Raw genomic sequence first — 115,343 nt, forward strand, 5'->3', positions numbered from 1 at the left:
ATCCACAGTGGAGCCTGATCATCGCTTAGGTTGTGCAGTGGGTACCACTCGTTGTCGTTTTCGCGGTCGTGGAAGACCGAGTGACGCTGAACGAAGGTACCACGGCGTGAGTCCTGGCCGGCCAGACGTACTGGTACGCCTTCCATGGACAGCGAGCCCAGGGCAGCGATTTCGGCGAAGCCCCAGTCGATGCCGCCTTCACGGGACATCTTCTCACGACGCTCGAGCAACGACTTGAGCTTGGTGTGCATGGTGAAGCCTTCAGGGAACTGAAGGTGAGCTGCACCGATGTGGGCCAAGGTCTGAGCGGAGATGGCCGATGCGCGTGCGCCGTCGACGGTGTTCTCGTCGGCAGCCTGAGCGAATGGCTTCTCTAGGTCGTTGATGGTCGAGCCCGGGGTGATGATTGGGATCGGGGAAGTCTGGGCGGCATGCGTCTCAGCGAAGATGCGCTCCAGGTTTTCCTTGTACTCGGCCAAAACGTGCTCGGCTTCTTCCTGCGTGATGTCGCCGCGACCAACCAGGGCCTCGGTGTACAGCTTGCGGGTAGAGCGCTTAGCTTCGATCAGGTTGTACATGATCGGCTGGGTCATCGAAGGATCGTCGCCTTCGTTGTGACCGCGGCGGCGGTAGCACACGAGGTCGATGACAACGTCCTTGCCGAACTTCTGGCGGTACTCGAAAGCCAACTGACCTACGTGAACCACTGCCTCTGGGTCATCCCCATTGACGTGGAAGATCGGAGCCTGAACGGTACGAGCAACGTCCGAAGCGTAAACCGAGGAGCGCGAAGAGCTAGGTGCGGTGGTGAAACCAATCTGGTTGTTCACAATCACGTGCACGGTACCGCCGGTCTTGTAACCAGGCAGCTGGCTCATGGCCAGAACCTCGGAGACGACACCCTGGCCGGCGAATGCAGCATCGCCGTGAACCAACAGTGGCAGTACTTCATTCTTCGAACCCAAGCGGTCAAGCTTGGCGCGGGTGATGCCTTCGAGTACCGGATCAACTGCTTCCAGGTGTGAAGGGTTAGCAGCCAAGTAAACCTTGGTCTGGTTGCCAGCGTCCGAGGTGTAAGAACCTTCGGTGCCCAGGTGGTACTTCACGTCGCCCGAGCCCTGAACCGAGCCTGGGGTAGCGGTGCCTTCAAATTCGCGGAAGACCTGTGCGTAGGTCTTGCCTGCGATATTGGTCAGTACGTTCAGGCGTCCGCGGTGGGCCATACCAATGGCTACCTCGTCCAGCTGAGCGTCCGCAGCATCAGAGATGATGGCGTCCAACAGTGGAATCAGCGATTCGCCACCTTCGAGGCTGAAGCGCTTCTGTCCAACAAACTTGGTCTGCAAGAAGGTTTCGAAAGCCTCAGCGGAGTTCAGCTTCGAAAGAATGCGCAGCTGCTCTTCGCGGGTTGGCTTTGCGTAACGGGATTCAAGCTTGGCCTGGAACCACTCACGCTCTTCTGGGTTCTGCAGGTGCATGTACTCGGTGCCGATGGTGCGGCAGTAAGCATCACGCAGGGTGCCGAGGATCTCTCGCAGCAGAGCGCGGTCGGTGCCGCCCAGTCCGCCGGTGATCCACTCGCGGTCCAGATCCCACAGGGTCAGACCGTAGTTGTTGATGTCCAGATCTGGGTGTTTGCGCTGAACGTATTCCAATGGGTTGATGTCGGCCATCAGGTGGCCGCGCTCCCGGTAGGAGTTGATCAGGTGCTGGATGCGTGCAACCTTGTTGACCTGCAGGTCGATATCAACCTGGTTGTCAACGGCCCAGCGAACTGGCTCGTAAGGAATACGAAGCTGTTCGAAGATTTCGTCGTAGAAGCCCTGCTCGCCGAGCAAGAGGGATTCAACTAGCTTCAGGAATTCGCCCGAACCGGCACCCTGGATGACGCGGTGGTCATAGGTGGAGGTCAGGGTGATGTGCTTGCCGATGCCAAGGCCGGAAACGGTCTTCTCTGAAGAGCCGCGGAACTCAGCTGGGTATTCCAGTGCGCCCACACCAATGATGGCTGCCTGGCCCTTGGACAGACGTGGGACCGAGTGAACGGTACCGATGCCACCTGGGTTGGTCAGCGACACGGTGGTGCCTGCGTAGTCATCAGCGGTCAGCTTGTTGGCACGAGCGCGCTTGATCAAGTCTTCGTAGGTGGCCCAGAACTCGTTGAAGCTCAGGGTCTCCGCGGCCTTGACGTTTGGTACAGCCAACATGCGGGTGCCATCTGGCTTTGGCATGTCGATGGCGATACCGAAGTTCACGTGTGCTGGCTGGATGGCGGTTGGCTTCTTATCGATGACGTCGTAGGTGACGTTCATCGAAGGGATCTGCTTCAATGCACGAATCACGGCGAAGCCGATCAGGTGGGTGAAGGAGATCTTGCCACCGCGCGAGCGCTTGAGGTGGTTGTTGATGACGATACGGTTATCGATCATCACCTTGGCTGGAACCGCACGAACGGTGGTTGCAGTCGGCACGGTGAGGCTGGCATCCATGTTGGTTGCGATGGCCTTCATTGGCCCACGCAGTGGGGTGCGCTTTTCCTCACCGAAAAGTTCGGTGGAAGGGGTAGCCTTCGGAGCCTGCGCCGGAATTGGCGTGGTCTTCGGTGCTGGCTCAGCCTTCTTTTCTTCAGCAGCTGGTGCTGGAGCGGCGGCTGGCTTTGAAGCTGGTGCTGGTGCTGGCTCAGAAGTGCGAGCCTGGGCTGCAGCGCGTGGTGCGCCCTGCCCATTGGTAGCCGGAGCCGCAGCAGGAGCTGCTGGCGCCGCAGGCGTCGGCTGCGCTGCCGGTGCCTTTTTGTCGGCGGCGAGAGATTCGAAAATATCCCACCATTTCTTATCTACCGAGTTCTTGTCGACGAGATACTGTTCGAACAGCTCGTCTACTAGCCACTCGTTTCCACCAAACTCTTCAGTAAGTCGGTGGTGTGCTTGCTCTGGCACGTGCAACGCCTCTTCCCTGATTTCTACGTTGTTCTAGCTTGAGCCGGTGGTCTTCCGAGGACGTGAATCGACCACTTCGGCTCACAAGATTTCTAGACCTGCGCACCAGTCTAGTTACTTTTACGGCCGCTTGGCCACGGCACGTATGTAATCTCACGAAAGTGTCGTGTATAACAGTCCGTTTAGCGTCATTGCGCTACCGTTGAACGTCACAAAATCGATGTGGTGCACAAAAGGTCATCGTTCGATAGACTAAAAAGCACTATGGAATCACACTCTCCAAGCCGGCGTGCCGCCCACGGGCGCAGTGCCGGCCAACACAGTTCATGTTCAGCAGGTTCTGGCTCGCGATTGGAGCCTTCTAGTTGCCGCCTGATCGGCACCGAACCTCTTACTTTGATGTCAACGAACAGGTGGCGGTAACCACCCATGGATTGGCTCTACATTCTTTTTGGCCTGCTACTTATTCTTGGCACAGGCTTTTTCGTGGCGGTGGAATTCTCACTTGTCGCGCTCGATAAAAGTACGGTGCAAAATGCCGTTGATCGAGGGGAAGCTGGCGCAAAGCCGCTCCTACAATGCTTAACTTCACTGTCCACCCAGCTCTCTAGCTGCCAGTTGGGCATTACCCTGACCACTTTGCTCACCGGTTATGTTCTTGAACCGGCCATCAGCGCCCTGCTGGAGCCACTGTTGGAAAACTTGGGTGTCCCGGAGGCCAGCTCGGTAGCAGTTACCGTCATCGTGGCCCTCGTTCTGGCAACCTTGCTCTCAATGCTGATTGGTGAATTAGTTCCAAAGAACATGGCTATCGCTCAGGCAATGCGGGTCGGAAAGTTGCTGGCTCGCCCGCAGCTAGTTTTTACCGCGATCTTCAAGCCCGCCATCATGGTGCTTAACGGTTTTTCCAACGCAATCCTGCATCGCTTCTTCGGACTAGAGGCCAAGGAAGAAATTTCCGCAGCCCGTTCGTCGCAAGAATTGGCTTCGCTGGTGAGACGTTCAGCTCAGTTGGGAACCTTGGACGTGCAGACCGCGCGTTTTGTGGAATCCACTATTGAGTTCTCAGAGCGCACCGCAGCTGATGTGATGACTCCACGTACTTCGATGTCCACCATAGATTCGCAGGCCCCACTTTCGGAACTGATCGAAGTCAGCGCCGATACCGGTTTCTCACGATTCCCGGTCATTGAGGGATCCAGTGACGAGATCCAGGGCATCTGCCACGTGAAGGCTGTTGTCTCGGTGCCTCGCGAACGCCGGGCAGCATTGCAGGTGGGTGAATTCGCCCGCGATGCACTCTACGTTCCTGAGACCATCCACCTTGACGTGCTTCTTGAACAACTGCGTGCAGCTGAATTCCAGATCGCCATCGTTATGGATGAATACGGTGGAACCGCCGGTCTGGTCACCCTTGAGGACTTGGTCGAAGAAATCGTCGGTGAAGTATCTGACGAACACGATGAGGACGAAGAGGAAGCAATCACGCAGCCCAACGGCAGCTGGTTGTTCCCCGGAATGTTCCGCCCCGATCAGGTTAATGAAAACTTTGACCACGAGGTAATCCCCGAAGAGTCTTCCTACGAAACCATTGGTGGATTCATGCTCGCTGAGTTGGGCCGCCTGGCAGAACTCGACGATCAGGCGGTGACCGAGCACGGTACGTTTACTGTCACCGAATTGGAAGGTCGTCGTATCGCCCAGGTGAAGTTCGAACCATCGGCACCGGAATCGGAGGCCGACGATGCATGATTTTATGGGTCTAATCTGGCTCGTTGTCTTGTTGCTGGGTAACGCTTTTTTTGTTGCCGGCGAATTCGCGGTAATGAGCGCGCGTCGTTCGCAGATCGAGCCGTTGGCGGACGAAGGCAACAAGCGCGCCAAGCTCGCGTTGTACGCCATGGAGCACGTTTCGGTGATGCTCGCGGTCTGCCAGTTGGGCATTACCGTGTGCTCGCTGCTGATCTTGAACATCTCTGAGCCAGCTATTCACCACCTGCTTGCTGAACCGATGGTCCATTTGGGTATGTCTGAGTCGGCAGCGGATACCGTGGCGTTCCTTGTTGCTCTGGTCTTGGTGACCTTCTTGCACGTGACTTTTGGTGAGATGGTGCCAAAGAACATTTCGGTGTCTGTGGCAGATAAGGCAGTGATGCTGCTGGCCATGCCATTGGTGGGACTTTCAAAGGTACTCAAGCCAATCACTTCGATGCTCAACGGCATGGCAAATATTGTCCTGCACGTCTTTGGTATTGAGCCGAAGGATGAAGTGACCAGCTCATACACCGCTGATGAAGTGCGTTCGATCATCGACACCTCTTCAGAAGAGGGCACGCTGGACGAAGACAATGCCATGCGTCTGACCAAGGCCTTGGAATTTTCCTCGGTCACCGCACGTAGTTGCATGGTTCCCATCGATGATTTGTTCACCCTTGAATGGGGACAGACCACCGCACGTGAATTTGAGAAGAAGGTTGGTAAGACCGGCTTCTCGCGCATGCTGATCACGAAGAACGAGATCCCGGTGGGTTACTGGCACGTCAAGGATGTCATGCTCATTGACGACGCTCACTCAACTCAGCCATTGATTGATTTGCCACTGCACCCCTTGGGTCAGCTGAGTCAGGACACTGAGATTGAAGCGGCCCTGGAAGAGATGCGTCAAGAAGGCAACCATCTGTCGGTGGTTGTTGATGCTTCGGGGTCGGTCATTGGCGTGGTGTTCTTGGAGGACGTGATCGAGGTGCTGGTCGGCGAAATTACCGACACCACCCGAAAGCGTGCCTCGCTACCTCGTGGTGAGCGCCAAGGAAACTAGGCGAAGCTCACTTGGTGAGTGCGTATTGCGAATGAATCGCAACTGGTAGGATTAACTGCGGTGCCCATCATGGGTGCCGCAGTTTTTCGTCGCGGCTGTTCCGCAAACCGTGCAGTTTAGAAAGTATTCCATGTCATCTAGCCCGATCGTCCGTTTTCAAGACGCACGCTTGGCCTACGGGTCCCGAGTGCTTTGGGATGAACTTAATCTTTCCATCGATAAAGGTGAGTTCCTTGCAGTCTTGGGGCCTAACGGCTCAGGCAAGACCAGCTTCATCAACACCATGCTCGGAACAACCTCGCTGAATCGTGGCTCGGTATCGATCGCGGGAGAAGCCGTGCGTCGAGGATCAGCAACTGTCGGATTGATTCCACAGCAGCGGCCCTTTGGCGATAACGTTCCATTGCGTGCCAGGGATCTTGTGGCCCTTGGACTAGATGGTTCTAAGCTAGGCATCCGAATTGGCCGCAACTCGGTGCGCAAACAGGTCGATCAACTGTTGGACATGGTCGGAGCCAGCGGATACGCCAATCGTGCGGTGTCAGATCTTTCTGGCGGCGAACAGCAGCGGCTTCGTGCAGCCCAGGCCTTGGCTGGTAACCCGGCAGTGCTGCTGTGCGATGAACCGTTGCTGTCCCTGGACTTACACCATCAGCAGGCCATCAGTGAAGTCATTCACCGCCAGGCCGTTGAACGCAATAGTGCGGTAATTTTTGTCACTCACGAGATCAACCCGATCCTGCCGTACGTTGACCGAGTTCTGTACTTGGCACAGGGCAAGTTCCACTTGGGGACCGTAGATGAGGTCATGCAGACTTCGGTGCTCACCGAGCTCTATGGTGCACCGGTTGAAGTGCTGCGAGTGAATGGACGCATTGTGGTGGTTGCCGGTGACGGCGCTGGACCGCTACCTGCCGATGGGCATGATCACGCACATGATATTGAACTTGAGACCGGGAAGTAGGGCTAACTGTGAACTTTTCCGATTTCATCGACAAGGCATTTAACTTTGACGACTACGCCCTACTCTTGCCCCTAGTGTCCAACTCACTGATCGCCGGAGCGGTTCTGGGCGTTGTGGGCGGACTGATTGGCATCTTCATCATGATGCGCGATATGGCCTTCGCTGTGCACGGCATTGCTGAACTGTCCTTTGCTGGCGCGGCCTTTGCGCTGCTCATTGGCGCCGATGTGGTCACTGGCTCGGTACTCGGCTCACTCATTGCCGCGTTGATCCTTGGATTCCTAGGCACCAGAGCACGAGACAGAAATTCAATTACCGGTGTCCTGATGCCATTTGGTTTGGGACTGGGCATCTTGTTCCTGTCCCTCTATGAGGGCAGAAGCGCAAATAAATTCGGCCTGCTGACCGGTCAGATTGTTGCCGTGGACGATGTCCAGCTCAACGGCATGCTGCTACTTTCTCTGGTCGTAGTGCTTGCGCTGATTCTGATCTGGCGCCCACTGACTTTCGCTTCCGTGGACCCAGTCGTGGCTAATGCCCGTGGCGTACGCACCTCCGGGCTGTCGATTATCTTCATGGTGATTTTGGCACTTGCCGTTGCGGTGACTATTCAGGTTGTCGGCGCACTGCTGGTCCTAGCCTTGCTGATTACACCGGCCGCTGCCGCGATGAGGGTGACATCCAATCCGGTACTGACCGTAGTGCTCTCGATTGCGTTTGCAGAACTTGCCGTTGTTGGTGGCATCTTGCTGGCCCTAGCCGGTTCGCTACCAATCAGCCCTTACGTCACCACGATTTCATTCTTGATTTACGTGATCTGCCGAAGCATTGAATACGTTCGTTCACCGCGCAGACGTCACCAGGTATAGAACTTCAGACATGACAATCGCCCCAGATCATTGATCTGGGGCGATTGTCATGTTCACAGAGATTTTGAATTCCAACTTCGGTGATTAGCTACTGGCTTTAGCGCGACATTCGGCGCACACACCATAGATTTCAACGGTGTGTTCAGGCTCAGAAAAGTCATGCTCGGCTGCGACTCGTGCGGCCCAGCGTTCTACGGACGGGGCCTGTACTTCTACGGTCTTAGAGCAAGAGCGGCAGACCAAGTGATGGTGGTGGGTGTCGGTGATGCACTGACGGAAACGTGCTTCGCCGTCACCGCTACGCAGGACGTCAACCAAGCCGTCATCTGCCATGGATTGCAACAGGCGGTAGACGGTGGCCAGCGAAACCTTCTTTTCGGAATCCTGCAACCAACGGTGCAGCTGCTGTGCGGTGGCGAAATCATTGATCTCGCCCAGTGCCTGCGCTACAGCCAGTCGCTGCTTGGTAATCCGGGTTTCTGGCTGGGACATCTACGTGCACCATTCCTTGACTTCGTTGCGGACAGGCAACCGCTCATGTAACTGCGCAGTTCACCTGTACTGTCACTCAATTTTAGCCAACTTTTCTGGATGATGCGTGTCAGGCGCTGGCACGGGCGGGGCGTGGAGCCTACGCTAAAGACATGCGCATCAAAACCAGAGGCCATTCCTGTATTGAACTGAGCACCGTAGACGGTTCGCTGCTGCTTGATCCTGGAAGTTTTTCTGAACTGACTGGGGCTTTCGAAGACAAGCACGCAGTGCTGATCACCCACGAGCATGCGGACCATGCGGATCTCGAAGCTATCGTCCAAGCACTGAGTTCTAATCCGGTGTTGGAGGTCTACTCGCCAGCGGCGTTGGCTAAGAGCCTGAAGGAAAAACTACCGGCCGCCACCATTGCCCAGGTGCACCCCGTGTGCGCTGGAGCCGACTTCATTGTCGGCGGGATTCGTGTGCGCGCAGTAGGCGGCACCCACGCGACGATCCACCAATCCATCGACTTGGTTGCCAACGTCGGATACGTGCTGGGGGATAAGGCAGTTGGTCAACCGATAGTTTTCCACCCCGGAGACAGCTACCAAGTTCCCGTGGGCGTGCCAGTAGATTTACTGCTACTGCCGGTGATGGCACCGTGGGGCAAGATGTCTGAAGCTGCTGACTTTGCTACGGCAACCAAGGCAAAAACGTGGGCGCCAATCCACGACGGGTTGCTCAACGAGATCGGCGTGGGCTTGTTCGACCGCCAGTTGGGCACCATTGCTGAGCGTTCCGGCAGCACCTATCAGCGACTAGAGCAGGGCACCGAATATAAGGTCGAGGAACTGTTAGCAAGGTAGTGCATATGAATCCTTTGATTTCCGCCAATGAACTCACAGCCTTGCTTCAGGGCGAGGCCTCTCCCGTGCTCTTAGACGTGCGCTGGGTGCTTGGAAAGAACGACGGCGCACAGCAGTACGCTGCCGGTCATATTCCGGGTGCCATCTTTGTGGATTTGGAAACGCAATTATCGGGCACCGTCGGTGAACATACCGGACGTCACCCATTACCACTGCCTGCAGATTTTGAAGCTGCCGCGCGCAGTTGGGGCATCAACCCAGACAGTCGCGTCGTGGCCTACGACGATTCTGGTGCCCTCGCCGCAGCCCGCGCTTGGTGGTTGTTACGCCATGCAGGATTTGAAAACGTTCAGGTACTTGATGGCGGACTGGAAGCTTGGAAGCAAGCCGATGGTCCGATCTCGGATGGCATCGAAGAAGCAGCACCCGGGACGGTGATGCTCTCCTGGGGCAGAATGCCGGTAGTCGAGTTCGGCGAATTGGAATCCCTAACTGGAGTGCTAATCGATTCGCGCGCTACCGCCCGCTATCTGGGGATCGAAGAGCCGATTGACCCGGTGGCCGGACACATTCCCGGCGCCTTGAACCGGCCGACCACCGACAACTTGGACGCCCAGGCGCGCTTCCACACACCCGAACATCTGCAAGCAAGCTTTACCAAGCTCGGAGCGCAGCGGCCCGGTTCTGCAGCCTACTGTGGCTCCGGCATCACCGCCGCGCATCAGGTGCTCGCTGCAGCCAGCGCAGGCATTGAACTGGGCTTATACCCGGGTAGCTGGTCCGAATATTGCTCATACCCGCAAGCACCAGTGGCCACGAGCGACGAAAAGCATCGCAACTAAAAATACTGCAGCTAGAGAAAGGCAGCAATGAGTACGCTGTTCAGCAAGATTATTGAAGGTCAGATCCCAGGCCGTTTCGTCTGGAAAGACGAAAAATGCGTTGCCTTCTTATCTATCGGCCCACTGACCGACGGACACGCACTGGTAGTGCCACGTGAGGAAGTCGATGAATTCACGGATGCTTCTGAAGAATTAGTAACCCATCTGACCCTGGTGGCGAGAAAAATCGGACAGACCCAGAAGCGCGTATTTGGTGCGCAGCGTGCCGGACTGATGATTGCAGGCTTTGAAGTTCCTCATCTACATGTGCATGTCTGGCCAACCAATTCGCTGGCTGATTTTGATCTGTCTAATGCGACGGAGAACCCAGACCCAGTGGCCTTGGATAAAAACGCTCAGCTCTTGCGCGATGGCTTGGTTCAGGACGGCCACAGCGAATTTGTCCCAGAGGCCTAAAACCTTGCTGTACCTGCGCTACCAGTCTGTGTCGCCTAACCATCGCGGCGTAAATCTAGGAATTTTTGCCCTCGTCAATTCGCTCGGCCGTGGCGGTGAGCTCAGCGAAGAAGAGCACGTCATTTGGCGTGCGGGCAATGATTGGTATGACGCAGCCTATCCAAACCCAAGCAGCACTGACCCCGAAATTTATGATCATGAGCTCAATCCCGGGGCAGTGGCTTGGTTTAAGGACAGTGCACACCACCTGCTGGAGCGCGTCGAGCCGTATCTCAAGTTGCTCGACGCGCACCAGATCGGTTGGGAGAAACTACAGTCAAAGTCTCCTGGCACGGTCATCTACGAGGACGACGTGCAAATCATCGTCGTTCCACCAGCCAGATAGTTAGCCTTGGACCTGCGTGGTTGGGCGTTCAGAACCGATATGGCGCGCCAACATGATGTCCAGTACCCCGCGGCATCTGACTCGGGATTCGTCCCGCTTCAAACTTTGTAACGAGTATGGCTAAAGCTCAGCGAGCCCATCCTTCATTGCTTTACGGATGCGCTTTTCACTGACCGAATACGCAGTGCCCAGTTCTTGGGCAAAGAGCGAAATGCGCATTTCTTCCAGCATCCATTTCACCTGGCCCAAAGTCGCAGGAACACGTGCGCCCTGTGGAACCTTACCCAGAGCAGTATCGTACTCATCTTCCAGTTTTTGGATGGTCACCAATGCCTGTGAATCACGGGTGACCGCTCCACCGCGCAACTTCTCCAAACGCACTTCAATGCCTTGTACATAACGCGGTAGGCGCATGAGGTTCGCGGCACCGGTGGCAGCAATGAATCCCGGATAAATCAACTGCTCAAGCTGCGAACGGATATCGGTGACTGCAGCAAACATCGCCAATGACTTTGTGCTCTTTAGATCCTTGTTGATCCGGGTCGAAGATCCAAAGACCTTAGCCACCACTGCGGTGATGGTGAAGACGGTGTCAATCTGCTCGGCACGCACAGATTCGAAGAGTGCTTCAAAACTAGCTCGGTTCATCGGAAGCGTGGCCGGAACCAACTGATCCACGGCGGCCATGGTGCAATCAGCAATTAACTTGTCGATGGATCCGTGCGGATTCTGCGTAAACACCAGCTTTTCCGCATTTTTCAGGTGCGAGACGACAAACTTTGCCGCCGACGGCAAACGCAACATCAGCAGTCGAATGACACCACTACGATGCGCAGCATCGCGTTCGGTCTCGCTACGGAAGACGGTAAGATCTACGGCCGACCCGGTGTCGTTCAGTCCGGGGAAGGCAGTGATCTCTTGGCCCATAACCGTGGTGGTGACCTTAGCAGGCAGAGTGTCGCCTAGGGTATCGCCAGCGGCCTCTAGCTCAGGCCAGTGATCAAGACCTTGCTGGTCCCAAGCGCCCTGAGTTGGTGCGGCCGAGGCCTTGGCACCCTTCTTGTTCGACTTGTTCGACTTGTTCGAAGGTGATGCCACCGATGCGCCAGGTTTGCCCGGCTTATTGACTCCACTAGCCAGCGCTGCGCGGTTGGCAGCCGCAAACTTGTATTGCAGGGCGGCCAGATCATCACCCTGACCCAATACCTTGCCGGAGGCATCCGTGACAGTGAAACCGAAGCGCAAGTGCGCTGGCAATGCAGCAAAATCAAAGACCGAAGGTTCAACCACCATGCCGCGCAATCGACGCAAGACCAGCGCCAGTGATTCCGCCAGATCATCAGTAGCTGGATCAAAGTCTTGATCCAGCATGTTTAGAGCTTTACCTGCAACATCCGGGGCCGGAACGAAGTTTTTACGTATGGCCTTCGGCATGGAACGGATCAGCGCAGTAATCAGCTCGTGACGCAGGCCTGGAATGAGCCAAGCGAAGCGAGCAGGGTCCAGCTGATTCAAGAACACCACAGGAACGGTAAGCGAAACGCCGTCGCCTTCACCCGCACTGGCGGCCGGATTGTATTCGTAGCTCAGGGGCAGGTGAATATTGCCCAGTTGCCACGTGGTGGGGAAGTTACTTTCATCGAGTTCTTCACCGTCGGCCAACAAAGCTTCGGGGTCAAAGTCCAAAAGCGTTGGGTCAGTTGCCCGTGCATTTTTCCACCAACGGTCAAAATGACGCTCAGAATAAACTTCGGAGCCCACCCGCGCATCATAGAAAGTGAATAGATCTTCATCAGAGATGCGCAGATCATGACGGCGCATACGTGTCTCAAGCTCTTCAACTTCTTCAAGCAGAGCCCGGTTCTTGGCAAAGAACTTATGGTGGGTACGCCAATCTCCCTCAACCAGCGCGTGACGAATAAATAGTTCGCGCGCCAGAATCGGGTCAACCCGCCAGTAGTGGAACTGACGGCGGGGGATGATTGGCAGGCCAAAGAGCGTGACCTTTTCATATCCCATGACAGAGCCGGTGCGCTTAGACCAATGCGGTTCCGAGTGCGTTCGCTTAAGCAGATGCGGCGCGAGTTCTTCCACCCATTCGGAGGAGATGGCTGCGTTCATTCGCGCCCATAGGCGTGAGGTCTCCACGAGCTCGGCGGACATGACCCAGGTTGGCGACTTCTTAAAAAGTCCGGAGCCAGGGAAGATGGCAAAGCGAGTGCCACGCGCACCGAGATAATCTCGTTTGCGCTCATCGTACATACCGATATGTCCAAGCAAACCAGCCAGTAGTGACTTGTGAACTTGGTCTTCGTTGGCAGCCGGGTCAATCGGGGCAGCCGCTACGGTGATGCCCAACGGCTTAGCAAGCTGACGCAACTGTGTGAACAAGTCTTGCCATTCACGCACGCGCAGGTAGTTGATGTGCTCTGTCTTGCACATGCGGCGGAAGGCCGAGGAAGAGAGTTCCTTCTGCTGTTCTTGCAGGTATGCCCAGAGATTAAGCAAGGCAATGAAGTCAGACTTCTCATCGGTGAATCGTTTGTGTAGCTCGGCAGCTCTTTCGCGCATGCCGGTATCTTCACTTGGACGCTCTCGTGGGTCCTGGATGCTCAGACCTGCGGCGAGCACCATGACTTCCTTAGCCACTGCGCGGTCCGCAGACTCGACGATCATTCGTCCCAGACGTACGTCTAGTGGCAGCTGGGACAGCTTGCGACCAATCGGGGTGAGCTTGGCGGACTTGTTGGATTCCAACGCACCAAGTTCGCGCAGCAGGTTCACACCATCGGTGATGGCCTTTGCTTCGGGAGGCTGAACGAAGGGGAACTTTCCCACCTCGGTGGCTGACGCAACTACGCCCATGGAAATCATCTGCAAAATGACGCTAGCTAGGTTGGTACGCAGGATTTCTGGGTCAGTGAACTCGGGGCGAGCCTCGAAGTCTGATTCCGCGTACAGGCGGATGGCGATGCCCTCGGAGACACGACCACAACGGCCCGAACGCTGATTGGCGCTGGCCTGTGAAACGCGTTCGATAGGTAGACGTTGCACCTTGGTGCGATGAGAGTATCGCGAGATGCGGGCGGTGCCAGTATCGATCACGTACTTGATGCCTGGCACGGTGAGTGAAGTTTCAGCCACGTTGGTAGCCAAGATCAGGCGTGGTGCACTGCCCGGGTGGAAGACTCGGTGCTGCTCAGCAAGTGAGAGGCGAGCAAAAAGCGGCAATACTTCATAACGAGGCAGGCGCTTATTGGCGGTGACCATTGCTCGCAACGCCTCAGCCGCATCGCGAATTTCTCGTTCACCGGAGAAGAAGATCAGGATGTCGCCTGGTGCTTCTCGGCTTAGTTCCTTAACCGCATCGGTGACTGCATCGAGGGGATCGCGTTCTTCCTCTAATGAATTTTCATCATCTGACTCATCGTCAAGGGCTGCTTCAGCCTGCAATGGGCGGTAGCGCAGTTCAACGGGGAAGGTACGTCCGGAGACTTCCAGAATCGGTGCTGGTTCAATCTCGCCCGAGGGTAACGTCTTACCAAAGTGCTCGGCAAAACGTTGAGGGTCGATCGTAGCCGAGGTGATGATGATCTTCAGATCAGGGCGCTTTGGCATGATCTGCTTGAGGTAACCAAGCAGGAAGTCAATATTCAGGCTGCGCTCGTGAGCCTCATCGATGATGATCGCAGAGTATTTTTTCAGCAAACGGTCGCGCTGAATTTCGGCAAGCAGAATACCATCGGTCATGACTTTTAGCTTGGTATTGCGCGAGACCTCACCGGTGAAGCGCACATGGAAACCGACCTCGTCACCAATTTCGGTTCCCATTTCCTCGGCAATTCGTTCAGCCACGGTGCGCGCGGCAAGACGACGAGGCTGGGTGTGCCCAATCATGCCCTTTTCGGCCAGGCCGAGTTCAATGAGCATCTTGGGTAGCTGGGTGGTTTTTCCTGAACCGGTTTCACCGGCTATCACTACCACCTGATTTTCGCGCACTGCTTTGAGGATGTCTGCGCGACGGGCTGAGACCGGGAGGGCTTCTGGATACGTAATGCTAAGCGCCATGATGTTTCTATTCTATTCGCGTAGCGCCCAATCCACTTGCCGCCGAGCCGAGGGCGAAATTTGTGGCCTAATCCGGTCCAAGGATGTGTGAAAGAGGTTAGTCAAATTTTCTGTCCGTCTAGGCAAACGTCGACATCTTGTGGAGACAAAATACAAAACGTACCAATTTCGTCTCACTACTCGGAAATTGTGCCCATAAAGTTCAATATCAAGATTAAAACGTCTCTCGATGGCCCTATCCGGTGACTAAAGTGAGGTCGTTCACATGTAAGATCTAGGGTAATCATCGACGTGGTGTTGGGACGGTTCCCGGATGCATTTCACAAGTGGTCTTGCAGCCCAACTACCAACTGCATTGATGACATCACTCGCACTATGGGGACTTTGAAGGGGATTTCAATGAAGAGCTTCACAGCTATGAAATTTGCAGCAGTAGCTGCAGCTAGCGCACTCGCGTTGACCGCTTGCGGCGGTAGCAATGGATCGAGCGACAAGGCTGCAAGTGACGAGCCAGTAAAGATCGGCATCGCACAGTACGTTACGCACCCATCCTTGGATGCTGTCGTCACCGGATTCAAAAAGGGCATGGAGAGCGCCGGGTACACCGGTGACAAGATCTCCTACGACGAGAACAACGCGGAAGCTGATCAGGCTACCAATACCTCGATTGCTGGCAAGCTTGCTGCGGACTCGGATATTGACTTGGTGTTGGCAGTTGCCACCCCGTCAGCCCAGGCAGTAGCCCAGACCATCACCAAGGTTCCAGTTCTGTTCTCAGCTGTCACTGACCCTGTGAGCGCGAAGCTCGTCGGATCCAATGAAGCACCAGGTGCCAATGTCACCGGCACCTCGGACTTGAACCCGGTTGATGAGCAGCTTGCTTTGCTCAAGGAACTGAAACCAGATGCTAAGAAGGTCGGCATCGTTTACTCCTCGGGCGAAGTGAACTCGGAAGTTCAGGTCAAGCTGGCTGAAGAAGCTGCTAAAGATTTGGGCCTGACCATCGAAAAGTCTGCGATTTCAACTTCCAGTGAAGTACAGCAGGCAGCAGGATCGTTGGACGTAGACGCTTACTACGTTCCGACCGACAACGCTGTGGTTTCTGCACTTGAAGGTCTGATCCAGACCGCTGACAAGAAGAAGATTCCAGTTATTGCCGCTGACGGCGACTCGGTTAAGCGTGGTGCTACCGCAACCTACGGCATTAACTACGAGAAGCTCGGCGAGCAGACCGCTGCCATGGCGGTCAAAGTACTCAAGGGCGAAGCCGAACCAGCAAGCCTGCCGGTAGAGACCATCTCAAAGGTTGACCTGTACCTCAATGAGAAAGCCGCAAAGAACTCCGGCATCGAATTCTCCGAGGACATGAAGTCAAAGGCCGTCGAAGTCTACTAAACCCTGCATCACAAGCGACGTAAGGCGAGGCGCATGATCTGATGCCTCGCCTTTCGTCGTGACAATACAACTCAAGGATCCCCACATGATCACAGCGGTTGAACTCGGCCTGATTTACGCCATCATGGCGCTCGGCGTGTATCTGACCTTCCGTATCCTAGATTTTCCAGACCTGACAGTCGACGGTAGCTTCACCACCGGAGCCTCTGTCGCCTCGGTGAGCATTGTCAGCGGCGTGAACCCGTGGCTCGCTACGGCACTGGCCTTTATCGCTGGCCTAGTTGCCGGCACCATCACAGGTCTACTGCATACCAAGGGAAAAATTGACGGCTTGTTGGCCGGTATTTTGACCATGATTGCTTTGTATTCCATCAACTTACGCATCATGGGTAAAGCAAATACACCGTTGCTTGGTGAAGAAACTCTGTTTAGCCCCCTGCGCAAAGCGGGATTATTGGGTACTGGGACATCGATTGCGATTCTCTTCGTTCTCTGTCTTGTATTTGTTGCTGCCATTGTGTGGTTCCTGCACACCGAAGTGGGAATGGCCATGCGTGCCACCGGCGATAATCAGGAAATGATTCGTTCCTTCGGTGTCAGTACCGATAATCAGAAGATTCTGGGCCTTGCCCTTTCCAACGGCCTTGTGGCGCTTTCCGGTGCGGTGATTGCTCAGTACCAGGGCTTCGCTGACGTAGGCATGGGTATCGGTTTGATTCTGATTGGCTTGGCTTCGGTCATCGTTGGCCAAGCGATTTTCACCCAGCGTTACATCTGGCTGGCTGCATTGGCAGTCGTATTCGGCGCAGTGATTTACCGTCTGGTGATTCAGCTGGCTTTGTCTGCGGGCCTGGAAGTCAACGACATGAAGCTGATTTCAGCAGTGCTCGTTGTCGTGGCGTTGTTGCTGCCTAAATGGAAGGGGTTCCAGAAAATAGTGAAGACCTTCAAGCGCTCGCCGGCTACCGTGACTGGCAAGGAAGAGGTTCGCACCAATGCTTAATATCCAGAACCTATCGCGTACGTTCTTCCCCGGAACCGTCAATGAACGTAAAGCTCTGCGCAACATCAATCTGGAACTGACCGACGGCGAATTTGTCACCGTCATTGGTTCCAACGGCGCAGGCAAATCTACAGTGCTCAATATGGTGGCCGGCAAACTTCAGCCGGACGCAGGCTCGGTGAGCATCGCCGGAAAGAACGTCACCAAGCTAGCGGACTACAGTCGAGCAAAGTACATCGGCCGCGTATTCCAAGATCCAATGGCTGGCACTGCTCCAGCCATGACCATTGAAGAGAATATGGCCTTGGCCTACGCCCGTGGCCGTTTCCGCGGATTGGGTTTGGGCGTTGGAGCCAAGCGACGTGAGCTATTTGTCGAGGAACTCAAGAGCCTGGAACTAGGCCTCGAGAATCGCCTGAAGACCAAGGTTGGATTGCTCTCGGGAGGTCAGCGTCAGGCATTGAGCCTGTTGATGGCTACGTTCTCAAAGCCAAAGATCCTGTTGCTGGATGAGCACACCGCAGCGCTTGACCCGCAGCGTGCAGCTCTTGTATCTCGCTTGACCAAGGAAATCGTTGAACGGCATCAGCTGACGACGCTGATGGTCACACACAACATGGAACAAGCACTGCAATTGGGAACACGACTGATCATGATGCATGACGGGCAGATCATCTTGGACTTGAATCAAGAAGAAAAGTCGCAAATGACTGTTAAGGGATTGCTCGGTGAATTTGAAAAGATCAAGGGCGCTCAGCTCGATGATCGCACCATGCTGCAATAAAAACTGAGAACAACAGTTCAGGCTCCGCATATCCTAATGGTTGGCGGAGCCTGAACTGGTTTAAGTCGAAGTTTTCTCCAATAGGCACTCGACGCGTCCCGAACTCTGATCAACGAGTTCTTGGCCTGTCTGCTGGTAGCCGCAAGACAGATAAACCTGCATGGCGCGGGAATTCTCGGCTATGACCCATAAACGGATGTGGTGGAAGCCTGCGCTCAGCGCGTAGCGGTCTACTTCATCCAACATCTGACGTGCAACGCCACGGCCCCAGAATTCTGGCGAGACTGCGACATAGTAAATTTCCAGATAGTCATCGTGCGGAGCGCAGAGGGTAAAACCTGCAGGCTCATCAGCGAGCGTAGCCAAGACGAGCCGGGAGCTAGGAAGGGCTAAACGACGTTGGACGCCAGCGAGAGCTTGCGCGCCATCTTTGGGCAGTGGCTGGTGATCGCGCTGGGCGGCAGCGCGAGCCCAGATGATTGCAGCCTGGGCAACAGACTTTTGATCTTCAGGCTTCACTACTGCGAAAGTTATTGACGGACTTTTGGCATCCATAGTCTTAGCTTACTGAGGTACGTGTTCCATCTTTGTCAGTGCAAGCAGAGCGCAGATTAGGCAAGTGGCTATCTAGGACAATGCACTAAAAGATTCCGCTGGATCCAAGCAGGGTGCCGATGAAGAACGTCGCCGCCAAAGCGAGCGCACCACCAATCACCAAGCGAAGCGCCGCGACACGTTTGGAACTTCCACCGATGTAGGCGCCGAGTGTCCCGGTCAGCGCAAGAGAAATGAGCACCGCGGCGAAGGTTATCGGAATGCGCACCGAATCCGGCGGCAGCATGATGGCCAGCATGGGTAGGATCGCGCCGATAACAAAGGCAGCGGCAGAGGCATAAGCAGCATGCCAAGGATTGACGACTTCTTCTTCATCGATATTCAGCTCTGCCGACAAGTGTGCTGCTAACGCATCGTGTTCAGTGAGTTCATTGGCCACCTGCAGTGCAGTCTCTTGGCTCAGCCCTTTCGACTGGTAAATCCCAGCAAGCTCAATAAGCTCTGCTTGCGGATCATCGGCAAGTTCTTGGCGTTCTTTTTCAATGAGTGCGTGCTGTGAGTCGCGCTGACTACTGACCGATACGTATTCACCTAGCGCCATGGATATCGCGCCACCAATGACGGCAGCCATGCCGGCAGTAAAAATGGGTGCCGATTGGTTGGTGACACCCGCGACGCCTACTACCGTGGCCGCTACTGAAACAATGCCATCATTGGCGCCAAGCACGCCGGCGCGCAACCAGTTGAGACGTTCAGCAAAGTTTTTCTGATGCGGTTCGTTAGGGTGAGCACTCGTGGATTCGGTCATGAGCCAAGATAATCACTAAGCAAGACATAGACGCCAGTGACAAGTAAATCTTCGCCATAGTTATCGGCAACATTTAAACAAAAAAATTGCAGGTCTGGAATTCCAGATCCTGCAATTTGCTGGTGCCCCTGAAAGGAATCGAACCTTCGACCTTCTGCTCCGGAGGCAGACGCTCTATCCACTGAGCTACAGAGGCGGGTTGCTGAGCAACAGAAAAAATACTATCAGGTGGTGCGCTGATCTGCGCAATTGGAGAAAGCACTCAAGAATGTGGTGCAAAAGTCACCGGGACTGCTCAGTCTCACAGTCCGGGGGAGTCATGAATGATCATTATTTAGGGCAATTACCGGTATTCTTGAACGGTGACTCCTGAAGAACTCTCCGCAGCAATATCCGCATGCCTCACCGAAGCCGTAGCCGCTGGTGATATCTCCGTTGAGGTGCCAGAGACCGTACGTGTTGACCGTCCAAAGAGCCGTGAGCACGGTGACTGGGCAACCAACATCGCGCTGCAGCTGGGCAAAAAAGCCGGAATGGCACCCCGCGACTTCGCGCAGCTCCTTGCCCGACGACTCGCAGAGGTTCCAGGAGTCGACGCAGTCGACATCGCTGGTCCAGGCTTCCTCAACATCACCCTAGAAGCCGGCGCAGCCGGTGAGCTAGCCCGCAGCATCGTTGATGCCGGCGCTGCCTACGGTCACAACCAAGCCCTGGCCGGCCACGTGGTCAACATGGAGTTCGTTTCCGCGAACCCAACCGGACCCCTACACATTGGCCACACCCGTTGGGCCGCACTGGGCGATGCCATCTCGCGCGTCCTGCGTGCCTCTGGCGCAACGGTCACCACCGAGTACTACATCAACGACGCCGGCAACCAGATGAACGTCTTTGCCCGCTCCGTATACAACCGCATCCACGGCCTGCCCGTACCTGAGGGCGGTTACCCAGGTGAATACATCAAGGAACTCGGCGACGTAGTACTCGCTGAGAACCCTGAGCTTGGCAAGCTGGAAGAAGCAGAAGCCATTCCTGCCCTGCGCGAAGCTTCGTACAAAGCACAGTTGGTTGATATCAAGGCGACCCTTGCTGACTTCGGTGTCACCTTCGACGTGTTCTTCTCAGAGACCGCTTTGCATGAGGGCGGTGCTGTGGCTGACGCCGTGGCTCGCCTACGCGAACAGGGTCATATCTTTGATCAGGAAGGCGCAGTCTGGCTACGCACCACCGATTTTGGTGACGACAAGGATCGTGTGCTGATCCGTGCCAACGGCGAACCAACCTACTTTGCTGCCGACGCCGCGTACTACCTGTCCAAGAAGGACCGCGGCTTCGAAGAAAAGATCTACCTGCTCGGTGCCGACCACCACGGTTACGTTAATCGACTGAAGGCCATCGCTGCCTGCGCAGGAGATGACAAGGAAAAGAATATCGAGGTGTTGATCGGTCAGCTGATCAGCGTCAACGGTGCCAAGCTGTCCAAGCGTGCTGGCAACATCATTGAGCTGCGCGATCTGATCAACTGGATCGGTGCTGACGCACTGCGTTACTCGCTGGCTCGTTTCCCAGCCGATTCTCCAATTGCCTTGGATCCAGAGCAGCTGCGAAAGAACACCAACGACAACCCGGTCTTCTACGTTCAGTATGCTCACGCACGTTCGGCTGCCGCAGCCCGTAACGCTGTAGCCAAGGGCATTACCCGTGATGACTTTGAAGCAACCCTGCTGACCGATCCGACCGAAAACGAACTGCTGGCCGTACTCGGACAGTTCCCATCGGTCGTGGCTGGTGCTGCAGAATTCCGCGAACCACACCGCATTGCCCGTTACCTGGAGCAGGTAGCCGGTGCATACCACTCGTGGTACGCCGCAACCCGTATCACCCCGGTTGGTGAAGACGAAACGATCTCAGCAGTGCACAGCACCCGCCTGTGGCTGAACGACGCTGCCACCACCGTCTTGGCAAATGGATTGGAACTGCTGGGCGTTTCTGCCCCAGAGAGGATGTAACTGGTATGGCTGTATCGCCGCTAGCCCCGCAATGGCTGCAATTCCCCGAAAACGTTAACGCACTACGCGAGATCGAATGGGCTTCGGGGGTTTCCCGCGAGGCTGACGGCGAACTGTCCGTCCAGGGCCTTCGGGTCAGTGCTCTCGCCGAAGAATTTGGCACGCCACTGTTTGTGCTTGACGAGAATGACTTCCGCGCCCGAGCCCGCGGGTTCAAGACCGCTTTTGATGAAGCGTTTAAGGACTTGTGCGGGGGAGTAGATGTTTACTACGCCGGCAAAGCTTTTGTCTGCACCGAGGTAGCCCGCTGGGTTACCGACGAGGGTCTGCGCCTAGATACCTGCTCCGGCGGAGAGCTGGCAGTAGCTAAGGCAGCTAACGTTCCGGCAGAGAATCTCTCGCTGCACGGAAACAACAAGTCCAAGGCCGAGATCATCCGCGGCCTTGAAATGGGTGTTGGCCGCATTGTTATCGACTCACTTGATGAGCTGGAACGTGTGATCTCCTTGGCTGATTCTTTAAGCCTGACCGCAGAAGTGATGCTGCGTATTACCCCTGGTGTTCACGCATCAACTCATGAAGCCATTGCCACCGCGCACGAGGACCAGAAGTTTGGCTTGTCCATTCTTCCCGATGCCACTGGCACCTCACCGGCTTTGCGTGCGGTAGCCCGCGCTATTGAAGCGAAGAATGTGAACCTCTTGGGCTTGCACGCTCACATTGGTTCACAAATCTTTGAAGCCGACGGTTTTGCCATGGTGGCTCGCACCATGCTGGGTCTGCTTGCAAAGGTTCGTGAACTTCACGGCGTTGAGCTGCCTGAACTGGACTTGGGTGGTGGCTACGGCATTGCCTACACCTCCGAGGATCACCCCTCCACCCCGGCGAAGCTTGCCGGCCAGATGGCCGAAGTTGTTTCGGCTACCTGCGCGCAATTGGATATGGCTTGCCCTCGCATCTCCATTGAGCCAGGCCGCGCCATTGTCGGTCCGACCACTTTCACCCTGTACGAGACCGGTGTGCTCAAAGATGTTCAGGTTGAAGACGAAGCCGGCACCCTGCACCCGCGCCGTTACATTGCCGTTGATGGTGGGATGAGCGATAACCCTCGTCCGGTGCTCTACGACGCGCAATACACCGCCGTTCTGGCCAGTCGTATGACGCAAAGCGACGCAATTATTTCTCGTGTAGTTGGGAAACATTGCGAGTCAGGTGACATAGTCGTGAAGGACGTTTACCTGCCCGACGACGTGGCGGCTGGCGACTTGCTCGCGATTCCGGCCACCGGCGCATACTGCTGGGCCCTGTCGAGCAACTACAACTACCTCACCCGCCCAGCGGTGGTAGCTGTACGCGATGGCCAAGCCCGTTTGATCGTACGCAGGGAAACCGAAGACGACTTGCTAGCCCGCGACATGGGAGTTTAATTGAGCGGCGAAAAGAACCTGAAGGTAGCCCTGCTGGGTTGCGGTACGGTCGGAGCCCAAGTGGCCCGAATCCTGCTGGAAGACGCGAATGAATTGGCATCCCGTTCGGGTGCTGGTCTGCAGCTGATCGGCATTGCCGTGCGGAACCTTGATACCAAGCGCGACGTGGACTTGCCCAAGGAGCTTTTCACCACGGATGCACTCGCGTTGATCGAAAAGGCCGATGTGGTCATCGAACTACTCGGTGGCTTGGACCCAGCCGGCCAGTACATCGCTGCCGCCCTGTCCAAGGGTGCCAGCGTAATCACCGGCAACAAGGCACTGATTGCGCTTAAGGGTGCAGATCTTAATGAAGTTGCTGCACAGTCCGGAGCGCAGTTGCGCTACGAGGCGGCAGTGGCCGGTGCCATCCCGATCCTTCGCCCGATCGCTGATTCGCTGGCTGGAGATCACATCACCAAGGTGATGGGTATCGTCAACGGCACCACCAACTTCATCTTGGACGCCATGGATACCACCGGTGCGGCTTTTGACGACGTATTGAAGCAGGCCCAAGATTTGGGTTACGCCGAAGCCGATCCAACTGCCGACGTCGGCGGACACGACGCTGCCGCGAAGGCTGCGATCTTGGCTTCATTGGCTTTCCACACCACTGTCTCTTCGGAACAGGTTTCTACCGAAGGTATCACCGAGGTCAGCGCAGAAGATGTAGCAGCCGCCGCCGAGGCCGGCTACGTCATCAAGCTTCTGGCTATCGCTGAGCAGAGTGAAGCGGGCATCTCGGTGCGCGTATACCCAGCATTGATTCGTCGTTCGCACCCACTGGCAACAGTGCACGGTGCCTTCAACGCCGTTTTTGTTGAAGCAGAAAACGCTGGCGACCTCATGTTCTACGGCGCCGGTGCCGGTGGCAACGCCACCGCCAGCGCCGTGATGGGCGACGTGGTCGCTGTGGCTCGACAGATCGCCGCCGGTGCACCACTGCCCAATGGTTCGATCCAGCGCAGCCCACGGATGCTCGACTTTGATGCGATCACCACCCGCTACTGGATTGGCCTGTCGGTTAAGGACCAGTCCGGTGTGCTCGCTTCCATTGCCACCGTTTTTGGTGAGCATGGGGTCTCGATTGAATCGATGAGCCAACAAGGTGACGCAGATTCTGGTGCGCAGTTGCGTATCCTCACCCACCAGGGCACCGAATCGGCCCTGTCCAGCACCGTTGAGGCCCTCGAAGCCTTGGACGCTGTGCATTCAGTTCTATCCGTTATGCGAGTTGAAGGAAACTAACGTGGCTCACCAGTGGCGCGGAGTAATCCGCGAATATGCCGACCGTTTACCAGTAGACGAAAACACCAAGGTCATCACCTTGGGCGAGGGTGGAACCCCGTTGGTTTACGCCCCGGCCCTTTCGGCACACACCGGCAACGATGTGTACCTCAAGGTTGAAGGCATGAACCCAACCGGCTCCTTCAAGGACCGCGGCATGACCATGGCAATGACCGCCGCGGTAGCCGCCGGTGCCAAGGCTGTGGTTTGCGCTTCGACCGGTAACACCTCGGCTTCAGCTGCCGCCTACGCAACTCAGGCTGGCCTGAAGTGTGCGGTGCTTGTTCCGGACGGCAAGATCTCCATGGGCAAGATGTCCCAGGCTATCGCTCACGGTGCTGACATCATTCAGATTGATGGCAACTTTGATAACTGCCTTGAGGTTGCTCGCAAACTGAGCGAAAACTACCCAGTCTTCTTGGTGAACTCCGTGAACCCTGCCCGTATTCAGGGTCAGAAGACCGGCGCCTTTGAAGTGGTTGACTTCTTGGGTGACGCACCGGATTACCACATGCTGCCAGTTGGCAACGCCGGTAACATCACCGCGTACTGGAAGGGCTACAAGGAGTACTCCTCCGAGTGGACCAATGAAGCCGGCAAGGTTTTGGAACCAGTGTCCACCAAAACTCCAATCATGTGGGGCTTCCAGGCTGAAGGCGCGGCGCCAATCGTTGCAGGTCACCCAATCACCGAACCAGACACCATCGCTACCGCTATCCGCATTGGTAACCCAGCATCATGGGAACAGGCTGAAGCAGCGCGGGACGAGTCCGGCGGACAGATCGATTCGGTCTCTGACGAGCAGATCCTAGAAGCGCACCGTTGGCTTTCGAGCCGTGAAGGCGTTTTTGTGGAGCCTGCTTCGGCTGCCGGTGTTGCCGGTCTGCTGAAGCACCACGCTGCTGGCAATGTGCCAACCGGCAAGAAGATTGTCATCACCGTCACCGGACACGGACTCAAGGACCCAGACTGGGCCTTGAAGCAGGCCGATGGTTCAGCAGTCACCCCAAAGAAGGTCGGCTTCGACGTTGTCGAGGTAGCCGGCGCACTGGGCCTGGCCTAGAACCTCTGCCGGATTTCGCCGGCTGAATATGGCCCGTCGCGCCTTGGCAAGTTCCCGTAGGGGAGTTAGGTCAACCGTGACGGGCCATTGTCCATTTTTCACATTTCCTGTTCTGAAACTGAAGGAACTATGACGCAGCAGATCGCCTTGGGCCAGCACGTAATTGTTTGCCCACCAGCCACTTCCGCCAACCTTGGCCCAGGCTTCGATTCCCTCGGCTTGGCTTTGGAATACCGGGACCGGCTTGTGGTGCGCACTGCGTCGACGAGCTGCGTTGAGATCACCGGGGAAGGTGCCGAGGATCTTCCCAAAGATGAATCACATCTGATCATCAAGGAGATGCACCGCTACTGGAGCCGTGCCGGTTTTGAACCGGTTGGTGTTCACCTCGAGGCAGAGAACAATATTCCTCACGCACGCGGTATGGGTTCCTCCGCGGCAGCCATTGTTGCCGCGTACGCAGCAGCCGATGCGTTGCTGCCTGAAGAATCACGCGGTGGCACCGAAGCAATTTTCCAAGCCGCGGCAGCCTGGGAGGGGCATCCAGACAACGTAGCGCCGGCGGTCTACGGTGGCCTGAGCATTTCATCAACGCAACCAGACGGTAGCTTTGCTTCGGTTCAGGTGCCGTTGCAATCACAGCTGCGTGCTGTACTGGCCATTCCTTCCAACGGGCTATCAACCGAGGTAGCGCGTGGAGCACTACCAGCGCAGGTTGATCACAGTATTGCGGCCGCCAATAGCGCCAGTGCAGCCCTACTTATTCATGCTCTCAGCAACGATCCATCGGTCTTGCTGGCAGGCACCAAGGACTATCTGCACCAGGATTACCGTGCTGTAGCTATGCCCGAAAGTGCGTCCTTGATCGCTTCATTGCGTGAGGCAGGACTGGCCGCTGTGGTTTCCGGGGCAGGCCCAACGGTTTTGACCTTGGTCGCGGGCGAAGAGCAGGTGGCCCAAGTCTTGGCCAAGATTGAAGAGTTTTCTGCGGAATCTACAGTGTCGTGGCGTGCTGAAGTTCCTGCGCTGGCTAACAACGGTGTTACAGTAGAAGTGCTGTAACACTATGGCAGGCCGGATTGTTGGGTAGTTACCCGGTTCAAATCCCATTGGCCAGTGTTGATACGGAATGGTTCGGTTCTTGAACCCTACTTTCTCCGTCCAGTCGTTCCGGTTCTTCCTGCCGTCGCAGCAACTTTGATATCCCACATTCATGCACAGCCTCGTGCCGTCGAGATATCAGTCTCCTTATATATTCCACCGCAGTTTAGTGACCTGCTTTTTGGGCTCGCTCGGTGGAATGCGCACTAGCCATGAAATCTTCGGCTAAGGCAAAACATTAACGGCATAGTGGGCCTGCCTTGAAGCGGCCCATCCTACGAGTCAGAAGGAACTTTCGTGACCGAAACCACGAGCCTCAACGAAGGCGTGGACACCAAGACTTCCGAAAACAAGAGTGCCGGTCTGGCCTCTTTGAAGATGACCCAGCTTCAGCAGCTGGCTTCGCAGCTGGGAATTACCGGCGGATCGCGAATGCGCAAAGCTGACCTGGTAAAGGCTATCGGCGAGCATCAGCGTGGCGGATCTGTCGCCGCGAAGGAAGCAAAGGCAGCTAAGAGCGAAGCAGCACCAGCTGCCGAACAGCAGCCAACCGAAACCAAGGCGCGCTCGCGCCGTGCACCAAAAAACGCACCGGCAGCAGAAGCTGAAGTTGCACCACAGGCGCAGCCAGCTACCGAAGCAGCGAACGACTCGACCGCAGGACAGAAGCCTGCACGCACCCGTCGCCCATCGCGTCGAGTGACCGACTCGGGCAAGGCTCCAGTTGCGCAGGAGCAGACTGAAGCACCTGCACCTGCAGCAACAGTTGAAACTGAAGCCGCACCAGTTGAGCAGAAGGCACCACGCCAGCGCCGCAACTCGAGGGCCAAGGCTGAAGTCAACGCTGAACAGCCTGCAGCTCAGAACGCTGAGCCACAGACCGAAGCTACTGATAACAACGCTGAGCCACGCGAAGAGCGTCGCGAACGCAATAACAACCGTCGTGACCGCAACAACCGTCGTGAGCGTAACAACGACCGTGGCGAGCGCACTGAGCGTGGCGAGGCCAACGAGGCTGAGGCCAACGGCGAAGCACGCGAAGAGCGTCGTGAACGTGGCAACCGCCGCGAGCGCAACAACGATCGCAACAATGATCGTAACGAGCGCAACGAAGTCAGCGAGTCTGAGTCCAACGGCGAAGCACGCGAAGAGCGTCGTGAACGTGGCAATCGCCGCGAGCGCAACAATGACCGCAACGAGCGCAATAACGATCGTGGCGAGCGCAATGAGCGCAACAACGACCGTAACGATCGTAACGAGCGCAACGAAGCGTCAGAGAACGAATCCGATGAACGCAGCAACGATCGTAATGATCGCAGCAACCGTCGTGAGCGCAACAACGATCGTAATGATCGCAGCAACCGTCGCGAGCGCAACAATGACCGCAACGAGCGCAACAACGATCGCAACAACCGCAACCGTCGCAACCGTCGTGATGAAGACGAGCCACAGCTGAGCGAAGACGATGTTGTGTTGCCAATCGCCGGTATCTTGGACGTGCTGGAGAACTACGCATTTGTTCGCACCTCCGGCTACCTGCCAGGTCCAAACGACGTGTACGTCACCTTGGGCCAGGTCAAGAAGTACAACCTGCGCAAGGGTGACGCCATTGTTGGTGCGATCCGCCAGCCACGCGAGGGCGAGACCCCTAACCCACGCCAAAAGTTCAACGCACTGGTGCAGCTGACCAGCGTCAACGGCAAGAAGCCAGAAGATAACCGCGAACGTGTTGAGTTCAACAAGCTCGTTCCGCTGTACCCAACCGAGCGCCTGCGCCTGGAAACCGATCCAAAGCTGGTCGGCCCACGTGTTATCGATCTGGTTGCCCCGATCGGTAAGGGCCAGCGTGGCCTGATCGTATCGCCTCCAAAGGCCGGTAAGACCCTGATCCTTCAGGCGATCGCCAACGCGATCACCATCAACAACCCAGAAGTACACCTGATGATGGTGCTGGTTGATGAACGTCCCGAAGAAGTCACCGACATGCAGCGCACCGTCAAGGGCGAAGTTATTGCTTCGACCTTCGACCGCCCAGCTGATGACCACACCACCGTGGCTGAACTAGCCATCGAGCGCGCTAAGCGCCTGGTGGAAATGGGCATGGATGTTGTGGTTCTGCTTGACTCGATGACCCGTCTGGGCCGTGCTTACAACCTGGCTGCTCCAGCCTCGGGCCGTATCCTCTCCGGTGGTGTCGACTCGGCTGCACTGTACCCACCAAAGCGTTTCTTCGGTGCTGCTCGCAACATCGAAAACGGTGGCTCGCTGACCATCCTTGCCACCGCACTGGTGGAGACCGGGTCCAAGATGGACGAGGTCATCTTCGAGGAATTCAAGGGCACCGGCAACATGGAGCTTCGCCTCTCACGCCAGCTGGCCGAGAAGCGCATCTTCCCAGCGGTGGACGTCAATGCATCCTCCACCCGCCGTGAAGAGCAGCTGATGAGTGCCGAAGAGGTACGCATCATGTGGCGTCTGCGTCGTATGCTTTCGGGCATCGATCCACAGCAGGCTCTGGAAGTGCTGACCGGAAAGATTCGCGAAACCGAATCCAACGCTGAATTCTTGATGCTGGTCAACAAGACCACCCCAAACAAGGATTAGTTGCCCTACTCGCCATGGCGTCCAGCCAGTTTGCCCCACCCGGGCAGCTGGCTGGACGCCATCGGCGCGTAGTGACCGTTTAACCCACTAGAATTTTAATCTCAGCAGCCCGCAGGCCCGAAAAGAGCCTGATTGTGCGGGCACCGCCGACAAGGAAAGCACATCACCATGTTCGAATCCGTCAAGACGCTACTAGAAGAGCATGCCCAGATTCAGGCGCAGCTCTCGGATCCGGCGGTGTACGCCGACCAGTCGCTGGCCCGCAAGCTCGGACGCCGCTCTGCCCAGCTCAACGGCATCGTTGAAGCCTACAACCGCTGGCACACCGCTACCGATGATTTGGAAGCTGCGCAGGAAATGGCGGATGAAGATCCAGAGTTCGCCGAGGAAGTCGAAACCATCAAGGCAGCTCTTCCGGAGCTGGAAGAAAAGCTTCGTCGCCTGCTGATCCCACGTGACCCTAACGATGCACGTGACGTGATCCTTGAAGTTAAGGGTGGTGAAGGTGGTGATGAGGCAGCACTGTTCGCAGCTGACCTCTTGCGCATGTACACCCGCTTTGCTGAGAACAAGGGCTGGAAGGTGGAGATGATCTCCTTCAACGAGTCTGACCTTGGCGGTTACAAAGATGCTCAGGTTGCGATCAAGGGCAAGTCCAATGACCCAGCTGAGGGTGTTTACGCACAGCTGAAGTTTGAAGGCGGTGTGCACCGTGTGCAGCGTGTTCCAGTGACCGAATCTCAGGGACGTATCCACACGTCGGCTGCCGGCGTGCTGATCCTGCCCGAGGTTGACGAGCCCGAAGAAGTCGACATTCACCCGAACGACCTGAAGGTGGACGTATACCGTTCCTCAGGTCCTGGTGGCCAGTCGGTGAATACCACCGACTCCGCGGTTCGCCTGACCCACATCCCGACCGGCATTGTGGTCGCCATGCAGAACGAAAAGTCGCAGATCCAGAACCGTGAAGCGGCCATGCGTGTGCTTCGTTCACGCTTGCTGGCTCACCAGCAGGAAATCATCGACGCCGAAAACTCGGCAGTTCGTGCAAGCCAGATCCGTACCATGGATCGTTCCGAGCGTATCCGTACCTACAACTACCCAGAAAACCGCATTGCTGATCACCGCACCGGTTACAAGGCGTACAACTTGGATGCCGTCATGAGTGGCGAACTGCAGCCAGTGATCGAATCATGCATCCAGATGGACGAAGAAGAGCGCTTGGCAGCGCTGGGCGAGTAAGCATCGTCTTGGAAGAACTGTCTGCCGTCCGCCACAAGGCGATCGCGGCATTGGCCGACGCCGGGGTGCCAAGCCCCGGCGTCGACGTCGACCTACTGCTTTGCCATGTCCTGGGCATTAGTCGTTCCGAACTCAAGCTTCGCGAGCTACGCGGGGATAGCTTTGAAGCTAGCCACCGCGAAGAGTTCACACAGCTAGTGGCTGCCCGGCGCACTCGCATCCCATTGCAACACCTCACCGGGGTGGCACATTTCCGCTACCTGGAGCTCAAAGTTGGCCCTGGTGTATTTACGCCGCGTCCAGAGACTGAAACGGTCGTGCAGTTGGGGCTGGATTTTGTGGTCCAACAGGCACTAGAAGCACCAAATTGCATTGATCTGTGCTCCGGCTCAGGAGCGATTGCTGCTGCATTGGCCAGTGAACTGCCCGGCTCCAAGGTCTGGGCGGTGGAGCTTTCCGATGATGCTATCCAGTACACCAAAGCTAATTGCCTGCCACATCAGGTTACCGTCCTGCATCAAGATGCCACCACGCTTCCTGAGGACTTGGAAGGCATCATGGATTTGGTAGTTTCAAATCCGCCGTATATTCCGCCTAACGCTATCCCGCGCGAGGCCGAAGTTCGAGACCATGATCCGGCCATGGCACTCTACGGTCTAGGCGATGATGGTCTGCAGATTCCGCGTGCCGTGGCAGGGCAGGCCATGAAGCTATTGCGTCCCGGTGGATATTTTGTGATGGAGCACGCTGAAGTGCAGCAAGACTCGGCGGCGACGATGCTCAGAGAAGCAGGGTTCACCCAAGTTTCCGGTCACGAAGACCTCACTGGACGAGCCCGCGCCACCTGTGGGTACGCACCACACCGCTAACCAGTACCACCTACTACGCACAGTGCATGAAAGAATGATCCCGTGAGCACAAGATTTTTGGTAAGCAACGAGCAAGAACACGCTGACGGCATCGCAGCAGCTAAAGCTGCCCTGGCCGATAAACGATGCATCGTTTTGCCTACGGACACCGTTTACGGGATTGGCGCTGACGCCTTCAGCGCTCAGGGAGTAGCCATGTTGTTGGCGGCCAAGGGCCGGAACCGCACCATGCCACCTCCAGTACTGATCGCGCAAAGCGCCACCATGGATGGGCTGGCTCGCGATATCCCAGATGCTGCCCGCAAACTTGCTGAGGCTTTTTGGCCTGGCGGACTGACCCTGATCCTCCAAGCGCAGCCCTCGCTGACCTGGGATCTGGGGGAGACCCGCGGAACTGTTGGATTGCGTGTTCCCAACGATGACACCGCCCTAGAACTTTTGCGCGAAACCGGACCATTGGCCGTATCTTCGGCTAACCGCACCGGCAAACCAGCAGCCTTGGATATTGAGTCCGCGATGGATCAGCTTGGTGAATCGGTAGACGTCTACCTCGATGGTGGTCCGCGCGGCGAAACCGGCGAAGACGTAGCAGCGTCAACAATTATCGATTGCACCGGTGAACAGCTCAAGGTTGTCCGTGCTGGAACGATTTCCATCGAGGAGTTGCGCGTTGTAGTTCCTGAAGTGCTCGACTTGGGACAGGATGCCCCGGGCCAGGACGCATGAGAATATACCTACTGCTTATCGCCTTTAGCTTCACCGCTTCCTACCTGCTGACTCCGATTGTTCGGTCAGTGGGACACAGGTTTACGAACAACCAGATGTTGCGTGACCGCGATCAGCATCAGGTACCCATCGTGAAGTTTGGCGGCGTGGCAATTATTGCCGCTTTTGCCATGGGGTTATGGCTGGCCAGTAATTTCCACTTCTTCAGGGGAGTCTTCAGCGGCTACGTACCTCAAGGTCTGAGTTACGCCTTAATTGTCATCCTGATTCTTGGACTGGCAGATGACATGTTTGATCTGCGCTGGTGGATCAAACTCTTAGGCCAGATCTTCGTCGGATTCATCATGGCCACTCACGGTGTGCTGATTCAGTCTCTGCCTGTGGGGTCGTGGCATATCAACGCACAATGGCTACAGATTGTACTGACAGTATTTTTGATTGTACTGACCATGAATGCCATCAACTTCTCCGATGGGCTTGACGGTCTAGCTGCCGGCCTCGCAGCCATTGGCGCTGCCACCTTCTTCGTCTATTCCTATGTACTGGCCACACATGTCAGCGCGGATGATTACGCGAACGTTGGCGCCTTGTTGTGTGCACTGCTCCTGGGTGCTTGCCTCGGATTCTTGCCACATAATTTCAACCCCGCGAATATCTTCATGGGGGAGAGTGGCGTACTAGCCATCGGGTTGATCCTCTCGGTATCAGCAATTGCGGTCACCGGTGACGTGCGTGGGCTGGAAGCTCAACGGTTCAGAAACATCCCGGCGTACATGCCAGTGGTCTTGCCCATGGTTATTGTGTTCCTACCAGTACTAGACCTTGTACTCTCAGTACTGCGCCGGTTGGCTAACAAACGCTCACCCTTTTCTCCGGACTCCAAACACATCCATCACCGCATGTTGGCTCAGGGGCACTCAGTGCGCAGGGCAGTGATCTTGCTCTATATTTGGGCCGCCGTGATTGCTGTGTCCGTGGTCGCAATTGCCTTCATCCCAGTGGCCCTGGTGGTCCCTGTGGCCTTGGTACTCTTCCTTGCTGCGGCTATTGGTACATGGTGGCCATTGGTGTTGCGCAGAATCAATGCATTACTCAAACGATTGCGCAAGGCCTAACCCGGCCAATTGGCCAAGCAATTCGCGAGCAATGTCTTTCTATCTCGTGTAGAATTCAGTATGGATCTTCTTCCGGACGCTCTTTTGGGTGAGCGGAAGTTTCAAGTTTCATCAGCATCGTGGGTGCTTGATGGTTCCTCGGATTTGACGAAGAAAGGTTGCGGTCGTGGCTTCTAGTTCTGCCCGCATCAGTACTTCGTCAGCTCCGAAATCCATCTGGTTGCCGATTCTGGCTTTGTCACTGATGTATTCGTTGATCGCAACAGCCGCATTTTTCCTGATTTCGTGGTTGGCCGCCGATCTTCGTTACGCACAGTCGGGCGCATTGGCGGCAGTGATTGTCATTAGCTTTTTTGCTATTGGCATCCTGATCGCCGAAGTAGCGGGACGAATTCGCCGCACGTGGGCTATGCCCGCGTTTTTGGGCGCATATGTCATCAAGGTTTTTGGTATCGCCTTCGTGTTGTTGAACCTGGGTTTGCCCGAGTGGGTAAACCGACAGGGATTCGTTCTTGCAGCAGCAATCTCACTCGTTGCCTGGCAGATTGGTGAAGTGCGAGCCTTCATGAAGGCTCGGCTAGCTATCTACAACGAGGACTAGAGAGTTCCCGAAGGCGATATGTCTCAGGGGATGCTGTGAGTTTGATAAGCTTACTACGGGTCATTTTTAGCTAAGCGCCCAAAAGCGTGAGGCTGAATAGTTAATGCTGTCGCAGGGAAACTTGCTGATGGCTCCTCATCAAGGTTGATGCCTCCGGCAACAGCTGCGATGAGATCCCGTTTGATCTTTTCTTCACACGGTGAGAGGCAGTTTCCGCCAGTCACCGCCTTTTGCCCGTGACCGTTACTGCAGAGAGGACAGCGCGTTGTTCGCGTTTGCGCTCCCAATGGCCTCCGAAGAAGGCGGCTTCATTCCGCCAACCGTGCACGATACCCACCTCCCGGAAATTTTCCCATGGGCGGCTGAGTACGGCACTGGTTTCGGCAAGCAGATGCTCATGATCGCTTTGTCGGTTGTGCTTATCTCTTGGTTCTTCACCATGGCCATCAAGAACCCGAAATTGGTTCCAGGCAAGATGCAGTACCTCGCTGAATCCGGCTACGCCTTTGTGCGTAACGGTATCGGCCGCGACATCATTGGCGAGAAAAACTTCCGCCCATGGATTCCGCTGCTGTTCGCGACTTTCTTCTTCGTACTGCTCAACAACCTCTTCGGTGCGATTCCGTTCCTGCAGCTTCCATCGTTCTCACACGCTGGTTCTGCATACGCAATGGCCATCATTATCTACGGCACCTGGATTGCTGTAGGTCTGAAGAACCACGGTATCCGTTACTTCAAGTTGGCAGTCACCCCACCAGGTGTCAGCCCAGTGATGCTGATCCTGCTGGTGCCTTTGGAAATCATTTCTAACTTCATTGTTCGCCCACTGACGCACTCGTTGCGTTTGATGGCGACGATGCTGGCAGGCCATATCATTGTGATGCTGGCAGCCTCAGGTGCTCGTTACTTGATTGTCGTCCAGGATCAGCTGGCACTGAATGGTGTTGGTGTTCTGGTAATCGTCGGTTACGTAGCAATGTACTTCCTTGAATTGTTGATCATGGTTCTGCAGGCGTTCGTCTTTACGCTGCTGACCGCGATCTACATCCAGGGTGCAATTGAAGCTGACGCCCACTAGGCCATTTCTTATTTACTAAATCCCAAAAGTTCTTCCTTGGATCCTTCAAGGAAAACCTCACAACCTACCGGCTAAGAAGCACGGTATCTTGAAAGGAAAAATCGCATGAGCGGCTCCCTGAACATGATCGGTTACGGTCTGGCAGCAATTGGTTCGGCTATCGGCGTGGGCTTGATCTTCGCTGCTTACATCAACGGCGTTGCACGTCAGCCTGAAGCACAGCGTATCCTGCAGCCAATCGCAATGCTTGGCTTCGCACTTGCCGAAGCACTGGCCATCCTTGGCCTGGTTTTCGCCTTCGTTATCAAGTAAGTCCTTCCCGGCTGTAGTGGCCTCGCCACTATCGCGAGGCATACACACAAGTGGAAACTATTAGATAAGGAATGGTGAGAATGAATAGCACTGACTTCATCCTCGCTGCGGAAGAATCGGTCAATCCGCTGCTGCCTAACCCGTGGGAAATTCTCGCCACAGGCGTTGGCTTCGCGGTGCTCCTGTTCATCGTCATCAAGGTGATTGCTCCGAAGTTCGAGCAGGCCTATGAAGATCGCGTTACCGCGATCGAAGGTGGTCTGGAGAAGGCCGAAGCAGCGCAGAAGGAAGCAGAGGAGACCTTGGCACAGTACAAGGCTCAGCTTCTGGAAGCACGCACTGAAGCGAACCGCATCCGCGAGGAAGCTCGCAGCGAAGGCGCTCAGATCCTTGAAGATCTGAAGACCAAAGCAACCGACGAGGCTACTCGCATCAGCGAGCAGGCTCAGCGTCAGATCCAGGCTGAGCGCGTTGCTGCTCAGTCGTCGCTTCGCAACGACGTGGGCACTTTGGCCACCGAGCTTGCAAGCAAGATTGTTGACGAAGCTCTGAAGGACGATGCCCGTGCACAGCACGTGGTTGATCAGTTCCTGAATGATCTGGAGACTCAGCAGAGCGCAGGTGCATCGAACTAATGGCAACTGTATCGAGCGAGTCATTGGCAAAGGCCTTGGAGTTCTTAGAACCCAAGTTGGCACTGGCATCTATTGAGCTGCCAAAGGAACTGTTCGCGGTCCTGGAAGTACTGGATGCAAATGCCGGTCTTCGCCGAGCATTGACTGATCCAGCCCGTGAAGATGCCGAAAAGGCAGGCCTTTTGGCTCAGCTGTTGCGTGGAAAGGTCTCGGCTACTGCTGAGGAAACCCTCGCTCAGTTGGCTTCAACCCGCTGGAGCTCGGAACGCGGCATTAGCGATGCGCTTGAAACGCTGGCAGTTACCGCGGTTACCGCAGTAGCTGAACAGCAGAACGGCGCTTCAGGACTGAACAAGCTGGAGCAGGATCTGTTCTCCTTCATCGAGGTAGTGCGTGGCAATCACGAACTACAGCGTGCGTTGGATGATGCACAGGCCCCAGTTGAAGCTAAGCGCGCTCTTGCGCTGAAGCTTGTGCCTACCGCGTCGCAGACCTCGCAGGTTTTGATCGCTCAGGCTGTTTCAAACCCACGTGGTTTGAAGCCTGCAACGTTGGCAGAACGTTTTGTTGAGCTTGTGGCCAAGCGCCAGCAGCGTTGGATCGCTTCGGTGACCAGCTCTGTAGAGCTTTCGGAACTTCAGCGTTCACGTCTGCAGACCAGCCTGAACAAGCTATATGGTCGTCAGCTAAAGCTCAACTCCACTATTGATCCATCGTTGATCGGTGGAGTAGTAGTAAAGGTTGGCGACGAAGTAGTCGACGCTTCCGTGGCATCACGTGTGGCCCATTTGCGCCGCACACTGGTTGGCTAGAACTTTTGCCAGGTGGCTTACTCCTGGCAGAGGTTCCGGCTTTCCGGGACCAACACAGACTTCATTCACATCGATCCACCGCTTTTGAGGGTGGATCACAATTTAGGAGAGCAGGGACTGCAGATGGCCGATTTGACCATCAATGCCAACGACGTCCGCAATGCCCTAAACGAGTTCGCATCTTCCTACGAACCGGGTAAGGCAGAGCGCACCGAGGTGGGACGCGTCGTCGCCGCGAGCGACGGCATCGCCAAGGTGGAAGGTCTTCCTTCCGTCATGGCCAACGAGTTGCTGAAGTTCGAAGATGGCACCCTGGGCCTGGCCCAGAACCTCGATACCCGTGAAATCGGTGTCGTTGTGCTTGGTGACTTCACCGGCATCGAAGACGGCCAGAAGGTCGAGCGCACCGGCGAGATCCTTTCGGTTCCAGTCGGCGACGGTTTCCTGGGTCGCGTTGTTGACCCACTGGGCGAGCCAATGGATAACCTTGGCCCAATCGAGGCTGAAAGCCGCCGTGCACTGGAACTCCAGGCACCTGGCGTAACTCAGCGCAAGAGCGTTCACGAACCAATGCAGACCGGTCTGAAGGCTATCGACGCCATGATCCCGATCGGCCGTGGCCAGCGTCAGCTGATCATTGGTGACCGCCAGACCGGTAAGACCGCCATTGCGGTTGACACCATCTTGAACCAGCGTGATAACTGGGCAACCGGTGACGAGACCAAGCAGGTTCGTTGCATCTACGTGGCAATCGGCCAGAAGGCATCGACCATCGCTGCCGTACGCCAGACCCTCGAAGAGCAGGGTGCACTGGAATACACCACCATCGTGGCTTCCCCAGCATCTGACCCAGCAGGCTTCAAGTACCTCGCACCATACGCAGGCTCGGCCATTGGCCAGCACTGGATGTACGGTGGCAAGCACGTACTGATCGTCTTTGATGATCTGTCCAAGCAGGCTGAAGCTTACCGCGCCGTGTCGCTGTTGCTACGCCGTCCACCAGGACGCGAAGCATACCCAGGCGACGTCTTCTACCTACACTCCCGTCTGCTTGAGCGTTGTGCCAAGCTTTCTGACGAGCTCGGTGCAGGTTCGATGACTGGTCTTCCAATCATCGAAACCAAGGCAAACGACGTGGGCGCGTTCATCCCGACCAACGTTATCTCGATCACCGACGGTCAGATCTTCTTGCAGTCGGACCTGTTCAACGCCAACCAGCGTCCAGCTGTCGACGTGGGTATCTCGGTATCCCGCGTTGGTGGTTCGGCACAGGTCAAGGCCATGAAGAAGGTCTCCGGTACTTTGAAGCTTGAATTGGCTCAGTACCGCGACATGCAGGCATTCGCTATGTTCGCTTCGGATCTGGATGCCGCTTCCAAGCAGCAGCTGACCCGTGGTGCACGTCTGATGGAACTGCTCAAGCAGGGTCAGTACACCCCTTACGCTGTTGAGGATCAGGTCGTTTCGATCTGGGCCGGCACCAACGGCTACCTGGACGATGTTCCAGTTGAGGACGTACGCCGCTTCGAAGCTGAATTCATCGACTACCTGCGTCACCGCACTGACGTTCTGACCGTTATCGGCCAGACCGGCAAGCTGGAGAACGAGACCCTGGAAGCTATGAAGGCCGGCGTCGCCGACTTCAAGGCTGGCTTCTTCGGTGCAGGCAGCGACCAGCTGGTTGCCGCCGGCCACGAAGAGCATGACGCTCTGAACGCCGAGTCCGTTGACCAGGAAAAGATCGTCAAGCAGAAGCGCTGACAATCTTCTTGTGTTGAAGTTGCGGCGCCGGTAACGGCGCCGTAACAACAGCACAGGGGATAAGGAAAGGACACACATGGGAGCCCAGATTCGGGTCTACCGCCAGAAGATCGGATCGACCAAGTCGATGCGCAAGATCTTCAAGGCGATGGAACTGATCGCTGCATCCCGCATTGGTAAGGCACGTACGCGTGTCGCGGCTTCACTGCCATACGCCAATGCGATTACCCGTGCAGTAACCGCCGTCTCGTCCCAGGCCGATGTCGAGCATCCACTGACCACCGAGCCGGCGCAGGTACGCCGCGCCGCGGTCTTGGTATTGACCTCGGATCGAGGACTTGCCGGGTCCTACTCCGCCAGCGTTCTGAAGCAGGCAGAGCACCTTGTCGAACTTCTTCGTGAAGAAGGCAAAGAAGTCAAGACCTACTTGGTCGGCCGTAAGGCTCAGGCTTACTTTGATTTCCGTTCACGTGAGTACGCACGAGTGTGGACCGGAGAAACTGATTCTCCGCGTTTCGAAACCGCACGCGAGCTGCGCGACGTTCTCCTAGAGGACTTCGACACCGATTATGAAGCGGGTGGCGTAGAAGAAATTCACGTCGTCTACACCCAGTTCAAGTCGATGGTCACGCAGGAACCGACGGTCATCCGTCTGTTGCCGTTGGAGGTTGTCGAGGATGAATCCGAGACCGCAACCGACGAGCTTTTGCCACTGTACGAGTTTGAGCCATCGGCGGAAGAAGTGCTTGACGCACTGCTTCCACGCTACATCGAATCTCGATTGTTCAATGCCCAGCTGCAGTCCGCAGCCTCCGAGCTTGCTGCACGTCAGCGCGCTATGAAGGCCGCAGGCGACAACGCAGGCGAACTAATCAAGAAGTACACACGATTGCTCAACAATGCCCGTCAGGCTGAAATCACCCAGGAGCTATCGGAAATTATCGCCGGCGCAGACGCGCTGAACGGCTAATTCCCCCTAGTTCCGACCAGACAAGAAGTGAGAAAGATGACTGCCCAACTCAACGAGCAGGTTACCGCAGGGGCCATCGGTCGCATCGCGCGTGTGACTGGCCCGGTCGTGGACGTCGAGTTCCCAGCCGACGCACTGCCTGCTATCTACAACGCACTGACCGCTGAGCTGACCCTCAACGGCGAAACCAAGAAGATCACCTTCGAAACCAGCCAGCACCTCGGTGAAGGTCTGATTCGTGCGGTATCGCTTCAGGCCACTGACGGCCTGGTACGCGGCACCTCCGTGACCGACACCGGCGCTGCTATCTCCGTCCCAGTAGGCGACGGCGTCAAGGGCCACATCTTCAACGTATTGGGCGAGGCCCTGGACGTTGATAACTCGGAGATTCAGGTCACCGAGCGTTGGCCAATCCACCGCCAGCCACCTAAGTTCCATGAACTTGAGGGCTCGACCGAAATGCTGGAAACCGGCATCAAGTCGATCGACCTTCTTACCCCATACATCAAGGGTGGAAAGATCGGCCTGTTCGGCGGCGCTGGCGTTGGCAAGACCGTTCTGATCCAGGAAATGATCACCCGTGTTGCACGTAACTTCGGTGGTACTTCGGTATTCGCCGGTGTTGGCGAGCGCACCCGTGAAGGTAACGACCTCTGGGTCGAAATGGATGAGGCTAACGTTCTGAAGGACACCGCCTTGGTGTTCGGTCAGATGGATGAGCCACCTGGAACTCGTTTGCGCGTGGCACTGTCGGCACTGACCATGGCGGAATACTTCCGCGATGTTCAGAACCAGGACGTGCTGCTGTTCATCGACAACATCTTCCGCTTCACCCAGGCCGGTTCCGAGGTGTCGACCCTGTTGGGCCGTATGCCTTCCGCCGTGGGTTACCAGCCGAACTTGGCCGATGAAATGGGTCTGCTTCAGGAACGCATCACCTCGACTAAGGGCCGCTCGATCACCTCGATGCAGGCTGTTTACGTCCCGGCCGATGACTACACTGACCCGGCTCCAGCAGCGACCTTCGCTCACTTGGATGCAACCACCGAGCTTTCGCGTGAAATCGCGTCGCGTGGTCTGTACCCAGCGATCGATCCGCTGACCTCGACCTCGCGAATCCTTGATCCTCAGTACATTGGCCAGGCTCACTACGATGTTGCCATCCGCGTGAAGGCTATTTTGCAGAAGAACAAGGAACTCCAGGACATCATCGCGATTCTTGGTATCGACGAACTGGGCGAAGAAGACAAGATTGTCGTTGCTCGCGCACGTCGTATCCAGCAGTTCCTCTCGCAGAACACCTACACCGCAAAGCAGTTCACCGGTGTTGAGGGTTCGACCGTGGCCATCAAGGACACCATCGAAGGCTTCAAGGCTATTTGCGATGGCGACTTGGATCACATTGCTGAGCAGGCGTTCTTCAACATTGGCGGACTTGACGACGTCGAGCGCCAGTGGGCCGAAATCCAGAAGGCTAGCTAATTATGGCTGAGCTTCAGGTCGAAATCGTCGCGGCTGACCACTTTGTGTGGTCAGGCGCTGCGAAGCTGGTCAAGGCTCGCTCGGTTGACGGCGAGATCGGCGTTCTGCCCGGTCACGTTCCGATGCTGTCGGTGCTTGCCGCTGGGGATCTGGAAATCGATCCAGTTTCCGAGTCACGCTTCTCGGTTCAGGTTGATGGGGGATTCTTCTCCGTTGAATCGGACCGTGTAGTGATCGTTGCTGACAACGCTGTGCTTGGTACCGCAGCGTAGGCGATGAATTGTTTGAGATAACCGCACCAGTTCTGGTCGCTTTGCTGATCTTGATCGGCATCGCCATGTTCTTTGGAGCCATGGCTGTGCGCCGCATTCAATTGCGACGCACGCTGGGCACCTTTGATGCCTCCATCTGTACGCCTCAGGGCAAATGGATGATGGTCATTGCCCGCTATGGCGGGGGACATGTAGATCTGTTGCGGTTTTTCTCTGTTTCGCCGGTACCGCGGTTCCAGCTGAACCGTCGAGGTTTAGACATTACCGGGACCCGTAAGGCCACCGATGATGAATCTTCGCGTATTCCGCCAGGATTTATCATCGTGATGCTCACCCGAAACGGAGAAGAACTGCTGCTAGCCATGGATTACCGTGACTACACCGGTTTCTCGGCCTGGCTTGAAGCCGGACCGATTGCCGGAAGCTGGCAGATCTAGATCTTCATAAACCAAAAGCCGTCGTTACCCAGTGGGTAACGACGGCTTTTGCGTATTTTAGACCAGGCTGGATTGTTCGTATGAGCAGGGTCTGACGCAAGTATTTAGGAGGGATGCCGCATCCTTGGGATTCTGCGGATCATCCGGGCCATTAAGTCAGATCGCACAAGAAGGCTGACCGTAAGGGCCTGCATCAACTGTGCCCTGTGCGAAAAGGCTAGGCGTGAAGCGCACGCGGTAGTTGACTGTAGCTATGAAACGAACCTTGATACTGGGAGGCACTGCCTGGCTTGGACGTGAGCTCGCAGGCCAGTTGGTGCAACGTGGTCATGAAGTGACCTGTTTGAGCCGGGGTAGGTCAGGTGAGGTGGTCGACTCCGCGCGATTTGTGCGTTCTGATCGAAGTCAACCCGGTGCTTATGACGCGGTGCGCAGTGAACACTTTGATGAAGTTATTGAGCTCTCCTTTGATCAGCGCTTTGTGCAGGAGGCGTTGGCAGCACTTTCGCAGAACGCTGGACACTGGACCCTAGTCTCCTCGATTTCTGTCTATGCCAATGAACAGCAGCCCGGGGCGGATGAAGAAGCAGAAGTGCATGATCCCGTAGATCTGAGCGATTACGCTCACGCCAAAGTTGCTGCAGAACGTGTCAGCACGGCCATAGTAGGGGAGCGACTGCTCATTGCTCGTCCGGGATTGATCGCTGGACCTGCAGATCCCAGTGATCGTTTTTCTTATTGGATCTCTCGCTTGGCTTTGGCAGGCGACGGGCAAGTTTTAGTTCCGCGAACCAAGAACCGCTATGTGCAGGTGATTGACGTGAGAGATCTCGCCTCATGGATCATCGATGGCGCAGAGCGCTCATTGACCGGAACCTTCAACATCGTCGGGAGCTCGTATAGCTTTGATGAATTCTTGCATCTGTCCTCAACGATTGCACGCTTCAGCGGTGAACTGGTCACCGCCGACGATGCATGGCTACGAGAACGCGAAGTCAATTACTGGGCTGGGCCTCGTTCGTTGCCCCTATGGATACCGACAGAGGATCTTGGCTTCGCCCAGCGCAGCAATCAGCGGTATCTCGATGCCAATGGACTTGAGCGAGCACTTGAAGCTTTGCTCAGCGATGTCCTCGCCGATGAACGGGCTCGTGGCTTGAGAAGAACCAGACGTGCGGGGCTGAGCCGCAGCGAGGAAATGCAACTGCTCAGCGAACTTGTCACTGGCGCGTGAGTAGCACAAAAGCCATCTCATTTCGTTTTGAGATGGCTTTTGATAACAGCGGTTGTGTATGCGCTAGAGATACTCACCCTTGCGGATGGTCTGAGTCAGCTGCAAATGCGAGTCAAGGATCAACGCATCCGCTGCGAAGCCATAGTGTAGGGAACCGACCTCGTCGGCCAGACCGATCAGTGAGGCAGGAATGCTCGTAGCCGAGGTGACGGCCTGTACTAGTGGAACGCCTGCCTCAACGGTGCGCTGGACGATCTCAAGTAGGGTGCTGGTGCCACCTGCAAGTGAGTTATCACTGGCTAAGCGTGCTTCGCCACCACGAACGTTTACGTCCTGTGGGCCAAGGGTGTACGCACCATCTTCTAGGCCGGTGGCAGCCATGGAGTCGCTCACCAACAAGATATTGTTGGCACCAACCAGACGGTAGACCAAACGAACCGTATCGGGCGATAGGTGTACCCCATCGGCAATGAGTTCAACAAAGGCATTGTGGTTTGCAGCTTCTTCAAGGCATGCGGCTACCGGACCTGGCTCACGATGATGAAGCGAAGGCATTCCATTAAACAGGTGGGTGACTGTCGGTCGTTCGGTGAAACCGTCCACCCCGGCGCTACCAAGTTCCTCACTGGCGAAACGCAGTGAATCTGCAGCGACCTGCGCACTAGCGTCGGTGTGCCCAAGGGACGGAACAACACCGTGCGAAACGAGCTGCTCGATGAGCTCTTCGCTGCCTTCTAGCTCAGGAGCGTAGGTCATGGTGCGAAGCTGGCCACGGCTGGCGGCAACCAGTTGGGTGACAAACTCTGGGTCAGGATCCTGAAGGAAGTGCGGATCCTGGGCACCGCAACGTGCTTCAGAGAGGAACGGTCCTTCAGCGTGGATGCCCGCGATCTGTGCGTCTTCCGCAAATTCGGCCAAAACTTCGGCGGCCTCGATCATGGAATTTGGTTCTGCAGTGACGAGGGACGCCAGCAAGGTTGTGGTTCCTGCGCGGTGAAGGAATTGCACAGCCTGGGCGATATTCGAGCGATCTGGCGCTGAAAAATCTGTACCCAATGCGCCGTGACAATGTACATCAACAAGTCCTGGAATGATGATGGATCCAGCATCAAGCTCTCGGATCTCGTAGTCGGTTGAGTCAGAGAGGGCAGCGAAGTCATCTCTATTCCCAGCAAATCTGATGCGGTCACCATCAACGGCTAACACGCCGTCGGTCACCTCGAGCCCATCGGAAACTAAGGTGGCGAAAAGTGCATAGCGCGTCGAAGTCATGCTCTCAGCTTAGAAGACAGAACGCTCTGAGTCATCGACTGCGGGCAATTGATCTCAAAGAACGGTTAGAAAAGGCGCCCAGCGGAGTCATCGACACCGCGCATCGCGTCATAATCCAAAGTGAGGCAACGAATTCCACGATCCTCGGCCAGCGTGCGGGCCTGCGGTTTGATCTGCTGGGCAGCGAAGATTCCGGTGACGGGTCGCAGCAAGGGATCACGATTGAGCAACTCTAGGTAGCGGGTGAGCTGTTCAACGCCGTCGATATCTCCGCGACGCTTGAGCTCCACCGCAACGGTGGCGCCCTGGTGATCGCGCGCGAGGATGTCGACAGGACCAATAGGCGTCATGTATTCACGGCGGATGAGCTTATGACCGTCACCGAGCAAGTCAATCTGTTCGGCGAGCAGACGCTGCAGATCAGCTTCGACGCCATCTTTGATGAGCCCCGGGTCGGTGCCAAGAATGTGTGCCGAGTCGTGCTCAAAACTGTGGAAGTTGATGGTCAACTTGTCATCGGTCTTGGCGCTGGCCACGGTCCACGTGGCAATAGCGCCCATCGCGGCGGCATCTTCGTCCGGCTCAACCTCGTGAAGAGTCAACGGCGGGTTCATCCAGTTCAATGGCTTGTAACTACCGCCATCGGAGTGAATTAGTACCGAACCATCGGCTTTGACCATCACCAGACGAGTCGCCAATGGGAGGTGGGCACGAAGACGGCCCTCATAATCTACTGAACACTTTGCAACCACTAAACGCACTTCACACACTTTACTAGGTGGTTGCGTAATGCGCCGGGAGATACGGCATGATTAATGACATGCCTCGTTCAAATCGTCCACGCCGTCCCAAGAGTTCACGTCCGGGTAATGCGCGGAATCATGATGAAGAATCAGACTACGAAGCGGGCTCCGATGACTGGTTACAAAAAGCACGCTTTGGCGTGGTGCGACTGCAAGACGCCCCCGATGGTCAGTGGCACGTACGCAAAATCTCACCAATGAACGCGAGTAAGACTTATACCTGCCCTGGTTGCAATCGACAGATTGGCGTTGGAGTAGGGCATCTGGTGGCGTGGCGAGCGGACCACTGGTCCGGCGAGGACGCTGCAGCTACCGCGAGGCGACATTGGCATTCGCACTGCTGGGATACCCGTTCCTACCGTTACTAAGCTTGGCTGAAGTATCAGCAGACAAGTAACTAGCGGCGGTCCTGCCGTGCGATGAACACTTCACGCAAAAGAATCATGGCGCTGGCTGCAACCGGGATAGCCATCAACGCACCGGTGACTCCGGCCAAGGCGCCTCCGGCAATCACCGAGATCACCGCAACTGCACCTGGAACGGCAACGGCTCGACGCATGATGCGTGGGGAGACGAAGTAGGCTTCAACCTGCAGGTAGCCGAAGTAGCAAACCGCGTAAATTACCGCAGTCTGCCAACCCAGCGAGAGCGTCACCAAGGTGACTAAAATTCCGGCGATGACACCGCCCACTAGCGGTATAAAAGCGAGCACTGCGACAAGCAGGGTAAGCAAAGCAGTAAACGGAACGCCAAGTATGGTCATCAACAGCAGGGCAACCAATGCGTTCAGAACCGCCACAGTGGCCTGGCCCATGACGTAGTTACCTACCGAGCGGGTAATCCTTTCAGCTAACCCAGCGACCCGTTCTCGTTTTGAACGAGGGGCTAAGCGAAGCGAGAAGCCCATCATGCCTGGCAGTGAAGCTAAGAAGTAGATGGCCAAGACCAGAACAATCAGCACGCCAAACATCGACTGTGCAACGGTTTGTGACACGCCGAGAACGCCACCAAAGACGTTGGTTACGGCACCTGAATCACCAAAGAACCGGTCAACCTCTTCCGTCACTCGTTCAGTGAGCGCGTACTGCGTATCAATGTCTTGAACCCATTGCGTGTTCAAGAAATCGGCCACGATCTCAGGCGCGCGAGCAATGAACGTGGAGATCTGATTAACCAGTGTTGGAATGATCAGCGCCATGAAGCCACCAAAAATGATCAGCATCCCCACCATGGTTGCCACCACTGCTAGCGGTCGAGAAAGTCCCTTGCGCATCAGGAAGCGAACCACCGGGTCCAGACCCAACGCAATAAACAGCGCAATGGCGATCCAAGTTAGTAGGGAACCAACGTTGGTTAGCAGGTAAAAACCGCCCAGCGCCAAACCCACACCGATCGTGGCCAAGAAGCCCATGGAGATCGGGTGCAACGAGGGGAACGGTTCAAATGTTTCTCCCGAATGGTGCTCGGGCTCTTCGCCCAGTGCCGCGGCGCGCTGAGGCACGTTAAGTAATTTGTTCAGGGTGGTGATCAGCCGGGGGACCAAACCGTCTTGCGCCGAAACAGTGTGCGGGGCCGTCGGTATAGGCCCAGTTGCCGAAGACGCGTCAGGAGCAGACGATCCAGTTGATGGTGATTCTGAACCGGATTGTGGCGTACTAACAACTTCGTCGGTCTCGTTGGGATCGCGGTGCTCACGCGGCTGATCTTGCTCCATGGCACTGAGCATATCGCGGTAATAAGATGATTTTGTGTTTCAAGACACCGAACGCAATAGCTAATGAGTCACTTCACAAGCGAAGAACGGAACCATGAATGCGCTGGACTCGTTAGACTTGGGACAGAACTGCTGTGAGACGTAGGCGAATAGGTGAACTCGTGCGAAAAGTAATCTCCGTGATCGCGATGCTGCTAGGGGCTGTGGCCCTTGTAGTTGGCATCGGACAGAAGACCTTTTGGGCCCCGCCCGAAACGGTCACCGCTTCCATGCCGCAACTGGACGGTGAGGCGCCGCTGACATTGATCGAGCCATCGATCGATGATTCCAAACTGGACCCCATAGATCTGGTCATTAAGGGCAAGGGTGATTTCACCGCGTCTCTGGGCCGTAGCTATGACGTTGACGCTTGGGTTGACAAGGCAGCGCACGTTTCGCTGACCGGTATCGATACCGAGAACCATAAGATGATTGCCGAGTATGTCAAGGGTGATGCGCAAGTACCTAACCCTGCTGGTGATGACATCTTCTTCGATTCCCAGAGTGCCGATGGCACCATGACCTACCGCTGGACTGCTCCAGACTCCGGTGATTGGTCACTGCTGTTGGCTGCTGACGGAAAGGACGCCGCTCCAGTGGATATTTCCGTAACTTACGCCAATGACGATGCAATGCCATTCGCATTGCCACTGATCATTGCTGGCGCACTGCTGTTGGTCTTCGGACTGGCACTGCTGGTTATGCGTCCAGGTAAGCCAAAGACCAAGGGTACAAACACCCAGCACTCGGTGGCTGCTGCTGCCGTCGTTGCTTTGACAATTTCTGGCGTGACCCTGCCAATGCAGCCTTCGGATGATGCAAGCGCAAAGCCTTCGGAGTCTGCAGATGCTAGCTCTAGCCCAGCCTCCTCGGCTCCTGCCGATGAATCCGCTTCGGCATCTAGCAGCAAGAAGGAAACTACCGAGTTCCCTGTGCTGACCGAAGAACAGCTGAAGAATGTTTTGGCTGATGTGCAGAAGCAGGTCGCTGCTGCTGACGAGAAGAACGACTCCAAGGCATTGGAAGCTCGTACTGCCGGAGCCTTCAAGTACCTGCGTGGCAAGCGCTACGACATGCTGAAGGAGAAGTTCCAGGTTGATAAGCCAGAGGCCCTGAATACTCAGGTTTTGCGTTCGGCCGCTGTACCAAACGCTAGTGGTGCCAAGTTCCCTCGCGTAATCTCCGTGGTTACCGCAAAGGACAACGACGCCAACACCTTGCCACAGGCTTTGACCTTGGTACAGAAGAGTGCTCGTGAAAACTACCAGGTAGTCTTTGCCGGCCAAATGCTGCCAAACTCTTCCTTCCCAGGTATTGCTGTGGGAGATCCTGCTACCAAGCAGTTGACCGCTGACGCCAAGAACTTGCAGATGACCCCTGAAAAGGCACTGGACGCACTGGGCGATGTTTTGACCAACGAGAAGTCGAAGCAGGCGGACAAATTCGCTGATTCTGATTTCATCAAGGCAATCCATGCCGCTCAGAAGTCTGAGTCAAAGGATGCTGACCAGGCAAAGGTGAGCTACAAGCGCAGTGTCAACAAGGGTGATACCTACGTAGTATCTACCCCAGACGGCGGCGCCATTGTTGCTGGCAAGCTGGAGAACAAGGCAAAGTTCGAACGAACTGAAGATGCTGATCCGCTCAAGAGCACGGACAAGCTCACCCAGCAGTTGTTGGGTAAGAATGAGTCCAACGGTAGCGTAGAAAGCACTTACGCTGAACCAGTAATGTTCTACATTCCTGCTGATGGCTCTGACGATAAGATCCAGCTGATCTCAGCTGATCAGGTCCTACTCGGTGTAAAGGAAGTTGACTAGTACCCATGACTCAAGAGAACATCCCATCGACCCGCGGCGCGGTAGACCTGTCGGCCTTGGCTAACCAGGCCCCAAAGGCTGTTGACAGCTCGGCGGCTGCTACTGCTGCTAGCTGGACCATCAATGTGGACGAGGCGGCTTTCCAACAGTTTGTTGGCTTGTCCCAGAACGTGCCAGCCATCGTTTCTTTGGGTTCGCCTCGTGTCCAGGTGTCAGTTGATCTTGATGCACTGCTCACTCGTTTGGTCGATTCCAAGGGAGGCAAGTTTGTCCTCGGCTTGGTTGACGCAGAAACCTACCCGCAGATTGCTCAGGCTTTCCAAGCCCAGCAAATCCCGATGGTTGTTGCGCTGATCAAGGGCCAACCGGTTCCGCTGTTCCAAGGCCCAGCGGCCGAAGAACAGATCAGCCAGCTCTTTGTGCAGCTTGAACAGTTGGCAGTTCAGCAGGGTCTGAGCGGAACTGTTCCACCGTTCTCCGGAACTGCTACCGACACTGAGCCAGCACTGCCACCGTTGCATCAGAAGGCCATCGATGCCATTGATGCGGGGGACTACGCTGCAGCTGAAGCTGCTTATCACGAAGCGCTGAACGAGAAGCCAAACGACCACGATGCACAGGTTGGTATCTATCAGGTTCGTTTGCTTTCACGCACGCAGAACCTTGACCTGAACAAGTCACGTGAACAGGCTGCGCAGAATCCAGAGGATATCGCTGCGCAGTTGGAAGTCGCTGATCTTGATGTCATCGGCGGCCACGTAGAAGATGCGTTTGCTCGTTTGGTGACGCTGATTTCTCGGTTGGTTGACGACGAGCGTGAACGCGTTCGCCGCCGTCTCATTGAGCTTTACGCGGTGGTTGGTAATACCGATCCACGTGTTGCAGCCTCACGTCAGAAATTGGCACGATTGCTGTTCTAAGTCACAGCAATAAAGCGCCGCGGTTCAAAGAGAAATCTTTGAACCGCGGCGCTTTGCTGTCTGCGAGGATAACTCCAAAGGATGATGTGTTCTGACTAGGGCAATTGCTAGGCTAATTTTATGAGTCAGATCGCACTGGATATCCGCGGCCTCGCCAAGCAATTTGGCCCCAAAGTCGCAGTGAACAACGTCAGCTTGCAAGTTCCCACCGGATCTTTTTATGGTCTCGTCGGCCCCAACGGTGCAGGCAAAACGACAATGTTGTCGATGGCCACCGGCCTGCTTCGTCCGGACTCCGGCCAGGCGCTGGTCAATGGTCTGGACATCTGGGCCCAACCGCAAGAAGCCAAAGCGACCCTAGGTGTGCTGGCCGACGGGGTGAGGCAATTTGACCGTCTGACCGGCCGGCAACTGGTCAGCTACTCGGGTCTCTTGCGCGGAATGAACCGTGCAGAAGTTGCCCAGCGCACCGAAGATTTGCTGCGCGTGATGGACCTGAGTAACGACGGCGACAAACTGGTCGTGGACTATTCCGCCGGTATGACCAAGAAGATTTCCTTGGCCACAGCGATGATCCATTCTCCAAAACTTCTAGTTCTCGACGAACCTTTTGAAGCTGTTGACCCAGTCTCGGCAGCGAACATCCGAGACATTCTTAACGACTACGTTGCCTATGGCGGTACCGTAATCGTTTCCTCGCACGTGATGGATCTAGTGCAGCGTATGTGTACACACGTGGCAGTTATCGCTGGCGGTGTGCTCAAGGCGCAGGGTTCGGTAGACGATGTCCGTGGCGGCATGAGCTTGGAAGATCGCTTTGTGGATCTGGTTGGCGGACGCGGAAATAACGAAGGGTTGTCATGGTTGCGCACATCCTCAAACTAAAACTGAGATTGCTGGGCAACGGTTTTAAACGCTCAATCGGTCAACTGATCGGTGTGATCATCGGTGGCGTGTACGCCCTTGGGATGATCACGATGCTCACCATCTTCGCAGTGGTCTCGGCCGGTGAAACCACTATTGCTTCCGAAATCAGTATCATCACTGGATCGCTTGCCGTGCTCGGCTGGGCGATTATTCCGCCGCTACTGACCGGTGTAGATCTGACTCTGGAACCTTCGCGCTTTGTGCACTTTGGTATTCCTCAAAAAACCTTAGGCCCGGCACTGGTACTTTCTGGCTTCATCTCTGTGCCAGCAATACTCACCATTATCGGACTGATCGGCGCTTCACTGATCTGGCGCCTAGAGGTTGCCATCTTGCCGGTGGCTGTACTGGCAGCTTTAGCTACCGCGGTGATGGCTATACTGGTTTGCCAGTACCTGACCATCATGTCCACCGCACTGCGTGCTAAGCGCCGATTCCGCGAGCTTACCTTTGCCTTGTTGTTCCTTGTACTCATCTGCTTTGGCCCAATCATTTCTTCAGTAGCTTCAGCCGCCCAGAGCATGATGGATTGGCTTGCTCCACTGACCAATGTTCTGTCCTACACCCCATTGGGTGCCGCAGCTGCCTTGCCAGGAGCGCTGGCCTCGGGGAACTATGCGAAGTTTGCCATCTGTTTGGTACTGGCCATCGTTTACCTCGGTGGACTCTACTTCTTGGTCAACAAGGCCACAGCAGAAGCCACGGTGACCCCGCCGCCCGAACAACGCGCTGCTAAACAAAGTGGCCTCGGCTTTTTCAAGTTCGTTCCTGCCACGCCGACTGGTGCCGTAGCTGCACGAGCATTAACCTACTGGTTCAAAGATCCGCGATATGCAATTGGTGTGCTGCTGGTGCCGGTTCTTCCGTTGATTTTCTGGTTCAGCGGCAATCAGTCCGGCGATTACACCATGATGTTCTTGATCGGACCGATCATTGGTATCTTGCTGGGCTTCTCAATTTCTGCAGATATCTCTTATGACAACACTGCTTTTGCGTTGCACATTCTTACTGGCGTTCATGGCAAGGCAGATAGGGCGGGGCGTGCCGCGGCCTGCTTCACCCTTTCGATTATTCCGGTGCTGCTGGCCGCAATTCTGCCTGGCGCCATTTCCGGCCAGAGCTGGCGAATTGCCGGGGACCTGGGGCTTTCCTTGGCCGCGTTGCTCATTGCGTTGGGAGTGGCTTCGCTGGCTTCGGCCCGGTACACCTATGCTGTTCCATTGCCGGGGGATAACCCCATGAAAACACCTCCGGGCAACGGAGTACGCGTGGCATTAACGCAGCTGGGAACCGTTGGTTCCATGGCGGTCTTGCTGATCCCGGTGTTGATTCCTTATGTGATCGGTTGGATCCAAAAGTCTGCGGCGCTGGGTCTGGTGACCCTAGCGGTCGGACTAATCCTCGGAATGACGCTGTTGGTCGTTGGGATTATCGTTGGCGGAAAATGGTATGAGAAGCGGGCACCTGAACTAATGCAAGCTGTGATGCTGAACAAATAGCAGACTTGGTACCAGTACGACACGGGCACACCGATCAGACGCAATTTTTGATCGATGTTCCCGTGTCGTTTTTTGATGTTAAAACCCGGTGAATTCTGCGCCGTCCGCGCGGTCGAAACGAGGCAGGTGAGAGCGCCGTGAAGCGTGTTTTGGACGTGGAATGTGGACAAGCTCCCATGAGCTAACGACCCACGTACAGACCAATACGTATTAGACTTGAAGGCATGGTGGAACAGTCTGAAGAAACCCGTGGCGGCACAGCAACAATCGAACGTACCGAGACAACCCAGAGTGTCGAGGCCGGCGATCATGAGCGTTTTGCCCACTACGTCCAGAAGGAAAAGATCATGGAATCGGCGATGTCCGGTGATCCAGTGATTGCTCTGTGCGGCAAGGTCTGGACCCCAGGCCGTGACCCAAAGAAGTTCCCGGTATGCCCTGAGTGCAAGGAAGTTTACGAATCCTTGATGGGTTAGTGCCTAAGAAATACAGCACTAGTTCACACACAGCACGCGGCCGGGAAAAGGTATATGACCGAGACACTTTTTGATTTTGGTGACAAGCTTCCACTGGAAGACAAACTCCCTTTAGCGTATCCGGAGCGTACGGCCTGGGGCACCGGGCCTAAGCTTCGAGCTTGGCAGGCGGAAGCACTGGCTCAGTACTTTGATACTGAGCCCAAAGACTTTATGGCAGTGGCTACCCCTGGTGCGGGTAAAACCACGTTTGCACTGCGCCTTGCAAAAGTTTTGATTGACTCTGGCAAGATCAACCGCATGATCGTTGTTGCGCCTACCGATCACTTGAAAAAACAGTGGGCGGACGCAGCAGCGCGCGTGGGTATCGCCTTGGACCCCAATTACAAGAACTCAGATGGACGCCACGGTTCGCACTATATGGGTGTTGTTGTCACCTATGCGCAGGTTTCGCTGAAGCCAGCAGTACACCGTGCAAAAACTGAGGGTGCCCGTACCCTGGTCATCATGGATGAGGTCCACCACGCAGGTGACGCACTGTCCTGGGGTGACGGTATCCGCGAAGCATTTGAACCGGCCACACGCCGTCTTGCCCTGACCGGTACACCGTTCCGTTCCGACGCGGCACCGATTCCCTTCGTTCAGTACGTTGACGAAGGTGATGGCATCCGCCGTTCCAAGGCTGACTACACCTATGGCTACGGCAACGCCTTGGCTGACCATGTGGTTCGTCCTGTGCTCTTCATGGCGTACTCGGGCAATATGCGCTGGCGTACCGCCGCCGGTGAGGAAATGGAAGCAAACCTTGGTGAAGGGTTTACTAAGGACATCACGGCCCATGCTTGGCGTACCGCGTTGGACCCGCACGGTGACTGGATTCCTTCGGTGCTTCAAGCAGCGGATCGACGCCTGTCCGAAGTTCGTCGCACCGTAAAAGATGCTGGCGGACTGATCATTGCCACCGACCATGAAGACGCGCGCGGTTACGCCGCACAGCTCGAAGCGATTTGTGGCGAAAAGGTCACCACGATTCTTTCGGATGACCCTAAAGCGTCGCAGAAGATTGATGATTTCTCGGCATCTGAGGCACGCTGGATGGTCGCTGTGCGCATGGTGTCTGAAGGCGTGGACGTTCCGCGTTTGTGTGTTGGCGTTTACGCCACGAGTACTTCAACTCCGTTGTTCTTTGCGCAGGCTGTTGGACGCTTTGTGCGTAGTCGTAAGCGCGGCGAGGTAGCCAGCGTTTTCCTTCCTTCGGTGCCAATCTTGATGGCCCTGGCCAACGAGATGGAAGTTGAACGTGACCACGCCTTGGACCGTGAAGGTTCAAAGGAAGAAGACGGTCTTGATGACTCGCTTCTTGAAGCTGCCAACAAGGAAGACAAGGCCAGCGATGATCTGGTGCGCAGTAAGTTTGAGGCACTGAATTCTCAAGCTTCCTTCGACCGTGTGCTCTTTGACGGCGGCGAATTTGGTACCGGTGCAGATATTGGTAGCGACGAGGAACTTGGGTTCCTAGGCATTCCCGGTCTGTTAGACACCGAGCAGGTATCTGAGCTTCTACGCAAGCAACAGAACAAGCAGATCAGTAAGGGCGCTACCAAGCCTGAACCTGTCTCGGATCACCGACGGATGATGGATCTGCGTACCAAGCTTTCTAAGAATGTGTCCGCTTGGGCTGCTCGCACCGGAGCACCACACGGTCAGATTCACAATAAGCTGCGTAGCGTGTGTGGAGGGCCAGCAGTGCCTCAGGCCAACGCTGACCAGTTGCAAGCCAGAATTGATAAGTTGCAAGATTGGTTTGTTGGACGCAAGTAGCGCTTAGCGCAGATAACGCTCTGCGCAGACACTGACGTCATTTTTCCGGCCGCCCGGGTGCATTGTAGAGATCGCATCCGGGCGGTCGTCTCTGGTGCGGCGCAAGTATTCTCTGCATCATACGCAGGATTCATCGCAGCTGGTGCACGTCAGGACGAGACGCGGTCATAAACCAGAACCCGGACTCCGGAGTCGAGAAGTACCTCGCTGGTTGGTTGGTAGTCGTGGAACGCGAATGGGCCGTTGAACAATGGGATTCCCGAGCCGATAATTGAGCGGTTCACTTTCAGAACCAGCCTGTCGATTTCCGGTAGCAGGCTATGGGCAAGTGTTCCGCCACCGGCAAGCCATAGGTCTTTACCGTCCTCGGACTTCAACTCGCGTACCCGTTCAAGGCCACGTTCGCTGACGAGCTCAACACCAGGACCAACGCTAGTCAACGTAGTTGAAAATACTAGGTGGCGAAGGTGCGGGTAGGCATCACTCAAGCCGGCGGCCACGCCCAACTCATACGATGATCGACCCTCTAAAACAGTGTCAAAATGCTCGCCCGGCGCAGACAGCCCCATGGCTTCACGAGCAGGCGCTGGCAAGGTTTCCGGGTAGTTCGTTACGATGAATTTGATGAGGTCATCGGTGATTGGGAAAAACTCTGAGCCGCTGGGGTCCCCGCCGTCTGGGGAAGCGATGAAGCCATCTAGAGTGGTGGCAACGTAGTACACGAGCTTTCTCATACGCAGTCCGTTCATCAACATGAAAAGTGTGCACCTAGCATGTCAATTGAACCGACGCTGGTCAATGGCTCATGGACTCTTAGGCTAGCTCGCACTCACAACGCTGACGCCTGCTGAGCGCAATTCTTCGTGGACGGTAGGTAAGTTTTCACCGTTCACGGCAGCGGTCAGGGTCGAGATGACAGTGGCTGTAAAGCCTCCTGCCACGGCGTCCAAGGCCGTGGCTCGAACACAGTGATCTGCGGCTAAACCAACGATGTCTACGGTGTCGATCTGTCGCGAGCGTAGCCACGGGGCAAGTAGTACGCCGCTTTCATCCGCGATATCGGCCTGCGTATCTAGCAGTCTTGCTTCAAAGCCTGAGTACGCTGCGGTGAAGCGGCCCTTGGCAAAGTGCGCATCCACGTTCAGCTGCGCAATCAGCGGATGCAACGCAGCCCCATTGGTTCCGGCAACACAGTGATCGGGCCAAGAGTCCACAAAGTCCGGCTGATCCGAGAAATGATCCCCGGGCTCAATGTGCCAATCCTGAGTGGTGATAATCGCGGAGTAACTCGCAACGCGCAAGGCAACATCCTTGGCGATAGCCGCAGCTACCGCGTTCCCACCAGCAACCGCCAAGGCGCCACCCTCACAAAAATCGGGCTGTAGATCAATGATCAATAGTGCTCGGTTCATTGCAGGCTCCTTGGCGGCGCGGTGGGTACTTTGCAGTTATTTAGGCTTGGATCATGATGGTCGGGATGACCGGTTCTCCACGCTGCAACTTGCGTGCCACACCAGGCAACTCCTGAATTGAAGTGCGGTGGCGTTCAGTAGCCAGCTTGACGCCCGAAGCGCCGGTGTAGGACTGATCAATTTCACCGTTTACAACCAGTGGTACTACCAATTCTCGCTCCGGTCCACCAGTGGTGTGCGAAGTTGTGGAGATAACCTCGGCAACTGCGCGCTGACGGTCGTTGAGCTGGCGCACTGCATGTTTACGTCCGCCAACGCTGGCCTTATTCAAGGCGGCCTTGGCCACTGGAATCCATTCGCCGGCGTCGTCTTGACGCGCCACCAACTTGTACACCATAGACGCAGTCGGATGTCCCGAACCGGTGACCAGTGCGGTACCCACCCCGTAGGAATCAACCGGTGCGCTAGCCAAGGCTGCGATGGCGTATTCGTCTAGGTCCGAGGTGACGGTGATCTTGGTATTCCAGTTACCCAGATCATCAAGCAGCTTGCGAACCCAGCCTGCCTGCTGCACCAGGTCACCAGAGTCAAGGCGTACCCCGCCAAGTTCCGGACCAGCAACCTCAACGGCGGTGCGCACACCATTTTCTACGTCGTAGGTGTCAACCAACAAGATGGTGTCCTTGCCCAAGGAAGCGACCTGCGCTTCAAAGGCGGCCCGCTCCGAATCATGAAGCAATGTGAAGGAGTGAGCCGAGGTGCCAACGGTCTTTAGCCCGTAGCGTGCACCGGCTTCCAAATTTGAGGTGGAGGTGAAACCAGCAATCATCGCTGCGCGAGCTGCGGCCACAGCGGATTCTTCATGGGTTCGACGCGAGCCCATTTCAATACATGGACGGTCGCCGGCCGAAGCAATCATGCGGGAAGCCGCCGAAGCGATGGCCGAATCGTGATTCATGATCGAAAGCAGATAGGTTTCAATCACGCAGGCTTCAGCAAAGGTGGATTCCACCGTCAACAGTGGTGAATTCGGGAAGTACAGTTCACCTTCGGCATAGCCAGAGATGTTGCCGGAGAAACGGTAGTTTTCCAAGTATTTGATGGTCTGCGCGTTCACTACCTTGTTATCGCTCAGGAAGCGCAATTGCTCATCATCAAAGTGGAAATCTTTTAGGCCTTCGAGCAGACGACCGGTGCCACCAACTACGCCATAGCGTCGTCCCTCGGGAAGGCGCCGCGCAAATGCTTCAAACACGGATGGGCGGTGGGCCGCACCGGACTCGAGCGCGGCTTGAAGCATAGTCAGCTCATAGTGGTCGGTGAAGAGGCTGGTGCGCATGGGACGCTCCTGAGGATCGAAAAGGGTCAACGGTGGCGCTGGTGATACCAGCGACCGGTTTTACTGTATAACGGCTCACGCTGAAGATGATATTTACCGTGTCCTGCGTGGCGTTGACGATCCAAGCGTAAAATGGAATTTATGACCGCAATGCCCGATGTACTTCCCGAAATCGAAACCGCCGCCACCAATGAAAAGCCATGGCGCTTGATTGTGTGGAATGACCCGGTGAATCTGATGAGCTACGTGTCGTACGTGTTCCGTTCATACTTCGGTTTCTCTAAGGAAAAAGCCGAACAGCTCATGCTGCAGGTGCACCACGATGGTTTCTGCATGGTGCGCAGCGGTAGCCGCGAAGCCATTGAATCGGATGTGCAAGCGATGCACGGTTTCGGCTTGAACGCGACCATGACCCAGGGAGCCTAAACGTGGCCAAGGCCTTCAAATATGGTGCGCACGGTATTACCGGCACCATCCATGCACCTGAACGCAAGCTACTGCGAGAGCTGTTTAATGACGTCATCTTGATGCTTGAAGATCGCGCCGAAGTGCATCAGCTACCCGAAGACATTGATCCGCTCTACGCGCTGACCGGCATGCGGCCGGAGTCCATGGATCTTCCTGCAGTTGCAGATCCTGCGCTGGCCCGTCTGCTGCCGGATGCTAGCGAGGATCCGGTGGTTGCCGCGGAGCACCGTCGACTGACCGAAGCAGATCTGATTACAACCAAGATCGGTCAATTACGTGAAGCTCAATTCCTGATGGAAACTGACAAGATTGTTTTGAAAAAAGACAACGCTCAGCGCTTCGCCCAAGCACTTAACGACGTTCGTTTAGTTCTCTCTGAGCGTCTAGAGATCCGCAACGAAGATGATGCAGCCAGAGTTTCCGAGGTTCTTGATGCCGCCGAGGTGCAGAGCCCGGACGAATACTTGGCCTTGGTTTACAACTTGGTCTCGTGGATCCAAGAAACTTTGATCAACGCACTGATGGATGCGGAGCTTTAATCGATGAATTCTTATTTTGCCACCGGTCAGGTTTCGGCTCCCGATTCTGATACTCCGATTGGGATTTTTGACTCCGGTGTGGGTGGACTGACTGTTGCCCGAGCAATTATCGACCAGCTGCCTGGTGAGTCATTGATCTACGTTGGGGATACGGCTAATTCACCCTATGGTCCTTTGCCTATCGCGCAGGTGCGAGCCAATGCGCTGGGCGTTATGGACGAGCTGGTTGACGCAGGGGTGAAGCTTTTGGTGATCGCCTGTAACTCCGCTTCGTCAGCCGTTTTGCGCGATGCGCGTGAACGTTACACCGCGCGTTATGGCATTCCCGTCGTTGAGGTCATCCAGCCGGCCGTTCGACGTGCCGTGGCCGGCACCAAGACAGGCAAAATCGGCATCATTGGAACCCAGGCGACCGTCGGCTCCCGTGCCTATGAAGATGCTTTTGCTGCAGCTCCTGACTTGCAAGTGACTTCGGTTGCTTGCCCACGATTTGTTGAGTTTGTGGAATCCGGGATTACTGCTGGACCAGAGCTATTGGAGATCGCCCAAGAATATCTGGCACCGTTGCAGCAAGCCGGGGTCGATACGCTGATTTTGGGTTGCACCCACTATCCGCTGCTGACCGGTGTGATCTCCTACGTCATGGGGGACAGCGTCACTTTGGTTTCCAGTGCCGAGGAAACAGCCAAGGACGCATTCCGCGCATTGACCCGTCACTCCTTGGTTCGTGAAGACGGCAGCCCGGCGAGTCATGAGTTCCTTGCCACAGGCAACGCTGATAGCTTTGGTGTACTGGCTCGCCGTTTCCTCGGACCTGAGGTTTTGCAGGTGCGTCACGTGGACCATGTAGCCGCCCACTATCCGACCGGTGCCATCGCGCGGATTACTCCGCAGTTGATTGCCGCGTCGAAAGCGAGAAACGAATGAAGCTGACCATCATTGGATGTACCGGGTCGTTCCCGGGACCGGGCTCGCCTGCGTCCTGCTACCTGGTGTCTGCCTTTGATGGCACCCGCGACTGGAAGATCCTATTGGATTTGGGCTCCGGGGCTTTAGGCGTGCTACAGCGCTACACAGATATCAAAGATATCGATGGGATCATGGTTTCCCATCTACACCCAGATCACTGCATGGACCTCTGTGGCATGCATGTGGCCATCCGTTGGGATCCTAATGGGTGGGGCCGAGACCGCATGTTGGTCCACGGTCCAAAAGATACCGCCGATCGTATTGAGACGGCGTACTCGTTGCCTGACGGCGACACCATGGCCAAGGACTATGACTTCCAGGTCTGGACCCCGCGCAAGCCGGTGAATATCGGCCCATTCAAGATCACGCCTATTCCGGTGCGCCACCCAATCGAAGAGGCTTACGCCCTGCGCGTGGAAGCCACCGAGCCTGGTCCTGATGGCGAAATGCTCACCAGCGTGCTGACCTACTCGGGTGACACCGATACCTGCGACGGCCTAGTTGAAGCTGCTAAAGATGCCGACATGTTCTTGTGCGAAGCAGCCTTTGAAGAGGGCCGCGACGACGCCATTGACGGTGTGCACCTGACCGGCAAGCGTGCCGGCGAAATGGCGACGGCTGCAGGCGCTGAACGCATGCTACTGACGCATATCCCGGTATGGACTGACATCAACAAGGTGGTTGAAGAAGCCAAGGGCACCTACGAAGGCGGCATTGCCGTGGCTGTATCTGGCGTGACTTACGGAGTGTACTCAGGAAGCCTGAAGCAAGATCAGGAACCAGTGCAGTTCAAGGGGGAGCGCGGCACCGACTACCTCAAGACGCGTACCGGTACCTTGCCAACAATTTCTTATGAAAAAACTCGAAAGTTCCCGTTACTCAAGCGCAAAAAGTAACGAACCCAGAGTACAAACAGCACCGCAGAATTGGACAGTCCAATTCTGCGGTGCTGTTCGTTTTCCACAAGCGAGGTGCATTTCACCGCAACTCTTGGCACATCGGCGCAACAGCTGCACTCAAGCGTGGTTAGGATGGAACTATGACTTTACGTGCTGACGGCCGAGGAGCCGCGCAACTTCGAGATATCACCATCACCCGCGGCTGGTCCGCTCAGGCCGAAGGTTCGGCTCTGATTGAATTCGGAAACACCCGAGTACTGTGTACCGCATCCTTCACCGAAGGTGTGCCACGCTGGCTCAAGGGCCAGGGCACCGGCTGGGTCACCGCCGAGTACGCAATGCTGCCACGCGCCACCAACACCCGTAACTCCCGCGAATCGGTCAAGGGAAAGCTGTCGGGACGTACCCACGAGATCTCCCGACTCATAGGCCGCTCCTTGCGCGCAGTAGTGGACACCAAGGCGCTGGGCGAAAACACCATCGTGCTTGACTGCGACGTACTGCAGGCCGACGGTGGAACCCGCACCGCGGCAATCACCGGCGCCTACGTGGCACTGGCGGAAGCACTGTCGTGGGCTCGTTCCCAGGGCATCGTGAAGGCTAACGCCCAGGTGCTCACCGACTCGGTCGCTGCCATCTCAGTAGGCATCATCGACGGCACCCCAATGTTGGACCTGCCTTACGAAGAAGACGTGCGTGCAGAAACCGACATGAACGTCGTAGTTACCGGAAGCGGTGATTTTGTTGAGGTTCAGGGTACTGCCGAGGGTGCACCGTTCAAGCGTTCCGAACTTGATGAGCTGTTGGATCTAGCTTTGAGCGGAACCAACGAGCTGGCTCAGATCCAGCGCGAAACTCTGAAGAACACCAAATGAGCAAGCCAGTTCTAGTCCTTGCTTCGCATAACCAAGGCAAACTGCGTGAACTACGCGAACTGCTGCGCGGACAAGTGCCCGGACTGGATGTTGATACTCAGGTCATTGACGCCGCAACTGCCGGCGCAAAAGATCCAGTAGAAGACCAAGTAACCTTCCAAGGCAATGCGCTAAAGAAGGCCCGCGAAATCTCTGCGTCTACCGGACTCATTGCGCTCGCCGATGATTCGGGTTTGAGCGTAGATGTGCTCGGCGGAGCTCCGGGAATCTTCTCGGCGCGTTGGTCCGGTGTCCACGGCAATGATGAAGCGAATATTGACCTGTTGCTTGCGCAGCTTGGCGATATAGCCGCAGAGCACCGTGGGGCACAGTTTGTCTGTGCCGCGGCGCTGGCCACCCCGGCCGGTGACGAGCACGTTGAGCTGGGTAAGGTTGAAGGTTCGCTACGCACCGAACGTGCTGGTGAACATGGCTTCGGTTATGACCCGATCTTTGAACCTGTGGGTGCTGGCAAGTCGATGGCACAGCACACGCCGGAAGAAAAGAACGCGATCTCGCACCGAGCACGTGCTTTTGCAGTCTTGCTCCCCGTGATTGTCGAGGCCGTTGACAAAGCCTTGAAGCAAGACTAAGTTCTTAGCGATTCTAAGCAGTCAGGCCAGCATCCCTGTACCGGGATGCTGGCCTGACTTTTGGGAAAAGTGATGCTTAGGAATCAGTAGCTGCTGAAGTTGATGCGCTTGGTGCGGCGTCATCCTCCTCAGATCTTGGAGCGGTTGATGGCTGCTGGGTCGTAGATGAAGAACTATCAGCCGAATCAGAGGTGAAGTGCGTGCGGATCGAATCTGCTTCGCTGGTCACCGTCGTTGAATCAACCAGATCACTGGCCTCGCTGGTCAGCAGGTCGGTCCACTTTTTAAGAATTTCTTCAGCGGTTCCCGAGGCGTAGAGCTTGTCGGAAAGCTCAGTTTTTGCTGACTCATACTGCGCCTTGAAATCTTCATCAGCCAAGAAGCGGGTTACCAGCGGGTTAGATTTTCCGCCCATCTTGCCGCCGCCCTGACCGCCAGCTGCTTTGTTATCGCCAGTGTCCGTAGACGTGGAGTCAGTGGCCTTGGAGTCAGTGGTTTTGGAATCATCCGTTGAATTCTGATCTGGGGGAGTCATGTTCCCACCCGGTGCACCACCGTCACCGTTCATCTCTGGACGCTGGCCACCACCGCCTCCACCAAAGGTGAGACCGTCCGGCATGTCGCCATCAACCAGATCCTTGAGAACATCAATGAGCTTGGTGCCGTCCTCAAGCTTCATCTGTTCAGGCAGTTCCATACCGTCAGGAACCGTGCCAGCAGCAATCTGCTTCTTGGCATCCGCTAGCTTGAGTCCATCAGGCAGCATGCTGGTCAACAATGAATCGGCGTCCATCTTTCCTGGACCGCCGCCGTTTCCACCCATTGCTCCGCCCATGCCACCTGGCATCGAACCGAAGGATAGGTTCTGGTCCCACGCCACGACGGTCATCTTCTTGGTTGCCGTGTCGTAGCGCAAGAACGAGTTATTGCCTGGGCCGTCAATGTCATCTGTGTTGGAGACCAGATCCTGCATGGCCAAGTAGGTGGCAAATTGGTCGGTGTCGAGATACTCGGAGAGCTTGCTGGCGAAGTCTTCATCTGAAGAGTTATTCACAAAGTCCAGGAACGTGGCGATGGGAGTTAGATCATCTTCACCTGCCTCAACTTCGAAGGCTGATTCGTAGTCGCTTGCTGAATCCCCTCGGTAGGAGTAGTCACCGTCAGCATCAGCCTTGTACGTGATGCCATCACCCTCAAAGGTTTCATCGCTGTAGAGCTCATCGGACGGGTTGTCGATCACCAAACGCAGTTCAGCGTCGGAACCATTGAGACTGAATCGTGTGGCCGCGGCGTGCTCGGTGGCAAGTCCTGCCTCGCCGAGCAAATCAAGGGCTACGGCCTCATTGAGTGAGGATTCACTGGAGTTGGTGCGAACAACAAATTCTGTTCGCCCTGAGTAGCTTTGGTTCTCTTCAAATTTGTCCAACCGCACAACCCACGGAAGGGTGGCAGCATCCGATGATTCGTCAGCTCCACGCAACGTGGAGTTGCCCTTGAGCTTCATGCCGACATTCTTGAAGGTCTGACCATCAATGGTCACGTCGGCCGAGATCCAATCCTTCGTTCCATCAGCTGCGTAAGCCTTGAGTGCTTTGGTAATGTCATCAGGCTCCGCGGTCACACTGATCTCGTGCACCGAATCGGCATTAAAGAAGGCTGATGTTTCGGTACTGATATCCGTGTTGACTACGCTTTGCGCTTGGGCAGCATTGCTGCAACCGGCCAAGGCTAGGGCGCCAATGGACAATGAGGCAACGGCAGTTAAGACGCGTGGTGATTTCACGGAGAAACGACCTGGGGACTGCGCCCGATGTTTGGGTGAGTCAATCATGATGCTCCTAAGGATGCAGGAATACTGCGGTGGAAATTTTATGTGTGGTGGTGTTGTGCCAGCGGTTGGCTGGAAGATGCTTATGCAGCAGGCTCATACCGGTGGCAAACTTTGAGATCCGCGAAGGCCGGATTTGGCGGCTCCACAACAACTTGTCGGCAGGCCCAGCATTCATAGCTGATTTGGTTTCCACGATGATCTCGTTGCATTCAAGCTGGAAGCCTGACTTTGGATCCCGCCATACCAAGTTCTCGTCCACCGTCACCCGACTATTGGTTTGTGGCAGATACAAGGTGGTACGGGTATAGGAAGAATCGATCACTGGTGTCAGTGCACTGGGAAGGATGGGACAGCTTCCTAGCTCGTGGTCCAAAGTCTCTTGAATGTAGTTCAGCGAATTCTCGCTCAGCGCGTCCCGAGCGATAAACGGATGCTCGATGCGTTCTTTGACCGTTTGTGCACGGGCACCTTCGGTTTTCACTTCCAGATAGCACTGCTGGGTATCCATGTAGCTACGAGTGCGTACCTTGAAGCGACGTCGACGCGGGTGGGCGGCTAGATGGAAGCTGGCTAGGTCAGGGGTATCAAAGTAGACCGAGGTGTAGTCCGATGACCGGCGTCCATCAATGGACAGGACCAGTGCTTGCTGGGCTAGGAGGGGAAGTACCTGTTCTGCCTGCTGCTCGGTCAATATGTATTTGCGGTCGGTGCGGGTTTGTAAAGCGGCGGCCTCGTTGAGCTGTTCAAGGCTGATGGTTTCTAGACTGTCGGTGAAATTCATCGTGCTTGCTCCGAAATAACTTCATGATTTTCGACCGAACGGGTCGAAGCTGAGGTTGGTAGCGCATCGTTGGCCTGTGAATAACGGACCTTGACGATGGTTTTGTCATTGACCAAGTCCAGCTGCTGAACAACGGCCTGGTGAATGGTTGCTCCACCGAAGAGCAGGCTCAGGTGGGCAAACATCTCAGCGTCGTTAGCGATAGCACGGTCCAGAATGACTTCTTGGTGTCGGTAGGTAGGAAGAACCTTGGAGTGATCGGCAATGAGCATGGCGATAAGGATGAGCGCGACCAAGGCCAGTGGCAGCCAGATGGGGGTTGGGCCCATGCCGGTGATCAGACCGATGGCCAGAGCTGAGAAGTAGTAGGCGATCTCGTGCTGTTCCAGCTCGGTTGAGCGTAGGCGGATGATAGAGAGAACTCCGAACAAACCCATGCCCAATCCGGCGCTTACGGTGCTTCCGGCCAGTGCAGTGGCGACGGCGAAAACACCGATGTTGATTCCGATGTAGGACACCGCCAAATCTCGGCGTCGGTGGCGACGAAGGTAGAGGCCAAAGGTGAGGATCAGAATGGCAGCGATATCGGCAGCGGCAAAGAGCAAGACGTTCATGAATTTCCTTGATGTTTTCGGAAGGGGGGCTGCAATAATCATTGAATTCATTACTGTGTGATTCGTAGGACGACCACTTGTAGAACCTAAGGCACAGGTCAAAGGGAACTCTCGGACAAGAAAAATGGATTGTTTTACAGCAGTTAAAAGCGCGGAATGCTGAGGAATTTCAACGAAATTTTGGCTTTCGTATGCATTGATTATGAGAATGCCCAGAAAGGAAAAATGGGTCACGGCTTGCGCTCTACCAGAATGGGTTCTATGGTTAGTTGCATGAGTAACTAACCCACTAACTAACCTGGTGGGTTTGAGCACGGAGAGGGGCCAGCATGATCGATGATTCGAAACCGATTTTCATGCAGATCGCTGAGCTGATCGAGAACGACATCATCTCTGGTGTTCTAGCTGAAGAAGCGCAAGTTCCATCAACCAATGAGTTCGCGGCTTTCTACCGGATCAACCCAGCGACGGCTGCCAAAGGCATTAATCGATTGGTGGAAGACGGGCTGCTCTACAAGAAGCGGGGGATCGGCATGTTTGTCACGCAGGGCGCGCCACAGCGGTTACGCGAAAAGCGCCGCGAGAAATTCCAACAGCAATTCATCGCACCACTGACCGCCGAAGCATCCAAGCTCGGCATCGGCATCGAAGAACTGGTATCCATGATCAAGACCGGTTCAGCAGGCTAAAAACCATCACGAGGTAGGGAGGAACGGCATGACTCGATCAACAGCGATCGCCACCCGCGAGCTGAGCAAGACGTATAAAGACGTACGCGCCCTGGACAATGTGACTCTGGATTTGGAACCTAACCGGATCTACGGGCTGCTCGGCCGCAACGGCGCAGGCAAGACCACACTGATGTCCATCCTAACCGGACAGAACTACCCTGATCAGGGCACGGCGCACATCTTCGGGCACGAACCATTCGAGCATGACCTGATCCTTTCGCGCATCTGCTTCATTCGCGAATCGCAAAAGTACCCCGACGATTTCAAAGTCCATCAAGCTTTCAAAGCCGCGGCGATGTTCTTCGAGAACTGGGACGAGCAACTTGCTCAAGATCTCGTTGAGGCCTTCGCCTTGCCTACCAAGCGCCGGATCAAGAAGCTATCCCGCGGTCAGCTCTCCGCTGTCGGCGTCATCATCGGCATGGCTTCTCGCGCCGAGATCACCTTCTTTGATGAACCGTATCTGGGCTTGGATGCCGTGGCACGGCAGATCTTCTACGACCGCCTGGTTGAAGATTTTGCCGAGTATCCGCGGACCATCGTGCTTTCCAGCCACTTGATCGATGAGGTGGCGAACCTGCTTGAACACGTCATCGTGATCGACAAGGGCCGGATCGTAGTGGACAGTGACGCTGAAGAGCTGCGTGGGGCCGCTGTTACCGTAACCGGCGATGCGAAGAGGGTCCAAGAATTCATTGGGGCGGCCGACGTACTGCACCGTGATTCACTGGGCGCGCTGGCCAGCGTGACCATCAAGGCCAAGCTCAGCGCGGACCAACGCGAACAAGCAAAGCTCATGGGGTTGGATTTGAGCCCAGTCTCACTGCAGCAGCTGGTGGTTCGCAGTGCGTTGAGCACCAACGAAGGAACTGATGAAAGAACGGAGGCACGAGCATGAACCGCATCATGAAAGTTGCGCGCATGCAGCTGATCAATAAAGCCACCTTTATCGGTATTCCGCTGATGATCCTGATCAGTGCGTTCCTCTTTACTGTGGCTATTTGGTGGTTGGTTCGCCGAAGCGGAGGGGACGGCGTGCTGTATGGCGGCGGAGCTCAGGCACCCATGTGGTACTTCCTGGCGCTTGGTATTCAAGCGCTGACGATGACATTCCCATTCTCCATGGCGATGAGCATCTCGCGACGTACCTTCTACTTGGGTACCCTAATGCTGTTCTCGGTCTGTGCCCTAGTACTCTCGGTCTTCTACTACCTCATGGGTTTGGTGGAAACCGCTACCGGCGGGTGGGGACTTGACGGACGATTCTTCGCACTGCAATGGATTGCCGACAATAACGGGTTCATCCAGATCATGTTCTACTTCGTGCTAATGGTCCTGCTGTTCATGGTTGGGTTCTTTATCGCAACCATCTACATGCGCTGGCGCCATGCCGGCATGGTGGTCTTCTTTACTCTGTTGGGATTGCTGATCCTGGGCATTATCGCTTTGTTCACTTTCACGAGCTTCTGGGATCAGTTCTGGAGCTGGGCGTTGACTTGGACTGCCGGGTCTGTCAGCCTGTGGGGTGCGCTCGCAGCTGTACTGATGGCTGCTGGTTCATATCTCACCTTGCGCAAAGCCACCGCCTGATCGCTGGAATAGAACGGGTACATCAATTGCAATGCCCTCGCCACTGGCGGGGCATTGCTCTGCCTGGTCTAAGAGACTCTTGTTACTCTTTGAAGACTTCGACAATGCCGCCGCTATCGCGTAGGAGAACCGCCATGAGTATCCAAGGAACGGGGACGCGAGATCATTTGGATGTCTTGGAATTACGGCGCTCTTTCGGGATCAGCACCACTGAATTATGGCGGTACCTCGTTGACTCGGACTATCTAGATCAGTGGTTTGGAACCTGGCAGGGGGAGCCCGCGAACCGGCGGGTACAGGTCACGCTCAGTGCCGAAGAAGGCTCACCCACAGAGTCGGTGGAGATTGTTGATTGCGACCAGCGCGCCTTGCATTTGGAAGTTCGCACGGGCGAGGGCAACGAAATCTGGCTGCTGGAACTGCACATCGAATCTCGGGACGAGGGGAGCGAATTGGTCTTCCGGATGCCCGGACTTGATCCGCAGATGGCCTCCTCGGTGGGACCTGGATGGGAATTTTATCTGGACCGACTGGTCGCTGCCGTGAGTGGAAAAGACGCTGTCCTTGTGGTGTTTGAACCTAACTACTATCCGGGACTGAGCGAATACTATAAGACGCTGTTCAACTCATAAACCACGCACCACTCCAATGTGAGATGCCCTGCCTTGGTAGAACCTCCCAGTTTTCGGGCCATGGGTAATACGCGCACGTCAGCACTGACATGCAAGGAAAACGCCGGCCGGGTCGATGCAACCTGGCAGATTCCCTTCGAACCTAGCCGAGGTCTTGAATGCCGAGTCTTGAGCTAAGGAGAGTAAGCTATTGGGCGTGGCATTGGACTTCACAGCAGTAGATTTTGAGACAGCAAACGGTTTTATCGGCTCCGCCTGTTCGGTGGGTCTGGTCAAAGTCCGTTCCGGGCAGATCGTTGAAACCAAACAGTGGCTCATGAAGCCGCCTGTGGGCTTTGACCACTTTGACCCGCGCAACGTATCGATTCATCACATCACCCCAGACATGGTGGTTGATGCTCCGCGCGTTACCGAGCTACTGCCAGCGCTACTGGACTTCATCGGGCCTGACGTACTGGTCGCCCACAATTCCTCCTTTGATTCAGGTGTAATCCGTGCCGCGTCTGAAGCCAGTGGGATCCGCGTACCGGAAATCGCTCACCTCTGCACGGTGAAACTTTCGCGTAAGGCCTACGACCTACCGAGTTACTCACTGCCCTTCGTCGCTGAAGAAGCAGGGCACCCCATCGAGAATCACCACGAGGCGCTCGCCGACTCCGTAGCGTGTGCCTGGGCAATGATCGATATCGCCGAACGCGCAGGCTTTGAGTCACTGCTAGAGACCGCTGACCACTACGGTGTTCGCCTCGGACTGACCTCGGCCTGGCTGCCAGGCGACGAATACTCGCGGGCAACCCGCGACGCTCAAGGCTGGCTGGCATCGGGTCATCCCTTGCCTCCCCAAGATGCGTTTAATAATTGGCCGCAAGAAGGTCCTAACCCGACGCCAAACCACGACGCTGACCCAAGTCATCCATTGTTCGGGCAGATCATGGTGTTCACCGGCAACTTGGCATTGCCCCGTTCACAAGCCAAAGAATTGGCTGCGGAGAACGGTGCGCAAACTGCTTCGCGGGTAACCCGTGCCACCACGGCACTGGTGGTTGGTGACGGTTTTGTTCCTGAGGATCTTGCCAACGGCAGATTGACCAACAAGGCAAAACACGTACTGCGCCTGCGCGAAAATGGTCAGAAAGTTTCGATCATTTCCGAAGGCGAATTTATGCAAATGGTTGGCGGCTTCGGACTGACCGTCTAGTTCGCAACCCGTCAAATAATTTCAGCATTAACGAACTGAAGGCCGGCTCAATGAGCCGGCCTTCAGTTCGTCATGGTTCAGTGCAATGGCTAAGCGACTAGATCCATCCAACGATCGTGTAATTCAGAAATGATGTCATCCAACGCGCTGGCCGGACGATCTCCGACAGCTTCGGTTCCATAGATCGCAGCCAGCAAGGCTACGGCGTAAGCGTCAACCTCTGGATCCCGATCTTCTGGATCGGCAACGATCGACTCCGGAGCTGCCGAGACATCAGATTCCTCGGATTCTTCAACAGAATTCTCACCAAAGTAAGCGTCGTAGGCTGCTGAGGGGGACAGGCTAATGTTCTCGCGGATCTTGGTGACCACTTCACGCAGGGCATCAGCCGACGGTCCTTCAAGGCCTTCGAGCAGTGACTCCCACTCGCCAGCGGACTCTTCGCTGCGCTCGATCGCGGTGCGAAGAATCTTTGCCGCGGCCACAGCGGTTTTTGCTGCTTGAACGTCGTGGGTTAGGAAGGCTGCGGAACGAGCCAAGGACTCGGTGGTGCCCACAGGAACGCGAGCCAACAACGCGGTAATGGCTGCACGAGGCAACACACCCGTGGAGTCAGCACCCGGCGCTGTTGGGCGGCCTGGATGGCCCATGTCTACGCTGTTTAGCCCAGCAATGTTCTTCGGGTCTCCGTCGGCGATCTTCTCGAAGATCTCGACCTTAGGGAATTCCTTATCAATCCAGCGGCTCAGGGGTTCCGGAGCGCCGGCCGGGAAGGACCCGGTAAGTTTTTTGTAGCCGCGAAGTGCAGCCAGCCACATACAGGCGGCTTCATCGCTAGCAACACCGTCACGAGCCCACTCCAACGCTTCTAGCAGGCCATCGGCCATGTAGAGCGGAAGGATTTCGGTGGCTCCGGGATCGATGTCGTCACGGGCGTGGGTTGCGCCGTCGGCTAGGCCGAGCAAGATCGCAAACACCTTGTCTGAGTAGTTCTCTGGCAGGACTGCAGATTCACCGGTTTCATTCACACCTCTATTCTAATGTCCAAGTTGTCCCTGTTATTGCATATGGTTGGAAACATGCGATTGCTTCACACTTCAGACTGGCATTTGGGACGGACCTTTCACGGTGCCTCCTTGCTCGAAGCGCAACGAACCGTGTTGCAAGAGATTATTAACATCACCATCAATCAGCAGGTTGAGGTGGTGCTGATCTCAGGTGACATTTATGATCGTGCTCTTCCGCATGTGGATGCCGTCCAGCTGTGCAACTGGGTTTTGCGAGAACTACGCGCCACAGGTGCCACCATCGTGATTACCAGCGGAAACCACGACTCAGCGTCTCGTCTAGGATTTGGTGCTGACCTTTTGGACAGCGCTGGGGTGCACATCATTGCGGATCTTGACCGCATGCTCATTCCGGTAGTTCGTGAAGCTGAAGACCACCAGGTTCTGATTTATGGGATCCCATATTTGGAACCACGAATGGTCATGGAGCGTTTGGGTGTCACCAAGGCCAGCCATGAAGCAGTGGTTCGCGCGGCCATTGGAACCATCGATGAGCATCTGAAGACGAGGACTGGCATCGACAAACCGGTTGTATCAATCGCCATGGCTCATCTATTTGCCGCGGGAGGAATCGGAAGCGACTCAGAACGCGAACTCAGCACCGGCAACCTTGATGTGGTACCGGTCGAGCTATTTGAGCATTTCAACTATGCCGCGCTCGGGCACCTCCACGGGCGACAGAAAGTCCGTGAGCATGTCCGCTACTCGGGCTCACCCTTGGCTTATTCATTCTCTGAAGTGAATCAAACCAAAGGTGTGTGGCTTATCGACACCAATGCTCAAGGCATTGAATCAATCCAAGAAATCTTGCTGACCGTGCCGAAAAAGTTAGCGGTGCTCAAAGGCAAACTGGCAGATCTGCTCAGTGATCCTGCTCTTGAATTCGCCACCACCGCCTGGTGTCAGGTCACGCTCACTGATTCGCAACGGCCAGCGGATGCCATGACAGTAATCCGCGAACGCTTCCCGTGTACCGTGGTGCTGAACTTTGCGCCGGAGGGTGCAGATGACAAAGAAAAGCCGTCAAGCTATGCAGAACGAATGGCCAAGGCGGGCAGTACCGAAGAAGTAGTCAGCGACTTCATGGAGCATGTGCGTGAACGTTCTGTAGATGAACCAGAACGTGAAGTCATCACTTCGGTCATCCGTGCCACCCGAGAATCGCAGGTTAGCCAGTGAGAATCCATCAACTTCAAATTCAGGCGTTTGGTCCCTTCGCAGGCAGTGAAGAGATTAACTTTGATGAACTAGCTGACGGGGGACTCTTCCTCCTTGATGGCCCCACCGGAGCTGGTAAATCAAGTATCTTGGACGCAATTTGTTATGCGCTCTACGGTTCGCTGCCCGGTAGCCGAACTGGAAGCCGACAAATCCGTTCAGACCACGCAGCGTCAGACTTGGCGCCGGAAATTGTTTGTGAACTGACCATTGGTGATCGCCGATTTGAAGTCACTCGATCACCGGCATGGATGCGCCCGTCAAAGCGTGGCAAGAACAAGACAACTGAACAGAAGGCATCTAGCCTGCTGCGCGAGTTCACCGGTAGCGGGTGGAAGGAACTGTCGACGCGTAACGATGAAGTTGGCCATGTCTTGGGCAGTCTCATGGGACTGGACCGTGAGCAATTCGCCAAAGTGGTCATGCTCCCGCAAGGTGGTTTTGCAGATTTCTTACGTGCCAAGGCCAAGGACCGCGAAGACCTATTGGCCAACCTATTCGACACGAGCGATTACGCGCGGATTGAAGAAGAGTTTGCCGCCAGGCTGGCCGAAGAACGCAAAAACACGGAGACCATTGAGGCACGTCTAAGCGCCAGCGAAGAATCCATTGCCGCTGAAGCCGCCGCGTTCTTAGCTGGTAGGGAAGTTCCGACGAACTCCGAAGAGCAAGATGATGCGGCGCTACTAAGTGTCGATGACCGCTTTGCTGATTTTCACCGCCGCATCGATGTCTTGCGAGCGCAGGCGGATGAAGAAGCGCAAAAGCTGCGGGTACAAAAGACGCGAACTGCTCAGGACGCTAAGAAGTTAGAAGAGCAACAAAGAGTATTTGCGCGACTGGGCGAACTGCGCGCAACACAGACTCGTTATGCCCAACAGCATGAAGGCGCAACGATCGCAGCCAGCAAATTGGAACATGACGTCAAGGCAGTCTCGGTGCAGGCCTACCTGGCGCAGGTCAAAACTGCACAGACGACCAAGCACGAGAGCACCTTGTCGTGGGAAAAACATCAGTTGTGGCTAAACACTGCGCTTGAACTAGATTGCGGATCTGATATTCAAGCCCTCGAAGATCTTCGAGAGCGCGCGCTGGTGGCAGCCGAAGAACACGCCGTGGCCAAATCTGCTGTCGAAGAAGAACAGAAGCGCACGTTGCTGGCGGCTCAAGTCGGCAAAGCAGAACAGCTGGCAACAGAGCATAAGCAGACCCGGGACAAAGCTCAGGCTGAAGTAGCTCAGCTGAAAACTGAACGAGAAAAGCTGGAGGCCGAAGACCTGGACCAAGTGGCCGCGGGTGAAAATTTACAACAAGTCAAAGAGCGTCAGCAGCTGCTCGTAACCCAAATTGGGCATGCGACGGTCCGTGATGATTTAAAGAAAAAGGTTCTTTCAGCCCGCGAAAAGGCCAGTGCACAAGAACTGAAGATTGTTGACACCGAAAAAAGCTTGTTAGCTCTGCGCACAGAGCAACTAAACCAAAGCGCATTGCGACTGGCCGCGGCGTTGGAAGATGGGCAACCTTGCCTGGTCTGCGGTTCGGCAGAACATCCGGCACCGGCACAGGCTGATGCCGATGCTGCGCTGATTGATGATGAACAAATCTTGGAATTTGAAGCCGCCGTGGCAAGTGCTCGTTCCCAAGGACAAAAGACCGCACAAAGCCGAGACATGCTCCTAGCAAAATTGGAGACGGCTCAGCAGGCAGCGGGCGAAAACACCGTGGAGCAGCTACGTCTTGACCTTGGGGAAACACAAAACACGCTGGAGCAAGCTAGCAAGCGCCAGACTGAAGTGGCTGCACGAGTGAAAAAACTGGAGCAGGTACGCCAACGCGTCGAACAGCTAACGGCCCGCGTTTCGCAGGTGTCGCTGGAGCACGCCACCGCTGTGCAAAACGCCCAATCGCTGGCGGAGCAGCTGAAGCAGTTGGACGCCAAGCTGACAGAACTACGCCAAGGTAAAGATAATCTCGCAGCCTTGGTCGCAGAACTTTCGCAACAATCCAATGGACTGTCTGGAGCCGTGCAGTCTTTACAGCTGCTTCATGACGCAGTCGCGGCTTTAAATAAAGCCGAAGCCACGTGGAATACACAACGAACTGGTGCAGGTTTTGCCACTCTGGCTGACTTTGAGGCCGCCTTGCTTGATGCACCAGAGCGTGAACAGCTGCGACAGATCCAGCGAACCGACGCGGATCTAGCCAGTGCCATTGCCACTCTCGAACAGTCTGAAGATTGCCGCAAAGCACTGGAACTTGAAACTGACGGTCTCCGAGCACCTGATGAAGAGCAGATCCTAGAAGCCGCCCAATTGGCCCGCGCCGCGGAGGAGCAATTTGAAGTGGCCCGCGAACGTGTTGTTCTAGCGCAAACCAGACTGGAACGCCACGACGAGTCGGTCGGTCAACTTGAGAAGTTGCGCGCGGATGCCGGACCGGTCATCGAGTCCTATCGGCGGTTGCGGTCCCTAGCTGAGGTCATTCGAGGTGGAGGCGAGAATCTGTACAAGATGACCTTGAGTACCTATGTGCTGGCCGCCCGTTTAGAAGAAGTGGCCATCGCGGCAACTGAACGTCTTGATGCCATGAGTGGTGGGAGGTATTCACTGCACCACGACGACTCCAAGCAAGGCAATTCAAAATCTGGTCTTGGATTGCGTGTCCTAGATTCATGGACCGGAAAATATCGCGAAACCCAGACCCTATCCGGCGGTGAAACCTTTATGGCTTCACTGGCGCTGGCCCTCGGGCTGGCCGACGTGATTTCCCACCATTCTGGAGCGGTGGATATGCAAACGCTCTTTGTTGATGAAGGTTTCGGTTCCCTCGATGCCGAAACGTTGGAAGAAGTCATGCAGGCCTTGGAAAATCTGCGAGCTGGTGGGCGGACCATCGGTCTGGTTTCGCATGTGGCAGAGATGAAGCAGCGCATTACTAATCGCGTCTCGGTGCTCAAAACTCAGCACGGTTCAACGATCCAACGTGAGGGGTTGCTTACCCTTAGTCTCTAGAACTGGACTTGTTCCGCCCGGCTAGCTATCTTGAAGGTAGTGCCATTAGGCATGCTTGGGAAATTTTGTACGTCGGGGGGCGCGGGACGACGTACGCTTCGTTATGGAGTTTTTGTTGACTCAATATGCGTTGTCCAAAGGAAACCGTGAGGATTCAGCGATGAAATCCGGTTACTCTGCACTCGTTCCCCTGGTAGGAGCACCGTTCCTACCGCTAACATTTTTTGCTCGCCTTCCTCTGGCGATGCTTACCATCGGGTCCATGACCCTGGTGACAGCCACCACCGGCTCGTATGCCTTGGGTGGTCTTGCTGCTGCCATGGTTGGTTTAGGCTCTGCCGTTGGCGGGCCTAGCGTTGGTTACCTTGCTGACCGTTTTGGTCAGCGTCCCATCTTGGTGGCCGTCTCTCTGATCCATAGTGTTTTGCTGGTCTTGCTTACCCTCCTTGGCGCCAGCGGGCCAGAACTGTCTGTGCCGTTGCTGGTTCTTATGTGTCTCATTACCGGAGCAACGGGACCTCAGGTTGGCCCGATGTCTCGTGTTCGGTGGATTGCCATGACCCGCCAGCAGCAGAAAAATCCCAAAGTGCTTTCGGCTGCACTAAGCCTTGAATCCATGTTTGATGAATTGGGCTTTGTGTTCGGTCCGGTGGCAGTCGGCTTGCTGGCTTCGCTGGTTGATCCTGTGCTGCCGTTGTACTTAGCCGCCATTCTGACGCTAGTGCTGGTTCCAATTTTTGCCACGCACCGCACCGGAAATGTAGTGAAGCCGGTAGCTGGCGCGAAGAGTGCACCAAAGGTGTCAATTACTCGAGCTCAAGTTGCTGCCATCAGTGCGCTGGTCCTGGGCATGATCGCACTGGGAACTGTTTTTGGTTCCTCTGCCGCCGGTACCTTGGCCTTTGCCGGGGAACAGGGAAACTCGAACCAGGGTGGCCTGCTCTATGGTGCCATGGGATTGTCCAGTGCCATCGCAGCCATTTCTGTTGCCGCCTGGCCACAGTACTTTAGGCAGATCAACCGTTGGGTTCTCTGCGGTGCTTTGCTGACTATTTTGAGCTTCGGTCTTCACCTGGCCTCAAGCACACCATGGATGGTCGTGGCGTTGTTTGTTGCTGGCTTTGCCGTAGGACCGGTAATTGTCACGGTCATGACTCTGGGTGGGGAAGTTGCTCCGGCTGCCCGACTATCTACGGTGATGACTATGCTCTCCGCCGGCATTGTTGTTGGCACGGCCATCGGCAACGGCTTGGCCGGTGTCTTTGCTGATTCGCTGGGCTACCTCGGAGCGTTCTGGGTATCCAGCGGCGGTGCTGCCGTTATTTTCCTCGCGGCCCTGGCAATGAAGATTATCGTTGCCAAAGCTCCGTCGCTCTCGCGGGTGCGCTAGTTCCATTAGAAACTGAACAGGCGACCTCGCAGTGGATCGTGAAACACGATTCATCGCGGGGTCGCCTTTTGCCGTTGTGCCGATGATTAGGCAGAAAGCTTGTCGGCAATGCGTTGTGCTGCCAGTTTGAGTTCCTCGATGATTGGTTCGAAGCTATCAACAGTGCTGCTAGCAAAAACTACAGCCAAGGCGGCAGGGGTCTGACCAGGCTGGGCAATCGGGACAGCGATGGAAGTTACGCCTTGGATAACTTCATCCTCACTGGTGGCGTAGCCGTCGAGGCGTGCCTGAACCGCCGCGTCGCGGTAGTCCACGGTGCTTTCCAGCGAGTCCCATTGCTCTTTGCTGTAATGCGATTGAATTGCGATGCCTGCAGCGCCTACATCCATGCCGTGCACCGATCCGGGACGGTGGACAATAGCGCGCTGCGAATTTAGGGGTGCAACGGATTGCAAGGTGGTGCACAAGTCGTACTCCCAGACGGCAACAAATGCTGTCATAGACAGTTCATTGGCCAACGTGGTGAGTTCTACTGTGGAGATCGCTTGAAGGTCATGTTGTACCGAACGGGCAAGTACGGCAAGACCCGAAGCAGAACGGATATGCCCTGCGTCATCACGGTTGAGCAGGTGATGCTGTTCTAGAGTCCGGATGATTCGGTATGCAATGGAACGGTGCACTTCAAGCTTTTCGGCAATCTCCGCGATAGACAGATGCACCGGCGAATTGGCGACGATTTCTAGGACGCGGATTCCGCGGGAAAGCGTCTGAGAGGTAGGCATGAAACTTCAATCTGGCACACGGCATTTTCCAATGCCTCCACGCGCCTTCGCTGTGAGCCTTGCGACTGCTGAATAGTTGCTCTTATTCGAAATTTTAGTCGTTCTCTATTAGAACACCGAATTCTTTTCGAGCGCGGTCTATAGCTCTGCATTCAGAGTTTGGGCAAGAAACCTGCGATTGTTGTGATCTGCTTCACTCTGTGTTTATGATTGAGAGCATCATAAACCGTCCGAACGGTCGGTAAAGTAAGCTTCAAGGGGCGCCCATGTCATCCACAGTCACTCGCACCCAGGAAGAGCGTCGCGTTCTCGCCGGCACTCTCGTGGGAACCACCATTGAGTGGTATGACTTTTTCATCTTTGCACAACTCACCGCAACACTTCTGACCCCGCTATTCCTCGCACCGCTCGGTGCATCAAATCCTGGACTAGCTCAGATTCTTTCCTTCGCAATGATCGGAATCTCGTTCTTCTTCCGCCCACTGGGTGCGGTGGTAGCAGGTCATTTGGGGGACCGCTACGGACGCAAGAGAATTCTTGTCCTCACCCTGATTCTTATGGGTGTGGCCACCGCATTGATTGGCTTGCTGCCAACCTATGCATCCATTGGCATTGCAGCACCAATCCTCTTGGTGCTTCTTCGCGTTATTCAGGGATTCTCGGCCGGCGGTGAATGGGGCGGTGCGGCTTTGATGGCCGTGGAGCACGCTCCCAAGAATCGTCGCGGATACTTCGGTTCCTTCCCGCAGATCGGTGTGCCAATTGGCATGATCTTGGCTACCGGTTTGCTCTACATTCTTCGAATTTCCATGTCTCCCGAAGCCTTCGGGGCTTGGGGCTGGCGCATCCCATTCCTACTCTCGGTCGTACTTGTTCTTGTGGGCTACGTGATCCGCCGAGCTGTGGAAGAATCCCCAGTGTTTAAGCAGCTGGCCCTACGCAAAGCTGCCGAGCACACGCCGCTTCGCGAGCTGATGGCAAAAAACACCAAGCAGGTAATCCAGGCCGCGCTGATCTTTATTTCCAACAATGCCGCTGGATATTTGGTGATCGCGTTCTTCATTTCCTACACCACTGCAGTGCTCAAAATGCCAGTGGCGCCGGTGCTCTTGGCAACCACTATCGGTTCGGTTGGCTGGCTGATCTTCACCTTGGTTGGCGGTTGGCTCTCCGACGTGATCGGACGCCGAGCAACCTTCGTGATTGGCTACGGTCTGGTGTTTGTTTGGATGATTCCAATGTTCATGCTCGTTGATACGGGAAATATCGTGCTGTACACGGTAGCAATCTTCGTTCTAACCGTCGGATTGGGACTGTCCTACGGACCTCAGTCGGCCATGTACGCCGAAATGTTCCCTGCACATGTGCGTTACTCAGGTATCTCGATTGGCTACGCACTCGGCGCTATTCTTGGCGGCGCTTTTGCTGCCACCGTGGCGCAGATTTTGCTCGAAACGACCAAGTCATCCATCTCCATCGCTATCTACATTATGGTTCTGACGGTCATCTCGGTCGGTGCCGTATTGTGGGCCGGCGAGACGCGTGGCCGAAACCTGAATGTGGAAGAGGTTGAGGGAACTTCCGCTGATCTGGAAGGCGCGCTCTAGAAGACACTGAACGACAAACTGCCCGGGTAGCGGCTGGATCTCATTCCAGTTGTTACTCGGGCAGTTTTTTGTACTATCGACTTCAGAAGAATTACTTACCGTAGCTCCAGGTACGAACAAGCTAAGAAGTAGGCTGCGGCTTCATGGTTGAGGAGCGTACAACCAGACGGTGCTCCAGTTCATGAGCTGCCGCCGGCTCCTGACCGCGAATGGCCCGAAGCAACATCGCGACAGCAAGATTTCCCTGTTCATGTGGACGCTGCTCGACGGTAGTTAGACCAAACATCTCAGCGAGGTCATGGTTATCCACGCCAATCACTGATAGATCATGGGGGACCTGCAACCCCAGATCACGGGCCGCGAGTATGGCACCGATGGCCATTTCATCACTGGCGGCTAACACTGCCGTCGGGCGAGCAGCCGGGCTGCCGAGCAATTGTTTGGCAATCGTGTAGGCGTGCGGCATGGTGAAGTCTGCACCAACACACAAAGAATCGTCTACGGGAATTCCAGCATCTTTCAGTGCGCTTTCATAACCGGTGCGTCTATGGCTGGGGACCCTGAAGTCAACGTCGGTTTCTTCATTGCCACCAATAAATCCAATACGTTCATGGCCTAAAGCAATTAGATGCTGAGTGGCCAATGCGGAGATACCTTCATCATCAACATGCAAAGTCGGAACACCGGGAAGCGGTCCACCGACTCCAACCAAAGGCTTATCCAAGGCGTGTAGCGCCTGGACTTCTTCAGTATCCAATTCAACGTTGACCGCGATCACCGCATCCACACGCTGACGGAGTAGGAAGTCCGAGAAGATCTTTTCGCGTTGTGCCCGGTCTTTGGTCAGCTGATACAGCGTGGTGTCATAACCTTCGTTCATCAGTGAGCTGGTAATGCCTTCCAGCACGCTGGCGTAGAACCAGTGATTGATGACCGGAACTAAGACTCCGATATTTCGGGTGCGTCCTGAGGCGAGGCCAGACGCCGAGGACGAAACTACATATCCCAGTTCCGCGGCAGCATGTTGCACTGCCTCTTGCGCGGAGGACGAGACGGAGCCGCGTCCCGATAAGGCGCGAGAGACGGTCGCGATAGAGACTCCGGCCGCTTCAGCGACATCTTTAATCCCTGCCACGATAAGTCCTTCCTAAGTGTTTGTGGCCGCGGTGGTGATGAAGATGAAATATCTCCAGACCGCGGCCACTTTTCAACAGTACCGGTGCTCTCAATAGAACAAGCACCATGTGACCTTACTAAGGCAGCAAGAACCAGATGGTGGTTTCCGCAGGGATGCTCCCGTTCTCCGCATCCGTTGCAGGCTGACTGCGCACTAGTTCTTGCGCGCCATTTGCCAGCTGCCCAAGATCCAACGGTGACTGACCGAAGTTGGCTATCGCCAGGATCTTGCCGTTGGTAAATGCCAACAGATCTGGCTGTTCATCGGTGACCCAGGTCAGCTGACCCGCACCTAGGTTGTGCGTCTTGCGTAGCTCCAGTAGCTTTCGGTACAGGCTCAGCGTGGAATCGGGATCATCACGTTGGACCGAGCGAGCGAAAGACGCCCACTGGGCAGGCTGAGGCAACCAGCTTTCGCCGTTGTCGCTAAACCCGAACGAGGCTCCCTCGGCTTCCCATGGCAAAGGAACTCGACAACCATCACGGCCGTAGCGTTCCTTGTTGGTGCGGAACCAAGTCGGGTCCTGGCGTGCTTCGTCGGGCAGATCGATTGCTTCCGGAAGACCTAACTCCTCACCCTGATAAAGGTAGGCGCCACCGGGTAGGGCAAGCATGAGCGCGGTTGAAGAACGTGCACGGCGCAGGCCGACCGCAGGATCCGGAAGGTTAGGGGTTTTTGGACCGATGCCTTCACCCTGAGGATTTTCGTCCGTTAGTGCCAAGCGGGTGGCATGACGGACCACGTCATGGTTGGACAATACCCAGGTGCTTGGTGCTCCGACCGCGCCAAATTCTTTCAGCGACTCATCGACGGTTTCGCGGATCTGCTGCGCGTCGTAGTCGCAAGACAGGTACGGGAAGTTGAATGCCTGATGCATCTCATCTGGGCGAACCCACTTGGCCATCAGCGAGAGTGGATTAACCCAAGCTTCTGCACACAAGACACGCTCACCGTCATATTCATCGATGACCTTGCGCCAGTCGCGGTAGATCTCGTGAACACCATCCTGACCCCACCATGGTGCAAGTTCTTCGGTGCCGCCCATGGAAGCTGCCATCGGATTCGGGGTGAAGTCCGGTAGGCCCTCAGCCTTGATTAACCCGTGAGCCACATCAACGCGGAAGCCATCGGTGCCACGATCTAACCAGAAGCGAAGGACATCGCGGAACATAGCCCGAACTTCCTCATTCTTCCAATTAAAGTCGGGCTGCGAAGAATCAAAAACGTGGAGGTAAGACTGGCCTACACTTCCGTCTGGGTTAGTGGTGGCGGTCCACATAGGTCCACCAAAGACCGATTCCCAGTTATTTGGAAGGCCCGTTTCCGGGGCGTCCTGGAACATAAAGCGATCTCGCTCGGGGGAGCCGGGAGCTGCCGCAAGGGCTTCTTGGAACCATGGGTGCTGATCAGAGCAGTGGTTAGGAACAAGGTCAACAATGACCTTCAAGCCTAACGAATGCGCCTTCGCCACCATTGCGTCATAGTCCTGAAGGGTACCGAATAACGGGTCTACATCGCAGTAGTTGGAGACGTCGTAGCCGGCGTCCTTCTGCGGAGACGAGAAGAAAGGTGAGAGCCAGATGGCGTCAACAGAAAGTTCTGCGATGCTTTCTAGCCGTTGCGTAATGCCCTTTAGGTCGCCCATGCCATCCGAATTGGAATCAGCAAAGGAGCGAGGGTAAATCTGATAGATCACCGAGGAGCGCCACCACTGCGCATCTTTGGATTCAGCGAGGTTTTCAACGTCGGTACGTGTTTGAGTCATGACGGTAACGATAATAGATGACGACTTGATTGTAAACGCTTGCATTCTTGCTTTTCATGAATAACGTCCGCTGAGCGCCAGTATCTGTCTACTTTGCCTAAGAATCGGATTTTTTATCTTTTGTCTTGCCAAGTCTCGTGATCTGTGCCACTCTGGAAACGCTTACAAATTATGCGCACTCGCATTTTTAGACTTCACCGGCGGCTCTGCGGAAAACCGTAACGTCACCGGCCCATCGGACAAAGTTGTCACGAAAGGACATTCCATGAAGGTGAACAAACACCCTTGGCTACTTGGCGGAGCATTGACTGCAATTGCAGCTCTATCACTGACTGCTTGCGGCGGGTCCGGTTCAACAACCCAACCATCCTCTAGCCCTGCTGCCGCAGAATCCTCACCAGCTGCCGCCTCCGGTGGATCGCTAACCGTTTGGGTTGACGCAAACCGTCAGCCAGTGCTCAAAGAAGCAGCCGCCGACTTCGAGAAGCAGTCCGGCGTCAAAGTGAAATTGGTCGTCAAGGACTTCTCCAAGATCCAGGAAGACTTCCTGCGTCAGGTTCCTACCGGCAAGGGCCCCGACATCACCATCGGCGCCCACGACTGGTTGGGCAACCTGGTCAACAACGGTGTAGTTCAGCCAGTTGAGCTGGGGGACAAGGCTGGTGACTTCCAAGAAGTTTCCGTCGACGCCATGAGCTACGAAGGCAAGAGCTACGGCGTGCCATATGCCACCGAAAACTTGGCCCTACTGCGCAACGCAGACCTGGTCAAGGAAGCCCCAAAAACCTTTGACGACATGATCGCTGCTGGCAAAAAGGCAGACACCAAGTTCCCATTCCTGGTGCAGGTCACCGAAGTGGGCGACCCATTCCACGCCTACCCATTCCAGACTTCGTTTGGCGCTCCAGTCTTCGGAACCGATGACACCGGTGCGTACGACCCGAAGGACCTGCAGATTGGTAACGAGGGTGGCGTTGAATTCGCCAAGTGGCTGGCAGAGCAGGGTGAGGCTGGAACTCTAAAGACCAGCATCGACGCTGACATTGCCAAGGAAAAGTTCGCCTCGGGCGACTCACCATTCCTCTTGACTGGTCCATGGAACGTGGAAGCGGCCGAAAAGGGAAAGATCAACCTAGCTATTGATCCAATCCCAAGTGCCGGTGGAGAAGAAGCGCAGCCATTTGTTGCCGTTCAGGGCTTCTTCGTCTCATCGAAGACCGAAAACTTGCTGGCAGCTACTGAGTTCCTGACCAACTACATCGGTACCGAAGAAGTTCAGACCGAGCTGTACGAAGTTGGCAACCGTCCACCTGCAAATAAGGCAGCATTCGAAGCCGCCAAGTCTGACAAGACGATCGCCGCCTTCGGCGAAGTAGGCGCCAACGGTGTTCCAATGCCAAACGTTCCAGAGATGGCAGCGGTATGGGAATACTGGGGTGTTGCTGAAGCTGAAATCATCACTGGCAAGGCCGACCCAACCAAGCGTTGGAAGAAGATGACCGAAGATATCGAAAAGGCCATCAACAAGTAGGCTCGCCTGCTCAAAGTAGTACCGATAACGCTGGAGCCGGAACGGCCATCGCCGCCGGCTCCGGCGTCTATCTCCGGCCAGCACTGAACGAATTTTAATGACAGGCACATCTGGAAGATGACTATGACAGCCCCTGAGGCACCACCGAACAGTACTGAGGATCCCAAGCGTAAGCTGTCCCCAGCTGCACAACGCTTCGCTCATGCATCAAGCACGAGCCTAGGCTCAACGCTAATCAAGATCATTTTGGTCGCACTTGTTGATGCGACGGCGCTCTTCGCAATTTTCACTGCTATCGGCCGTGAAGCATGGTTGATTGCCTCAGTCATCGCAGTGATCACTGTGGTGATCAATGTTGTCTACTTCAAAAAGGGTTGGCTTCCTGCAAAGTACTTGCTTCCGGGCACCATCTTCTTGCTTATCTTCCAAGTTTTTGTCATTGGTTATACCGGCTATATTGCGTTCACCAACTACGGCTCCGGGCACAACTCGGATAAAGCCGACGCGGTGTCTTCACTCTTGCAGTCCAACCAGGAACGCGTTGCTGGATCACCTGGCTACCCTGTCACGATGTACAACGGTGCTGACGGTCTGGCCATGGTTATCGAACGTGACGGCCAACAGCTACTAGGCGACGTGGACGACGCCTTTGCACCGGTTGATCCGGCCAGCCTAGAAAACTACACACAGCTAAAATTCGCTGATCTTTTGGGCCGCCAAGAGGAAGTGACCTCACTGAAGGTCGCACTGAGCGATGATCCAGCTGAAGGCACCCTGCGCACCAGCGACGGACGAACCGCCTACCAGTACACCTCATCACTGAGCTACGACAGCAATGCTGACACGATGACGGATCAGAAAACGGGCACCGTCTACAAAGACACTGGCGTGGGCGCGTTCACCGCAGAGGACGGTTCGCAGCTGATGCCGGGCTGGTCCATCAATGTGGGCTTTGATAACTTCACCCGTGCCTTCACCGACTCATCCATTCGTAGCGCGCTCTTCTCGGTGACCGTATGGACCTTCGCCTTTGCGTTCCTTTCGGTAGCCTCCACCTTCTTCTTGGGACTTTTCCTGGCTATCGTCTTCAACGACATGCGAATGAGGGGGCGCAAGATTTACCGCGTCATCTCAATTCTTCCCTACGCATTCCCTGCCTTCTTGGGCGGTCTGGTCTGGGCAGGCATGTTGAACAAGGACTTTGGCTTTGTAAACCAAGTTCTCTTTGGCGGAGCGGAAATCCCATGGCTCACCGACCCCTGGCTCGCAAAGTTCGCAGTGCTCTGGGTTAACCTGTGGCTCGGCTTCCCATACATGTTCTTGGTCTGTACCGGCGCATTGCAGTCCATCCCGCAGGAGTTATCAGAAGCTGCCACCATTGACGGTGCCAAGCCTTTGCAGATCTTCCGTCTGATCAAGTTGCCATTGTTGCTGGTCTCAGTTGCTCCGTTGTTGATCAGCTCATTTGCCTTCAACTTCAATAACTTCAACATCATCTACATGCTCACCGAAGGTGGTCCGCGTTTGGAAGACGCAGGGCTGAACGTCGGCGCAACAGACATCTTGATTTCATTGGTTTATAAGGTTGCCTTCGTCGGATCCCAACGTGATTATGGTTTGGCCAGTGCGTTCTCCATCATCATCTTCGTGATCGTTGCCATCATCTCAATTATCAGTTTCAAGCAGACCAAGGCACTGGAGGAGCTGAACTAATGAGCGCCGACATGACATCAACACCAACTTTCCGTTCCATCCCGAAGCCCGCTCGGCGAACCTTTGGCAAGTGGTTCGCCACCACCGGATGGCGGCACCTGATTGGTGTGGCCCTGTGCATCTATGCGGCATTCCCACTGCTGTACGTACTATCCGCATCGCTGAATCCCGAGGGAACCTTGCTCTCCTCCAACGGATTCTTCAGCACCATCGGGCTACAGAGCTACATTGATCTCTTCCACAACGAGCAGCGACCCTATGCAGCCTGGTTCGCCAACACGCTGTTCATCGGGCTAACCACGGCGGTAGCTTCGGTCTTCCTCGGAGCACTAGCTGCCTACAGCTTCTCGCGTATGCGCTTCACCGGCCGGCGAGTAGGTCTGGTTAGTTTGCTCGTTGTGCAGATCTTCCCGCAGCTGCTGGCTGTAGTGGCAATCTTTATTCTGCTGACCTCCCTGGGCGATGTGTTCCCGGCCTTGGGAATTGATAACCAGATCGCGTTGATCATGGTTTATCTTGGCGGTGCCTTGGGTGTGAATACTTACCTGATGTACGGCTTCTTCAACACCGTTCCGGTGGAAATTGATGAAGCAGCCAAGATTGACGGTGCGAGCCATGCGCGCATTTTCTTCACGATGATTCTTCGCCTGGTTGCCCCGATTCTCGCCGTGGTGGGGCTGTTGTCCTTCATCTCTAGCACCAGCGACTTTGTTCTGGCCTCTGTCGTTCTGGTTTCTCCAGAAAAGCAGACTCTGGCCGTGGGGCTCTACTCCTATGTGTCTGAAGAATTCACTTCCAACTGGTCGGTCTTTGCCGCCGGTGCAGTGCTTGCAGCGTTGCCGGTCATGGCATTGTTCCTGTTCTTGCAGAAGTACATTGTCGGGGGATTGACTGCCGGCGCTGGCAAATAAAGCAGGATTAGACGCTAATAACTATTGACGATGCGGGGCACGCCACTGGCGTTGCCCCGCATTATTGCGCTCTAGCGCTGCCCGCTCCACGTAAAGTTAAAACCATGAGCCAGAACCTGCCACGTGCTGCCCGCAATTACTTGGAGCAACTTCGCCGTGCCTTCGATTTCCTCTCCGAGGATGAACGCAAGCAAGTTCTTGAACAAACTCGTGACGAGATTAAACGACTGCCCGATGGTGGACGGCGTAAGCGCGAACTAATTAGTCTGCTGGGGGAGCCTGCCGTCAGAGCGATGAAGTTCGAGCGCACCGAACCCGAAGATTTGGAAGTGAGCAGTGGTAAGCACTTCTTGACTCGAATTCTGGCTTGGCCAATTTTTGCTTTGTCGCTGATCACCGTAGTGGTGGTTCTTTTCTCCCCGCCACACGACGCGATGATTGGCCCGGTTGGTTTGACTGGTTGGCTGAATTCACCCGGCGGCTGGCTGGCCGAGCTTGAAAAAGTGATGGGTGCGCAGCTGATCTGGTTGGCGTTTATCCCGGCTGTGTTGAGCTTGATCCCATTGCGAATTAGCGGTGTGACGTCGCTGATTCTTCAGGTTATCGGGGCGTTGCTGATGAGCGCTGTTTGTATCAGCGGCGGCTCAGTTATGGCCGCGTATTTCATCCCGGTCACTGTATTGTTGTGGGCCCAGATATTCACACCACTATTGATGATGCGTGGTTCCATGGCCCGTCCAGACCCAGGATGGATGATCACCGCTGCGGTGCTCCTCACTGCTGCAGTTGCCTTTACTACCTTCCAGGGCTTGCAGGGTTTTGAAGGTCCGGTGTGGATGATTTTGGCCCCGGCTGCGTTGCTGGTGGTACTGGCCATCTTGCTTCCACTGCGCTGGAAGAGTGCACATATTGCCTTGGTCGTCACCGGGATACTGGTGATTGTCGCAGGCTTTAGCGCCTCGCTACCGAGTACCTATGGTGCAGTTCTACTGTGGCCTTGGCTAGCTGGCGGTTTGGCATTTGCGGCAGGCCACTTGGCCGTGGCTGCGGATCTGTGGCACGAGCGGGCACGAAAGCTATTGGCTTTGTTCTAGTGCTATTGGGCGTGCTAAACGTATTTACTCCGATATTGCGTATATCCTCATGAGATGGCCGAAATTAAGGAAACTTCGCCCGTGCCGACGGCGAAGCGAGGACGCGGACGCCCCCGCAAAGATTCTGAGTTCACATCTTTAAGCAAAGATTTGTTGGCCGAAAAGGCACTGGAAATTGCTGGTGCTGAAGGGTACGGAGCACTGACCATGCACCGCCTGGCTTCCGACTTTGGTGTTACGCCCCGCGCCCTATACAACTACGTGGCGGACCGTCAAGAGGTCGTTAACCTCGCAGTGCAACGCTTCCTAGCTATTAGCCCGCTGGTTGAATTTGATTCTTCCAACTGGAAGCAAGGAGTCCGCCAGGCCTACGTCGCCACGCGGACTGCCTATCGCGCCTACCCACGTGCATCCCAAATGAGCTGGGACGACAAGGTAGATGTCGCGCCCGGACCACGACGCACCGAACTCATTGAGCGTGTACTACGTTTCTACGTTGAAATCGGGCTGACGCTGCAACAAGCGGTAACCATGGTTCGCGCGCTAGAACGAGACGTTTTGGGATTTGTCCTGCACGTTGATTACTTCTTTGACCGACGTGAAGCTGGGAACTCGGACTCCTTGAGCCACCTTGTCTCAGCACAACGTCTTGATGCCTACCCAGAGATTTCAGCACCGTTAGCGCGTCAGGCACTAGAACTGCCTGCGCCGGATAGTGACGAGCTCTTTGAAGAAGTTATCGAAACTCGGATTCTTGCCATTGAACAGTGCGTGTCGAAAAATCGTCAATCCGAGACTGACCAAGCATAAAACTTCTGGTCAAGGAATAATCCGCGACGTAGTTGCGCTGTAGGGACTAAAGCCAAAGGATCCTGTGGCTCGAAAAATGTGCTGAAAGTTGCCCACTATGTCGCAGAGCCCACCCGAAGCGCCACCTGAGTCCGGAGAACTATCACCGGCAGCCCGCTGGCGCTTGCTCGGTGTGCTGCTCGCTGCCATGTTCATGTCGCTGGTCTCGGTCAGTATCGTCAACGTCGTGCTACCGTCCATCGGTTCCACGTTGCACGCCAGCGAAGCCGATATGCAGTGGGTTCTAGCCGGGTATGCATTGACCTTCGGCGTGGTTCTTGTCGCCGCCGGACGGGTCGGTGACCTGCTGGGTCGAGGTGTCATCTTTGTCGCCGGTGTCGCGATTTTTACCGTGGCCAGCATCTTGGCGGGGTTCGCCGCTGATCCGCTGATGCTCAATGTTGCCCGATTTATCATGGGCATTGGATCAGGGCTGCTCAACCCGCAAGTTATGGGCATGATCCAGCAACACTTCCGCGGTGCCGCCCGAGGACGCGCCTACGGACTGTTGGGCACCGTGGTCGGATTCTCCGTAGCCGTTGGTCCGGTACTCGGTGGGCTATTGATCAACTGGCTGGGTGCGGATGCAGGCTGGCGTTCGACTTTCCTCATCAACGTTCCCGTAGGCGTAGTCGCCATCACCCTAGCTCTCTTGTGGCTTCCCAAACCACTATTCACCAAGCCAGCAGGAAAACTCGATCTGGATCCAGTGGGTGGACTGGTGCTGGCGATGAGCATCTTTGCGTTGTTGCTACCTTTTGTTCAAGGCCGCGAAAATCCAATGTTGTGGTGGTTGCTTCTCGCAGCCGCCGTGTTGCTGTTGGTGTGGATCTGGTGGGAAAAAATTACAAAGAACGTGGCCGTGAGCCAATGGTGGAACTGGGATTGTTCAAAATTCGCAGTTTCACCAACGGTACGCTCATTGCTGGACTGTACTTCATGGGTGTCTCCAGCGTGTGGGTGCTGGTGGCCATCTACGTTCAAGCTTCCCAAGGTTTCACTGCACTGGAAGCTGGCCTGATCTGTTTACCCGCTGCCTTGCTTTCGGCGTTTAGTTCTCATATTGCAGGCCGTTATGCCACCACGCTGGGGCGCAAGCTGCTGATCGGGGGAACGCTCAGTGCGTTGTTGGGCTTGATTGCAACGATTGCTGTGGTGTTCTTCGAAGATCGAGGCAACCTCAACGTCTGGTGGATGTTGTTGTCACTGACCTTTATCGGTATTGCTCAAGGCTTCATCATTTCCCCCAACCAGGCGTTGACCCTGATGGAAGTGCCCGTGGCCAATTCGGGCAGCGCCGGCGGTCTGATGCAGACTTCGCAACGTGTGGGAACTGCTGTGGGCATCGCGGTGATCACCGCAATCTTCTACGGTTTGAACCACGTTGCCGGCTACTCAGTGGCCATGGAATTATCCTTCGTCGCGATCTCAGTATTGGTGATTGCAACCCTGCTGGTGGCCATCGTTGACTTACGGCAAAGCCGTACCATCAAGCGCGTCTCAACGCGAGAAGAATACATCCCGGTTGAAGAAGGTGCGCAATGCACGGTGACTGGTGCGATCGAGGTTGTTGGCCCTAAGAAGCCGAGCCAACCTGCCGACGCTCAGCCATAAGGGCAGCAAAGCGAAAAGCGAGAGGACAGACCAATTGGTCAGTGTCCTCTCGCTTTATTGGTAATGCCTGCAGATAGTTCTTAGCTCACGCGGTAGCCAGAAACCAAAGGGCAATCAAAAGGATCTCGTGCGGACAGGCCCACCTTGTTGAGGTAAGTGATCACCTGTGCGTAGGATTCGCGCATGCTGGCCACGGTGTAGGGGATCTGGTGATCTGCGCAGTACTGACGCACGATGTCGGACACTGCTGCAAGATTGGCACGTGGCATGGAAGGGAACAGGTGGTGCTCCACCTGGTAATTCAAGCCACCAAACAGGTGGGAGAGAATCCGGTTGCCCCACGACGAGCGAGCCATGATGTTACGGCTGGTCAGTACCTGACGTGAGAAGAAGTCAATGCGAGCATCGCCCGGAACCATAGGCATGCCCTTGTGGTTCGGTGCGAATGAAGCGCCCATGTAGATACCGAAGACAGCTAGCTGCACGCCGATAAAAGCGAACGCCATGCCAACGGGAAGGAAGACAAAAATCAGTGCAACATACAGTCCCACACGCAGTGCGATAGCCCAGATCTCACGCTTACGGCGCTTGGCGCGATCAGCGGTGAACAAGTAACGGATTGACTGAATATGAAGATTCAATCCTTCCATCGTTAACAATGGGAAGAACAGGTATCCCTGACGCTCGGTGATCCACTTGAGGATTCCACGCTGGCGCTGAGCATCAACCGGCTGGAATGAGATGGTGTCCCACTCGATGTCGGGATCCTTGCCAATGGTGTTGGGAGTCGCGTGGTGCTTGTTGTGCTTGTTCATCCACCACTGGTAGCTGATGCCCACAACGATATTGGCCAGGAACTGGCCCAGCTTGTCATTGGTCTTGCCCGAGGACAGGATCTGACGGTGGGCCGCTTCGTGTGCGAGGAATGCAAATTGCGTAAGTAGGATTCCCAGCGCTGCAGCAATCAGTAGCTGGAACCAGCTGTGGCCCAAGAGGATTGACCCGGCAATGGCTGAACCCAAAAGGATAACCAGCACTGATCCGAGGCCAAGGTAATGGGCGCGACGACGTCCGGACAAACCTGCATCCTGAACGAGTTTCTTAACGTGGAAAAAGCTCTTGGGGTCTCCGGGCCTGGTGGTAGGTGCGGAGTTCTGAAGAACGGAACTGCTACTCAAGTAATTTCCTAAGTTGAAGTAGCTGGCGACATCTCAGTCGAAAGAACGGAAAGTCTCGGCTCCTATGTCTTCAAGACTACGGTATGCGTCTGTGAACGAACCCTAAATGTCCTTGATCTTCTCCCGTATTAATAGACAACGGTGAGTTGGCCATCGGAGATTTCCCAACGGGTTGTAAGCCGGACATTCTCCAGCAACCTACGGTCGTGGGTGACCAACAGCAACGCGCCTTCGTAAGCTTCGAGGGCTTCTTCTAATTGCTCGATGGCCGGGACATCCAAGTGGTTCGTCGGCTCGTCAAGCACCAGCAGATTCACGCCACGCGCTTGCAGTAGAGCCATCGACGCGCGGGTGCGTTCGCCGGGTGACAAGGACTTGACCAGCGCAGTGGATTGGTCTGCCTTCAGCCCAAACTTTGCCAGCAGGGTGCGCACTTCAGCTGACGAATACTCGGGGACCGCTTGTTCAAAAGCCATGCCCAAGGCCAGATCCCCTGGCAGCTGGCTACGGGCCTGATCAATTTCGCCAATGCTCACCGAGCTACCCAACGAAGCACTGCCGTGATCCGGGGAGAGCTTGCCGAGCAACATGTTCAGCAGTGTGGACTTGCCGGCACCATTGGGGCCGGTGATGCCAATGCGGTCCTCGGAATTAACCTGCACGGAGACCGGACCAAAGTTATAGTCGCCCTGCTGTAGCGCCGCTTCGTTCAAAGTGCACATCACCGATGAGCCACGCGGTGCGGGTGCAATCGAGAATTGCAGTATCCACTCTTTGCGAGGTTCATCAACTTCATCCAGCCGGGCGATACGAGATTCCATTTGGCGAACCTTGGCGGCCTGCTTTTCTGAGGACTCGCTATTGGCACGACGACGGATCTTGTCATTATCAGGCGCCTTACGCATGGCGTTACGTACGCCTTGGGAAGACCACTCGCGCTGGGTGCGGGCACGGGAGACGAGGTCGGCTTTCTGATTTTCGAATTGCTCGTAGGCTTCCCGGGCATGGGTGCGGCTGATGGCACGTTCGGCGAGGTAGGAGTCATAGCCACCCTCATAGACGGCCACCTTATTTTGGGCCAGGTCCAATTCGATGATGCCGGTGGTGCAACGCGCTAAAAATTCGCGGTCGTGGGATACCAGAATGACCGGGGAGCGCAGGGAATTAATGAACTCTTCAAGCAGTTCGAGTCCGGCGAGATCTAGGTCGTTGGTGGGCTCATCAAGCAAGATGATGTCAAAACGAGAAAGCAGTAGCGCTGCCAGAGCGACTCGGGCTACTTGTCCGCCGGAAAGGGCTGTCATTTCCGTTTCTAAAGACAGGGTGAAACCTAATTTGGCCAGCACCTCAGGAATGCGGTCCTCGAGGTCCATGGCGCCGGAGGCCATCCAGTGATCAAAAGCGTTGGCGTAGGCATCATCGGCGCCCGGCTTGTCGCTACCTAGGTCTTCTGCCGTGGCTTCCATGCGTGCGGTGGCCTCGGCGCAACCAGTGCGACGAGCCAGATATCCGGTGATCGTTTCGCCAGGAATTCTTTCGTGCTCCTGAGGAAGCCATCCGATAAAAGCAGAATCCGGTGCGGTGCTGACCGTTCCTGCCTGTGGGGTTGCTGCCTTGGCTAACAGCGAGAGCAAAGTTGATTTGCCTGCGCCGTTGGCTCCCACCACTCCGTAAACATCCGAGGTACTGGCAGTGAAGCTCAGAAGAGAAAACAGGGTTCGGTGGGCGTGGCCACCAGAAAGGTCTTTGGCCACGAGTGTTGCAGTCATGGCGTTAAGTCTAGTTTGAAATCAGCTTGAACACAGACGAGTGGTTCGAGCCCTCATATTAGAAGAGCTCGAACCACTTTTGTGTGATGACTTCCTAGGCGGAAGCTTCACCAATGCGCTGGAACTTCAGCTGACGACGCGCCAAACGATGGGCATCAGGAATAGCCCGCGCCAACGAAATCTCGGCAGCAATTGCAGCGCCAAGTTCCTGACAGAATTCGCGAGGACGCTTCGCCGCATCGATCTGTTCCTCCACTACATGGTCAACTAGTCCGGCCTCGCACAATGAAGCAACACTGATCTTTTGTCCGCGAGCCATATCGGCCGCCTTGTCGGTGGTGCGGTGAATGATCGCGCTGGCACCTTCCGGTGGCAACGGCGAAAGCCAAGAATTTTCGGCAGCCAGGGTGCGGTCCGCCGGGAGCAGTGCCAACGCTGCGCCACCAGTTCCTTGGCCCAAGAGCACTGACACCGAAGGGGCGCGCAGGCCAATGAGTTCATTCAGCGATCGCGCGATTTCCCCGGCCAACCCACCTTCTTCTGACTGCACCGATAGCTCGGCTCCGGTGGTATCAATGATGGTCACCAACGGTAAGTTCAATTCTTGAGCCAGCTGCATACCTCGTCGTGCCTCACGTAACGACGCTGGACCCAAACTTGCTGTCTCCGGGTGCCGAGGACGCTGTTGCCCAATTACCACACACCCCTGGTCGCCAAAGCGAGCCAGGGCAAGCATCAAGCCGGGATCCTTTTCACCCTGGCCGGTGCCGTTCAGCGGCAAGGCCTCGTCAGCAGATGCCAACAGCATCCGAGTATCGGGCCGACGGGGGTTGCGACTAGCAATCACCGATTCCCAGACGTCTTTGCTTTCGCGCAGATACGGCTGACCTGCCGGGGCCGGAAATTCATTGCCCGACGGAGCTGCCTGCAAAATAGACAACGCACGATCTACCAAGCTGGAGAGTTCCTGCGGCGGAACGACAGCATCAATCAGTCCCTTACGGAACAGATTTTCTGAAACCTGCACGCCATCTGGGAACGTCTGATCATAAAGTGCTTCGTAGACGCGCGGGCCCAGGAAGCCTAGCAGGGCTCCGGGTTCAGCGACGGTGATATGCCCCAATGATCCCCACGAAGCCATGACACCACCGGTGGTGGGGTGACGTAGGTACACCAGGTAAGGCAGGCCAGCTTCCTTATGTCGACGCACCGCATCGGTAATGGAGACCATGCCCAAAAATGCCAGTGTGCCTTCCTGCATTCGGGTACCGCCGGAGGCTGGTCCGGCGAGCAGCGGAAGCTTTTGCGCGGTGGCCCGCTGAATCGCAGCCACAATGCGCTGTACCGCTGCCTGCCCGATAGAACCGGCAAGGAATTTGAACTCAGAAACGATGACCGCCACTTCGCGCCCGTGGATCCGACCCTTACCGGTAATAACCGCTTCGTCGGCGCCACTTTTAGCTTCGGCCGCCTGAAGATCTGCCGCGTATTCTGCGCTCAGCGGTGGCTGTTGTGGCTTTTTATCCCAAGATTCAAAAGAATCAGCGTCCAGCACAATATCAAGCAGGGCCGCGGCGTCGATGCGCAACGTTGGGGTACTCATCTAGGCTTCATCCTTTCGAGCCTGTAGCCATTGCTCAATTTCTTCGGCGTCACCGTTGAGTACTGGAGGTGCGCTGTGCTTGGTGCGTGTGGTTTCCTGATTCGTGGCCGGGTCAAAGAAACGCAGCGGGGGGCCAGGAAGGTTGATCTTGCCAAGGACCTCATGCTCAACTTCGACGATCAGACCTTGCGACTTGACCTGTTCCCACTCATACACTTCTTCGATGCTGCGTACCTTGCCCGAAGGAATCCCGGCTTCATCGAGTGCGACTAGCAGATCCTGCGCGGTGTAGCTAGCGAATGCTTCTTCGATCAAAACGTTCAGTTCCGGACGGTTTTCCACGCGGGCCGAGTTATCGGCAAAGCGTGGATCATCAGGAGGAAGACCGAAAGAGTTGGCGAAGTTCTGCCACAGCTTCTGGCTGCCGATGCTGATCTGAACCTTCGAGTCCTTACAGGCGTACAAACCGTACGGGGCGATCGAGGGGTGGTGATTACCGATGGCCTTCGGATTTTGTCCGGCCACGGTGGCACGGGTTCCTTGGAACGCATGCACACCGATGATTGAGGCCAGCAGGGAGGTGCGAACTACCTGTCCGCGTCCGGTCTTTTCTCGTTCAAGTAGCGCGGCCAATGCGCCGTAGGCTCCGTACATCCCGGAGAGCAGATCCGCGATGGGAACACCGACCTTCTGTGGATCTTCCGGGCCTGAACCGGTGATCGACATGAGCCCAGCTTCACCTTGAAGGATCTGATCGTAACCGCTGCGGTGAGCTTCTGGTCCGTCGTGGCCAAAACCGGTAATCGACAAGATGACCAAGCGCGGGTTCAGTTCGTGAAGAACCTCAACGCTGAAGCCGAGTCGGTCCAGCACGCCCGTGCGGAAATTTTCCATCAGAACATCGCTGTTTTTGATCAACTGAACCAGCTTGGCTTTGTGCTCTTCATCTTTCAGATTTAGTGACAGCGAGAGCTTATTGCGATTGCACGACAGGAAGTAGGTGGCCTGACGGTTATCTTCTGGTCCAACAAAGGGCGGACCCCAACTTCTGGTGTCATCTCCGGTACCGACGGTCTCGATCTTGATGACCTTGGCGCCAAGGTCGCCCATCATCATGCCGGCGTGGGGGCCGGCCAAGGCACGGGTTAGGTCCAGAACAACGTAGCCGCTCAGTGGTCCGGTGGCACCTTGGCTCGAAGTGGCAGCTGTTTGCGTAGTTGAACTCATGAGGAGCCTCCTTTAGATGGCAGGTAAGTAATGAGAATTAGTGTTTAGAGCCAACCGGGAAGTACCAGCAGCGCCCAAGCCAAGATTGGTCCTGCAACAACGATGATGCCGCCGTAGCCAAGCACCTGCTTGTAGAACCGGTCCTTGTCGGTGCCTTCCGGGGCATTGGCAAGAACCAGCGCACCGTTGGTAGAGAAGGGCGAGACGTCAACAACGGTCGAGGCGATGGCCAACGCGCAGATCAATCCGGTAGCGCTGATTGATCCGCTGTCAAGGAATGGAATGGCCAGTGGAATCAATGCTGCCAAGATGGCGGTGGAGGACGCGAAGGCGGAGACCACAGCGCCGATGTAGCAAATCAGTAGCCCGGCGAGCAATGGTGCCCCAAGGTTGGCCACACCGTCAGAAACGTACTTGATGGTTCCGGCTTCTTCCAGGACACCAACAAAGGTGAGCATGCCGCAGATGAGCAAGACGGTAGACCAGCTGATCTTGTTGACGGCACCCTTTTGTGCAGCCGGGTTGACCAGTGCGAGGAAGACAGCGATGGTGATCGAAACAAATCCAACATCAACCTTGAAGCCCAGAGCGATTACTGCCAGGGCGATCAATCCGATGATGGTCATAATCTGGCCAAAACGCTGGCCCGGAGCATGCGGAGCGGCACCGTCGCCAGCTGGGTCGCGTGGTCCGTAGGTTCCCGAGCCACTGGCCTTGAAGTCAACGTCTGCCGCATGGGCACCGGCAGAAACGCTTAAGCGTGCTTCGGCAACACGTTCAGCAATTGCACCAGCGCGCTGGCCGGCAAGCTTACGTCCACCCAAAACGAGGAAGAGGACAATGGCGATGGCCAGGTTGAAAATAAAGCTGGTCAGGAACAAAGCGGTCGGGCTGAATTCAAAACCGGCCTTGTCGATCAGGCCGTTGACGATGACGCCGTAGACGGCGATAGGGGAGAAGCCGCCGGCCTGGGCGCCGTGTACAACGAGCATGCCCATCATCAGTGGGTTGATCTTGTAGCGCTGCGCGAAGTTCAAAGCGATAGGTGCGATGATCGCAACCGCCGCTGGGCCCAAGGCGCCAATGGCGGTGATGGCTGCGGTGATGACAAACATGACCCAAGGAATCAGCGCAATGCGGCTGTCCACCAGTTTCACGGCTCTGTCCACCAAGATATCGATGGTGCCGTTATTTTGGGCTATGGCAAAGAGGTAGGTAACGCCTACCAACGTTAAGAACAGACCGCCAGGGAAACTGGCGAGAATTTCTTTGGAATCCATGCCAAGGAAAAGAGTGCCGAGCAGGAATGCTCCGACGAAGGCCAGGGCCCCCATATTGATGGGGAACATTGTGGCGACGATGAACATCACCGCCAGAATGATGATGGAAACTAATGCGACAGACATGTGGAATATCCTTTTCGTGGTGGCCGCAAATCGAGGTAGTTTGTATGTGACGAGCGTCACTGGCTCACTGGCCTAGCCTCCTAGACTCTGAGTGTCTTGTCAAGTCAATTTTCGGTGTAGGTTGGTGCTAAGAAACATCAAAAAGGAGTGAACATGGCTGAGATCCAGAAGCCTAAGGGCTTTGCCAAAGTGCAGCGCCCTAGGCTTTATGAACAGCTCATGCAGCAGATCCTGGCCTTTGTGGAACAAGAGCAACTCGGGGCCGGTGACCACCTGCCAGCTGAGCGAGAATTAGCAGACCAGCTTGGGGTTTCCCGAGCAACGTTGGCTCAAGCGCTTGTGGCGTTGGAGGTCTTGGGCGTCATTGACGTAAAGCACGGAACCGGTGCCGTCTTGGTGTATCGACCGAGTGTGGCCACAGTGTTGCGGGAGCTACGCGAACACGAAAATAGGCTTCCCGAAATTGTCGAAGCCCGTAGCACCCTCGAAGTGAAGTTGGCATCGCTGGCGGCCGAACGACGTACCGAAGAGGACCTCAAAAGCATCAACCAAGCCCTGGATGTCATGGGTGAAGAAATTGCTAATGGCGGCCGAGGTGAGAAGGGTGACGAACTTTTCCACGAGGCAATTACGAGGGCCGCAAAGTCTGCGGTTCTACAGAAGCTGATGACTTTTATTTCCGAGATGGTGCTAGAAACGCGTCTGGAATCTCTGGGTCAGCCCGGGCGTCCGGAGCGGTCTTTGGAGTCGCATCGGAAAATTGCTGAGGCAATCCGAGATGGTGATTCTCAGGGTGCTGCGGTTGCGATGCAAGAGCACATCGAGATGGTTTCCGACGTTGCGTTGCTTAAGGATCTTTCCTAGGTCAGCGGGTTGTTGAGTATCTAATGCCGGCGCAGATCCAGACGGTCACCTGATTCGGATTTAGCGCGCGGGCTACAGCTCCACGTGCTTCAAACGCGAAGACTCCCGTGGGATAACGAGATGACGTTGTCTCACAGGAGTCTTTTGAATGATGTGTCCTATACCTGGTTGCCCAGCTTGAAGCCCTTCGACGGCTCACCTCGGTAGGTGCCGTCTTCATCTTTTTCGCGAGTGTAGGAGAAGCCGTCGGCGCCGACGGTCACCGCCATCTCCGAGTCATCGGTGCGGGCGATAACTTCCTGAACGTTGCCGTCCAGATCCAAGACTTTGGAAGCTTCGGTGTACCAGGACGGTACAACCGGGTTGCCCCACCAGTCGCGGCGCTGGTTATCGTGCACATCCCAGGTGATGACCGGGTTGTCTGGATCGCCGGTGTAGTAGTCCTGCGTGTAAATCTCGATGCGGTGATCATCTGGATCCAAGATGTACAGGTAGAACGCATTGGAGACACCGTGACGGCCTGGGCCGCGCTCGATGCGATCCGAGATGCGCAGTGCACCCATCTTGTCGCAGATCTGAATGATGTTGTGCTTTTCGTGAGTGGAGAAAGCTACGTGGTGCAGACGTGGTCCATCACCACCGGTGAGCGCGGTGTCATGCACGGTACCCTTACGCTGCATCCAGGCCGCGTAGGTGGTGCCTTCTTGGTCCTGAATGTCCTCGGTGACGGTGAAGCCCAAGTTTTCCAGGTACTTACGTCCGCGGGGCACATCTGGGGTGACCTGGTTGAAGTGGTCCAGACGAACCAATTCTCCAGCCGAGTACAGGTCGTAACGCATGTGTAGGCGCTCAACGTGGGTGGTTTCGAAGAAGAACTCGTAAGGGAAGCCCAGTGGATCTTCCACACGCACGGCGTCGCCGATGCCCTTGACGAAGCCTTCTTTGCGGCGTTCGGTGCGACAGCCCAGTTCCTTGTAGTAAGCCTCGGCCTTATCCACTTCTTCGGTGGAGCGTACACGGAATGCCATCGCTTTGAGCGCTGCCACCGGCCCCTTGGTGAGTACCAAGTTGTGGTGAATGAATTCCTCGAAGGAACGCAGGTAGATCTGGTTCTCATCTTCATAAGAAACATGAAGGCCTAGTACGTCCACGTAGAACTTGCGCGAGGCGGCCAGGTCGGTGACCACCAGTTCGGCGTAGGCGCAGCGCAGAATATCCGGCGCTGAAAGAGAAGGGGTAGGGATTGGGTTAGAAATCTCTTTGCTCATGTTGTTGCTCCTTTGCAAACAATCAAAGTACGAGTTAGACGCCGAACTTAGGGGAGTGGGCTTCGTTCAGGGTGATCTGGATGGACTGCTGGGTGGTGTAGAAGTCCACCGAACGGTAGCCTCCCTCGCGTCCCAGACCCGAAGCCTTCACACCGCCGAATGGGGTGCGCAGGTCGCGGACGTTGTTCGAGTTCAGCCACACCATGCCGGACTCGATCTGGTGCGCGAAGTTGTGCGCGCGCTTCAAATTGGAAGTCCATACGTAGGCGGCCAGGCCGTACTTGGTGTTGTTGGCCAGCTCCAGCGCTTCCTCGTCGGTGTCGAACGGGGTAATGGCTACCACTGGGCCGAAGATTTCTTCCTGGAAGATCTGTGCATCAGGGGCGACATCGGCGAAAACGGTAGGGGCAACGTAATTGCCCTCTTCGAAGCCTTCGGCACGGCCGCCACCGGCCAGCAGGCGGCCTTCCTTCTTGCCGATTTCGATGTAGCTCATGACCTTCTCGAAATGCTTAGGGTGCACCAGCGAGCCGACCTCGGTCTTCGGATCGCTTGGCAGGCCCACACGGATGTTTTTGGCGCGTTCTGCGAACTTGGCAACAAAATCATCATAGATATCGCGCTGGACCAGCACGCGGGAGCCGGCGGTGCAGCGCTCGCCGTTCAGCGAGAACACGCCGAAGACGGTGGCATCCAGGGCCGCATCCAAATCAGCGTCGGCGAAGACCACTGCCGGGGACTTGCCGCCTAGCTCCAGGGACAGGCCCTTGAAGAACGGGGCAGCCGCGGTGGAGATGGTGGCGCCGGTGGAGGAATCTCCGGTGAAGGAAACCAGTGGCACATCTGGGTGCTTGACCAGGTAGTCTCCGGCCACAGAGCCGGAGCCGAAGATCAGGTTAAAAACGCCTTCAGGCAGGCCTGCTTCGCGGAAGATCCCAGGCCACAGGCCAGCAGAAAGTGGCGTGTAGCTGGCAGGCTTCATCACCACGGAGTTGCCGGTAGCGATGGCCGGAGCGAGCTTCCAAGATTCCTGCATGAACGGAACGTTCCATGGGGTGATCAGTGCGGCCACGCCAATTGGCTTGCGGTTCACATAGTTCATCTGGCGCCCTGGCACGCGGAAGGAATTATCTACCTGAGCCACGATCAGGTCAGCGAAGAAGCGGAAGTTCTCTGCCGCCCGGCGGGCCTGACCCTTGGCCTGGGTGATAGGCAGACCGGAGTCGTAGGACTCAAGCAGAGCCAACTCGTCATCGCGGGACTCAACGATGTCAGCGATCTTATGCAGTACCCGCGAACGTTCGCGCGGAAGCATCTTGGACCAAGGTCCTTCCTTGAAGGCCTTCTTGGCGGCAGCGACTGCCAGATCCACGTCTTCTGGCTGAGCAGAAGCTGCGGTGGCGTAATTCTGATTGGTGACCGGTTCTTGAACGTCGAAGGTTGCTCCGCCTTTGGAGTCAACAAATACGCCGTCAATGTAGTGCTGCAGGTGAGTTGGCAGGTGTTCTGGTACGAAGTGCTTGCTCATGGCAATTCCTTTCGTGCTGGTGAGTGTTGGTGTGTCGTGAAAAATCAGGTTCTAGATCGCGCTCGGTTCCATGCCCGCAGCCTTCAAATAGCTGTTCAGGGTATGGGCGCGGTGTTCGCGGCAGGCCGCTTCGATCTGCGCCGGGGTGGCGTGATCGGCGATCAAATCCAGGAGCGCATCGTGTTCCTTGACCGATTCGCGGGCACGGTACGGGATGTGTGTGAAGCTGCTGGCACGCATCGCTGCAAGTCGGCGCCATCCGCGCTGCACTAGATCAAGAATGTGCGGGTTGGGGCACTGGCCGTAGAGCAGCTGGTGGAACTCGGTGTTCATGCGGGTGAAAGCTAGCGGATCAAAATCTTCCAAGCATTGACGGATTTTTTCGTTCAGCTCTCGGGCCTTGGACAGCCACGCGGCGTCCATGGCATCGGCGGCTAGCGCGGTTGCCGCAGACTCAATAATCATCAGCGTCTGCATTGTGTGCAGGTAGAGGGTGGAATCAACCTGGGCCACCGTGGCTCCGACATTTCGAGTGAAGTGAACTAGCCCTTCAGCTTCTAGCCGGCGAATTGCTTCGCGTACCGGTACTACCGAGCAGCCAAGTTCTTCGGCAATAGTGCCAAGCACCAGACGGTACCCGGGGGAGTAGGCGCCTGTGTTGATTCGCTCTGAAACCAGTTGGTAAGCGACCTCGGACTTCGAAGCAGTCATTAGAGTGACCATGAATCTAGCTCCGGGCATCCTGCTTCTTGCCAAGCGTTGTACTTGGCTTTCCACTCAGCATTCATTGGGAACAGGCCTTCAATGCCGTAGCCACGTTTGACCATGGCGAAAATGAATTCGTCATTGGACTCGGTGACTACCGCTTCTGCGGCAACTTCTTGAACCATTGCTGGTGGGATGACCACAATGCCGTCTGAGTCTGCAACGATCACATCGCCTGGCTGGACTGATACGCCACCGCAGGCCACGGTGATGTCTTTGTCCCAAGCCACATGTTTGCGCCCCAACACTGCTGGGTGGGCGCCGTTGTAGAAGACCGGGATATCTAGGTTGGATACCGCGTCAAGGTCACGCACACCACCATCGGAGATGATGCCGGCTGCACCAAGCTGCTGAGAGCGCAGGGCCAAAATATCGCCCAAGGTGGCCGAACCAGTCTCCCCGCGGGCTTCCATCACAAGAATTTCGCCGTTATTCAGTGAGTCAATGGACTGCTTCTGGGCGTTGTAGCCGGCACCGTGAGCTTTGAAGAGATCTTCGCGGTTTGGGATATAACGCAGGGTGCGGGCGGTGCCGATCACACGCTGCATGCCCTTGGTCGCTCCGGGAACTTCGATGTTGACGTTGTTCAGTCCGCGCTTACGCAAGGTGGCGGACAACGTGGCAGTAGCAACCGAGGCGAGTTGTTCGCGCACCGAGTCGGTGAGCACGTCTTTGCCGGTGATCACCGGTGGCAGGCCGGCCGAAGCACGGTCACCGTACGCGTCTTCCTTGTCTTGTTCGGTGAGCTTTGGCTGGTTTCCGAAAGGCGCAAAAGCTGAAGTTCCCTCGGTAGCCGTGGTCTTAAGCTTTCCGGTGGTGGTGCCGGTGATCAGATCAGTGACCTCAACCTCGACCACATCGCCTGGGAAGAAGACGGTAGAGCCGGCAGGGGTGCCAGTGAGGATGATGTCTCCTGGCCGCAGGGTCATCTGTTGGGAGAGATCAGCGATGATTTGTGCAAAGGAGAAGAGCAGTTCTGAGGTGGAGGCGTCCTGCGCGATCTGACCATTAACCCAGGTTTGAACGCGTAGCTTAGCCGGATCCAGTGAGGCCGCTTCCAACAGGTTGGGACCAACTGGTGTGTATCCGTCACCGGACTTGGAGCGGATGTTGGAACCTTTGTCGGCGTACTTCATGTCATGGACACCGAGGTCATTAGAAGCGGTAACCCAACCAACGTGGCGCCATGCGTCCTGAACCGAAACACGGCGGGCAGCGGTGCCGATGATCAGTGCGATTTCGCCTTCAAAGGCCAAGAGCTCGGTGCCGGCAGGTCGCTCAACACTTCCGTTGGTGGCAGCTAAGGAGCTTGACGCTTTCATGAAGTAGCTAGGGAACTTCGGGGTGCGCCCGCGCTGGGCTGCACGCGAGGAGTAGCTCAGGTGAACAGCCAGAACTTTACCTGCCTGAGCGAAGGTCTGATCGGTTACTGGAACAGTAGTGGTCACCGTTGATCGTCCTACTTTCGTCATGGATCATGTCGTACATCAAATCGTATACGATCAGTGTGCGCTGAATCTCAATGACTGTCAAGCAGAGTCTCCGACGGGATGAATGCGATGTTCCTCAACAGGTAAAAATCGACTCAATATCAGAACACGCAAGAGCGCCGCCCAAGAAAAAATAATCTTGGACGGCGCTGCTGTTTCTGACGTGCGACGTGCATCAATGATGAGGATTCGTGGAGTAATCATCGAAGAATACGGTGCGCGGCGGTTTCCTGGATAATGTTGGAGGCTTGTGACTCACCTTTGTTGGTAAGTTACTTTGCCACCGAGTTGCTAGTGGTTGAAGCAGCCCAGCTGGCTGTCGGAATCGATAGGCGATAGGTCTTCTTCTTTGACTGAGTAACAGTCAGCTTGGCCGTGCCCTTGGTGAGCTTCACAGTTTTCAGCGTCTTCCACGAGGTGCCCGACTTGACCTGGAACTTGGCGTTTTTGGCGTTGTACTTGATGTAGCCGTAGCGATCCGGAGCGTAGACCTGAGCCTTGGCGGTCAGTGTGACCTTGCTGCCCCTGCGTGTGGCAGCCACCGAGCTCTTTGCCTTGCCACGTACGTAGAAGGTCTTGCTGGTTCGGTCCGTGTAGTCGGAGTAATCGGACCACATCATGTCGTAGTCGGAGCGCCAGTAACTAGAAGTCGCCCCAATATCCGCGGGACCAACCTTATAAGCGCCGAGCCCATCCCAACTTGGGCAGATGAACGCCCGGTCTGAAACCTTCCGATTATCAAACCAGAGTGAGTCAACTACACCGCCGCGTCGGGTTACATCGACAGTCCCGGAAGCGTCCTCGTAGTCCGACTTCACCTTGGTTGAAGCTTTCACAGTGACGTTGCGGCAATTTGTGTCGGCCACGGTGAAGGACGACACCGAATAACCGGTGATGTCGATTGGACGTTCGCTTGCTTGTGCTGGCATTGCGCCCAACGCCAGCGCCCCGGTGATAACCAGGCCCACGGCCGCGTTGTGAACACGGCGAATCGCGGAAACTTTCATGATGTGCTCCCATAAGAGTGCGAGTGAATATCCAAGGTGGATTCCTTGAATGAACTAAGAGTAAGTGACGCGGGAGACAATTTAGCTTTGACGGCAAATCATGACATTGCAGTCAATCGCGATCTCACAAAGTCCATGTGTTCGTGACTTTTATTGATGCGTTTTTCGCGAAGGCCTTTGTCTTTGGAATTACGCTGACACAATGGTTCTATGCGTATTATCTTGATCCGTCATGGTCAGACATCATCAAACATTGGACGTCATCTTGACACAGGCGAGCCAGGGGCGCCTCTAACTAAGTTGGGGCATGAACAGGCCAACTTGTTGCCTCGTACTTTAGAAAACGAGAGAATTGACGCTATTTACGCATCACCACTTTTACGAACGCAACAAACCGCGAAACCATTAGCCTCAGCGCGGGGGATCAGTGTGCAAACCCGTTCTGGAATATGCGAGGTTTCCGCCGGCGACCTAGAAATGGCTAACGACGAAAACTCAATTCAGACTTATCTCAAAATCGTCATGGATTGGGCCGACGGTTCGGAGGAAGCTATGATTCTCGGTGCTGGGGAAAATGGGAGCGATGTTCTGCGAAAGTTTGACCGTGTAGTTGATGAAGTACGTGCTTCAGCAGTGGACAGCGCGGTGTTTGTCTCACATGGTGCGATCATCCGTAGCTGGGTTGGATCGCGGTGCGTCAATATTGAGCCTGGTTTTGTTGCGCAAACTCCGGTGTTGAATACCGGTGTGGTTGTCGTGGAAGAAACCGACGGGCAATGGCGTGTTGTCCAATGGCAAGAGCAGCCAATTGGTGGTCCTGAAGTTCAGTCTCCTGAATCAGACGGGCCGGCCGCCGAAACGCCTGATGGCAATTAGAAATCAACACTAGTTGAGCCAGAAGCACTCCCAGAGCCTAGTTTCCAAAGTGTTTGCGGACTAAACGACGCAAGCCGGTCCTGCCCGAAGGCAGGGCCGGCTTGCGCGGCTTACTTTAGATTTTGGCTAAGCGTAAGCTACGCCCGAGCACCTTCGCGTGCCGCGGCGGCTTCACGCTCATCGGCTTCGCGCAGTGCACGCTCCACACGATCAACGTCGCGGACCGCACCCCTATCGGCGGACAGCGCCATAGCTGCATAAGCACGCAGCGCAGGGGAGACCACACGTTCGCGGGTTGCTGGACGGTAACCGGTGGTGGAGATCAAACGTTCGCGGCGTTCGGCCAGTACTTCCTCGGAAACGTTCAAGGTCAGCTCACGAGTAGGGATGTCGATGGAGATGGTATCTCCGTCTTCAACCAATGCGATCATGCCACCGGAAGCAGCTTCTGGGGAAACGTGTCCGATGGACAGACCCGAGGTACCACCGGAGAAGCGACCGTCGGTGATCAGTGCGCAAGACTTGCCCAGACCGCGACCCTTGAGGAAGGAAGTTGGGTAAAGCATTTCCTGCATACCCGGTCCACCCTTAGGACCCTCATAACGGATAACAACAACGTCGCCTTCCTTCACCTGCTTGTTCAAGATCTTTTCTACGGCTTCATCCTGTGATTCGCAGACAACCGCTGGGCCGGAGAAGGTCCAGATCGATGGGTCCACACCAGCGGTCTTGACCACTGCACCGTCAACGGCGATATTGCCGCGAAGCACAGCCAAGCCGCCATCCTTGGAGTAGGCGTGCTCTACCGAGTGGATGCAACCTGCTTCTGCGTCGGTGTCCAGTTCTTCCCACTGAGCCGACTGCGAGAAAGCGGTGGACGAGCGTACGCCACCTGGGCCTGCATGCCACAGTGCGAAGGATTCCTCGGTGGCTTTGCCGCCACGGATATCCCAGTCATCAAGCCATTCACCCAAGGTGGTGGCGTGAACGGTGTGGACGGTTTCATCAAGCAATCCGCCTCGACGCAGTTCGCCAAGGATGGCAGGGATGCCACCGGCACGGTGAACATCTTCCATGTAGTAGATCTTGCCAGCGCCTGCAGCGTTTGGTGCAACCTTAGCCAAGCACGGTACACGGCGGGACACTGCATCGATTTCATCCAAACCAAACTCCACGCCAGCTTCGTGGGCGGCAGCGAGCAGGTGCAGGATGGTGTTGGTGGAACCGCCCATGGCGATATCCAAGGCCATGGCGTTGCCAAAGGCTTCGATGGTGGCGATATTGCGAGGCAAGACCGTCTCATCGTTGTCGGTGTAGTAGCGGTTAGCGATGTCTACTACCAGCTTGCCGGCGTTTTGGTACAGGTCCTTGCGGGCGGTGTGGGTGGCAAGGGTTGAACCGTTACCTGGCAGTGACAGACCCATGGCTTCGGTCAGGCAGTTCATCGAGTTGGCGGTGAACATACCAGAGCAGGAACCGCAGGTAGGGCATGCGGCCTCTTCGATACGCAAGAGGTCAGCGTCCGAGATGTTTTCGTTCACGGCATCCGAGATGGCGTCAACCAGGTCCAGGGTACGTACGGTGCCATCGACCAAGGTGGCGCGTCCGGATTCCATGGGTCCACCGGAGACAAAGACGGTAGGGATGTTCAGGCGCAGTGCGGCCATGAGCATACCCGGGGTGATCTTGTCACAGTTGGAGATACAAATCAGTGCGTCAGCACAGTGTGCATTGACCATGTATTCCACGGAGTCAGCGATCAAATCGCGCGAAGGCAACGAGTAGAGCATGCCGCTGTGGCCCATAGCGATTCCATCATCAACAGCGATGGTATTAAATTCTCGGGGGATACCGCCGGCAGCCTCAATGGCTTCGGAAACGATGCGACCTACTGGCTGTAGGTGGGTGTGTCCGGGGACGAACTCGGTGAAGCTGTTGGCCACGGCGATGATCGGCTTGCGGCCAAGATCTGCGCCATTCACGCCGGCTGCGCGGAACAGTGCGCGGGCGCCGGCCATATTGCGGCCATGGGTAACGGTGTGTGAACGAAGTGTGGTCATTTTAAAATCTCACCATAGATTTGTTCCGAAACCCAGACGGTGACGATACTAGTAGTACTACTACCATGATATGAGGATCGGGATATGAACGCAGGTCAGCGTCGCCGCGAAGAATTGGCGGCCTTCCTCAAAGACCGAAGAGCTCGCGCCGACAGGGCTTCGCATGGTTTGCCCGAAGTGGGACGCAGTCGAGTGCGTGGATTGCGCCGTGAAGAAGTGGCCACCCTCGCTGGGGTATCTGCCACCTGGTACACCTGGTTGGAGCAAGCTAGAGACATCAATCCCTCACGTCAGGTGATGCAGTCTCTTGCGCGTCTCTTCCGCCTAAGTGCAGTAGAAACCAGCTACCTCTTGTCCTTAGCCGGCCACGGTGAATTGGCGCCGGAAGAATCCAGCCCAATGACTGACGCATTACAAAGACTCTTAGACGTCATGAATTTCCCGGCCTTCTTGCTGTCTGCAGACTGGGCCATCATTGGCTGGAACGCCGAGTATGCGCAGCTCTATCCGAGAATTACTTCTGTGGACGTTGAAGACCGGAACTTGTTGTGGCTCGTGTTCACCGACGCTCAATTGCGCGAGATGCTTCCAGACTGGGAAAAGCAGAGTCGTGGTTTTGTGGGAAGCTTCCGTGCTGAAACCAGAGGCTGGCTCAGCCCGTCGGGAGAGACTGGAATCGTCGCACGAGTCTCGGCGGCTTCGGCTGAATTTGCTGCGATTTGGAATGAGCGAGATGTTGCAGGATTCCAAACAGGGGAGCGGGTCTTCCGCCATCCAGCCAAAGGGCTAACCAAATATGAACAGCACAACCTGACGCCAGCTGAAGCCCCAGACCTTACCCTGTTGATGTATACGCCACTGTAAAGGAATCTCTCAGCATCCTGTTGTTCTCGAAGAGCAACGAGGCGGTCAACATCAATGTTCATCGCTGGAAATACCTACGAAATCTTCCCCTGCCACACTGGAAGCACCACATAGTTTGGTGGGGATCGCGGAGATCGGCAGGCAACCGTTGAGTCTCCCACGTTGAACCGGGCAGCGGCGCCCCTTGCACGAAGGGGCAGATAATGTTTGGGCTCGAGCTAGTTGTCATATTGGGAATCACCATCGTTGTGTGTACCGGGTTGGCCAGCCGGCTGCATATCGCACCCCCGGTGCTTCTGTTGCTTGGCGGTCTTCTGTTGGGTTTTCTGCCAGCACTTCGCGAAGTCTCCCTGCCACCTGAAGTGGTGCTGTTCTTATTCCTTCCAGCGTTGCTCTTCTGGGAGAGCCTGACTACCTCGCTGCGCGAGATTCGAGCTAATCTTCGCGGAATCATTCTTGCCAGCACCTTACTTGTGCTGGTTACCGCTGGAGTCGTGGCTAGCATTGCGCATGTATTCGGCATGGCTTGGGGCCCAGCCTGGGTGCTTGGCGCGGCACTGGCGCCCACTGATGCCACGGCCGTTGGTGCACTGACCCGCACCTTCACACGCCGAGACGTGACAATTTTGAAAGCCGAAAGTTTGATCAACGACGGCACAGCTTTGGTCATCTATGGCATCGTCGTCGGAGCTACGGTAGGAACCGAAAAGATCACTATTGCTCATGTCTCATGGTTAGTGCTTCTGGCTTATGCCGGCGGGATGCTGATCGGGGCGGCCCTCGCATGGACCATACTGCGATTGCGCGCTGCGATGGATAGCCCAACCCAAGAAACGGTACTGACCTTCTTGACGCCATTTCTTGCATACTTCATCGCAGAGACCATCGAAGCATCAGGGGTGCTGGCCGTAGTGACTGCCGGGCTCATCATGAGCCAAGCCAAGCCGCGCAAGTCACGTGCCGCATCCAGGCGTCAGTCCCATGGCTTTTGGAGCCTGTCCACGTTCTTACTGAACGCTTCACTCTTTGTGCTGGTTGGGCTTGAAATGCAAGCGGCCATGAGGTCACTGGACTCCAGTCTCATTGCACGGGGCTCGGTGCTGCTGGTTGTCATTTCACTGGCCTTGGTCCTAGTGCGCATTGGTCACCTCTTCTCGGTGACCTACATTATTCGCTGGATAGACCGGCGCCCGGCGCAGCGTCTTCGCCGAGTCAGCCACAAAACACGCATCGTTAATGGCATGGCGGGATTCCGCGGAGCGGTGTCTCTAGCCGCAGCACTTGGCGTGCCATTGCTGGTGGCCTCCGGTGATCCGTTCCCGGAAAGGGAATTAGTTATCTTTGTCACTTCAGGCGTCATCGGAGTGAGCATACTTGTCCAGGGTTTGCTACTGCCGGTGGTGGTCCGATGGGCCCAAATGACGAGGGATACTGCCATCGACGAGGAACGCTACTTGGCCGAAAGAACGGCAACCGAGGCGGCCCTTGTTGAACTGGACGAAGCCGCCACCGTCCTAGGCGCGGACAAAGCCGTGAGCCAGAAGCTACGCGAGGATTTCGAAACCCATCTGCGTATCCTCAACGCCGGAGCCACGGACGGTGAAGGCGACGACGAGGTACGTCGAGACCGGCAATACCGGGCACTGCGCCTGCACATGTTGGAGCGTAGGCGTGAGACCGTCATGCGTCTGCGCAATGAGGGGCACATCGATGACACTGTCCTACGGCTGATCCACAACGACATGGATGTCGAAGAGCTGCGGCTAGGACCCGAGCGATTCGATTAAAGCTCGGATCCCATTTTGCCGCGTGGGAACTTAGACGAGCGGATTGATACAAAATCTAGTCAAGGTCCAGCGTGAAATCAGAACCATCCTTGCGCGGAATGGTGATGGTTCCCAGCTCTTTCGCCGTTGCCGGTTCCATTGCTACCGAGACAATCCCAAAGTCGGTAGCTTTGAACTCCACCGGTGGACGTAGATCTTCGTGATTGCCCGGAATCTTCAGCAAGACGGTACGGACGTCTTTCTCTGCCACATCTGGTGGAAGCATTGCCAGAACAACGCCGGGCTTTTTGTCGCTGCCATCGATGTTCAGCGTCAAGCCGTCCTTCTGTACCTCAGCGGGAGCGTCGCATTCAGTTTCGGGACCGTTAATAGTTGCACTGCCGTCACCGTCTCCGCTTTGCGCCCAGGCAACCAAGCATAGGTCGCCCTCTTTATTGGTTGCAGCAAATTCTTGGGCGTAGGACAACGGTGCCAGGGCCCTAAAACTGGACTTCTTGATGGATGAATCGTTGAACTTCTGGGACGGTCGGTCCTCGTCCGTCTGCGGCTTGGCCAACGTGGGAATGATGTCTTTCGCGCTGACGGATGCCGGTGACTTAGATGCCGAGGCAGATGGTGATGCCGATGGTGTGGCGGATGATTTATCCCCTTTCTGCGACTGGCTAGTTGCAGAAACTGGCTCCGCCGAAGTGCCGGATTCTTCGCTTGTTGGGGACGCTGCCGAGCAGGATGTGGCCAGAAGAACGGCGCTGAGTCCAATGAGTAGCGGGAGCTTTGATTTCATCAGAAAACCTCGAAGTCTGTTGTGGATGCATCAACAAAGATGACGATCGTGCAGTCGATGGGGCTCATCGCGTTTGGACCAGCTGAACAATTGCCTGAGTAATTAACAGCACGTAGCTTTGCGTTTGAACCGCTCTTAGAACAAGACGCTAACATCAGTCGAATCCGCGGGGCAAGCATTTTAGTCAAGATAATTGTTGAAAGAGATCAATCGAGGACTGTCGATAGTTTGAAGGCGAAATTTAGGTGAAGACTGGCATGGTGAACCATCAGGACATGACTTGTCTTGATGGTCTTCACCGGTCTTCGCGCTCAAGTGCTAGTTGCCCAAGAAGTCCAGTGCTTTCTCCTTGAACTCGCGACTGGTCACCGCATTGGCATGATTGCGCCCGGCCAGCCACAACACCTCGTTCGCAGTTCCCGCGTCTCGCAGTAGTCGGCGCAACCGAGGCATGGTGGTTGCAAGGTCATCCTGGTCGCCAGCAACTAAAAGCGTGGGGACCGAAGGGATCTTCGCTGCGGGATCGTATGGCTCTGACTTGATGGCTTCGATCAACTCAAATAGGGTCGTGAGGTCATTGCTTGGTTCGGCGGAGGCAATCTTCATGATGGTTGCCGTGTAGTCATCGTTGATCGGTTCACCGGAAGTGACGTTGGCCTGAGCTTGCGCAAGATTAAAAGCGGCCAGCGGGTCGCCGGCTCCTGGGCCACCCATGATCAGGTGCTCCACCAGGTCTGGATTAAACGCCGCAAACTCCCACGCAAGGCGAGAGCCGAGCGAGTAGCCGATGACATCCACTGGTCCTTCATCTAGCTCCATGACAATCGCTGCCAGCGACTGGCGAATCTGGCTAGGTGCCCAGTTTCCCTCATTGCGGTGTGGGTCCTTGCCGTGCCCGGGCAGATCGACGAGCAGCACATTGCGCCCGGCATCAGTGAAATATTTCAGCCAACGCGAACGCTCCCAATTCAATTCGCCAGATGAGGCGAAGCCGTGGATGAAAAGCACGGAAGGGCCACTCACCTCAGCGTTTGTGCGAATCACTCGAAGATTTAGATCCAGTGTCATGCCATTGATCATAGGCCATTGTGTCCTGAATTCAGGACAGAGGTTAGCGTCAATCGAGACTTAATGTCAGAATGACTCTAACGAAATCTATGTAGTGAAAATGAGGTAACAACATGTCATCGGTACCCGGATGGGCCAACGTCAACGAGCGGCGCAACCTGCCGCCGGCCCTGGCAGTCTCCACGGTGATCCTTGGCATCCGAGAAGGACAAGACGGTGGCCCGGATAAACTCTGCCTACCGCTGGTGCGCCGAATCCGAGAACCACACCAGGGACTGTGGGCCCTGCCCGGCGGACCCGTTGACGCACAAGAATCCTTGGGCCAAGCCGCGGGACGCAACCTGGCCGAGACCACCGGACTGCGCCCTAATTATCTTGAACAGCTATATACCTTCGGTGATATCGATAGATCTCCAACCCACCGTCTGGTCACCATCGCCTACTTCGCCTTACTTAATGCCAACCAAGTGGGCACAACGGTTCAAGACGAAAATGTGGCGTGGTTCGACATCGATGATCCACAGATCGCGCAGCTGGCCTTCGATCACCGCAAGATCGTTGACTACGCGTTGTGGCGACTACGCAATAAAACCGAGTACGGGCAAATTGCGCATCGATTGCTGGGCGAGCGCTTCACCCTCACGGCATTGCGCGGCGTATATGAAGCCATCTTGGGACGACGGCTAGATCCTGCGAACTTCCGCCGCACGCTGAAGAACACCGCGACCATCGAGGTCACCGATGAGTACCTCGCTGGCGGACAACACCGACCTCCGCGACTCTACCGCTATGTAGGCCACGGACCTGACCCGCTGGAAGTCGATCCCACGCAGGCCTAGAACTTTTCACCAGCTTTATCTTTTTTGATTCGCAAGAAATGGACAACCCCATGAGCACCGAACTAACTGACAACTTTGGATCTGTCGCACAGAACATCACCCGGCTAAACCTCTTGGCTCCAGAATCCACCTGCTCCACCGACCTGGCCGCAAACCCGTGGGATACCCCAGCCGGTTATGGTCCCGGAGCTTCCCAAGAGGACAAGATTCCTTCCGGGTACCCGGTGCAGGGCTCCATTCCCGAAGAGTATCTGAAAGCCAGCGATGCTGAATTGGATGCTCGGATCGTGGCGGCCAAAGAAAAGCTGGGGGAGAAAGCAGTTATCCTCGGACACTTTTATCAGCGCGATGAAGTGGTGAAATACGCGGACTTTGTTGGTGACTCTTTCCAGCTGGCCAACGCAGCCCTGAGCCGTGACAAGGCCGAGGCGATCATCTTCTGCGGTGTGCACTTCATGGCTGAAACCGCCGACATTCTTTCCCGTGATGACCAGGCCGTTATCCTGCCCAATCTGGCTGCTGGCTGCTCGATGGCCGATATGGCTGATGGTCCCAGCGTGCAAAAGTGCTGGGAGGACCTCACGGCGCTGTACGCAGATGAAGAAGATGACGGACGGATGCCGGTTATCCCGGTGACCTACATGAACTGCTCCGCTGAACTCAAGGCTTTTGTGGGTCGCAACGGGGGATTGGTCTGCACTTCATCCAACGCAGCGACCGTCCTGGAATGGGCCTTTGAACGCGGACGCCGGGTACTGTTCTTCCCTGATCAGCACCTGGGTCGTAATACCGCCAAGGCTATGGGCGTGCCACTAGAGCAGATGCCAATGTGGACACCGCGTAAAGAACTGGGCGGCAATGAGTCCCAGACTTTACTCGACGCCAAGGTCATTTTGTGGCACGGTTTTTGCTCCGTGCACAAGCGCTTCACCCCGGCCCAAATTGCCAAGGCGCGTGAAGACTTCCCCGGTGTACAGGTCATAGTGCACCCCGAATGCCCAATGGAAGTTGTCGACGCAGCAGACTCTGCTGGCTCCACCGACTTCATCCAAAAAGCTATCGCTGCTGCTACGGAACCAACTACCTTCGCCATTGGTACCGAGATCAACATGGTCAATCGTCTGGCTGCCCAGTACCCACAGCACACGATCTTCTGCCTTGACCCAGTGATCTGCCCCTGCTCCACCATGTACCGGATCCACCCCGGCTATCTCGCTTGGGTACTAGAGGAACTGGTAGAAGGACGCGTAGTCAACCAGATCACTGTGCCAAAAGAACAGCAGGGTGACGCAAAAATTGCCCTAGAGCGCATGCTGGCAGCAAAGCCATGAACAAGGCATTAAAGGAAGACCGGAAGCTGGTGATTATCGGCTCCGGTGTGGCTGGACTCTGCGCAGCATTGGAGGCCGCTCGGTTAGAACTGCCAGTAGTCATGGTGACCAAAGAGCAACTAGGTGCCGGAAACAGTGCCTGCGCTCAAGGTGGACTTTCGGCGGTGACAGCTCAAGGTGAGGCAGTAGGAGATAGCGTGGCTAGCCACGTAGCTGACACCTTGCGCGCTGGTGCCTGGTACGGCGGTCAAAATGCGGTTCAGGAACTATGCGGTGCAGCTGCCGAGCTGGTCAGCACGCTGGAAAAGTATCAGGTCCACTTTGATACCGATACGGCAGGCAACTATGAACTTGGGCTGGAAGCCGCGCACAGTGCTAATCGGATTCTGCATGCAGGCGGAGACGCTACGGGCGCAGGATTAGTCGCTGCGCTGACACAGGCCGTTCGCGCCGCTGCCTATGAAGGGAAAATAGATCTTCTAGAACATGCTCTGGTCACCGAAATCGTTTCCGGTGATGATGGACAGCGCACGGTGAACTATCTACAGGGAAATCAGCAACAGTCTTTCAAGGCTGATTCGGTGCTCATCGCTACCGGTGGTATCGGCTCCTTGTACCAAGCGAGCACCAACCCGCAAGGTGCAACCGCTGACGGAATTGCGTTAGCTGCCCGTGCTGGAGCGGTGATTAGTGATCTGGAATTTATTCAATTCCACCCCACCTTGGTTGACCCAGCACTTCACCCGAATGCCGGCATGATCAGCGAAGCGGTACGTGGCGAAGGTGCCGTCTTGGTCAATGAACTCGGCCAGCGCTTCATGCTGGAGATTGATGAGCTGGCAGAGCTTGCACCACGCGACGTGGTGGCCCGAGCGATCCACGCCCAATACCAAGCAGGCCATCAAGTCTTTATCGACGCCCGCGAAATAGAGAGCCAGAGAGAAGAAGGGTTCCTCGCCAGCCGTTTCCCTTCCATTAGCGCGCGGCTGAAAGCGTGCGGACTGGATCTTGCAGTGGCCCCAGTACCTGTGGTGGCAGCCCAGCACTATGTCATGGGTGGAATCCACACCGACACCCATGGACGTACCAGTGTGCCAGGGCTCTATGCAGCCGGGGAATGTGCCAATACCACTGTGCACGGGGGCAATCGTTTGGCCAGCAACTCGTTACTGGAAGCGATGGTCTTTGCCCGCAAAGCCATCTACGTCATGAGTACCGATGCACCGACACGAGTCTGCGAGCTCAGCGACCTACAAGTTACCCAGTTGCCACCGGTGTGGACCAAAGCGCCATTGGACCTAGCTCAGCTACAAGCATTGGCTAGTGAGCACCTCGGGGTACACCGCAGCGGGCATGGACTTGAACAGCTAATTTCCGTACTGGATGCCAGCGTCCCGGTAGCTCAAGAGCAACGTGCCCAAATTGAACTCAACAACCTGTTCACCAGCGCACGAATCATTGCCTACGCCGCGCTGACCCGTAAACAAAGTCTCGGAGCGCATCACCGACTTGATGCGCCAGCTGGCAGTGATAACAACAGACAGCGTTTCGGTTGGGTCCTAGATACCGCGAAGCCAATAATCAATCAGTCTGAAAGCAAGGAAGTCCACGCATGAACCAGCCCATCCGTCCAGTACCGGCCCAAGCTATTGATCGCATCTTGGACATCGCTTTTGCTGAAGACAATCCACGGGGAGATCTCACTGCAGATTCCATCGTCCCGGTGGGCGCGGTGGCTACCGCAGTAGTCAGCGCACGTGAACCTGGAGTACTTGCCGGAGCCGAAGTCTTTACCCGGGCCATGAAAATGATCAATGCTCAGATTGAGGTCACTGCGCTGATCCAGGACGGAGAAAAATTTGAGGTTGGAGCGCAACTGCTCAAAGTTCACGGACCAGCAGCCTCGGTATTGACCGCAGAGCGGGTAGCACTGAACCTATTGCAGCGTATGAGCGCTATCGCCACAGCTACAGCGCAGCTGGTAGACCTCGTTGCGCACACCAAAGCTCGCATTGCCGATACCCGAAAAACCACACCGGGCCTACGGGTACTTGAACGGTATGCAGTGCGTTGTGGTGGGGGAGTGAATCACAGAGATAATCTCTCCGACGCATTCATGGCCAAAGATAACCATCTGGCATTGCTCGGTGAGGGTGAAGAGCTCACTAAAGCGCTGGTAGCGGTTCGCGCCCGGTTGGGACACACCACCGCCATGGAAGTTGAAGTGGATCGAATCGAGCAGATCCCCGCAGTTCTGGCAGCCGGGGTAGATGTGATCATGCTGGATAACTTTGATCTTGCAGACATCCCCGCAGCTATAAAGCTCATTGATGGGCAGGCCATCATCGAAGCCAGCGGCACGGTTAGCGCTCAAACTGTCGGACCTATCGCTGAAACGGGCGTGGACATCATCTCCAGCGGAGCCATCACCCACTCGGTGCGAGCCATTGACCTCGGTTTGGATATGGTTATTGCATGATCTACATGGACGCCGCCTCCACCGCACCGCCGAGACAAGAGGTTCTTGACCTCGTCACCCCGCTACTTACTAGCAACTACGGCAACCCGGCGTCCCTACACGAATTGGGCCACCAAGCTAAGCGCGCCAGCGACTGGGCCCGCGCTCAAGTTGCCGATCACCTCGGGGTAGACGAAAGCGAAATTTACTTCACCTCTGGTGGCACCGAAGCCGATAACACTGCAGTGATCGGTGCAGCCTTGGCCAATCCGCGTGGAAAAGTTGTCGTGACCAGTTCCATTGAGCACCCGGCTGTACTAGAGGCCTGCGCCTATCTGGTGCAGTTCCATGGCTTCACCCACCGCATGATCCCGGTAGGGCGTAACGGAATCGTGGACATGGACGCAGCCAATGACCTCATTGATGAGCACGTCGCAGTGCTATCGGTGATGGCGGTGAACAATGAAGTTGGAACCATCCAACCCATCAAGGAACTAGCTTCACTTGCACACGCAGCCGGTGCCTTGATGCATACCGATGCGGTACAGGCCGCTGGATGGCTGGACGTTGCGCTGCTCGCCTCCCACGTTGATGCACTGAGCATTTCTGGGCACAAGATTGGCGCATTAAAAGGAAGCGGAGTCCTGTACTTCAGCAACCGTCATCGCCTGGTCCCTTTACTGCACGGTGGGGGACAACAAGGCGGTGTACGCTCAGGCACTGAGAACCCAGCAGCTGCAGTAGGAATCGCACGAGCCCTGCAACTCGGCGCCGAGCAGCGTGAAGCATCAGTCGGTGATAGCTACTCGAAGTACCTCATTGAGCGCATCACCAAGGAGGTGAACGCAATCGCGCCAGGCCTAGTAGAACTCACCGGGGATCCTGAACAACGAATCGGCGGCATCGTTTCCTTCGTCTTCCCACGCACCGCGGGCGAAACAGTACTCATCGAGTTAGAACGTCGAGGAGTGCTGTGCTCTTCTGGTTCGGCCTGCTCGGCCGGAAGCACCGAACCCTCAGCTGTGCTCACGGCCATGGGGTACGAGGAGGAACTCGCACATACCGCCGTACGTTTATCCTTCACCCGCAGCACCAAGGAAAACGAGATCAGTCAGGTAGCCAGCGCGGTGGTCGCCACCATCAAATCTCTGGTGAGCTAAGCAGCCAGAGGCTTAGCGGTCAGCAGCTTACCGCTCAGCGACAAAACGCTTGGTGACGGAGATGTCTCGGTCGCCAAGGCCCGCATCAATGACTTCCTCAATGGCCGCACGTAGCTGGGGCAGTAACACCACATTGGTCTCGGTGGCTTCGGCGATCTCGTTGGCACCGTGAAGATCTTTACGCA

At 55.8% G+C, this 115,343-nt stretch carries 100 protein-coding genes, 1 tRNA gene and 2 pseudogenes (2 of these 103 running past the window's edge); 70 read left to right on the plus strand and 33 right to left on the minus strand.

The genetic code is table 11. The features are described from left to right. Positions 1-2,936 carry the 5' portion of a multifunctional oxoglutarate decarboxylase/oxoglutarate dehydrogenase thiamine pyrophosphate-binding subunit/dihydrolipoyllysine-residue succinyltransferase subunit gene (locus AC1Z3F_RS03195; protein ID WP_131087838.1) on the minus strand. 829 nt of this gene lie to the left of the window's left edge, so only the first 2,936 of its 3,765 coding nucleotides appear in the window; it begins with the start codon at positions 2,934-2,936; the stop codon falls past the left edge of the window. A gap of 429 nt (positions 2,937-3,365) precedes the next feature. Between AC1Z3F_RS03195 and AC1Z3F_RS03200 the strand changes: the two genes are divergently transcribed. From AC1Z3F_RS03200 to AC1Z3F_RS03215, 4 genes are all read left to right on the plus strand, one after another. Further along, positions 3,366-4,688: a hemolysin family protein gene (locus AC1Z3F_RS03200; RefSeq protein WP_131087839.1), complete on the plus strand. Its 1,323-nt coding sequence runs from the start codon at positions 3,366-3,368 to the stop codon at positions 4,686-4,688. Further along, positions 4,681-5,754: a hemolysin family protein gene (locus AC1Z3F_RS03205; protein ID WP_165477248.1), complete on the plus strand. Its 1,074-nt coding sequence runs from the start codon at positions 4,681-4,683 to the stop codon at positions 5,752-5,754. The genes AC1Z3F_RS03200 and AC1Z3F_RS03205 overlap by 8 nt, the downstream gene beginning before the upstream one ends. Before the next feature lie 130 nt (positions 5,755-5,884). Further along, complete coding sequence (locus tag AC1Z3F_RS03210) at positions 5,885-6,718, plus strand: metal ABC transporter ATP-binding protein (protein ID WP_444613130.1); 834 nt, start codon at positions 5,885-5,887, stop codon at positions 6,716-6,718. A gap of 8 nt (positions 6,719-6,726) precedes the next feature. Beyond that, complete coding sequence (locus AC1Z3F_RS03215; RefSeq protein ID WP_131087841.1) at positions 6,727-7,587, plus strand: metal ABC transporter permease; 861 nt, start codon at positions 6,727-6,729, stop codon at positions 7,585-7,587. An 84-nt stretch (positions 7,588-7,671) separates the two neighbouring features. On the opposite strand, the gene AC1Z3F_RS03220 is transcribed toward AC1Z3F_RS03215, so the two are convergent. Beyond that, complete coding sequence (locus AC1Z3F_RS03220) at positions 7,672-8,079, minus strand: Fur family transcriptional regulator (protein ID WP_131087842.1); 408 nt, start codon at positions 8,077-8,079, stop codon at positions 7,672-7,674. A gap of 152 nt (positions 8,080-8,231) precedes the next feature. On the opposite strand from AC1Z3F_RS03220, the gene AC1Z3F_RS03225 reads away from it, so the two are divergent. From AC1Z3F_RS03225 to AC1Z3F_RS03240, 4 genes are read left to right on the plus strand one after another with little or no spacing between them, the layout of a single operon-like run. Beyond that, complete coding sequence (locus tag AC1Z3F_RS03225; protein WP_131087843.1) at positions 8,232-8,927, plus strand: MBL fold metallo-hydrolase; 696 nt, start codon at positions 8,232-8,234, stop codon at positions 8,925-8,927. Between the two features lie 5 nt (positions 8,928-8,932). Beyond that, on the plus strand, positions 8,933-9,769 hold the full coding sequence (locus AC1Z3F_RS03230) for a sulfurtransferase (protein WP_483566551.1): 837 nt from the start codon (positions 8,933-8,935) through the stop codon (positions 9,767-9,769). 27 nt (positions 9,770-9,796) lie between these two features. After that, positions 9,797-10,225, plus strand: a complete 429-nt coding sequence (locus AC1Z3F_RS03235) for an HIT family protein (RefSeq protein ID WP_262198022.1) — start codon at positions 9,797-9,799, stop codon at positions 10,223-10,225. Positions 10,226-10,229: 4 nt separating this feature from the next. Continuing rightward, positions 10,230-10,610, plus strand: coding sequence for a hypothetical protein (locus AC1Z3F_RS03240; RefSeq protein WP_207306494.1), 381 nt, complete (start codon positions 10,230-10,232; stop codon positions 10,608-10,610). A 120-nt stretch (positions 10,611-10,730) separates the two neighbouring features. On the opposite strand, the gene hrpA is transcribed toward AC1Z3F_RS03240, so the two are convergent. Beyond that, a complete protein-coding gene (gene hrpA / locus AC1Z3F_RS03245) occupies positions 10,731-14,678 on the minus strand; it encodes an ATP-dependent RNA helicase HrpA (RefSeq protein WP_483566552.1) in 3,948 nt (1,315 codons plus the stop codon). A 399-nt stretch (positions 14,679-15,077) separates the two neighbouring features. Between hrpA and AC1Z3F_RS03250 the strand changes: the two genes are divergently transcribed. The 3 genes from AC1Z3F_RS03250 to AC1Z3F_RS03260 all read left to right on the plus strand — a co-directional run bounded on the left by AC1Z3F_RS03250 (position 15,078) and on the right by AC1Z3F_RS03260 (position 17,860). After that, positions 15,078-16,073 (plus strand): ABC transporter substrate-binding protein, encoded by a 996-nt coding sequence (locus AC1Z3F_RS03250; RefSeq protein WP_131087848.1) that lies wholly within the window; start codon positions 15,078-15,080, stop codon positions 16,071-16,073. An 85-nt stretch (positions 16,074-16,158) separates the two neighbouring features. Further along, complete coding sequence (locus AC1Z3F_RS03255) at positions 16,159-17,076, plus strand: ABC transporter permease (RefSeq protein ID WP_131087849.1); 918 nt, start codon at positions 16,159-16,161, stop codon at positions 17,074-17,076. Then, entirely contained in the window at positions 17,069-17,860 is a 792-nt protein-coding gene (locus AC1Z3F_RS03260) for an ABC transporter ATP-binding protein (protein ID WP_262198021.1), read from the plus strand. Before AC1Z3F_RS03255 ends, AC1Z3F_RS03260 begins: the two co-directional genes overlap by 8 nt. 60 nt (positions 17,861-17,920) lie before the next feature. Here the strand turns inward: AC1Z3F_RS03260 and AC1Z3F_RS03265 are convergent, their stop codons facing one another. The 3 genes from AC1Z3F_RS03265 to AC1Z3F_RS03275 form a co-directional block, all read right to left on the minus strand. Next, positions 17,921-18,379, minus strand: coding sequence for a GNAT family N-acetyltransferase (locus AC1Z3F_RS03265; RefSeq protein ID WP_483566553.1), 459 nt, complete (start codon positions 18,377-18,379; stop codon positions 17,921-17,923). Positions 18,380-18,500: 121 nt separating this feature from the next. Beyond that, the gene (locus AC1Z3F_RS03270; RefSeq protein WP_131087853.1) at positions 18,501-19,223 is read right to left on the minus strand and encodes a VIT1/CCC1 transporter family protein; all 723 of its coding nucleotides are present in this window, start codon (positions 19,221-19,223) and stop codon (positions 18,501-18,503) included. 120 nt (positions 19,224-19,343) lie between these two features. Further along, positions 19,344-19,419, minus strand: a tRNA-Arg gene (locus AC1Z3F_RS03275). Positions 19,420-19,585: 166 nt separating this feature from the next. Here AC1Z3F_RS03275 and argS point away from each other — a divergent pair. The 21 genes from argS to AC1Z3F_RS03380 all read left to right on the plus strand — a co-directional run bounded on the left by argS (position 19,586) and on the right by AC1Z3F_RS03380 (position 42,296). Then, the gene (gene argS / locus AC1Z3F_RS03280) at positions 19,586-21,229 is read left to right on the plus strand and encodes an arginine--tRNA ligase (RefSeq protein WP_262198019.1); all 1,644 of its coding nucleotides are present in this window, start codon (positions 19,586-19,588) and stop codon (positions 21,227-21,229) included. Between the two features lie 5 nt (positions 21,230-21,234). Next, a complete protein-coding gene (gene lysA, locus AC1Z3F_RS03285; protein WP_483566554.1) occupies positions 21,235-22,656 on the plus strand; it encodes a diaminopimelate decarboxylase in 1,422 nt (473 codons plus the stop codon). Beyond that, positions 22,657-23,943 carry a homoserine dehydrogenase gene (locus tag AC1Z3F_RS03290; RefSeq protein ID WP_262198017.1) on the plus strand — a complete coding sequence of 429 codons (1,287 nt, stop codon included), beginning with the start codon at positions 22,657-22,659 and terminating at the stop codon, positions 23,941-23,943. A gap of 1 nt (position 23,944) precedes the next feature. Further along, complete coding sequence (gene thrC / locus AC1Z3F_RS03295; RefSeq protein WP_131087857.1) at positions 23,945-25,045, plus strand: threonine synthase; 1,101 nt, start codon at positions 23,945-23,947, stop codon at positions 25,043-25,045. Between the two features lie 129 nt (positions 25,046-25,174). Beyond that, complete coding sequence (gene thrB, locus AC1Z3F_RS03300) at positions 25,175-26,107, plus strand: homoserine kinase (RefSeq protein WP_262198016.1); 933 nt, start codon at positions 25,175-25,177, stop codon at positions 26,105-26,107. Between the two features lie 336 nt (positions 26,108-26,443). Continuing rightward, positions 26,444-28,750 (plus strand): transcription termination factor Rho, encoded by a 2,307-nt coding sequence (gene rho, locus AC1Z3F_RS03305; protein ID WP_483566555.1) that lies wholly within the window; start codon positions 26,444-26,446, stop codon positions 28,748-28,750. A gap of 168 nt (positions 28,751-28,918) precedes the next feature. After that, complete coding sequence (gene prfA, locus AC1Z3F_RS03310) at positions 28,919-29,992, plus strand: peptide chain release factor 1 (protein ID WP_131087860.1); 1,074 nt, start codon at positions 28,919-28,921, stop codon at positions 29,990-29,992. Then, positions 29,944-30,861: a peptide chain release factor N(5)-glutamine methyltransferase gene (prmC, locus tag AC1Z3F_RS03315; RefSeq protein ID WP_483566556.1), complete on the plus strand. Its 918-nt coding sequence runs from the start codon at positions 29,944-29,946 to the stop codon at positions 30,859-30,861. Before prfA ends, prmC begins: the two co-directional genes overlap by 49 nt. A 42-nt stretch (positions 30,862-30,903) precedes the next feature. Continuing rightward, positions 30,904-31,587: an L-threonylcarbamoyladenylate synthase gene (locus AC1Z3F_RS03320; RefSeq protein ID WP_131087862.1), complete on the plus strand. Its 684-nt coding sequence runs from the start codon at positions 30,904-30,906 to the stop codon at positions 31,585-31,587. Next, positions 31,584-32,702, plus strand: coding sequence for an MraY family glycosyltransferase (locus AC1Z3F_RS03325; RefSeq protein WP_131087863.1), 1,119 nt, complete (start codon positions 31,584-31,586; stop codon positions 32,700-32,702). The genes AC1Z3F_RS03320 and AC1Z3F_RS03325 overlap by 4 nt, the downstream gene beginning before the upstream one ends. Positions 32,703-32,868: 166 nt before the next feature. Beyond that, the gene (locus AC1Z3F_RS03330; RefSeq protein WP_131087864.1) at positions 32,869-33,303 is read left to right on the plus strand and encodes a hypothetical protein; all 435 of its coding nucleotides are present in this window, start codon (positions 32,869-32,871) and stop codon (positions 33,301-33,303) included. Positions 33,304-33,568: 265 nt separating this feature from the next. Further along, positions 33,569-34,381 (plus strand): F0F1 ATP synthase subunit A, encoded by an 813-nt coding sequence (gene atpB / locus AC1Z3F_RS03335; RefSeq protein ID WP_165477250.1) that lies wholly within the window; start codon positions 33,569-33,571, stop codon positions 34,379-34,381. A gap of 105 nt (positions 34,382-34,486) precedes the next feature. Further along, positions 34,487-34,693: an ATP synthase subunit C gene (locus AC1Z3F_RS03340; protein WP_022876338.1), complete on the plus strand. Its 207-nt coding sequence runs from the start codon at positions 34,487-34,489 to the stop codon at positions 34,691-34,693. A gap of 80 nt (positions 34,694-34,773) precedes the next feature. Continuing rightward, positions 34,774-35,328: a F0F1 ATP synthase subunit B gene (locus tag AC1Z3F_RS03345; RefSeq protein ID WP_131087866.1), complete on the plus strand. Its 555-nt coding sequence runs from the start codon at positions 34,774-34,776 to the stop codon at positions 35,326-35,328. Next, positions 35,328-36,140 (plus strand): F0F1 ATP synthase subunit delta, encoded by an 813-nt coding sequence (locus AC1Z3F_RS03350; protein ID WP_131087867.1) that lies wholly within the window; start codon positions 35,328-35,330, stop codon positions 36,138-36,140. The genes AC1Z3F_RS03345 and AC1Z3F_RS03350 overlap by 1 nt, the downstream gene beginning before the upstream one ends. A 123-nt stretch (positions 36,141-36,263) precedes the next feature. After that, positions 36,264-37,901: a F0F1 ATP synthase subunit alpha gene (gene atpA / locus AC1Z3F_RS03355; protein ID WP_131087868.1), complete on the plus strand. Its 1,638-nt coding sequence runs from the start codon at positions 36,264-36,266 to the stop codon at positions 37,899-37,901. Between the two features lie 76 nt (positions 37,902-37,977). Further along, a complete protein-coding gene (locus AC1Z3F_RS03360) occupies positions 37,978-38,871 on the plus strand; it encodes a F0F1 ATP synthase subunit gamma (RefSeq protein ID WP_262198012.1) in 894 nt (297 codons plus the stop codon). Positions 38,872-38,907: 36 nt separating this feature from the next. Continuing rightward, positions 38,908-40,353, plus strand: coding sequence for a F0F1 ATP synthase subunit beta (gene atpD / locus AC1Z3F_RS03365; RefSeq protein WP_131087870.1), 1,446 nt, complete (start codon positions 38,908-38,910; stop codon positions 40,351-40,353). A 2-nt stretch (positions 40,354-40,355) separates the two neighbouring features. Then, the gene (locus AC1Z3F_RS03370; RefSeq protein WP_131087871.1) at positions 40,356-40,625 is read left to right on the plus strand and encodes a F0F1 ATP synthase subunit epsilon; all 270 of its coding nucleotides are present in this window, start codon (positions 40,356-40,358) and stop codon (positions 40,623-40,625) included. Between the two features lie 8 nt (positions 40,626-40,633). Continuing rightward, positions 40,634-41,062, plus strand: coding sequence for a DUF2550 domain-containing protein (locus AC1Z3F_RS03375; RefSeq protein ID WP_262198011.1), 429 nt, complete (start codon positions 40,634-40,636; stop codon positions 41,060-41,062). Positions 41,063-41,315: 253 nt separating this feature from the next. After that, on the plus strand, positions 41,316-42,296 hold the full coding sequence (locus tag AC1Z3F_RS03380) for an NAD-dependent epimerase/dehydratase family protein (protein WP_483566557.1): 981 nt from the start codon (positions 41,316-41,318) through the stop codon (positions 42,294-42,296). 63 nt (positions 42,297-42,359) lie between these two features. Here AC1Z3F_RS03380 and nagA read toward each other — a convergent pair whose 3' ends face one another. Both nagA and nucS read right to left on the minus strand, forming a co-directional pair. Further along, on the minus strand, positions 42,360-43,568 hold the full coding sequence (gene nagA, locus AC1Z3F_RS03385; protein ID WP_483566558.1) for an N-acetylglucosamine-6-phosphate deacetylase: 1,209 nt from the start codon (positions 43,566-43,568) through the stop codon (positions 42,360-42,362). A gap of 65 nt (positions 43,569-43,633) precedes the next feature. Next, the gene (gene nucS / locus AC1Z3F_RS03390) at positions 43,634-44,329 is read right to left on the minus strand and encodes an endonuclease NucS (protein ID WP_131087875.1); all 696 of its coding nucleotides are present in this window, start codon (positions 44,327-44,329) and stop codon (positions 43,634-43,636) included. Between the two features lie 59 nt (positions 44,330-44,388). On the opposite strand from nucS, the gene AC1Z3F_RS03395 reads away from it, so the two are divergent. Next, positions 44,389-44,739, plus strand: coding sequence for a hypothetical protein (locus AC1Z3F_RS03395; protein WP_131087876.1), 351 nt, complete (start codon positions 44,389-44,391; stop codon positions 44,737-44,739). A gap of 29 nt (positions 44,740-44,768) precedes the next feature. Here the strand turns inward: AC1Z3F_RS03395 and AC1Z3F_RS03400 are convergent, their stop codons facing one another. After that, a complete protein-coding gene (locus tag AC1Z3F_RS03400) occupies positions 44,769-46,085 on the minus strand; it encodes an AI-2E family transporter (RefSeq protein ID WP_483566559.1) in 1,317 nt (438 codons plus the stop codon). Positions 46,086-46,246: 161 nt separating this feature from the next. Between AC1Z3F_RS03400 and AC1Z3F_RS03405 the strand changes: the two genes are divergently transcribed. From AC1Z3F_RS03405 to AC1Z3F_RS03430, 6 genes are all read left to right on the plus strand, one after another. Then, the gene (locus AC1Z3F_RS03405) at positions 46,247-47,944 is read left to right on the plus strand and encodes a hypothetical protein (RefSeq protein ID WP_483566560.1); all 1,698 of its coding nucleotides are present in this window, start codon (positions 46,247-46,249) and stop codon (positions 47,942-47,944) included. A gap of 5 nt (positions 47,945-47,949) precedes the next feature. Then, positions 47,950-48,864, plus strand: a complete 915-nt coding sequence (locus tag AC1Z3F_RS03410) for a co-chaperone YbbN (RefSeq protein ID WP_483566561.1) — start codon at positions 47,950-47,952, stop codon at positions 48,862-48,864. Between the two features lie 120 nt (positions 48,865-48,984). Beyond that, positions 48,985-49,749, plus strand: a complete 765-nt coding sequence (locus AC1Z3F_RS03415; protein ID WP_262198004.1) for an ABC transporter ATP-binding protein — start codon at positions 48,985-48,987, stop codon at positions 49,747-49,749. Further along, complete coding sequence (locus AC1Z3F_RS03420; RefSeq protein WP_483566562.1) at positions 49,725-51,290, plus strand: transporter; 1,566 nt, start codon at positions 49,725-49,727, stop codon at positions 51,288-51,290. The genes AC1Z3F_RS03415 and AC1Z3F_RS03420 overlap by 25 nt, the downstream gene beginning before the upstream one ends. Positions 51,291-51,514: 224 nt before the next feature. Further along, a complete protein-coding gene (locus tag AC1Z3F_RS03425; protein ID WP_131087882.1) occupies positions 51,515-51,766 on the plus strand; it encodes a DUF3039 domain-containing protein in 252 nt (83 codons plus the stop codon). A gap of 54 nt (positions 51,767-51,820) precedes the next feature. Continuing rightward, positions 51,821-53,587, plus strand: coding sequence for a DEAD/DEAH box helicase (locus tag AC1Z3F_RS03430; protein WP_262198002.1), 1,767 nt, complete (start codon positions 51,821-51,823; stop codon positions 53,585-53,587). Between the two features lie 149 nt (positions 53,588-53,736). On the opposite strand, the gene AC1Z3F_RS03435 is transcribed toward AC1Z3F_RS03430, so the two are convergent. The 3 genes from AC1Z3F_RS03435 to AC1Z3F_RS03445 all read right to left on the minus strand — a co-directional run bounded on the left by AC1Z3F_RS03435 (position 53,737) and on the right by AC1Z3F_RS03445 (position 56,338). Further along, positions 53,737-54,321 carry a dihydrofolate reductase family protein gene (locus AC1Z3F_RS03435; protein WP_131087884.1) on the minus strand — a complete coding sequence of 195 codons (585 nt, stop codon included), beginning with the start codon at positions 54,319-54,321 and terminating at the stop codon, positions 53,737-53,739. A gap of 84 nt (positions 54,322-54,405) precedes the next feature. Then, positions 54,406-54,999 (minus strand): isochorismatase family protein, encoded by a 594-nt coding sequence (locus AC1Z3F_RS03440; RefSeq protein WP_262198001.1) that lies wholly within the window; start codon positions 54,997-54,999, stop codon positions 54,406-54,408. Positions 55,000-55,039: 40 nt separating this feature from the next. After that, on the minus strand, positions 55,040-56,338 hold the full coding sequence (locus tag AC1Z3F_RS03445) for a nicotinate phosphoribosyltransferase (protein ID WP_131087886.1): 1,299 nt from the start codon (positions 56,336-56,338) through the stop codon (positions 55,040-55,042). A gap of 141 nt (positions 56,339-56,479) precedes the next feature. On the opposite strand from AC1Z3F_RS03445, the gene clpS reads away from it, so the two are divergent. The 6 genes and pseudogenes from clpS to rdgB all read left to right on the plus strand — a co-directional run bounded on the left by clpS (position 56,480) and on the right by rdgB (position 60,720). After that, positions 56,480-56,764, plus strand: coding sequence for an ATP-dependent Clp protease adapter ClpS (gene clpS / locus AC1Z3F_RS03450; RefSeq protein ID WP_262198000.1), 285 nt, complete (start codon positions 56,480-56,482; stop codon positions 56,762-56,764). A gap of 2 nt (positions 56,765-56,766) precedes the next feature. Further along, positions 56,767-57,345: a DUF2017 domain-containing protein gene (locus AC1Z3F_RS03455; protein WP_131087888.1), complete on the plus strand. Its 579-nt coding sequence runs from the start codon at positions 56,767-56,769 to the stop codon at positions 57,343-57,345. A 3-nt stretch (positions 57,346-57,348) separates the two neighbouring features. Next, positions 57,349-58,272, plus strand: coding sequence for a glutamate racemase (gene murI, locus AC1Z3F_RS03460; RefSeq protein WP_262197998.1), 924 nt, complete (start codon positions 57,349-57,351; stop codon positions 58,270-58,272). Continuing rightward, positions 58,269-59,063, plus strand: a pseudogene (locus AC1Z3F_RS03465) (MBL fold metallo-hydrolase); the annotation flags it as partial. The gene murI and the pseudogene AC1Z3F_RS03465, both read left to right, overlap by 4 nt. 290 nt (positions 59,064-59,353) lie before the next feature. Continuing rightward, a complete protein-coding gene (rph, locus tag AC1Z3F_RS03470; protein WP_131087891.1) occupies positions 59,354-60,088 on the plus strand; it encodes a ribonuclease PH in 735 nt (244 codons plus the stop codon). Next, positions 60,085-60,720, plus strand: a complete 636-nt coding sequence (gene rdgB / locus AC1Z3F_RS03475; protein ID WP_131087892.1) for an RdgB/HAM1 family non-canonical purine NTP pyrophosphatase — start codon at positions 60,085-60,087, stop codon at positions 60,718-60,720. The genes rph and rdgB overlap by 4 nt, the downstream gene beginning before the upstream one ends. Positions 60,721-60,796: 76 nt before the next feature. Here the strand turns inward: rdgB and AC1Z3F_RS03480 are convergent, their stop codons facing one another. The 3 genes from AC1Z3F_RS03480 to AC1Z3F_RS03490 are packed head-to-tail and all read right to left on the minus strand — an operon-like array spanning position 60,797 to position 63,946. Continuing rightward, positions 60,797-62,551, minus strand: a complete 1,755-nt coding sequence (locus tag AC1Z3F_RS03480; RefSeq protein WP_483566563.1) for a CotH kinase family protein — start codon at positions 62,549-62,551, stop codon at positions 60,797-60,799. Positions 62,552-62,558: 7 nt separating this feature from the next. Next, positions 62,559-63,332: a polyphosphate polymerase domain-containing protein gene (locus tag AC1Z3F_RS03485; protein WP_483566564.1), complete on the minus strand. Its 774-nt coding sequence runs from the start codon at positions 63,330-63,332 to the stop codon at positions 62,559-62,561. Further along, positions 63,329-63,946, minus strand: coding sequence for a DUF4956 domain-containing protein (locus tag AC1Z3F_RS03490; RefSeq protein WP_262197994.1), 618 nt, complete (start codon positions 63,944-63,946; stop codon positions 63,329-63,331). Before AC1Z3F_RS03490 ends, AC1Z3F_RS03485 begins: the two co-directional genes overlap by 4 nt. A gap of 329 nt (positions 63,947-64,275) precedes the next feature. On the opposite strand from AC1Z3F_RS03490, the gene AC1Z3F_RS03495 reads away from it, so the two are divergent. The 5 genes from AC1Z3F_RS03495 to AC1Z3F_RS03515 all read left to right on the plus strand — a co-directional run bounded on the left by AC1Z3F_RS03495 (position 64,276) and on the right by AC1Z3F_RS03515 (position 68,097). Continuing rightward, positions 64,276-64,635, plus strand: coding sequence for a GntR family transcriptional regulator (locus AC1Z3F_RS03495; RefSeq protein WP_131087896.1), 360 nt, complete (start codon positions 64,276-64,278; stop codon positions 64,633-64,635). A gap of 28 nt (positions 64,636-64,663) precedes the next feature. Beyond that, positions 64,664-65,575 carry an ABC transporter ATP-binding protein gene (locus AC1Z3F_RS03500; RefSeq protein WP_131087897.1) on the plus strand — a complete coding sequence of 304 codons (912 nt, stop codon included), beginning with the start codon at positions 64,664-64,666 and terminating at the stop codon, positions 65,573-65,575. After that, complete coding sequence (locus tag AC1Z3F_RS03505; protein WP_131087898.1) at positions 65,572-66,267, plus strand: hypothetical protein; 696 nt, start codon at positions 65,572-65,574, stop codon at positions 66,265-66,267. Before AC1Z3F_RS03500 ends, AC1Z3F_RS03505 begins: the two co-directional genes overlap by 4 nt. 134 nt (positions 66,268-66,401) lie before the next feature. Further along, the gene (locus AC1Z3F_RS03510) at positions 66,402-66,899 is read left to right on the plus strand and encodes an SRPBCC domain-containing protein (protein ID WP_131087899.1); all 498 of its coding nucleotides are present in this window, start codon (positions 66,402-66,404) and stop codon (positions 66,897-66,899) included. Between the two features lie 196 nt (positions 66,900-67,095). Beyond that, a complete protein-coding gene (locus AC1Z3F_RS03515; RefSeq protein ID WP_131087900.1) occupies positions 67,096-68,097 on the plus strand; it encodes a 3'-5' exonuclease in 1,002 nt (333 codons plus the stop codon). Between the two features lie 89 nt (positions 68,098-68,186). Here the strand turns inward: AC1Z3F_RS03515 and AC1Z3F_RS03520 are convergent, their stop codons facing one another. Then, positions 68,187-69,125: a hypothetical protein gene (locus AC1Z3F_RS03520; RefSeq protein WP_483566565.1), complete on the minus strand. Its 939-nt coding sequence runs from the start codon at positions 69,123-69,125 to the stop codon at positions 68,187-68,189. Between the two features lie 51 nt (positions 69,126-69,176). Between AC1Z3F_RS03520 and AC1Z3F_RS03525 the strand changes: the two genes are divergently transcribed. The 3 genes from AC1Z3F_RS03525 (at position 69,177) to AC1Z3F_RS03535 (ending at position 74,783) form a co-directional block, all read left to right on the plus strand. Then, on the plus strand, positions 69,177-70,343 hold the full coding sequence (locus tag AC1Z3F_RS03525) for an exonuclease SbcCD subunit D (RefSeq protein ID WP_483566566.1): 1,167 nt from the start codon (positions 69,177-69,179) through the stop codon (positions 70,341-70,343). Further along, the gene (locus tag AC1Z3F_RS03530) at positions 70,340-73,393 is read left to right on the plus strand and encodes an AAA family ATPase (RefSeq protein ID WP_483566567.1); all 3,054 of its coding nucleotides are present in this window, start codon (positions 70,340-70,342) and stop codon (positions 73,391-73,393) included. The genes AC1Z3F_RS03525 and AC1Z3F_RS03530 overlap by 4 nt, the downstream gene beginning before the upstream one ends. Before the next feature lie 160 nt (positions 73,394-73,553). Further along, positions 73,554-74,783, plus strand: a complete 1,230-nt coding sequence (locus AC1Z3F_RS03535) for an MFS transporter (RefSeq protein WP_483566568.1) — start codon at positions 73,554-73,556, stop codon at positions 74,781-74,783. A gap of 86 nt (positions 74,784-74,869) precedes the next feature. Here AC1Z3F_RS03535 and AC1Z3F_RS03540 read toward each other — a convergent pair whose 3' ends face one another. After that, on the minus strand, positions 74,870-75,565 hold the full coding sequence (locus AC1Z3F_RS03540; RefSeq protein ID WP_131087905.1) for an IclR family transcriptional regulator: 696 nt from the start codon (positions 75,563-75,565) through the stop codon (positions 74,870-74,872). 266 nt (positions 75,566-75,831) lie between these two features. Between AC1Z3F_RS03540 and AC1Z3F_RS03545 the strand changes: the two genes are divergently transcribed. Continuing rightward, a complete protein-coding gene (locus tag AC1Z3F_RS03545; protein ID WP_131087906.1) occupies positions 75,832-77,172 on the plus strand; it encodes an MFS transporter in 1,341 nt (446 codons plus the stop codon). Between the two features lie 121 nt (positions 77,173-77,293). On the opposite strand, the gene AC1Z3F_RS03550 is transcribed toward AC1Z3F_RS03545, so the two are convergent. Both AC1Z3F_RS03550 and AC1Z3F_RS03555 read right to left on the minus strand, forming a co-directional pair. Beyond that, positions 77,294-78,307, minus strand: a complete 1,014-nt coding sequence (locus tag AC1Z3F_RS03550; RefSeq protein ID WP_131087907.1) for a LacI family DNA-binding transcriptional regulator — start codon at positions 78,305-78,307, stop codon at positions 77,294-77,296. A 118-nt stretch (positions 78,308-78,425) separates the two neighbouring features. Continuing rightward, the gene (locus AC1Z3F_RS03555; RefSeq protein ID WP_483566569.1) at positions 78,426-80,114 is read right to left on the minus strand and encodes a glycoside hydrolase family 13 protein; all 1,689 of its coding nucleotides are present in this window, start codon (positions 80,112-80,114) and stop codon (positions 78,426-78,428) included. A gap of 265 nt (positions 80,115-80,379) precedes the next feature. On the opposite strand from AC1Z3F_RS03555, the gene AC1Z3F_RS03560 reads away from it, so the two are divergent. From AC1Z3F_RS03560 to AC1Z3F_RS03590, 7 genes and pseudogenes are all read left to right on the plus strand, one after another. Continuing rightward, the gene (locus AC1Z3F_RS03560; RefSeq protein WP_131087909.1) at positions 80,380-81,645 is read left to right on the plus strand and encodes a sugar ABC transporter substrate-binding protein; all 1,266 of its coding nucleotides are present in this window, start codon (positions 80,380-80,382) and stop codon (positions 81,643-81,645) included. 123 nt (positions 81,646-81,768) lie between these two features. Further along, the gene (locus tag AC1Z3F_RS03565) at positions 81,769-83,358 is read left to right on the plus strand and encodes an ABC transporter permease subunit (RefSeq protein WP_262197985.1); all 1,590 of its coding nucleotides are present in this window, start codon (positions 81,769-81,771) and stop codon (positions 83,356-83,358) included. Further along, a complete protein-coding gene (locus tag AC1Z3F_RS03570) occupies positions 83,358-84,269 on the plus strand; it encodes a sugar ABC transporter permease (protein WP_242632423.1) in 912 nt (303 codons plus the stop codon). Before AC1Z3F_RS03565 ends, AC1Z3F_RS03570 begins: the two co-directional genes overlap by 1 nt. Before the next feature lie 104 nt (positions 84,270-84,373). Then, complete coding sequence (locus AC1Z3F_RS03575; protein ID WP_483566570.1) at positions 84,374-85,363, plus strand: DUF1700 domain-containing protein; 990 nt, start codon at positions 84,374-84,376, stop codon at positions 85,361-85,363. A gap of 81 nt (positions 85,364-85,444) precedes the next feature. Next, a complete protein-coding gene (locus tag AC1Z3F_RS03580; protein WP_262197983.1) occupies positions 85,445-86,173 on the plus strand; it encodes a TetR/AcrR family transcriptional regulator in 729 nt (242 codons plus the stop codon). Between the two features lie 193 nt (positions 86,174-86,366). Beyond that, positions 86,367-86,972, plus strand: a pseudogene (locus AC1Z3F_RS03585) (MFS transporter); the annotation flags it as partial. Positions 86,973-87,082: 110 nt separating this feature from the next. Continuing rightward, the gene (locus AC1Z3F_RS03590) at positions 87,083-87,826 is read left to right on the plus strand and encodes an MFS transporter (protein WP_483566571.1); all 744 of its coding nucleotides are present in this window, start codon (positions 87,083-87,085) and stop codon (positions 87,824-87,826) included. A gap of 80 nt (positions 87,827-87,906) precedes the next feature. On the opposite strand, the gene AC1Z3F_RS03595 is transcribed toward AC1Z3F_RS03590, so the two are convergent. The 5 genes from AC1Z3F_RS03595 to AC1Z3F_RS03615 form a co-directional block, all read right to left on the minus strand. Further along, entirely contained in the window at positions 87,907-89,004 is a 1,098-nt protein-coding gene (locus AC1Z3F_RS03595; RefSeq protein WP_131087914.1) for a fatty acid desaturase family protein, read from the minus strand. A 128-nt stretch (positions 89,005-89,132) separates the two neighbouring features. Continuing rightward, positions 89,133-90,773 (minus strand): ABC-F family ATP-binding cassette domain-containing protein, encoded by a 1,641-nt coding sequence (locus AC1Z3F_RS03600; protein WP_262197981.1) that lies wholly within the window; start codon positions 90,771-90,773, stop codon positions 89,133-89,135. A gap of 94 nt (positions 90,774-90,867) precedes the next feature. Beyond that, positions 90,868-92,376 (minus strand): carboxyl transferase domain-containing protein, encoded by a 1,509-nt coding sequence (locus tag AC1Z3F_RS03605; RefSeq protein ID WP_131087916.1) that lies wholly within the window; start codon positions 92,374-92,376, stop codon positions 90,868-90,870. Beyond that, positions 92,377-93,603: a CaiB/BaiF CoA transferase family protein gene (locus AC1Z3F_RS03610; protein ID WP_131087917.1), complete on the minus strand. Its 1,227-nt coding sequence runs from the start codon at positions 93,601-93,603 to the stop codon at positions 92,377-92,379. Positions 93,604-93,647: 44 nt separating this feature from the next. Continuing rightward, complete coding sequence (locus tag AC1Z3F_RS03615; RefSeq protein WP_262197980.1) at positions 93,648-95,009, minus strand: SLC13 family permease; 1,362 nt, start codon at positions 95,007-95,009, stop codon at positions 93,648-93,650. A 153-nt stretch (positions 95,010-95,162) separates the two neighbouring features. Here AC1Z3F_RS03615 and AC1Z3F_RS03620 point away from each other — a divergent pair, with 153 nt between their 5' ends. Then, positions 95,163-95,873: a FadR/GntR family transcriptional regulator gene (locus AC1Z3F_RS03620; RefSeq protein WP_131087919.1), complete on the plus strand. Its 711-nt coding sequence runs from the start codon at positions 95,163-95,165 to the stop codon at positions 95,871-95,873. 158 nt (positions 95,874-96,031) lie between these two features. Here AC1Z3F_RS03620 and hpaD read toward each other — a convergent pair whose 3' ends face one another. From hpaD to AC1Z3F_RS03645, 5 genes are all read right to left on the minus strand, one after another. After that, positions 96,032-97,141: a 3,4-dihydroxyphenylacetate 2,3-dioxygenase gene (hpaD, locus tag AC1Z3F_RS03625; RefSeq protein ID WP_262199748.1), complete on the minus strand. Its 1,110-nt coding sequence runs from the start codon at positions 97,139-97,141 to the stop codon at positions 96,032-96,034. Positions 97,142-97,175: 34 nt separating this feature from the next. Beyond that, positions 97,176-98,669 carry a 5-carboxymethyl-2-hydroxymuconate semialdehyde dehydrogenase gene (hpaE, locus tag AC1Z3F_RS03630; protein WP_131087920.1) on the minus strand — a complete coding sequence of 498 codons (1,494 nt, stop codon included), beginning with the start codon at positions 98,667-98,669 and terminating at the stop codon, positions 97,176-97,178. 51 nt (positions 98,670-98,720) lie between these two features. Continuing rightward, positions 98,721-99,392: a GntR family transcriptional regulator gene (locus AC1Z3F_RS03635; RefSeq protein WP_483566572.1), complete on the minus strand. Its 672-nt coding sequence runs from the start codon at positions 99,390-99,392 to the stop codon at positions 98,721-98,723. Continuing rightward, a complete protein-coding gene (locus AC1Z3F_RS03640; protein ID WP_483566573.1) occupies positions 99,380-100,906 on the minus strand; it encodes a fumarylacetoacetate hydrolase family protein in 1,527 nt (508 codons plus the stop codon). The genes AC1Z3F_RS03635 and AC1Z3F_RS03640 overlap by 13 nt, the downstream gene beginning before the upstream one ends. A gap of 290 nt (positions 100,907-101,196) precedes the next feature. Then, on the minus strand, positions 101,197-101,931 hold the full coding sequence (locus tag AC1Z3F_RS03645; RefSeq protein ID WP_483566574.1) for a hypothetical protein: 735 nt from the start codon (positions 101,929-101,931) through the stop codon (positions 101,197-101,199). A gap of 210 nt (positions 101,932-102,141) precedes the next feature. Here AC1Z3F_RS03645 and AC1Z3F_RS03650 point away from each other — a divergent pair, with 210 nt between their 5' ends. Next, on the plus strand, positions 102,142-102,807 hold the full coding sequence (locus AC1Z3F_RS03650; RefSeq protein WP_262197978.1) for a histidine phosphatase family protein: 666 nt from the start codon (positions 102,142-102,144) through the stop codon (positions 102,805-102,807). Positions 102,808-102,944: 137 nt separating this feature from the next. Here the strand turns inward: AC1Z3F_RS03650 and ilvD are convergent, their stop codons facing one another. Then, positions 102,945-104,867: a dihydroxy-acid dehydratase gene (ilvD, locus tag AC1Z3F_RS03655; protein ID WP_262197977.1), complete on the minus strand. Its 1,923-nt coding sequence runs from the start codon at positions 104,865-104,867 to the stop codon at positions 102,945-102,947. An 84-nt stretch (positions 104,868-104,951) separates the two neighbouring features. Between ilvD and AC1Z3F_RS03660 the strand changes: the two genes are divergently transcribed. Beyond that, positions 104,952-105,731, plus strand: a complete 780-nt coding sequence (locus AC1Z3F_RS03660) for a helix-turn-helix transcriptional regulator (protein WP_131087929.1) — start codon at positions 104,952-104,954, stop codon at positions 105,729-105,731. Positions 105,732-105,934: 203 nt separating this feature from the next. Beyond that, positions 105,935-107,518 carry a Na+/H+ antiporter gene (locus AC1Z3F_RS03665; RefSeq protein WP_483566575.1) on the plus strand — a complete coding sequence of 528 codons (1,584 nt, stop codon included), beginning with the start codon at positions 105,935-105,937 and terminating at the stop codon, positions 107,516-107,518. Between the two features lie 55 nt (positions 107,519-107,573). Here the strand turns inward: AC1Z3F_RS03665 and AC1Z3F_RS03670 are convergent, their stop codons facing one another. Then, on the minus strand, positions 107,574-108,302 hold the full coding sequence (locus tag AC1Z3F_RS03670) for a hypothetical protein (protein ID WP_262197975.1): 729 nt from the start codon (positions 108,300-108,302) through the stop codon (positions 107,574-107,576). Positions 108,303-108,620: 318 nt separating this feature from the next. Beyond that, positions 108,621-109,346, minus strand: coding sequence for an alpha/beta fold hydrolase (locus AC1Z3F_RS03675; RefSeq protein ID WP_483566576.1), 726 nt, complete (start codon positions 109,344-109,346; stop codon positions 108,621-108,623). 137 nt (positions 109,347-109,483) lie between these two features. Here AC1Z3F_RS03675 and AC1Z3F_RS03680 point away from each other — a divergent pair, with 137 nt between their 5' ends. Genes AC1Z3F_RS03680 through AC1Z3F_RS03700 form a run of 5 tightly spaced genes read left to right on the plus strand, consistent with a single transcriptional unit; the run spans position 109,484 to position 115,158 of the window. Further along, positions 109,484-110,209, plus strand: coding sequence for an NUDIX hydrolase (locus AC1Z3F_RS03680; protein ID WP_262197973.1), 726 nt, complete (start codon positions 109,484-109,486; stop codon positions 110,207-110,209). A gap of 50 nt (positions 110,210-110,259) precedes the next feature. Then, positions 110,260-111,540 (plus strand): quinolinate synthase NadA, encoded by a 1,281-nt coding sequence (gene nadA, locus AC1Z3F_RS03685; protein ID WP_262197972.1) that lies wholly within the window; start codon positions 110,260-110,262, stop codon positions 111,538-111,540. Further along, on the plus strand, positions 111,537-113,156 hold the full coding sequence (locus AC1Z3F_RS03690; protein WP_262197971.1) for an L-aspartate oxidase: 1,620 nt from the start codon (positions 111,537-111,539) through the stop codon (positions 113,154-113,156). Before nadA ends, AC1Z3F_RS03690 begins: the two co-directional genes overlap by 4 nt. Then, complete coding sequence (gene nadC, locus AC1Z3F_RS03695) at positions 113,153-114,019, plus strand: carboxylating nicotinate-nucleotide diphosphorylase (RefSeq protein ID WP_262197970.1); 867 nt, start codon at positions 113,153-113,155, stop codon at positions 114,017-114,019. Before AC1Z3F_RS03690 ends, nadC begins: the two co-directional genes overlap by 4 nt. After that, the gene (locus AC1Z3F_RS03700; RefSeq protein ID WP_262197969.1) at positions 114,016-115,158 is read left to right on the plus strand and encodes a cysteine desulfurase family protein; all 1,143 of its coding nucleotides are present in this window, start codon (positions 114,016-114,018) and stop codon (positions 115,156-115,158) included. Before nadC ends, AC1Z3F_RS03700 begins: the two co-directional genes overlap by 4 nt. Positions 115,159-115,185: 27 nt before the next feature. On the opposite strand, the gene AC1Z3F_RS03705 is transcribed toward AC1Z3F_RS03700, so the two are convergent. Beyond that, positions 115,186-115,343, minus strand: the 3' end of a protein-coding gene (locus AC1Z3F_RS03705) for an NAD(P)-dependent oxidoreductase (RefSeq protein ID WP_131087938.1). 787 nt of this gene lie beyond the right edge of the window; the window shows 158 of its 945 coding nt (coding positions 788-945); the start codon falls outside the window, past its right edge; the stop codon is at positions 115,186-115,188.

The sequence above is a fragment of the Glutamicibacter sp. MOO4 genome, assembly GCF_056934395.1.

What these genes read in the sequence shown, in the direction of transcription:
- AC1Z3F_RS03200 (WP_131087839.1), top strand. Translation starts at nt 3,366, where the DNA reads ATGGATTGGCTCTACATTCTTTTTGGCCTGCTACTTATTCTTGGCACA.
- AC1Z3F_RS03205 (WP_165477248.1), top strand. Translation starts at nt 4,681, where the DNA reads ATGCATGATTTTATGGGTCTAATCTGGCTCGTTGTCTTGTTGCTGGGT.
- AC1Z3F_RS03210 (WP_444613130.1), top strand. Translation starts at nt 5,885, where the DNA reads ATGTCATCTAGCCCGATCGTCCGTTTTCAAGACGCACGCTTGGCCTAC.
- AC1Z3F_RS03220 (WP_131087842.1), bottom strand. Translation starts at nt 8,079, where the DNA reads ATGTCCCAGCCAGAAACCCGGATTACCAAGCAGCGACTGGCTGTAGCG.
- AC1Z3F_RS03225 (WP_131087843.1), top strand. Translation starts at nt 8,232, where the DNA reads ATGCGCATCAAAACCAGAGGCCATTCCTGTATTGAACTGAGCACCGTA.
- AC1Z3F_RS03230 (WP_483566551.1), top strand. Translation starts at nt 8,933, where the DNA reads ATGAATCCTTTGATTTCCGCCAATGAACTCACAGCCTTGCTTCAGGGC.
- AC1Z3F_RS03235 (WP_262198022.1), top strand. Translation starts at nt 9,797, where the DNA reads ATGAGTACGCTGTTCAGCAAGATTATTGAAGGTCAGATCCCAGGCCGT.
- hrpA (WP_483566552.1), bottom strand. Translation starts at nt 14,678, where the DNA reads ATGGCGCTTAGCATTACGTATCCAGAAGCCCTCCCGGTCTCAGCCCGT.
- AC1Z3F_RS03250 (WP_131087848.1), top strand. Translation starts at nt 15,078, where the DNA reads ATGAAGAGCTTCACAGCTATGAAATTTGCAGCAGTAGCTGCAGCTAGC.
- AC1Z3F_RS03255 (WP_131087849.1), top strand. Translation starts at nt 16,159, where the DNA reads ATGATCACAGCGGTTGAACTCGGCCTGATTTACGCCATCATGGCGCTC.
- AC1Z3F_RS03260 (WP_262198021.1), top strand. Translation starts at nt 17,069, where the DNA reads ATGCTTAATATCCAGAACCTATCGCGTACGTTCTTCCCCGGAACCGTC.
- AC1Z3F_RS03270 (WP_131087853.1), bottom strand. Translation starts at nt 19,223, where the DNA reads ATGACCGAATCCACGAGTGCTCACCCTAACGAACCGCATCAGAAAAAC.
- lysA (WP_483566554.1), top strand. Translation starts at nt 21,235, where the DNA reads ATGGCTGTATCGCCGCTAGCCCCGCAATGGCTGCAATTCCCCGAAAAC.
- thrB (WP_262198016.1), top strand. Translation starts at nt 25,175, where the DNA reads ATGACGCAGCAGATCGCCTTGGGCCAGCACGTAATTGTTTGCCCACCA.
- prfA (WP_131087860.1), top strand. Translation starts at nt 28,919, where the DNA reads ATGTTCGAATCCGTCAAGACGCTACTAGAAGAGCATGCCCAGATTCAG.
- prmC (WP_483566556.1), top strand. Translation starts at nt 29,944, where the DNA reads ATGCATCCAGATGGACGAAGAAGAGCGCTTGGCAGCGCTGGGCGAGTA.
- AC1Z3F_RS03325 (WP_131087863.1), top strand. Translation starts at nt 31,584, where the DNA reads ATGAGAATATACCTACTGCTTATCGCCTTTAGCTTCACCGCTTCCTAC.
- AC1Z3F_RS03340 (WP_022876338.1), top strand. Translation starts at nt 34,487, where the DNA reads ATGAGCGGCTCCCTGAACATGATCGGTTACGGTCTGGCAGCAATTGGT.
- AC1Z3F_RS03345 (WP_131087866.1), top strand. Translation starts at nt 34,774, where the DNA reads ATGAATAGCACTGACTTCATCCTCGCTGCGGAAGAATCGGTCAATCCG.
- AC1Z3F_RS03350 (WP_131087867.1), top strand. Translation starts at nt 35,328, where the DNA reads ATGGCAACTGTATCGAGCGAGTCATTGGCAAAGGCCTTGGAGTTCTTA.
- atpA (WP_131087868.1), top strand. Translation starts at nt 36,264, where the DNA reads ATGGCCGATTTGACCATCAATGCCAACGACGTCCGCAATGCCCTAAAC.
- AC1Z3F_RS03360 (WP_262198012.1), top strand. Translation starts at nt 37,978, where the DNA reads ATGGGAGCCCAGATTCGGGTCTACCGCCAGAAGATCGGATCGACCAAG.
- atpD (WP_131087870.1), top strand. Translation starts at nt 38,908, where the DNA reads ATGACTGCCCAACTCAACGAGCAGGTTACCGCAGGGGCCATCGGTCGC.
- AC1Z3F_RS03370 (WP_131087871.1), top strand. Translation starts at nt 40,356, where the DNA reads ATGGCTGAGCTTCAGGTCGAAATCGTCGCGGCTGACCACTTTGTGTGG.
- AC1Z3F_RS03380 (WP_483566557.1), top strand. Translation starts at nt 41,316, where the DNA reads ATGAAACGAACCTTGATACTGGGAGGCACTGCCTGGCTTGGACGTGAG.
- nagA (WP_483566558.1), bottom strand. Translation starts at nt 43,568, where the DNA reads ATGACTTCGACGCGCTATGCACTTTTCGCCACCTTAGTTTCCGATGGG.
- AC1Z3F_RS03395 (WP_131087876.1), top strand. Translation starts at nt 44,389, where the DNA reads ATGCCTCGTTCAAATCGTCCACGCCGTCCCAAGAGTTCACGTCCGGGT.
- AC1Z3F_RS03400 (WP_483566559.1), bottom strand. Translation starts at nt 46,085, where the DNA reads ATGGAGCAAGATCAGCCGCGTGAGCACCGCGATCCCAACGAGACCGAC.
- AC1Z3F_RS03410 (WP_483566561.1), top strand. Translation starts at nt 47,950, where the DNA reads ATGACTCAAGAGAACATCCCATCGACCCGCGGCGCGGTAGACCTGTCG.
- AC1Z3F_RS03415 (WP_262198004.1), top strand. Translation starts at nt 48,985, where the DNA reads ATGAGTCAGATCGCACTGGATATCCGCGGCCTCGCCAAGCAATTTGGC.
- AC1Z3F_RS03420 (WP_483566562.1), top strand. Translation starts at nt 49,725, where the DNA reads ATGGTTGCGCACATCCTCAAACTAAAACTGAGATTGCTGGGCAACGGT.
- AC1Z3F_RS03425 (WP_131087882.1), top strand. Translation starts at nt 51,515, where the DNA reads ATGGTGGAACAGTCTGAAGAAACCCGTGGCGGCACAGCAACAATCGAA.
- AC1Z3F_RS03430 (WP_262198002.1), top strand. Translation starts at nt 51,821, where the DNA reads ATGACCGAGACACTTTTTGATTTTGGTGACAAGCTTCCACTGGAAGAC.
- AC1Z3F_RS03435 (WP_131087884.1), bottom strand. Translation starts at nt 54,321, where the DNA reads ATGAGAAAGCTCGTGTACTACGTTGCCACCACTCTAGATGGCTTCATC.
- AC1Z3F_RS03440 (WP_262198001.1), bottom strand. Translation starts at nt 54,999, where the DNA reads ATGAACCGAGCACTATTGATCATTGATCTACAGCCCGATTTTTGTGAG.
- AC1Z3F_RS03445 (WP_131087886.1), bottom strand. Translation starts at nt 56,338, where the DNA reads ATGCGCACCAGCCTCTTCACCGACCACTATGAGCTGACTATGCTTCAA.
- clpS (WP_262198000.1), top strand. Translation starts at nt 56,480, where the DNA reads ATGACCGCAATGCCCGATGTACTTCCCGAAATCGAAACCGCCGCCACC.
- murI (WP_262197998.1), top strand. Translation starts at nt 57,349, where the DNA reads ATGAATTCTTATTTTGCCACCGGTCAGGTTTCGGCTCCCGATTCTGAT.
- rph (WP_131087891.1), top strand. Translation starts at nt 59,354, where the DNA reads ATGACTTTACGTGCTGACGGCCGAGGAGCCGCGCAACTTCGAGATATC.
- rdgB (WP_131087892.1), top strand. Translation starts at nt 60,085, where the DNA reads ATGAGCAAGCCAGTTCTAGTCCTTGCTTCGCATAACCAAGGCAAACTG.
- AC1Z3F_RS03480 (WP_483566563.1), bottom strand. Translation starts at nt 62,551, where the DNA reads ATGATTGACTCACCCAAACATCGGGCGCAGTCCCCAGGTCGTTTCTCC.
- AC1Z3F_RS03485 (WP_483566564.1), bottom strand. Translation starts at nt 63,332, where the DNA reads ATGAATTTCACCGACAGTCTAGAAACCATCAGCCTTGAACAGCTCAAC.
- AC1Z3F_RS03490 (WP_262197994.1), bottom strand. Translation starts at nt 63,946, where the DNA reads ATGAACGTCTTGCTCTTTGCCGCTGCCGATATCGCTGCCATTCTGATC.
- AC1Z3F_RS03495 (WP_131087896.1), top strand. Translation starts at nt 64,276, where the DNA reads ATGATCGATGATTCGAAACCGATTTTCATGCAGATCGCTGAGCTGATC.
- AC1Z3F_RS03500 (WP_131087897.1), top strand. Translation starts at nt 64,664, where the DNA reads ATGACTCGATCAACAGCGATCGCCACCCGCGAGCTGAGCAAGACGTAT.
- AC1Z3F_RS03505 (WP_131087898.1), top strand. Translation starts at nt 65,572, where the DNA reads ATGAACCGCATCATGAAAGTTGCGCGCATGCAGCTGATCAATAAAGCC.
- AC1Z3F_RS03510 (WP_131087899.1), top strand. Translation starts at nt 66,402, where the DNA reads ATGAGTATCCAAGGAACGGGGACGCGAGATCATTTGGATGTCTTGGAA.
- AC1Z3F_RS03525 (WP_483566566.1), top strand. Translation starts at nt 69,177, where the DNA reads ATGCGATTGCTTCACACTTCAGACTGGCATTTGGGACGGACCTTTCAC.
- AC1Z3F_RS03535 (WP_483566568.1), top strand. Translation starts at nt 73,554, where the DNA reads ATGAAATCCGGTTACTCTGCACTCGTTCCCCTGGTAGGAGCACCGTTC.
- AC1Z3F_RS03540 (WP_131087905.1), bottom strand. Translation starts at nt 75,565, where the DNA reads ATGCCTACCTCTCAGACGCTTTCCCGCGGAATCCGCGTCCTAGAAATC.
- AC1Z3F_RS03545 (WP_131087906.1), top strand. Translation starts at nt 75,832, where the DNA reads ATGTCATCCACAGTCACTCGCACCCAGGAAGAGCGTCGCGTTCTCGCC.
- AC1Z3F_RS03555 (WP_483566569.1), bottom strand. Translation starts at nt 80,114, where the DNA reads ATGACTCAAACACGTACCGACGTTGAAAACCTCGCTGAATCCAAAGAT.
- AC1Z3F_RS03560 (WP_131087909.1), top strand. Translation starts at nt 80,380, where the DNA reads ATGAAGGTGAACAAACACCCTTGGCTACTTGGCGGAGCATTGACTGCA.
- AC1Z3F_RS03565 (WP_262197985.1), top strand. Translation starts at nt 81,769, where the DNA reads ATGACAGCCCCTGAGGCACCACCGAACAGTACTGAGGATCCCAAGCGT.
- AC1Z3F_RS03570 (WP_242632423.1), top strand. Translation starts at nt 83,358, where the DNA reads ATGAGCGCCGACATGACATCAACACCAACTTTCCGTTCCATCCCGAAG.
- AC1Z3F_RS03575 (WP_483566570.1), top strand. Translation starts at nt 84,374, where the DNA reads ATGAGCCAGAACCTGCCACGTGCTGCCCGCAATTACTTGGAGCAACTT.
- AC1Z3F_RS03590 (WP_483566571.1), top strand. Translation starts at nt 87,083, where the DNA reads ATGGTGGAACTGGGATTGTTCAAAATTCGCAGTTTCACCAACGGTACG.
- AC1Z3F_RS03600 (WP_262197981.1), bottom strand. Translation starts at nt 90,773, where the DNA reads ATGACTGCAACACTCGTGGCCAAAGACCTTTCTGGTGGCCACGCCCAC.
- AC1Z3F_RS03605 (WP_131087916.1), bottom strand. Translation starts at nt 92,376, where the DNA reads ATGAGTACCCCAACGTTGCGCATCGACGCCGCGGCCCTGCTTGATATT.
- AC1Z3F_RS03610 (WP_131087917.1), bottom strand. Translation starts at nt 93,603, where the DNA reads ATGAGTTCAACTACGCAAACAGCTGCCACTTCGAGCCAAGGTGCCACC.
- AC1Z3F_RS03615 (WP_262197980.1), bottom strand. Translation starts at nt 95,009, where the DNA reads ATGTCTGTCGCATTAGTTTCCATCATCATTCTGGCGGTGATGTTCATC.
- AC1Z3F_RS03620 (WP_131087919.1), top strand. Translation starts at nt 95,163, where the DNA reads ATGGCTGAGATCCAGAAGCCTAAGGGCTTTGCCAAAGTGCAGCGCCCT.
- hpaD (WP_262199748.1), bottom strand. Translation starts at nt 97,141, where the DNA reads ATGAGCAAAGAGATTTCTAACCCAATCCCTACCCCTTCTCTTTCAGCG.
- hpaE (WP_131087920.1), bottom strand. Translation starts at nt 98,669, where the DNA reads ATGAGCAAGCACTTCGTACCAGAACACCTGCCAACTCACCTGCAGCAC.
- AC1Z3F_RS03635 (WP_483566572.1), bottom strand. Translation starts at nt 99,392, where the DNA reads ATGGTCACTCTAATGACTGCTTCGAAGTCCGAGGTCGCTTACCAACTG.
- AC1Z3F_RS03640 (WP_483566573.1), bottom strand. Translation starts at nt 100,906, where the DNA reads ATGACGAAAGTAGGACGATCAACGGTGACCACTACTGTTCCAGTAACC.
- AC1Z3F_RS03645 (WP_483566574.1), bottom strand. Translation starts at nt 101,931, where the DNA reads ATGAAAGTTTCCGCGATTCGCCGTGTTCACAACGCGGCCGTGGGCCTG.
- AC1Z3F_RS03650 (WP_262197978.1), top strand. Translation starts at nt 102,142, where the DNA reads ATGCGTATTATCTTGATCCGTCATGGTCAGACATCATCAAACATTGGA.
- ilvD (WP_262197977.1), bottom strand. Translation starts at nt 104,867, where the DNA reads ATGACCACACTTCGTTCACACACCGTTACCCATGGCCGCAATATGGCC.
- AC1Z3F_RS03660 (WP_131087929.1), top strand. Translation starts at nt 104,952, where the DNA reads ATGAACGCAGGTCAGCGTCGCCGCGAAGAATTGGCGGCCTTCCTCAAA.
- AC1Z3F_RS03665 (WP_483566575.1), top strand. Translation starts at nt 105,935, where the DNA reads ATGTTTGGGCTCGAGCTAGTTGTCATATTGGGAATCACCATCGTTGTG.
- AC1Z3F_RS03670 (WP_262197975.1), bottom strand. Translation starts at nt 108,302, where the DNA reads ATGAAATCAAAGCTCCCGCTACTCATTGGACTCAGCGCCGTTCTTCTG.
- AC1Z3F_RS03680 (WP_262197973.1), top strand. Translation starts at nt 109,484, where the DNA reads ATGTCATCGGTACCCGGATGGGCCAACGTCAACGAGCGGCGCAACCTG.
- nadA (WP_262197972.1), top strand. Translation starts at nt 110,260, where the DNA reads ATGAGCACCGAACTAACTGACAACTTTGGATCTGTCGCACAGAACATC.
- AC1Z3F_RS03690 (WP_262197971.1), top strand. Translation starts at nt 111,537, where the DNA reads ATGAACAAGGCATTAAAGGAAGACCGGAAGCTGGTGATTATCGGCTCC.
- nadC (WP_262197970.1), top strand. Translation starts at nt 113,153, where the DNA reads ATGAACCAGCCCATCCGTCCAGTACCGGCCCAAGCTATTGATCGCATC.
- AC1Z3F_RS03700 (WP_262197969.1), top strand. Translation starts at nt 114,016, where the DNA reads ATGATCTACATGGACGCCGCCTCCACCGCACCGCCGAGACAAGAGGTT.